This window comes from Mucilaginibacter oryzae (genome assembly GCF_003148845.1).
In the GTDB taxonomy this organism is placed as follows: Bacteria; Bacteroidota; Bacteroidia; order Sphingobacteriales; family Sphingobacteriaceae; genus Mucilaginibacter; species Mucilaginibacter oryzae.
In genome coordinates, this window is sequence record NZ_QGHA01000012.1 from 1 (window position 1) to 115,343 (window position 115,343).

Below are 115,343 nucleotides of genomic sequence, written 5' to 3' on the forward strand. Positions count from 1 at the left end.
TAAATACATCATAGACGATACAAAAGCTTGCTTTTTTACCTTTCTTAGGTTCAATAAGCAGACTTTTTATAATTGGGAAGATAGACAACTCCAGCCAGGCTTCAAAGGTGATGTTATAGTTCATTACTGCTCTTAATGAGTATGCCGATAGTTTGGCTTGTTTAAAGAACTTCCAATGAGAGCAGGCATATTCTCTGTTCTCTTTTTAATAGCGGCATCAAGACATCGGAAGATTTTCCAGTTGATTAATATCCAGATGAACTTTGCAAGTAGCATGCACTCAAACCGTTCTTTTTTTACAGGTTTTACCCGGCGGAGGTTTAACAGCGATTTCCAACTTTTAAAGATTAGTTCAATTTGCCATCTGAGACGATAAAGCTCAATCACATCTGTTGATTTAAAGATAGCCTGATCTACATTAGTAATGAATACACTGAAACGGCAGCGTTCTTTGTATTCTTCTGAAAGTTCCCTCCCCCGGCTCTTTGCCTGCTTTTGTGCTTTCCTTATCCGCTCCGCCGAAATTTGCTCCGCGACTGGTACCACGATCAGGCGGCATTCAAGCGCGTTTTTACCCTTGTCAAGTATGATTTCAGTTTCAAAGCATACCTGTTTATTTGCCTGCATACGCTCATAAAGTAACGACCAGTCAATCACTTTGCCTGTGGCCTTATCAACGGGTTTCCATTTCGGTTGCAGTCTGTTTAGAAAAAACGCTTTGCTCTCGGCAACCCCTCTTAAATAAGCCATTGTAACATAACCCAGGTCCCGGATATGGAGATCATCTTTGGCTATGCGGCCTGCTGTTTTCTTCGAATAACTTTGATCGTTTTTTGTTGCTTTGGTTAACTCCAGATTCTCCCAATCTCCATTTTTGAGGTCAAATGAATATTGTATGTTCATTAACGGATTGGAAACCGCTCCTCCGTAACCCGGATAACTTTCCTTGTATTCATCGGGTAGGCAGAATTTACAGGAGTCGGTAATCAGTACCCGCGAGAATGGTTGCCATATATCGTGATTGTAGATAACTAATTTGGTAGCCATTTGCTCTGCTAAAACAAGCTTCATAAATTCAACACTACTTTCGTTGAACCGCTTATGAAGACCGACCTTGCTCAATGGCTTATCATTTTGCTTTATCAGGTCATCGCAACAATCCTGGAGGCTAAGCTGGTGATCAATGCTGTTGAATACAAGCGTATCAATAAATGCTTCCGGCTTAAGTTTGGAACTACGGCGACAAAAACCGCTACGGTGGGCGAATTCTGCGATCTTATCGGTCTTAATAACGGCGCAGATGGAACTGTTCAATGTATCCGAATCATCTGAAATAAACTTACTTTTATCAAAAATAAAAGGTGCTTTTCCTTAGCAAAGCACATTGTTTTTAAAAAAAATGTTATATTTATATAAGAAAAGGCGGTCTTGCCTCGAAACAAACCGCCTTTTCAATAAATATTTAAACTATACAAATATGGGAAAATCTAATCGGTTTTGCCCAACGGCGAAGCCTCGCTTTATGCTCTTTTCAAATTCACTTCAATACAAAAATCCTTAAGTTAACGGCTATGGGCTCCAGCCGAGCGGCGGCGAGGGAGCTAACCGGCACCGCCCTGGTAGCCGAACTTATAAAACTAAAAAGCCATTGCTTATATAAGTATGCAATGGCTTTTTAGTTGATGAGAGTGTGATATTAACTCTTCTTTTCTTCGTTCTCTTTCTCGATTTTATCTTCCGCCTTTTTCAAGTTTCCCTGAAGTTGCGGGTTTTGTGCCGGGAGCACACGCACCTTATGTTCAACTTCTGTTTGCATGATGTGTACAGCGTAAGGAGCGGGTTCAATATGGCTTCCACTTGCTTCGGCATACACCTGGGTAAACTCGGCACCGATATATAATATTGCCGATGTATAATAGATCCAAACCAGGATAACGATGATAGAACCGGCCGCGCCGTATGCCGAGCCCTGCGCGGTATAATGAATATACAAACTGATAATGTACTGCCCCAACATAAACAGGATAGCAGTAAAGATTGATCCGCCGCGCACATCCCGCCACCTGATCCTTACATCCGGTAAAAATTTAAAGATGATGCCAAACAGCGTGGTGATAATCACGAGGGTAATCCCCAGGTTAAGGCCTTGCACTAACAATTTGGTCACAGCATCGATACCGGGTAAAAAATGCTGGATTTGATCTTTTATAGCTGTGATCACAATGTTGATGATAAGGGAGGCTAACAACAAAAAGCCCAGGCTGATGATCAGCGAAAACGATACGAACCTGTTACGTAATAATTGCAGCCAACCGTTTTTAGGCCGGGCTTTAACACGCCAGATGATATTGAGCGAGTCCTGGATTTCGATAAAAATACTGCTTGCGCCCAATAGCAAAGTGCCAACACCAATAACCACTGCCAGGCCCGATTTGCCTGAAAGCGCGAGGTGTTTTAAAGCATCCTGAATTTGCGCCGCCGGTTGCGGACCAACATAACGTACAATTTCGGGGTATAGCTTGTTGGTTACCGCGTCTTTTTCAAATACAAGCCCGGCTACCGAAATTACGATGATGAGCAGCGGCGCTATAGAAAAAACGGTATAGTAAGCCAGCGAAGCGCTTAGCTTTAAGCCATTATCTTTTGAGAAACCGGTAAAGGAAGCCAGTAAAATTTTCCATAATTGTTTAAAGTAATCCTTGCTGAAAAACTTCATAACTGTTTTTTATAAGTGTAAATGTTGTTTAAATTGTGTTTAAGCAATAACGATGCCTTTTGTGGATTGGAAGTAATGTTTTTATCTTGCTATACCGGATTTTAATATCATTCCAGCCAGCGCTCGGATATTGTCACCAACAACTTACCGCCATGTATCGATGGTGTTCAGTTTTAAAAAGTGTGAACACTTTATATTTTCATTAAAATTCATTCGATTATCAATCAACAAATTACAAAACAGCGCTTTTGATCAAAAGCCTCAAATTGAACATATTGACCCTGTAAATCAAATGCTTACAATTTTCAATCGCAAAACACTGAACACCCGCTTTTTAAAAATTGAACACCTGTTTTTTTGAAAGATGAACACCTACCCACAGGCTTTATAACAGGCGGTTTTAAAATCACATCCTGCTACCTCACAACCACTGCAAAGGCACATCAAGCAATTCATAATCTTCCCAGCCATTAAAATCATAATGCCACCACTCGGTAGAGAGTACCCTGAAGCCATATTTGGACATTACTGTTTTAAGCAACTCGCGGTTACTGATCTGCAAGGGCTTTAAATTGGGGTAATTAGCTGATGCTTTACGGCTGAAACTATCAAAAGGCGTAGGCATATCCAGTTCTTTCCCTGTTTTCAGGTCGATAAGTGAAAGATCAATAGCGCAGCCCCTGTTGTGCTTTGATCCCAAACGCGGATTAGCTACATAGTTGGTATCCGGAGTTTTTTCATAAAAATCTACGGTAACCGAGTAGGGGCGGTAGGCGTCATAAATCTTAAGTCCTAAGTTTTGAGTTTTAAGTTCAGCTTCTACTTGCTGCAGGGCTTTCACCACAGGCAGCCGGGCGTATGCCCTGGCAACGCTGTACATGCGGCGGTGCATAAAATTATTAGTGGTGGCATAGCGGATATCCAGAACAATTTGCGGGATATATTTTTTTATTTCGACAAGCTGTTTCTCCGGATTAGCCTTTACCTGTACTTTATACCGTGCAATATTGCTTATTTTTGTACTATCGATGTACTTGTAGTGCTGTGCCTGTACGCCAACACTAAGCAGGATCAACATCAACAGATAAAAATAGCTCTTCATAATTACCTGTGCGATACAATGAGCAGGTCGAGATCTTTGCAGGGGATAGAAAACCTGTCGCCGATGTGTTTATTGGTGAGGTGTCCCTGGTAAATGTAAACCGCGTTACGGACACCCGATTTTTGCCAGATCACATTTTTAATCCCGCCATGATCGCCAATATCCAGCAAAATGGGGGCGAAGATATTGGTAAGCGCGTAAGTAGCCGTACGGGCCACGCGCGAGGCAATGTTAGGCACGCAATAATGAATCACATCGTACTTGCGAAAAACCGGGTGGGTGTGGTTGGTTACTTCGGATGTTTCAAAACAGCCGCCCTGGTCAATGCTCACATCAATAATCACCGAGTCGCGCTTCATGTTGCTCACTGTGGCTTCGGAGATGATACAGGGGCTGCGTCCGTCTTCGGCACGGAGGGCGCCTATTGCCACATCGCAGGTAGTGATGGCTTTTTCTAAAACAATGGGCTGTACCACCGATGTAAATACCCGGCTGCCGATGTTGTTTTGCAAGCGGCGAAGCTTATATATCGATGGGTCGAAAACCTTCACTTCGGCACCTAATGATATCGCTGTACGGGCGGCATATTCGCCTACGGTGCCTGCCCCTAAAATCACAATTTCGGTAGGGGGTACGCCGGTGATCCCGCCCAGCATCAGGCCCTTTCCTTCAAAAACATTGCTCAGGTATTCGGCAGCTATCAGGATGGAAGTAGCGCCTACTATTTCGCTCATGGCACGTACCACGGTGAGGATATTACCTTCATCGCGCAGGTGCTCAAAACTAAGCGCGGTAATTTTTTTGGCCATCAGCGCATGGATGCTTTCGGCTTTCAGCGTGGCCATTTGCAGGGTAGAGATCAACAACTGCCCGGGTTTCATCATCTCAATCTCCTGCAGCGTTGGTGGGGCTATTTTAATGATGATATCGGCCTCGTACACCTTTTTGGTATCATAGATGATCTGCCCGCCCTGGTCGGCATAATCCTTATCCGAAAAGTTGGCGGCCTGCCCTGCATTGCTTTCCAGCAGTACCTCGTGCCCGTTGTTAACCAGCAGCGCAACTGATAATGGCGTTAACGGCACCCGGTTCTCCTGGAAGGAAACCTCTTTGGGGATGCCGATGTATAACTGATTTTTCTTAGATTTTACCTCAAGCAACGACTCCTGGGGCTGCATCATTGCCTGTTTGGCAATATCCGAAAACCCGCTAATGATCCCTGAACTCATGATGTATTTTTTAAAAGGCTGATGAAGATAGTAAAAATAGCCGGATGATAGAACTAAAAGTTTTGGATACTGATGAGCCTGGCGTTATCATCACCAACCTTAATATTCACCGTTGTATAGTGATCGGGCAGCAGATCGGGAATTTTTTCGGGCCACTCTATAAAACAGTAAGCCCCGCTGTAAAAATATTCTTCGTAGCCCATATCCAGCGCTTCGGTTTGTGTTTTAAGGCGATAAAAATCAAAGTGAAAAATGCGGCTGTCGCGGCCAATGTATTCGTTAACGATGGAGAATGTAGGGCTTGTGGCCGGTTCTTCCACGCCCATTTCTTCGCACAGGGTTTTAATGAGGGTGGTTTTGCCGGCACCCATATCGCCGTAAAATAAAAAGATCTTATGGTTTGCCGCGTTATCCAATATGGCTTTGGCGGCGGCCGGTAGCTGGGCTAATGAATTAACAGATAGTTGCACGATAATAATTCTTTACTTCATTGCCCAACAACGGTTATGTGTGTATTGAGCTTACCAAAAATACTCAAATTAAATATTAGCCAGCAACGCTTTCAAAAATTGCGCTTTCGCCTCAATATGAGGGATATGTCCGCAATTATCAAATTCAATCAATTTGTAGCCCGGGATTTTTTTTGCCGTTTCAGGCCCTAAAATTTTATATTGCCCGTGTTTGGCTTTCTCATCGTTGCTAAGCAGCGCTTTACCCACAATGGTTTTATCTTCTTTACCGGTAAAAAGTACTGTTGGTACTTTGATTAAACCGAACTCATAACATACCGGCTGCTCATAGATCATCTCGAAAGTAAGCGCTGCAACCTTGGCATAACGCGGAAAGTCGGCGCTTTTGGTTACGCCGCCGCCTATGGCAACCAGGTAATCGTATTCGGGTTTCCATTTGGTGAAATAGGAGGTTTCGTAATATTTCTTTACGCTTTTAAAACTGGTTTTTAGTTCGGCTTTATAATCATCTTCGGCGCTGTTGTAAGGCACAAAGGTGCGGTAATCTTCCAGGCCTATCGGGTCTTCCAGTAACAGCTTATCAACCCGTTCGGGATACATCAACGTAAACCGGGTGGCTAACATCCCGCCCATTGAATGGCCCAGCAAGGTTATTTTGGGTATGCCGAGGCTATCCAGCAGCGTTTTATTTATCCGTGCCAGCTGGTGAAAGCTATAGTGGATAAACGCTTTTGATGATTTGCCGAAACCGAGCTGATCGGGCGCCACAACCCGGTAGCCTTTGCCGCTAAGCGCGCGGATCACGCCTGTCCAGTAATAGCCGCCAAAATTTTTGCCGTGAAAAAGCATTACTGTTTTGCCGTTAGGATTGGCTGGTTTTACATCCATATAGGCCATGCGTAAATCTTGTCCCTCAACCTTTACGGGCAAAAAGCTTACCGGGTAAGGATATTTAACGTTTTCGAGGTTGATGGAAAGTGTATCCGACTGGGCATAGGCCGCTATGCTTGCCAACAATATGATGAGCGGGGTTAATATTTTGCGCATGTAAAAGATACAGGGTAGGAGATGAAATGTTTGCCCTCCAGCCCCCTAAAGGGCGAGTTTGAAGGAAAGGTGACGATATTATTCACGTAGAGGCCTTTGTATGTATTTCGCCTTCACAAAAAAAGCCCTGCCAGATCGGCAGAGCTTTTAAAAATATAGTTTAAACCAGGTTGGGGCTATTTGGTATTAAACCCGAACGGCACAACAACTTTAAAGCTGATGTTACGCCCCATGTTAAATATACCGGGCCGAACGCCTTCGGGCACGGTAGGGTTATCAAAATATTTAAGCCTGCTCATGTTTGATTGGTAGTTAACATTAGCAAGGTTGGTGCCTTCAACAAAAAGCTTGATTACCGGCTGGCCTGCCTTGTTTACAATGTTACCGCCAAAACCCGCGCTTAGCAAGTTATATCCGGGGGTGTAAGTTTCTGTTCCGTAGGCTGCAAAAAAGCGGTCCTGTGCGCTGTAGTGGTCAAAGCCAACAAACGCGTAAATGCTTTTGAACTTGCCGATGCCGCCATTAAATGTTCCGCGAAGCTCGGAGTGGGTGTGCAAAGGCGGTATAAAGGGCAGGTATTTCAGGCTATCTGCAACCGGGCTGCCATTGCCCTTGTTTTCGCCATAAGTTAAGCTTAACGCGTTTTCAAAATGCAGCCACGAAATGGGATGTAAATCAACATTCACCTCACCGCCGTAAATACGGGCTTTACTTTGCACATAAGTAAATGTTCTGTATCCCTGCGTGTAAACCGGGCTGCCATCGGCCGCTAAAACCTGTTGCTGATAAATGTAGTTACTCAGGTTATTATTGAAAACCTCAACACTTGCCGAAATATTGGGCAGCGTTAAAAAGGTGCCGATATCTTCCTGCAAGCTAAACTCCGGTTTAAAGTCTTTATCGCCAACGTGGTAGATCTGAGAGCCCGGATCCGGGCCATTGGCCGAAATTTCGGCAATACTTGGCGCCCTGAAACCCCGTGAAATATTACCCTTGATCAGGAACGCGTCAGACACATTATAAGTAGCGCCAAAGCTGCCGGAAAAACCACTGAAGCGTTTGCTGAAGGCGTCGAACTGTTTGGTAACGTTAGCCGCTGTTTCGGGGTTGCTGCCGGTGTATAATTGCGGGTAGCCCTTAGCGCCCAAGGTATCAACGTAGGCCGCCGAGTTTGAGAAAGAACGGGTATCATACCTCGCGCCTGCCGAAACATCTAACTTGCCATAGCTTTTTTTGATAATAAAGAATGGTCCTACATCAAACTGGTGATAGGCCGGGATCGGAAAATCGGTAGCATCGCCAATGGTATTGTTACCATACTGCCCGTTAACGCCGAAGGTTGTTTCATAATCGTTACCGATGTTAAAGTTGTATTTAACATCATAGGTATAAGTAGCCAGGTGTAAGTTAAGGCCGGCAACATCAGCATCCTGCGGGTGCGTGTATTCGCGGCGGTGGCTGTATTGATAGCCGAGGTTAACCGCGAGGTTACCGTTGCCTAAAATAAAATTACTGTTGTTATAAATGCGGTAAAGTTGAACGTGCTGGTGCAGCGTTGGTATTTTATAGGAATTTAAAACCGAGTTTGGCACAATAGGCCTGAACGCGCCATCTTCGGTAATTTGCTGCGTAAACTTGCGGGTAAGCGAATCGCGGCTGCCATCAGGGATGGATTGCTCATCATCAAACACCGATGCATGCAGGTACGAATAGCCCCACGATTTGTTGAGGCCAACCATTATGCGGGCGTCTTTTTCGCGGTAGTTGGTGCCGTAAACACGGCCGTCATGCTCGTTTTGATAATCCTTGCTGCCTTTGGCAGATACTACGGTACCCCAAACTAAACCATTCTGATTGCCCTGCAGCCTGAACGAACCATTGTATAAGCCCTGGTTAGTGCCATACAATCCCTGCACCGAACCTAATATCTTTCCTTCGGGAGCAGGTGCGGGTGAAATTAAGTTTACAACACCGCCGATAGCGTCAGAACCATAGCTTAAACTTGCCGGGCCTTTAATCACCTCCACACGGTCTATCGAGTTTTGATCAACTTCAATACCATGCTCATCGCCCCATTGCTGGCCTTCCTGGCGGATACCATCCTGTAAGGTTATCACCCGGTTATATCCCAACCCGTGGATAAATGGTTTAGATACATTCGGGCCTGTAGTAACCGCGCTTACACCCGGCAATGTAGCGATTTGGTCAATAACGTTGCCTGCGGCAGCACGTTGCTCAAGGTACGCTTTGCCTACCGCCAGCATTGGCACAGGGCTGCGTTTCATTTCGGTGGCTTTGCTTACACCGGTAATAACCACTTCACCCGCCTCAAGCGATGAGGCCTGCATTTGTACATCAAATACCCTGGTTTTTGAAAAGTCGACCCTTTGGGTAACTGTAAGGTAGCCTATATAACTCACCTGCACCAGGAAAACACCCTTAGGTACTATGGCAAAGCTGTATTTGCCATTTACATCGGTAATAGTGCCTTTGCGTAAATCGGGGATATTGATGGTGGCACCAATAATTGGTTTACCATCGGCTTTATCAGTTATAGTACCTGAAAGACTGCCGGTGGCATCTTCAATGATGTTGATTTTGGAGTTAAGCGGAGCGCCATGCACGGGGGCGCCAAATTGAACGGATAAAAACAATAATATAGCGAAGCTGATAAGCTTTAATTTCATAACGAAAACTTAAAAAGTAGATAAATGCCCCTGTAAAGGCGGCCTGTTTGGAAAAAGTAAATAAAGCGGATGTTACGCCGTTACAGGAGGTGCCCTGCCGGCCGCGAGGATGAGCGCGATGCTTACAAAATTGTAATCGCCCTGCTTAAAAACATGAGCAGATGGCGCGAGGGGTATTAAAAATAAGTTACCAACAACAACCACGGCATCGGCATGGTGCATGGCATCGCACAGCGAACATTTTTCTTTAACGGTTGCCCTGTCGGCAGCGATGTGACTGCTTTTGGTTATGCCCTTAATAAGCGCGTGCTGGTGCGAATAAACAGCGTATTGCCCAACAACAAAGCTAAGCAGCAGCAGCCATGCGAATAGGATATGTAGGCGTTTGTTTTGCACAAGTTAACCCCCATTAAACGGGATAACGCAAAAGTAAGTATTAAAACGGGAATATTAATGCAACATCGTAACAATTGTGTTTACTTAGTTCATGGTTGATGGTTCATGGCAATCTTCGTTATAAAAACATTTCTCCGTCTTTTTTACTACGAACTATGATTCATCAACCATGAACTACCCTATCTTTGCAAACTATGAAACCCGCCGAGATCAATAAAAAATGGGAAGTGCTGCAGCAATACATCGCCGAGGATTTTGACAACGAAAAGCCCGACATTAAAGTAATGCTGTTTTTAATAGGGGTACAGGAGCTGGGGCAGGGGCCGCGCAAGTTCAGCAAGCGCCAAAAGGAAGAGTTGATGCATATTGCAACCTGCAGGTTATTCAGCATGATGGGTTTTTACGAGTTGGAAGGGCTTGACCAGGACGGCTGGCCGCATTGGAAACGTGTAAAAGTAATACCCAATTATACCCTGCTTGAGCAGGAGATGACAATAAAATCGCTGATTATTGCTTATTTTGAAGAGTTGGGAGTGATTTGATTTTTGCAGTGAGTGTTGCACATCTTGCTGTAAGCCTGAGTGATAGCGAAGCATGACAACATTAACCGGCATCATCTCCACCATACTTTTATTAGCCGTTAACCTTCTTAAATTCTAAAAATTTATAATTTCGATAAACTACGGCTCAGACAGAAAATCCTGATGAAGAAACTTTTTATTTTAAGCGCCCTCTTACTAACGTTTACTGCCGCATTTGCAGGCCCTCCTAAAAATCAATATGTGCGTATCCATACCGCTTATGGTGATTGTATTATCCGTTTGTACAACGAAACGCCTTTACACAGGGATAACTTTATCAAGCTCACCAAAAAGGGCTTTTTCAATGGCACATTGTTTCACCGGGTAATCCAAAACTTCATGATCCAGGGCGGCGACCCGGAATCAAAAGATCCAGTGAAGGCAAAGCCAGGCGCCGAGCTTGGCAACGGGGATGTGGGTTACACTATCCCTGCCGAATTCCGTGATAGTTTGTTTCACAAACGCGGCGTATTGGGTGCCGCGCGCGATGAAAACCCGACCAAAGCATCAAGCGGCTGCCAGTTTTATATCACCGAAGGCAAACGCTTTACCGACGGCAAGTTGGATACCCTGGAGAACACCCGACTTAAAGGGCGAAAAATACCTGCCTGGCAACGGGATTGGTACAAAACGGTGGGAGGGGTACCGCACCTTGATCAAAACTACACCGTATTTGGCGAGGTAGTTGCCGGTATTGATATGGTAGACAGGATAGCCGCCGTTAAAAAGGATGGCAATGACAGGCCGGTTACTGATGTGCCGATGACAGTAACGTTATTGAGCAAAAAGCAATGCAGGCAGTTAGATAAAATCTTAGGCCCCCCGGCCCCCTGAAGGGGAAGGGAAAGAAGCTACCCGGATCATAAAATCTTACATTCATTAACATTGCAAATAAAAAATTTCCCTTTAAGGGGGGTAGGGGACATATGAAAATAATCACTTATAATGTGAACGGAATCCGGTCGGCTATTAACAAGGGCTGGCTGGCCTGGCTACAGGCCACCGATGCCGATGTTGTTTGCCTGCAGGAAATAAAGGCAACACCCGATGTGTTGACAGATCTTGGGCTTGTTGATGCTATGGGCTACCAGCACTATTGGTTCCCTGCCGAAAAGAAAGGTTATAGCGGCACGGCTATTTTTACCAAAATCCTCCCGAAGCACATCGAATACGGCTGTGGCATTCCCGATTTTGACCGTGAGGGCCGTTGTATCCGGGTTGACTTTGACGAGGTATCTGTAATGAGCGTGTACTTTCCGTCGGGTTCGAGCGGTGATGAGCGCCAGGTTTTTAAATACCGGTTTTTAGATGAGTTTGGGAAATACCTTACCTTGCTTAAGGTGACTATCCCTAACCTGGTAGTTTGCGGCGATTATAATATTTGCCATAAACCTATCGATATCCATAACCCGAAATCAAACGCCAACTCATCAGGCTTTTTGCCTGAAGAGCGTGAATGGATGGAGAATTTTATTGAAGGCGGTTTCATCGATACCTTCCGTCACCTTAACAAAGAACCTCATCATTACACCTGGTGGAGTTTCCGAGCCGGGGCACGCGGCAAAAACTTGGGCTGGCGTATTGATTACGCTATGGCCAGTACACCATTGGAAGCTAATATCCGCAGGGCGGCGATATTGCCTGAGGCTAAGCATTCAGATCATTGCCCGGTGCTGCTGGAGTTGGAGTTTTAAAGAGCATTATTGCTATATAACAGGCGGTAGTGAAGATGCGAACGCCTTTGCCTCAATGTAAAAGCAACTGATTCGTGAAGACAAAACCTGCCGATCTGTGGAGACACGGATCGATAGGAAAGGCATGGGTCCATATCCAAGGCGGTCGTGTCCCCACGGCCGCTTGTACGCTATTATCCTTAATAGCTGGCAGCTATCCGTGGAGGCAAAACCAGCCGATCCGTGTCCCCGCGGATCGAGGGGAGAAAGAGCTAAAACTCCTCATGGATATAAGTCATAATCCTAACCATCTCATCCCTAATCTCCCGGCCCGGCCTTACAAAATTGTTGTTCATAAATGCAAAGGCAAGTCGTTTGCCTTTCCGGGTAACCAAATAACCGCTTTGATTATGATTGTTACTTAATGAACCTGTTTTGGCCCAAACAAAGGGCTGCCCGTTATCTGTTTTATAGGCGCTTTTTATAGTTCCGGCAACACCACCTATTGGCATCATACTATAAAGCAATTTTTCATCCTTTACCTCATCATGAATTTTCAGCAGAAGGGTTACCATATCCCTTGGCGTAAACAAATTATAGCGTGATAAGCCCGATCCATCTACCCATTGCGGGACATCCGGCAGATCGTTCAGCAGATTGGTTTTGGCGTAGTTAATTACCGAATCGGCGTTTAAAGTATTAAACTTTATTGATGAGCATACCAGCAGCAATTGTTCGGCAATAAAATTATCGCTCGGTTGCAACATTCGCCGGTACACCGAATCGGCATTGGCGTTATAAATAATTTTGGTATCGGCAGGCATTGGTGTTTGCAATAGCGATACCGGCTTTTTCAACGTGTCCTGCAGCAAGGCTATGGTAAGCTGCAAACTTGTTTTCCACGGAATTTCCTGCTTATAACCCGGCGGGATCTCTCCGGCAGGGTAAACAAAGTTATTGGTTAACAAATCGCGTTTTACATTAAACCTGGCCGGATGATAATTAACGTCGGCATTTAAAAACCGCTTCAAATACCGGGGCGCTACCTGCATGTTGCCGTCACGGTCTGCATATAGCCGTGCTACGTTATCTTCAATGGGTAGCGCGGTGATCTCGGCCTGGTAGTAATCGTTGTAATCATCCCAGGCCCAGCCGGGACCAAAAAGCTCACCGCTATAGTTTCCCGGCGAATAGAACAATTGCCTGTTGCTGCTTCTTAAAAAATTTAGTCCGTTTACACCTTTTAGATCGGAATGTAAAAATGTCGGATCGCCGGTGCCCCAAAATACCAGCGAATCGCCCCGGATTTGATAGCGGAGCGCCGGGATGCTATCGCCCAGCATTTTGAGGCAGGTATAAAAAGTGAAAAGCTTGGTATTGGATGCCGGGGTGAAATATTTATCGGCATTAAGCTCGTAAATCATTTTTTGCTCATCCATATCATACAGGGCAAAGCCTGTAAAATGATCGTTCATAATTTGGGAGTGCCTGAAAAGCTTTTTAAGCTTCCTTTTTTTTATTGAACGGGCATAAATGCTGTGATGGAATACACTTAAAACACCAATGATTATCAGAATTGAAATAGTTGGTTTTCGCATAATAAAATATTCAATTAACAAATAAATGTGGTAAATTTAATATACCAACTATAACCATTTTGTTACACAAGTTATATTATAAATTACACCGGTCCGCGGCATGGTGGCTTGCGGCTATATTAACATTCTGCGTGGCTGGTACCGTTCGCGGCCAGTACTTTGATCTTGCCGTTAATAAAAAAAAGGTCAATATCCCTTTCAGGTTGGAACGCAATCTGTTAATCATAAAACTGAAGATCAATAACAAAGGTCCCTTTAACTTTATTTTGGATACGGGGGTTGGCCTCATGATTATTACTGATCCCAAATTAGTCGATTCGCTGAGCATTCCCAATAAACGTACCCTAAAAATACCCGGGCTTGGCGAGGGCGAAGATTCTGAAGCCTACGTAAGCCCCATACTAAACGTTGAAATACCCGGGCTTGTTAGTTATGACATTGCCGCGGCCATACTTAAAAAGGATGTTTTTAACCTTTCCGGCTACGCGGGCATGCCGGTACACGGCTTGTTGGGCTATGAATTTTTTAACAATATGGCCGTGAAAATTGATTTCCAGGATAGCACGGTTACCGTTTGCCGCCCCAAAGATTTGAAACCGATGCGGCGCAGCAGTAAAATACCCATGAGCGTTGAAGACAGGAAGCCATACATTAGCGCGAGGGTAGTGATGCCGGGTGTTACACCGTTTAAAACAAAGCTGGTGGTAGATTTGGGGGCGGGGCACCCGGTTTCTATCGAGCGGTATATTAAAAACTATGGCCTGCCGCAAAAATTTATCTCATCGGCCAACCTTGGCATTGGCCTTAACGGGCCCATTAATGGTTTTATAAGCCGGCTCGAGGAGTTTGATATTGGTAAATTCAGGGTGAAGCAGGTGCTTGCTTCTTTTCCTAACGATAACAATAACCAAAACAACCTTACAGTAAAACGTGATGGTAATTTGGGCGCCGGGATTTTGAAACGCTTTACGGTAGTATTTGATTACCCGGATAGCGTGATGTACCTGAAGCGGGCCTCTAATTTCGATGAGCCTTTTGAGCATGACATGAGCGGTTTGGAGTATTACGCCGCAGGCGATAATTACGACAGGATTGTGATTAGCCGGGTTGAACCCGGTTCGGCGGCTGATGAGATAGGCCTTGAACGCGATGACGAGATTATTGCTATCAATTTTAACCCGGTATCTAAAATGACGCTCCAGCAAATTGACGAACTTTTTAAATCAAAAGACGACAGGAGCCTGCTTTTGGATGTTTACCACGAAAAAAGGCTTGATAAAGTGGTGCTTACCTTAAAACGCCGAATATAATTAACAATACGCGTAATTTTTTTTAGCTATAATGCGTCTTACCCTGAAAAAAGAAGCCTTTTTTATATAAGTTTACAGTTTAACTTTATTTTAATCAATGAAAAAACACTTATTGCCGGGCATTTACATGCGCGGCTCAGTATTGGCGCTTGCAATTTTAGCGGGTTCGTGCGCTACTAAAAAGCATGCTGCCAATCAAACCCTAACCCTTAAAACCACCACAACAGCCAACGGAACGGTGGCTACCGCCACAACCGGCGCGCCTAAAAAAGAAGGCATCAAAAAATTCAGTGACCTGATCCCGGCCAAAACTAAGGTTGATAGCGGCTTGTTTAACCTGTACAAGGTTGATGGCAAGTATTACTACGAAATTCCGGATTCATTAAACGGCCGCGAAATGCTGGTGGTTACCCGCTTTGTTAAAACACCCGGCGGCCTGCGCACTTTTGGTCAGCAATATGGCGGCGAAGAAATTAACGACCAGGTTTGGAAATGGGAACGCCGCGACAAGCAGGTGTTTATCCGCGTGCCAAGCTTTTCAATGCGTGCCGATAGTACCAGTGATATGTATCAATCGGTAAAAAACTCAAACCTTGATGCGGTGCTGGCTTCGTTTGATGTTAAAGCCTTTAATAAAGATACCACCGGCGTTTTAATTGATGTTACTGATTTTTACAACGGGGATGTGCAGGCTATTGGTTTATCAGACGATATTAAAAAAGCCTATAAAACCATGGGCCTTGATAACTCGCGCTCATATATAGATACGATTAAGAGCTTTCCGATAAATATCGAAGCACATTCATTAAAAACATACCGCGCCGGCGAATCGCCAACGGATAACAGCAACGGAGCCATCACCTTCGAACTGAATACCTCGATGTTGCTGTTGCCTAAAACACCGATGAAGCCGAGGATCATGGATGAGCGGGTAGGCTTTTTTGGTCAGCGCCAGACAGATTATGGCACCGACGCGCAAAAAGCTTTGGTTACGGCCTACATACACCGCTGGCGGCTGGAACCTAAAGACCCGGTAGCTTATGCGAACGGTAAACTGGTTGAGCCAAAGAAACAAATTGTATACTACATTGATCCGGCTACACCTAAAAAATGGGTGCCGTATCTTATTGCCGGTGTAAACGATTGGCAAAAAGCCTTTGAAACCGCCGGTTTTAAAAACGCTATTGTGGCTAAGGTAGCTCCAACCAAAAAAGAAGATCCGGAGTTTAGCACCGAGGATGCACGTTATGCCGTGATCCGTTACTTTGCCTCGGATGTGGAGAATGCTTACGGGCCGCATGTTGCCGACCCGCGCAGCGGCGAGATTTTGGAAAGCCACGTAGGCTGGTACCACAACGTGATGCAGTTATTGCGCGATTGGTATCTGATCCAGACAGCGGCTGTAAACCCTAACGCGCGCCATGCTCAATTTACTGATGAGCAAATGGGCGAACTGATCCGTTTCGTATCATCGCATGAGATTGGTCACACCCTTGGTTTGCCACACAACTTTGGTTCGAGCTATGCTTACCCGGTTGATTCTTTGCGTTCAAAATCGTTTACCGACAAGCACGGCACAGCTCCGTCAATTATGGATTATGCCCGTTTCAATTATATAGCCCAGCCGGGCGATGGTGTAACGCACCTTTACCCGCAAATTGGCGAGTATGATGATTGGTCGATTAAATGGGGATATACCTGGTTTGTCGGCAACAAAACTCCCGAGCAGGAAAAAGAGATCCTGGCCAAATGGACAGATAAACATGCGGGCGACCCTAAATATTACTTCGGCCGCCAGGGTACATCCATCGACCCTCGTTTGCAAAACGAAGATTTGGGGGATAATGCCATGAAAGCGAGCGCTTATGGTATCGCCAACCTGAAACGTATTTTGCCAAACCTCGAAAAATGGTCGTACCAAAAAAATGAAAATTATGATGACCTGAGCGAACTTTACAACGAAGTGCTTGGTCAGTTTTACCGTTACATGGGCCACGTTACTACCAACATCGGCGGCATGAATGAAAACTTTAAAACTTATGATCAGAAAGGTGCCGTTTATGATTTCGTAGCCAAAGCCCGCCAGCACGAAGCTGCCGTATTTTTGAATGAACAATTGTACAAAACCCCAACCTGGTTAATTAACCAGCCGGAACTGGCTAAGTTTGACAACGGCGTAATTATTAACCGGATCAAAGCTATGCAGGCGTCATTGCTGGCAAACGAGTTAAACCCGTCAAGACTGGCCCGTATGTATGATAACGAAGCTAAAAATGGTAAAAATGCCTACACCGTTGCCGAGTTATTTAACGATTTGCATGCAGGCATATTTGGTGCCGGCAATCCTGACAGTTATAAACGCAGCCTGCAACGTAATTATGTGGAATACCTTAAAACGTTGTTAAATCTTGATGCCTCAGCATCCTATGCCGGTATATCGGCGGCATCGCTGGCAAGTTGGGGTTTAACGCCAATCAATATCGCCATGTCTGATATCAGGCCGATGGTTCGTGTTGAATTAAAGAAAATTGATGCCGGATTGCCAAAAGGCGGCGACGCGCTTACAGCGGCGCATTATGCCGATTTGCGACTAAGGATCAAAGAAGCGCTTAACCCAACCCGCCCGGTTGTAAATATTAATGGCATTATGATGCGCGGCCTGACAACCCCGGTGCCCGACAGTTTAGATCCGAAAGCAGGCAGCACCAACTGCTGGCCTAAAACAAGCTTCGATTTTTAATTTAAAAGGCTTTAAATACTGATTTATAATCCTGCCTCATTTTGGGGCAGGATTTTTTTATGTGCTGTAGTACTGTAAAGTGTTTTTAGGTGACACTGGTCATCAGGATTTTACCGGCTGCCCATTACACGCTCAACGTACGTTAAAATACCAGTTACTTAACCAAGCAAATAAACTGTTTTACTTATTTGGTGCTCAGTTTATTAAACTTTATGCTGTAGCTAACCAAAAAATACCTGTTTAAAGTATTGTTCTGTACGTCGTTTATAGAGTTGGTGCCTGTAGTGCGGTAGATACTTACGTTTTGATTAAACAGGTCATAAACGGTAAACTTTAATTCTCCGCGATCTTTTTTGAACATCCGCATAGCAACCGACGAGCTGATTACGTTTACGCCTTTCTTTAAACCCGGCGCTATCTGGGTATTATAATAAAAATCCTGTTTGGTTTCCCAGGTTAATTGCCTGAGGGGCCTTACAACAAGGCTGTTATTAAGGTTAAAGTTACCGGCGTGAACCTTCCTGAAATCATCGTAGTTGTATTTGGTATCACTTATGCTGTATCCCGCGCCTATGTTTAAGGTCATCTTTTCCTTCCAGTCTAAAAAAATATTTTCGTAAATACCCCGGTTAAAGGTGTTCTGCCAGCCCTCTGCATTATTAAGCAGGTTAAGGTTTTGATTGTAGTACCCATATACCGATGAACTGAAAAAAATCTGCCAGTCTTTCATCTTCCTGAAGCGTTTGTTGAAACCTATATTCATGTTATAGCCCGGCCTGCCGTCGCGGTTAACCACGGTAACGGTTTGCGACCCGTCCGACCGGATGGTTTGCTGATTTATCGACATGTTTTTTTGCCTGTAAACACTGCTGTAAAGCCATACGCTTATCTGGCTTTGGGTGGTATAAAGGCGGTAGTTAAGGTTATACGAATCATTGATGGCCGGTCTTAAATTCGGGTTACCTGTAAAAGTATACAGCGGACTGTAAACAATGGTAATTGGCTGCAGGCTTGATATACCGGGCTGGTTAACGTTGCGGTCGTAACTTATAGATAGCTGGTCGGTTTCAAAACGGATGGTTGGCAGCAGGAAAAAATAATTTTGGTTGAGCCTGCTGCTCGAAAAATTGTTTGCAATTTGCTGCCACTGCGTGTTAAGCCCTGCTATAATCTGTGTGTTTTTACCAAGCTGGTAGGTTAAACCAGGCTTAACGTTCTCGGTCCACTGATCGCGTTTAAGGTCGGAACTTTGATTGGTAAGCAACGAATCAAACCGGTTGGTTTTGATATCGTAGGTAAAAAGCTGGTCGCTGCTTTTATTGTAGGCGTTTGAAGTGGTAATATCAAGTGTAAGCTTTTTGGTAACGGGATAGCGGTAACTCAGATCGATATTGCCTGAAACATTGGTATTGGTACGGCTGGAGCGGCGGCGCAGGCTATCTGTTAAATAGGCATGCTGGTAATTAATTACATCATTGTTATTGAACGATGTACTTCTGCCGGGGTTGATCTGCAGGTTGTTTGAAATATTAAACGATTCGCCTTTATGTTTCCTGGAGCGTTTGTGAAAATAAAAGGTTTGCCTGTATTGCGTAGAACTGCCGTTACCGTAACTGTTTGCCGTTGATTTATTTACCGGCATATCGAAATTGTTATGCGTATCACCAAACGAGTTGGATTGATTATCATTAGTGTTAAAACTTATTGACGGATTGAAACGCAAATTGCGTACGGTGTCCGGTTCCCATTCAATCAAACCGCTTGCCGAATGACTTTGGTTGCCGGATGTACGATTGTTTGTTGATGAGTTTAGCAATGTAGTATCGCCCAGAAACTGCTGCTGCAGATTTGACGAGTTATTGATGTTATTTCGCTTTGTATAAAAATACTGCAGGTTCAGCTTTAGCTTTTTACCGTAATTCTGGTTGAGGTTAAAGCCCCCGAAGTGATTTTTTCGATCCCTCCCCAGCTGCGCCCAAAGTTTTGACGACCGTTAAACAAGGTATTTCCTCCGCTGCGGTCAAAACCTCCTTCCGAGTAAATTTCCTGGTTCGAAAAACCGGTATGGTTTAAATTATTGCTGAGGCCTATTAAACTCAGTTGCAAGGTATCCCTGAACATGTTAAAAAGCCCGCCGGTTTCATACCTGTTACGCGAGCCGGCACCGGCAAACACTTTACCAAAAATGCTGCGTTTAATGGCTTTTTTTAGTTTGATGTTGATAATTTTAGGCACTTTGGTTTCGCTGATCAGGTGGTCCGGGTCGTTCTCCCTGTCGTCATAAACCTGTATCTGGGCTACAATTTCGGCATCGAGGTTTTTGGTTGCTATTTTAGGGTCGTTGCCAAAAAACTGCTTACCGTCTATAAGCAGCTTGCTTACATCTTTACCGTTAACGGTTATCGTTCCGTCGCCGTCTATTTGTACACCGGGGAGCTTTTTAAGTAGCTCCTCCAGTGCGGCATTGGGGCGGGTTTTAAACGCGGCCGCGTCAAATTCGATGGTGTCTTTTTTTATTTTAACGGGTGTCCGTTCTGCCCGTACAACAACCTCGTTCAGCATTTTACTGTTTAGCGAAATCTCGCCTATATCAACTACTTCGGCCATTTTAAAATTGAACCTTCGGATATAACTTTTATACCCGGCGAAGGAAATCACCAGTTTAACCGGCTTTTCGGCCGGGAGGCGCAGCAATTCAAAGGTTCCGTTTTTTTTGCTTAACGTATAGGCAATAAGCGACGAATCTGCCACATCAACCATAGCCACTGTACTTAATTCAAGCGGTTGTTTGCTCACAGAATCAATTACCTTGCCTTTAATAATGGCGCGGTTTTGAGCGTAAGCGGAAGAAAACAGGCAAATAAGTATCAGTGAGATAAAGGAGGTCTTCATTCAGCGGTTTAGGTGCAGATTGGTAAGGGTAAAAAATGTATTGAGGTAAAGATGTAGGGCCGGTGTAAGTTTGGATACTTATATCATAGGGTTTGGTAGGGTTTAGTTTGTTAAATTTTATTTATTAATGATGATCTGTTGCTTTGATCAAAATCAGCAGCAAAGGTTTAAACCATCAGTAACATTTTTCCCTGATCAACCAATGCTGTATTATCTCCGTACAATAAGATATATGCAATAGCTCTTAAAATGGGAAAATGCGGACAATTTCGCTAATCTCTCTTAAAACAAAAATGAAGTAAAATGCTGGTATATTAGTATTTGTAACATTTGTTTTACCAAGCAGCAAGTGCAAGCTGTGTTCGTGTATTTCGGTAATTTGTAACAATTCGTATGAAAATTTATATTGAATAAGCGTGTTGTATTTTAAGGATAAAGCTTACCAACCAAATATTCTGTTAAAAAATCAATTAAAAACGCTGTTTGTCATAATAAAATTTCGCAGATTGCGTTTTTAAACTAATATTGTGTACGCAATAGTATGCCAAACCGAATTAATTACCTAAAACCATAACATTATGAAAGCAGCAGTAATCTACAAATCCATTTACGTAACGTTTTACAGGTGGAATGTTAAAAACTTTGGTCATGGCGGTTTGCCTAAAGCTAACGCACTTTTTGGCGCCAGCTTTTTAATGATCATTTTGCTGGCTATTTTAACAACCGTAGCGCAGTTGTTTTTAAATACAGGCTGGTTCCGGGTAAGCCCTGTATCGGGCTTAATGATTTTGCTGGGGGCTACAGGAGCTTTGTTGCTTAACTATTTTGTATTGCTGAACAGCCGCTTTTTTAAAAAAATAAACCTTGCTTTTGAGCGGATCAGCAAGCATAACCCCAATACCTGGAGCGTAATGCTCATGATTTGTGTGATTGTTTCCTGCAGTTTCATACTGGTGGTTTGCGAGGCCGGCGCTTTGTTGCGATAAGGATCAATAAACTTTATAATTTTGAAAGCCGCTTATATAAGCGGTTTTTTTGTTTCAAACGTATTTCCACTTCATCAAAAATCAATATCTTTCGGCTTATTTAAACTTTTATCGCAGTGTTGGTTAAAACATTTGGAAGCGCAGTTTATGGTATACAGGCCATCACCATAACCGTTGAAGTGAATATCGCATCGGGCACAAAATATTTTATAGTCGGTTTACCTGATGTTGCTGTAAAAGAAAGCTATTTCAGGATCGAATCGGCGCTGAAAAACTGCGGTTTCCGGATGCCGCGGCAGCAGGTGGTGGTAAATATGGCCCCTGCCGATATCAAAAAAGAAGGTTCATCGTACGATTTGACCATAGCCACAGGAGTACTTGCCGCATCCAGCCAGATAGAATCTGATACGCTTGATCAATATATCATTATGGGCGAACTTTCGCTCGATGGCAGTTTACAGCCCATAAAAGGCGCTTTGCCCATCGCTATTCAGGCGCGCAAGGATGGCTTTAAAGGGTTCATCCTTCCCAAACAAAACGCCCGTGAGGCTGCAATAGTGAACGACCTTGAAGTTTACGGCGTGGAAAGCATTACCGAGGTGGTGGGCTTTTTTAACGGTACCACCACACTCAAGCCCGAAATTGTAAATACCCGCGAAGAATTTTACGATAGCCTGTGTAATTACGATAGCGACTTTAGCGAAGTAAAAGGGCAGGAAAATATTAAGCGGGCGCTGGAGATTGCGGCGGCGGGCGGCCACAACGTGATCCTGATCGGCCCGCCGGGGGCAGGTAAAACTATGCTGGCCCGCAGGTTGCCATCAATATTGCCGCCCTTAAGTTTATACGAGGCCCTGGAAACCACCAAAATCCACTCGGTGGCGGGCAAGCTTTCGGCGGCGGACGCGTTGGTAACCGTCAGGCCATTCAGAAGCCCGCACCATACCATAAGCGATGTGGCGCTGGTAGGCGGCGGCAGCAATCCCGCCCCCGGCGAAATTTCGCTGGCGCATAACGGCGTGTTGTTTCTGGATGAACTGCCGGAGTTTAAACGCAGCGCCCTTGAGGTAATGCGCCAGCCGCTGGAAGAGCGCAGGGTAACTATATCGAGAGCCAAGTTTACCGTTGACTATCCGAGCAGTTTTATGCTGGTGGCCAGTATGAACCCATGCCCCTGCGGCTATTACAACCATCCCGAAAAGGAATGCATCTGTCCGCCTGGAATGGTGCAAAAATACCTGAGTAAAATTTCCGGTCCGCTGTTGGATAGGATCGACCTTCATGTAGAGGTAACACCGGTTAATTTCAGCGAACTATCGTCAGATCGTGCCGCCGAAAAAAGCGAACTGATCCGCGAGCGGGTAATTAAAGCCCGCGAGGTGCAGGTAAAGCGCTTCGGCAACCGTGCTGATCTGCATGCCAACGCCCAGATGAACTCGCAAATGGTGCGCGAGCAATGTAAAATTGATGTAGCCGGCCAGGCCCTGCTTAAACGGGCGATGGAAAAACTGGGCCTTTCGGCAAGAGCTTATGACAGGATCTTAAAAGTATCGCGAACCATTGCCGATTTGGCCGGGAGCGAAGAAATTAAGCTTGAACATTTGGCCGAAGCGATCCATTTCAGAAGTTTGGATAGAGAGGGCTGGGCGGGGTAGGGATGCTTGAGAAACAGTCTCAAGGCATATCAGTTCGAAGTCATAGACTTCGAACGGCGGAGTTTTTATTATAAAAACGCACCGATTTCGATATTTTATTTTGAATATTAAAATTTTTTAAAATAAAATTCTGTTTTGTTTTGATTTGTTTATATCTTTGATGGTGTGAACCTATCTGGAATAAATCAATGAAAACCTTAAACAAATTATTTACCTCGGCGGTGTTATTATCCGCCCCTTTAATCCTCCACGCCCAAACCAACACAGCTGAACAAATAAAGCAGGTAGAAAACAATCTTTTTGGTCGTGTACAAATTGCAGGTGAAAAACCATGGAACCTCGCCGATAGGATGGCTTATTATAAAATACCGGGAGTAAGCATCGCGGTTATTCAAAACCATAAAATTATATGGGCTAAAGGATATGGCTTCGCTAATGATAGTGCAAAAACTCCGGTAACCGCGCAAACACTATTCCAGGCCGGCTCTATCAGTAAATCGCTAAACGCTGTTGGTGTGATGAGGCTTGTGCAGCAAAAAAAGCTTAACCTTGATGCCGATATCAATAATTACTTAACCAGCTGGAAATTTCCTTACGATAGCATTTCGAAAGGAAAAAAGATCACCATGGCCAATTTATTAAGCCATAGCGCGGGTATCAACGTGCATGGTTTCGGCGGTTATGAGCCGGGTACACCTCTGCCAACTATTGTACAGGTACTTAACGGCGAAAAACCGGCCAATACGCCGCGTATACATTCTGTAACAGCCCCCGGATCAGGATATCAATATTCGGGCGGCGGAATAACTGTTGCGCAATTGATGGTAATGGATGTTACCCATCAGCCTTATGCCGATTATATGAAGAAAGAGGTGCTCAAACCCTTAGGCATGAACGGCAGCACCTTCGCCCAGCCTGCTACTGATGTTGATCAAAAGCTTTTGGCCATAGCTTATAATGAAGACGAGAAACCAATAAGGGGAAACTACCATATCTACCCCGAGCAGGCCGCGGCCGGTTTATGGACAAACCCTACCGATCTGGCAAAGTACATCATCTGGATGCAGCTTGCTTACGAAGGTAAATCGGCTAAGGTGCTCAATACGGCGAGCGTAAAGCAAATGTTTACCGTACATGCAGGTAGTGATGCTGGCCTCGGTGTATTTATCAGCAAACCGGATAGTGTTTTCTATTTCAGCCATGACGGGGCCGATGCCGGTTTCCGCGCCCGTTATGTTGGCAGTTTTGAGGGCGGCAATGGTGTGGTGGTAATGGTGAACAGCAATAATGATGGCGTTATTAATGAGTTGATTAACAGCGTAGCTAAAGTTTACGGATTTAAAGGCTTGTATCATCCCAACATCAAAACACTGGTTCCGGTATCTGCTGAATTATTAAAAACTTATACCGGTAAATTTTTGATTGGACCGCCGCGTACTTTAACCATTACTGAAATTGGCGGGCACCTGTTTGCACAGGCTATCGGCGATATTAAAAGGGAACTTTACCCGCAGTCAGTTAACCGTTTTTTTTTCCGCGATTTAAATTACGAGCTTGAGTTTAATAAAGACGCGGAAGGCAAAATGCATTTGATATTTTATGGCGATGGTGGAAAGATGGAGTTGAAAAGGGCAGATTAGATAGGTTTTTAACCGCGTTAAAAAATGTTAAATAAAGTCGGCTTCCATATCACGGAACCGGCTTTATCCGTTTGATGGTCATATATTTAATGCCATCAAACCTTGATCATGCGGTTGAAATATATTTTACTGTTGCCAATCATTTGCCTGTGTATTATTCGGGCTAAAGCGCAGAATAGAAAAACTACGTTTCGGACCGCGGATTCTTTATTCGCCATCAAAAAATATAAAAAGGCCGCCAAATTATATGTTGTTTTGCGGGTCGGAGGAATTATGGATACTTCGCACTTGTACAATGCCGCCGCCTGTTGGGCCGCGCTGGATGAACGCGACAGTGCATACTGTTACCTTGAACTGCTAAGCAAACGGGGCTTTAAAAACTACAACCGGCTTGCCGCCGATCCGCTTTTCAGAAAGTATCAACGGCAGGACCGCTGGGAGATGTTGAAAGATGCCGTGATGCATAACCGCACCAGGCTAATTGAGCCGGTAGCCATCGAGTTTTCGCAGATGTTAAAGAGTTACCAAGCAAATTATGATGAATATGTAAGGCTGTGTAATAGATACGGGCAAAACTCGGAAGTGGTAAAGAGGTTTAAGCAGTATCTGCACGAAACAGATTCGATTAACTTTATCAAAATGTCTTCTATTGTAAACACCTATGGTTGGAAGGGAAAAACAGATTTCGGTCGGGATGCGGCAGAGACCCTCATCATTGTTTTGATGCATGCGAGCATAGCCGATCAAAAAAAATACTTTTCGATAGTACGCACCGCGGCGTTTGAGGGTGCTTTACCCGCCGAAGGTTTTGCCATTATTGCCGATAACATAGCCCTGAATGAAAATAACACACAGATTTACGGTACCCACGTGCGAATTGCCGACGATGGGCAATACCAAAGCTTCGCCATAGCCGATGAGGCCAGTGTTGACGCGCGCCGGGAAGCCATCGGCCTTTGCCCGCTTGCTATGTATTTGCACATTTTTAAGCCCGATAGCAGATCGTATTTCCTGGTAAAATAGATCAATGTAGGCAATAAAAGATCTCCGGGCACGAATGCCCGATAGTTCTTACCCGTTAAAATACTTTAACTTAAAAAAAGCAGGGCCCCCTGTTGCTGCCTATCGCGAACTTATTTACCCGGCCGTGCGAGTGATCGCAGTGGCTGTGATCGCGGTACATTTTTTGGTTGCCGGGGCGGTTGTTTACGGGTGTGGCAGGGGTAGTTTCAGTCTTATCAGGCTGACTAACTATGGTAGCTGGTTTTTTCATAACGACTCCTCCTTATGTTAGATCATGTAGATAATTGGTACAATAAATTTAACTATAAGAGTATTGATTTACAAGAGCTTTCGAAGAAAAATATCCCCTGTAAAACTGGCCTGAGGAGATGTTGAAAGAAAGGGAATTTTCACACTGATTTTCACGAATTAACCCAATTACACGAATAAGGGGCCAGGCAAAAACAATTCGTGTAATTCGTAAAAATGCTATACACCCGGCAAATCATTCGTGTAGGAATAAAAAATCGAGCCGCACGCACTTACCTGATAAAATCCGTGTAATTCGTAAAAATGCTATACCCCCCGCAAATCAATTCGTGCACCAAATAAAAGGCCCGGAACAATCAAATTGTCCGGGCCCCAAATCATTCAAAAAATCATTTCCCTTTCCAAAATTGCAGGTAATGTAAATTATACCTGCCATTATCCGCCTGTACCTTTATTTTGTTGGCTCCGGCCTTCAGCACAATATTTTTTACAGCTATCACCTGCCATTTTTTTAGCCCGCCGGTATTGGGTACAGCTACTTCTTTGGCCTGGGTAGTGTTGTCAACCAGTACCGATAGTTTGGCATCATCATTAGGCGAAGCAACTTTTAAACTGATGGAATATACACCCGGAGTTTTAACAAAAACGGTGTACTGTGTCCACTCGCCGGTTTCAATGTGATCTACATAATAGCTGTTGTATTGGGTTGAATCTTTGGCGATATCCACGCCATCGTTACGGTACACATGGCCGCGGTTGCCTACGCCCGGCTTGCCCGATGTATGGTAATCGGCGGTATCGGTATCAAAATAGGCAGAGCCATTGCGGCCAAGGTCGTAATCAACAGCATTGATAATAGTGCCGTTGCCTATCTTGTTAGCCTTAAACGGTTTGGTATCTGCGGAGTGTGGCTGCCTGAAAATGGCATCGATCACATCGTGGTGAATGATGTTGCTTTCTAATTTGGCATAGGTGGCAAGCTCGAGTGTGCCGCTATATACGTTGCTTTCTTTAGGTTTATGCCTGCCGGTATTCATATAGCCGGCCACATCATCATAATTTAAGTTGGATACAATTTCAAGCGGGTTGTTATTACCCAGCTTTTTAAGCGGCCATAAGCTCCAGCCAATATTATTGCGTTCTAACAAGCCGATAGCCTCGGTTATCCAGGTGTTTGAGTTTTCGCCGGTTTCGCCAAGCCAAACCGGGATGTTGTACTGGTCGCGGGTTTTAACAATGTGCTCTATCGATTTCTGATCGTTAAAGTTCCAGTACTTGTGGAAGCTCAGCACCATGTTTTTATCCCATTGCGGCAAAATGCCGTTGTAGTTGTTGCCCCAGCCGTTGCCCTCAATAATGATGATGTGTTTTTTATCCACCTCGCGGATGGCGGCCGTAATATCAACCATCAGTTTTCTTAATGGCGCATTGGTTTTTTCCTTCAATCCGTTTTTATCATTCCGCGGATCATCAAAACCCCAGTTTGGTTCATTAATAATATCGTAAGCGCCAATGTATGGTTCGTTTTTATAGCGTTCGGCCAGTTTGCGCCACAGGGCTATGGTTTTGGCCTTGTTGGCTTCACTATCCCAAAGCGAAGGTTTGTCAGGGTCGCGGTCGGAAATGTTTAGGTCATTACCCTGCCCGCCCGGGGTGGCATGCAAATCGAGGATGAGGTACATGTGGTTGGCTTTACACCAGGCCAGCAGGTCGTCGGTCATTTTAAAACCTTTTTCTATCCAGGTATTTTTACCTGCAACGGGTTCCTTGTCAACCGGCAGGGTGTACAGGTTATAATGCATCGGCAGGCGGACGGAGTTAAAACCCCATCGTTTCATCGAGTCTACATCAATTTTGCGGGTATTGTTGGCCAGCCAGGTATCATAAAACTCTTTGGTTTCGGCCGGGCCCATCAATTCTTCCAGGCGTTCGCGAATGCGGTACTGGCGGCTATCTTTATTAATGTGCAGCATATAGCCTTCCTGCAACATCCATCCGCCTAAACCCATGCCGCGCAGCAATACGTTCTGCCCTTTTTCATCCACAATCTTTTTACCCTCGGCCTTTAAAAAGCCTGTTTGGGCGTTGCCCGTCAAGCTAAAAAATAAAGTGGGGGCGGCTGCCAGCAACACCTTAACGGCAGCGCTTAATTTGATATTTTTTCTAAATGTTGTTAACATGTTGTTTTCATTTTGAATTTAGCCTGGGGTGTTTGGTTACCAGATATAGGTAGCTACCGAACCTTTTTCTAAGGAAGCAGCCAGTAGCTTACCTTTAAATTTGATATTAAAGCTTTGAGCGCTATCACCGGCATTGGCTACAATAAGCACTTTCTTACCATCAGGCCTGATAAAGGCAACGTTTGGCAACGAATCTGAGCTGTTCGAGGCGATTCTGACAGAACCCGGACGAACGAATTTAGAGGCATGGGCCACCGAATAGTATGCCACGTTTTTCTTTACTTCATTTTTATCGATAGTAACGGCACCCTGGCACATGGGGCAGCCTCCCCTGTCGGTATAAGGTTTATATTCCGGATCGGCAGCAAGGTTCCACTCCAGCACGTTGCGGCTCCAGTTACGGGTGGCGCCAATAATTAAACTTTTAACAGGCCATACAATGTTGATGGTGTTTTGATTTTCCGGCTCAACGGTCATCTGCTCGGTAAAGTAAATGTTTTTATCGGGATGGGCATTGTGTACATCTGTTAAGGCCGAAATGTCGCCGCCATACAGGTGAAAGCCTGAGCCATCTACATATTTACGTGCTTCCGGATCATTCAGGATCGAGATCGGGTAATCGGGCCTGTCGGCGTTATGATCGTAAATAATGATTTTGGTTTTGATGCCCGCCGCTTTAAAAGCCGGACCGAGGTTGTTTTTAATAAAATCTGCCTCATCCGGTGCAGGCAACAGCAGGCTTGGGTTATTGCCGGGGTGCAATGGCTCGTTCTGAATGGTGATGGCATCGATGTTGATACCATTGGCCTTCATGGCCTGGATATACTTAACCAGGTAATTAGCATAAACAGCATAGCAATCCGGTTTGAGTCTACCGCCGCGGGTATCATTATTGGTTTTCATCCACGCGGGCGGCGACCATGGCGAGCCCATTATTTTAATAGCCGGATTAATAGCCAGAATCTGTTTCATTACCGGGATCACATCGGTTTTATCCGGACCGAGATCGAAATGTTTCAATTCAGGATCTGTTTGGCCATCGGGCATATCATCGTACGAGAACACTTTTTCATTCAGATCTGACGCGCCGATGCTCAGCCTCAGGTAGCTGATCCCGATATTTTCGGCCGTGGTTGCAAACAAATTTTTGAGTAAGGCGGCGCGGCTATCAGCACTCATCCGGATAATGTGCATGGCGCTGCCGCCGGTTAACGCGAAGCCAAACCCGTCTATCGCCTGGTACCGTGGCTTATCATCTACAGTAATAGTTGTACCGCCCTCCTTGCCCGATTTGAAGGTCAGATCAGTTTTCTGCTCTTCAAAAAGCGCCGATCTATCGGCTTTTGTAAGCCATAATGCGGCCCTGGTTGTTTGCGCGCTTACCGGTACGAGCGATGCTAAAAGCAGGCTGCCCAATAAAAGCGATTTGATTTGCATGTTCATGAATTATAATTTACAGGTGTATTGCTGGTACAAATAAGTATGATCAGGATTTTAAAAATTGGATAGGTAAAAGTATTAACGTTTTCAATAAAAAGCCGTAATTAATCGGTTACAAAAGCCGCAGCACAGCGTTGTAGTAGTTAAGAAGTGGTGTAACACCAAACATAGCTACACCTTTTACGTTAAAGAGCATGTTAAACATGTTAATTTAATTTTCAATTTAAAACATTTGTTTTTATGAAAACATGTTTATAATTTCACGTACAAGTATCGCATGAGCACTTCAACCAAAAAGATTATCATATTTGATGATGACGAAGACATCCTGTCAATTTGCAGTTATATTTTAGAAGAACAGGGATGGGAAGTGCACACTTATAACGATTGCAACAACATAGTAGAGAGAGTATCGGCTATTTTGCCGGATGTGATCATGATGGATAATTGGATCCCGGATTTGGGCGGGATTATTGCTACCCAAACCCTCAAAAAAACAGAGGCCCTGAAAGATATCCCTGTTATTTACTTTTCTGCCAACAGCGACATCCAGATCCTGGCGAGCCACGCCGGTGCCCAAACTTATTTAGCGAAACCTTTTGACCTGGATGACCTGGAAAGGGTGATTAACCGGGTTATTGCGGCGTGATTAAATAAAGCCCACGAGGATCAACTCCCGCTTTTATACCTTTTCTTTTAAAGTATTTTTCCCTGTCGGATAATAAAACAAGCCCTCTGGCTTTAACAACAGAGTTAGTTGCTGTGGGCTATTTTCTTCAGCTTCGTTAACAAACCGGCATCCCCGTATAAAAACAAAGGAGGCCCTTTGCGTATGCAAAAAGCCCCTTTGTTGGTTATATATGCTTCCGTTTAAGGCATTAATTAAAACGAACCTGGTCCGCCCGGCCCACCGGGACCGCCGGGACCGCCACCCGGTCCGCCGTCACGGTTAAACCTGCGCTGTCCCGGATCCTGCGTCGGCGCCTTGCCTGCAAATTTTTGTAAGCGCAGCGTAAAGCTCAACAGGTAGTAACGGCCTAATTTATTCACGTTTGATTGTGTGGTAATGTTACCGTTAACTATGGATGTGTAACCGGTGTTTTGGTTAAATAAATCATAAGCGGCCAAACGGATGGTTGCACGGTGATCTTTCAGAAAGCGGCGTTCAACATAAGCGTTTAAAATATTGGGGTTTTTGATATCCAGGCTGCTTGCATAGCCATAGTTTACGGTACGGGTAAAATCGTAGCTCAGTGTCCAGTCTTTCCAGAAATAATTTTTGCCTACCAAACCCAAATTCAATGTGCGGAAGTTTGAGCTGCCGTCGGTTATTTCATTGTGTACGGTATTGGTGGTTTTGTTGATGCCGTAACTGCCGTTAAGTTCGGCATCAATAACATCAACAATATTGGTCCTGAACTTTAAACCCGGGGTTAAATTGAGGTTTTTGGCAATGTTTTTAAGCGGCGCATCGTACAAGGCTACATTGTTTTCATCAATACTGTTCGAAAAACCAATGCTGTTGGTATAGCTTACCGCGCCGCTAAATTGCAGAGTGTACTTACGCTCAGCCCATGGCTTGGCATACACCACGTTGGCGCTTCCGGAGTAATAGCCATCGGCATTAAGGTAAGTGGTGAGGTTTGCGCCGCGCAGGTTTTTTAATGAAGGGTTGGCTGCTAACGCGGCCGGTGTAAAATCGCGCGGGTAAGTGATGATGTTTTGTACTATTTTATTTTGAGTGGTAGTGAAGTTTAAATTGGTAAACAGGATATTACCGGTTTGGAAGCTGAAGTTGTTGTAACGCAACGAGAAGTTATTGTTAAACTCGGGGTTGAGGTTGGGGTTACCCTGCACCGGGTAAGTAGCGTTGCTAAAATCAAGAACAGGCTGCAACTGGCTAAACGATGGCTGGTTGCTCGAACCGTTGTACAAAAAGTTTAAAGATTTACCCCTTGTAAAGTTGTAGCTGAAACGTGCCGTAGGGATTACGTTGAATGTACTTATATGCGTTGCCGAATCGTTTTTGAGGTTTAAACCATTCAATGTAGCCGGTTGCACGCCAATGCCCAGGGTAAGATTGTATTTTTTTTCAACAAAGCGGTAGTTAAGGCCTACGCGGTTGGTGGTAAAATTGTATTTATAGCGATTGCTGAACAAATCGTAGTAGTTTAAAGTGTTGGCGTTGCTCAGCGTATCGGTTTCTTTATCGCTTTGGGTTGAAGACCGGTTAAATTCATATCTTAACTCCATGTATCCCCTTTTACTTACAGGCTCCAGGTACGACAATACGGCACCTAAAGTGGTAACCCTACTATTGGTGAAAATTTGTTGATTGGCCGGAGACGAGCGTAACGAGCCCTCGTCATAATCATAAGTAGGGTTATCGTATTGCGTGTTTTTTGATGAGTTAGCGCTGATATTGATGCTCAGGTTGCGACCATGAGCATTAAAGCGGTGGTTGTATAACGCGTTGATCCCATAGTTTGGCGATGTGGCGTCGGTATGCGATTTTGATGTATAGGATTGGTATAGTACCCCTCTTTGTGTAGCTGCCAGCGATTCGTCCGCATCGGTATTGGTACTGGCATAGCTAAAGTTAGGTATTACTTTTAAGTAGTTAATGGTATCGGGCTTCCACTCAATGTTAAAGTTAAAGCGATGATTAATCGGGTTATCGGTTTGATCACTTTTCTGGTTACTGGTGCTTGGTGTTGAGGTATTATTGTTTTGGATATTTGAGCTTATAGTGCGAGTGGTATTATCAGTAAAGCTATAGCTGCCGTAAACCGAAACGGTTTTTCCCCATTGATCGCGGTAGTTAGCGCCGATATTGTGCGCGTTTGTAATACCCGTAGCATTGGTAGTAGAACCGCTTGAGCCACGCAGCGCGTTACCGCGACCACCACCGCCGCCGCCAAAGCCGCCTACACCACCGGCTGCGGGGGTACCGTAAGTGAATGTGTTTACGTTGGTATTATTGATGGTTCCTAAAACGGCTATCTGCTGGTCATTATTAAAATTGAAAAATTTCAGGTCGCCCAGGTAACGGTTCTGGTTGGATACGCCCGGAGCCTTAGGTAAAAAGTCGTTACCATCGGCGGCTGTAGCCTGCCCAAAATAGCCGTGATTCTTGTCCTTACGGATGGTGATGTTCAGGATCTTATCGGGTTCGCCGGTTTTAACGCCGGTAAGGTTGGCCTGATCGCCATAATCATCAATCACCTGTATGCTCTCCACAACATCGGCGGGTAGGTTTTTAGTAGCGGTTTTAACATCGCCGCCAAAAAAATCCTTGCCGTTAACCCTCACTTTGGTTACCGATTTTCCTTGCGCGGTAACGTTACCATCTTTATCCACATCAACACCGGGTAGTTTTTTCAATACATCCTCAACCGGAGAATTTTCACGTACCGGGTAGGCGCTTACCTTATATTCGGTGGTGTCTTCTTTTAAAATAACCGGGTTAACGCCAACAATGGTCACCTGGTTAAGCATATTGGTTTCGGCTTTCATTACAATAGCACCAAGGTCTACCGGTTGGGTACCGGCATCAAGCGAGTAATGTTTTTTAATGGACGTAAAACCAATAGATGATATGGTAAGCGTTAGTTTGGTGCCTTTTACAACCGGGAACGAAAACTTTCCGTTGGCATCAGCAATGGCTATGGTACTATCGCCCGAAGTTGAAACCAGTTTAACACTACTGCCAGGCAGCGATAGTTTGGTGGAGTCGACAATAGTTCCTTTTACTTCCCTGCCGGTTTGCGCATGAGATGCAAAAGCAATGAAAAAGGTAAAACTCAAAATAAGGAGAACGGCTTTCATAAATTTTTTTTCAGCGTACAATTTGTTGTTTTTGGTGTATTAGACGTATTACCGATGCAAATGTTCAACTTAAAATGTATTTAAAGCTTAATCAATATATGATTGTTACATTTTTGGGGCTTAAAGGCCTGCCAATCATATTATTGTTACATGTAAACGGGTAAAAGGCAGGCTAAATAATTCCGTTTTTTTACCGGACTGTAGTTTAAAATGGAATTATCAGTTTATTCCGTATGTTTTTGCGTATTAAGGCGCGATGTTTTGTGTATTTGGCCGTGCAAATACTAAGCTATACCGTTAAAGCGTTAATAATCCACAACGATTATGAACCATTGTTTAAAAATCTATTGTTGAACCGGCAACATTGTGGCATAAATTTTCGTTGTGCTTTATAAAACATTAACCTATGAAAAAAATAAGTAACTCACTGCACGCCAAAGTGCACAAGTGGATCGACGCGATCGGTTTCAGGCTGAATACATCGCAAACAGATAACAGGAACAAGATAACCACCAATCATTATTTTTTTGAAACTTTTAACTTCCTCGAAAAATCAAAAAAAGGTCATCCTGAGTACACCCGGATTTTATGTTTTGATGCCTACGGTGAAAAAATAAACGTGAAATCGCTGCTTGATCTGCAGGTTGCTTTTTTCGAAAATATAAGCCAGTTAAAATAAACCAGGATATTTTCCGGCTTTCACATAACCTTATGCCGAAAACGTATGGGTAGGCCGGTAATCTGTACCTCCGGGAGATATGCTACTAATCAACGTTGTTCATCAAAAGTAGCCAACAGGTTTACATTTGGATCAATTTTAATCTCTGTTGGCCTGGCCTTCATTTTATAGTGAACGGTAGTTGATTTATCTTTTACCGTAAGCGTCTGCAACTCGCCGTCTATCCCGATTTCTAAGGGGAAGTGGTAAATATAGTCCTGGTTTTGCAGTACATTGATGGCAAGGCTGCCTGTTTTATCATCCCATGTCCAGGCAACAGTTAGTTTGGGATGCCCGGCCGTGTGGAGCCATTGTGTAAAAAACTGTTTCAGGTCTTTACCGCTCGTTTGCTCCATTACCCGCCTCAGGTCGTCTGTGTTGGCATTGCCTCCCTGGTATTTAACGTAATAGTTATGTACACTTTTCCAAAAAATATCGTCGCCCAGTTTTCGCCTGAGCATGTGCAATACCCAGCCTCCTTTTTCATAGCTATTGGCGTTCAGTAACTGCATGTAATTGGTTTTAACCGCGGTGTCAACAACCGGGGTCAGGCGGTTCTGTTCAAATTTGATCACTTTTTTCCTGTCGGCAATAAGTCTTTTTTTCAGGGTATCTGCGCCGTATTTATTTTCAAGATACAGGTTAGTCATGTAGGTTGCGAACCCTTCGCTTAGCCACAGGTGACCGAAGCTTTTTTCGCTGGCACCGTCGCCAAACCATTGGTGGGCTATTTCGTGCGCCATCAGCTCTTCTATGCCGGGCGCACTAACCGATTCTTCGAAATAAAATATAGCGCTCGCGTTTTCCATGCCGCCAAATATGGTTTTTGATTGCACGTTTGCCAGCTTTTCATAGCTGTATGGGCCAACATTTTTGATAAAATAGGGTAAAATATCTTTAGCTACCGCGTAGTTTTTAAACCCGGTTTCTTTGTTCTCCGGGAATACATAGGTAAATACCGGGATCCCGTTAACATCTCCGGGGTGATCGATAGCAAATTCGGCCACACCGATAACCATTACCTTGGTGGGTAGGGCTACGGTTTCAACCCATTGGGTGAGTTTCATTTTTCCGGGAAGCTGTTTTTCGTCGGTTTTTAATCCGTTCGATACCACGTCGTAATGATCAGGCGCGGTAACAATAAAGTCAACCGGCGCTTTATCTGCAATGTTATCCACACAAGGCAACCAGTTATGCGCGCGGTTAGGCCAGTTATCGCCAAAAAAAGTACGGTGACCAAAAGCGTTTGTTGATATAATTAACCCATCGGCCGGCACGCCGCTGTAGGTGATGGTGTAATTGCGGGTGTTGCCTCTTAGCGCATGGGTGTTAATTTTTAGTTGTTCCTCATCCTGCGTAAAGTTTACCGGTTTCCCGTTTTCTGTTACAGCCGATACCAGCATGCCCTTTCCTTCAGCATTCTTTTTTACCAGGTCGAAGTTAACGGTGGCGGTATTGGCTAAAAACTTAGCGGTGATTGTAGCCTTGCCTTCAATATGATTATCGGCATCATTTAGTTTAATCTCAAAGGTGTAATGTTTAACATCAATAGGGGCACCGGGTACCTGGGCAAAGGCCGGAATGGTAAAAAAAATTGTTGTTAACGAAAAAAGAACGGGAAAAATCCTGCGCATAAGCTTCCTCAAAATTGAATTGTACGGCAACAAAGCTAATAAAAACAGGCTTTTACTGCCTTTGCGCCATACTTGTTTTTTCAAATAACTAAAAAGTTATATTGACCCCGGTGGTAAATAAAAAATAAAGGCCATCCATTTTTGAGTTGCTTACATAATCAACCTGGTTAAACGGCTTGATAAGATAGGGGGTAAACAAGAGCTGAATTTTATTGATGTTGTAGGTTACCGGTAACGAACCGCTAAAGGCCAGTAACTTATATTGTCTTACCTCGCGTTGGTTTTGTTGTGTTACAGTTTGGGTAATAATGGTTTGTTTGGGCTGATTCGGAAACAGGATGTTGATAGGGGTTTGACTCTGCGGAACATCCACCGAGCGGGTAACCTGCGATTCGGTGTAATAGGTTTGATAAAAAGATTGTGTACCGGCATACAGCGTAGCGGTAGGAGTAACCTTCAGTCCGCTTTTTTGATCGGTACCGGTTTTCAGCGCGAAAATTTCTTTAGATAGCTCGGCTGTGTTTACCACGTCATTACTATTGTTTTTGTTAAAACGGTAGCTTATGCCAGCCGTTAACTTTACAACGTCGTCAGGATTGGCATATAATTGTCCATCCAGGGTGGCATTAAACGACGATAGGATAATAGGGCTGCTCGCGGTAATAAAATATTTGGTTGCCGATACGTTACCACCATAGTACCGTTTAGCGTCAAAGGCGAAAACGTACCCGGGTGTAACACTTAGCCCCTCGGTGCCTGATTTTGAACCGTTTAAATCAAAATAGCCTATCGCACTAATAAAGAGGCCTTGCTTGCTAACCAGTGTTAGCGATGGCAATAACACAGGTACACTACTTTCATCACGACGGCCAGCATAAGTGAGATTTGAGAGATACTGAACACCCGCGTTTACAAACAGTTGTTTAGTTTTTGCTACCGTATCTGTTTTTTGCTGAGCAAATGCAGCAGGCCCGGCCAAAGCCAGTAACAGGAAAAGTTTAAGTTTTTTCATAGCGAGGGGATAATAAAAAAAGGTCCGGATAATCAAAAAGGCCGGTTCCGGCCTTTTTGATTTAGTTGTATGTTAACGATATTACTGTTTGGTAGCGCTCAGTTTGGATGAACCGCTGCCTGATGTTTTAACAGTCACTGTTTTTTTACCCACTTTAGCGGCAGTATTTGAAGAACCGCTACCTGAAACGGCCGACCTTAAACTTTTTGCGCTAACAGCTGTATTGCCTGAACTGTTAAGGTTGCCGGATGAAGTAACGCTTACATTTTTGCTGATATTATCAATGCCATTACCCGCAGCAACAACTGTATTACCGGCTGTGGTAGTAGCACCTGCTCTTAAAGCGGCGGCATTAGTGCTCACTTTTTCGGAAGTGTTAGCGGCAACACCTTCGGTAGTGTTTAACGCTTTTTGTCCGGTTGTTGTAACGCCAGTTGTATTCAGGTTGCCTGTAGCGTTTGTGTTGCTGTTAACGCCAGCCTGTGCTGCTGTTGAACCGGCAGTGGCGTTCACTGTTGAAGTTACGCCGGTACTTACATTTGCAGTCTGGTTAACGGCTGTACCAGCTACAGCCTGGTTTGTTGTAGCCTGTGTTTGGGCCGCTGTACGTGCAGCCACATTTTGGGCCTGAGTTGCAGCCTGGTTAGTTACCGTAGAAGTAGTATTAACAGCTTTTTGCGCTATAGAAGCCGCGTTAACTGTTGGAGTAGCCACTTTGGTGGCAATTTTTGTTGCTGTTGTTGCACCAATATTAACCTGTGCCGAACTAACTTTAAAGGCAAATAATGCCGCGGTAAATAATACCGGTTTCATTAAACTTTTCATGGTCTAAATATTTAGTTACTAATACATTACGGGATGCCATCGGCTTTCCCGCTTGTCTGTAGTACTAAATCAAACCAAATGCCACTGCATCGCCAATGACTTTTTCATGACTTTTAAACACATAGGGTGTGGAATTGTGTATCATAAATTATACACTTGTTCACTTTGTTCATCAGCCGCTTTTGCAAATCAAAACGCCGCTTGTTTTGGCAAGCGGCGTTCTTATTCATTCGGAGGCGTATAATTTATGGGGTTAATCCCCGGTCATCTTCTGCCATTAGTAAAAAGCCATATAGCATTAGCCCTGATATAATCAACAATATGCTGAAAAATGCTACTACCATGCGAATAACCGTTTTTCTCGAAATATTCACCTGCATTTTCAGCATCTCAGGGATTACATCTTCGGCATCCGGCGCATCATGTTGGCCATAGCTGCCGGGTTGCTCATTTGTTTCATCACTTTTTTCATATCGTCAAACTGCTTCATTAAGCGGTTAACCTCCTGGATATCCGTTCCCGATCCTTTGGCTATACGGTTACGGCGACTTTGGTTGATGGTTTCAGGATTAGCCTTTTCAAATGGCGTCATGGATTGGATAATGGCCTCGATAGCTTTAAAGGCATTGTCATCAACCTCTACATCCTTCATCATTTTGCCCACGCCCGGTATCATGCCCATCAGATCTTTCATGTTACCCATTTTTTTGATCTGCTGGATCTGGCCGTAAAAGTCGTTAAAGTCGAATTTGTTTTTGCGGATCTTTTTCTGGAGTTCGGCGGCCTCTTTTTCATCAAACTGCTGTTGCGCACGTTCCACCAATGAAACCACGTCGCCCATGCCCAAAATTCTCGATGCCATACGATCGGGGTGGAAAACGTCCAGCGCTTCCATCTTCTCGCCGGTACCGATAAATTTAATCGGCTTGTTCACTACCGATTTAATAGACAGCGCCGCGCCACCGCGGGTATCACCATCTAATTTGGTTAATACCACACCTGTAAAGTCCAAACGGTCATTAAACACTTTGGCTGTGTTCACCGCGTCCTGACCGGTCATCGAATCTACCACAAACAGGATTTCATGAGGTTTAACTGCAGATTTAACCTGCTCAATCTCCACCATCATGGCCTCATCGATAGCTAAACGACCGGCGGTATCGATGATCACCACATTTTGGCCGTTCTGTTTAGCCAATGCTATACCTTCGCGGGCAATAGCAACCGGATCTTTCGATTCGCGGTTGGCATAAACCGGTACACCAATCTGCTGGCCCAATACTTCCAGCTGATCGATAGCAGCCGGGCGGTAAATATCATCGGCAACCAGTAATGGTTTTTTATTGCGCTGTGTTTTTAAGTAGTTAGCCAGTTTACCGGTAAAAGTAGTTTTACCGGCACCATTTAAACCCGCTATCAGGATAATGGTAGGGGTGGCCGGGAAATTAAGATCGGCTGTGGTACCGCCCATCAAAGCGGTAAGCTCATCATTCATGAGCTTGGTAAGCAGCTGGCCCGGCGAAATTGATGTTAATACATTGGCGCCAAGCGCTTTTTGCCTCACATCATCGGTAAATGCTTTGGCGGTTTTATAGTTTACGTCGGCATCAAGAAGGGCCTTGCGGATTTCCTTCATGGTTTCGGCCACGTTTATTTCTGTTATTGTTCCCTGCCCCTTCAGGACTTTAAACGCCCTGTCGAGTTTATCCGAAAGATTTTCAAACATTATATTAAAAAACTTTAATCTTTTTTATAAGGATACAAAGGTATGATTTTGAACTATATTAACTCAATTAGTTGGCAGAATAGATGGGGTGAAATTGCTTTATGCAGAAATGATAAGAATACCTTGTCACAAAGAAATTGTCAAAGACGTCATTGCGAGAAGCAATTGCAAACCATACAGGGCGTACCAGCTTCCGTGCGATTGCTTCGTACCGCAATGACGTTATTTCCCTTGTTAAGGTTAATATATCAACTTATACCCCCGCCCCCGAATATTCAAAATATTTACCGAAGGGTCTTCCTTCAGGTACCGCCTTAGCTTGGTGATAAACACATCCAGGCTGCGCCCGCTAAAATAATCATCGTTTTGCCATAAGTTCAGTAATAACTCGTTCCTGTCAAGTAAACGGTTTTTATTCATGATAAGCAGATTTAATATTTCACTTTCGCGGGTGGTAAGTGCGCGGCGGTTTCCCTCCAAAACCAGCTCGCCTTGCGGGTAATAAAACAGATACCGTCCTATTGCTGTATTACCTGTACCGGCTTGTTTAGTTATCAATAATCGGTTTTTACTTAATAAAGCACGGATGCGTATAATCAATTCCTCCAAACTGAAAGGCTTTTTCAGATAGTCGTTGCCGCCGCTTTCAAAGCCCTCAACCACATCCTGCGGTAATGAGCGTGATGTTAAAAATATGACAGGCAGTTCGGTATCCACATTCCTGATCTGTCGCGCCAGGTCAAAGCCGCTGCCATCAGGCAGCATCACATCAAGCACAATAATATCCGGCTTGTTACTGAAATAAATAGTCCGGGCGGTAATAATGGTATCGGCCAACACAACATCAAAGCCGCGCGATTGCAGGCTTTCCTGAACAATTTCGGCCAGTACGGGTTCGTCTTCAACCAATAATACTTTGATGCTTTTTATATCGGCCATGCTAAATTAACTGTTGTTCCTTTATCTGGTTCGCTTTCAATTTTGCACCAGCCGCTGTGCCGCTCTACTATGCTTTTTACATAGCTTAAGCCCAGGCCATGGCCTTTTACTTTGTGCTTTCCGGTGGGTACCCGGTAAAACTTTTCAAAAACCAGCGGCAGATCATTAGCGGCTATACCTACGCCATCATCTGTTACAGCGATGATTAAAAAGTTATTCTTTAGGCTTACATGAACGTTTATGTACATATCTCCATCCTTTGAATATTTCACCGCATTATCGATAATATTATTGATCGCATGCTGAAAATACAGCCTGTCGGCTTTAACTATCGATAAGCCTGTGCTGTTGTTATAAAGCCAATGTATTTTTTTACCAGGCAGAGCGGATGTGTTGGTTAGCAGGTATTGTATTTCGGTATCAATATTAACGGGTTCGGGTTTGATATTGAACCCGCTGTTTTCATGCACGGCTATGTTTAGTACCTTATCCACCAAAGCGGATAATTTATCCAGTTCATTTTTGGAATGGGAGAGGTAGCGTTGGGTTCGGGTGGGATCATTGAGCACACCGAAGCCGCTCAATGCCTCAATAGCCGCCGAAGCCGTGGCAATAGGAGTTTTAAATTCATGGGTAATGTTACCGATGAAATCATTTTTTATGGCTGACAGCCGTTTCTCCCGCAACAATAGCCTTAATAAATAGATGAGGCTAAATGCCACAACAGCGATAAGCAATAACGAACCTGCAAACATATAACCCGTCCGCGCTATCACGTAAGTAAAGGGGTTGCTGAACAATGCCCGTACAAATTGCTGTTTAGAGTTCTGTTGATAGGTAGGATAAGATTTGGTGATGATAGGAAATTTATCCAGCAATTTTTTATCAAAATGGCTTCTGTTAAAAGTGCTGTCTCTCTCTCGTAAATAAAACCCGAAGGGAATATTGATGCCCCGCTCATTAAGATACTTTTTTAGTACCGGTCTTAACCTAACTGTGTCAAAATCATATTTACTTACCTCATCAACCATAAATGCGCCCAGATTTTGGGTGCGGTAGTAAACTATGTGGTTTTGAAGATCTTCGGTGCGCAAATTATAGGCAAAGCGTTTGGCAATTACCCATTTAAAAGCAGTATCGCCTGGCATCACAGCTTTATTAATTTCTCTGAAACTCACCGACGAAAACTTAAATGCGTCTTTAAGTCTGTGCGCGTTCGCTATGGTATAGATCTGCCCGTTCTTCGTACTATCCCATTTGCTGGTTATCCTAAACTCTGAGGTATCCATCAGGTGTTTTGCAATAAGCATTTGTATAGTATCGCAACGTAAACTAAACTCTTTTTTTAGCGCATCTTCAAAAGCCATATTCACTTCCTTTTCAAATGTGGCCTGGTTTACGGCGTAGTAATTTTTCACCCAGTAAAATTGGAGTAGCAGCACCATGGCAATAGCACTGGCGCAGATAACAATTATCAACCGGGCATTTTTCTGCATCATCAAATGTAAAACATCGGTTTTAAAAGCAGCCTGCCGTTAACATAATATAACGTTAGTTAACCCGGCCGATAACACGGTTTTATTTTCCGGTACAGCACTTTTGTGGGATAATCTATACAAGCAATGAAAAAAATCCTATCCTTTGTTTTATCTGCCCTTTGTTTTTCGGCAACGGCACAATCAAGCTTAAACACCGGTGATGTTATGCCTGCTATCACTATCAGTCCCGTCATTAATGCCCCGGTTACAAAAATCAATTTTATGGGCAAGGCCCGTACCCCATTTTATATTTTAAACTTCTGGGGTACCTGGTGCAGCCCCTGCATCCCCGAAATGGACGCCCTCGCCAAACTACAAAAAGCCAACGAAGGGCGTGTGCAGATCATCGGTATTTCGAATGATCCGGTTAATCGTTTGAAAAAGTATGTTAACAAAAAACCTTCAACATTATGGCTGGCCAGTGATACATCTTTCTTTTTATATAAAGCGTTCGGCTTTTCATATGTAGGGCAGGCAGCTATTATTAACAGCAAGCACCAGGTGGTTGCGCTTGTAAAAACAGATTCGGTTAACCAGCGGTTGATCGATAAACTAATTAGTGGGAAACCGCTTAAATCATCGGCTGAATTAAAGGGTTTGCCGGTAATTACCCATAATGATGTATTTGGCGTAGACAGTACTTTGTCTGAAAGTTTTACCCTCCGGGGTTATATGGCCGGTCAACAAACCATGGGTAAGCATTATTTAAACGCTCCGTACCTTGGCCGGAGGGTAAGTTATATGAATGTTTGTGCCGAACTTTTATATAAGGAAGCCTTCGGTATCACATCGCCAAAACAAGTTTTATATGAAGTTGACGAAAAAGCGGTTTGTGATTTTGATAATAAAGCTACCCGCTATTGTCTCGACCTGTTGGTTAAACCTGAAGATAAAGACAGCCTGTATAGTATTATGCAAAGAAAGCTATTGGGGACATTACCTATAAAAGCCCGAATAACTGAAAAAGTTATACCCGTTTATGTTTTGAAAACAAACCCGGCACAAAAGCTTAATTTTAACATATCTACCCAAAGCAAAACGGACTACAGCTTTAACGGTAATGGTTATGATGGCATTGCCGTAACCTTAGAAAGCTTCGCCACAAATTATTTAAGCAATGAGTTTGACCTGCCGGTAGTTGATGAAACCGGGCTGAAAGAGAAATACGATATCAAAACCATGGCAGATATGAGTACGCGTGGAGCAGTGCTGCAGTCTGTAAACAAACTCGGCCTTGTGTTGAGCAAGGCCGGGCGTAAAATGAAAGTATTGGTGTTTTACAAATAATAACCTTTACGGGAACCTGTATAGCATCCCCAGCCCTATGCCTTCGTAGCCCTGGGCCTGGTCGGAGGTGTGCCTGTCGTACAAAAATGTACCGTTTACCGTAGCGCTGATCAGCCGGTTAACTTTGGCGGTTAGCGTTAAATCAATACGGTGGGTGATAAATTTAAGTTCCTGCCCGTAAGGGATGAACAAGGCGTAACGGGTATTGAGGTGTATGTTTTTGGCAATATCCTTATCAAGCAAAGCCACCACCTGGAACGCGAGATCGTTCTTTATCGTTTTCAGGGTATCTACACCATAGTTATCCGGTTTGTAGCGTTTAATATCATGATCCAGCACAAAAGTTTGACGGGCTGTACCTGTGCCTAAACGCAAATCGAACCAACCGGTTGGCTTGTACTCAAAACCGAGCGACTCCGTCAAATAACCCGGCGACATGAAGTTGGAAATATACTGCGCATCAAACTTACCGTTACCCAGATCAACATAGTTAAAACCTTTATCAAACTGCGATTCGAAGGTAAGCGCTCCGAAAAAGTACCAGCTTTTTGATAATTGCGAGGCTACCTTATTATCAAAATAAATACGGTCGTTGGTTTTACGCTTGCCCTGGCCTTTGTTTTTAGATACGCCGTAAGTGAGGTTCAGTTCTGATACGTAGCTGAACGGGGCCTTGTTATATTCGGTATGGTATATAAAGTTCGATCCTAAGGCTACCGCGCTTACACCACCTGCACTGTAGTTGTTACTAAATGCCGATTGACTAAAGTTTAAGCCAAACGTAATGGCCTTTTTCCAGTAATTAATTTTATAATCAAGCATGCTTACAGGCACCTGTTCGCGTTGAATTTGTACGGGCCTGGAGCGTGTGGGGATAGCGTTTTTCCGGGAGTCGATCCGGTATTTGTTAAGGATGGCGGTATCAATTTTAACCGTATCTTTTTTAAGGGTATCTGTTTGTGCATTGGCAGAGAAAGCGCACACTACTGATAGTATAATTAACAGCAGTACCGGTTTTGTTTTTAACATAGTAAACAAATTAAAGCAAAAAATCTCCTTTTTTACCTACAATAAACAAAAATGTTGGCTGTGTGTTTAACGGGCCTGGCAAATATCGCGGCAAAAATACTTTAAACGATGGATACTAAAATGAAGGCTTTATTAATATTGTGGTATATCGCCTTTACCCAAAGGCTGCTTATCGGCTTCGGGCGTAACAAGTGGGGATAGCGAGTATGAACGCTTGCCGCTATACTTTAAAAAACGTTTGAGGTTTGTTTTGATAGAAGCGATAAACTCATAGTCGGTGGCGTTTTTTACCTGGAAATAGCCCGGCCTGTACCTGATCATGAACTGGGTAAGCTGCTCTCCCTGCAGGTTGGTAATAGCGCCTACGTAAGTACGGTTAAAACGATAGTCGATAACGCTTTGCTGATAATCTTTTTCGATGGTTTCGCGCAGGTGCGCCGCGTTACGGCCACTGCGGCTCAGGGAATTCCAGATGGCATCGATACTTAACCCCGCTCCGCCCGGTCCGAAGCTTAGCAGGTCCTGGTTATTTAGCGGGCCGAATACTTTGGTATAATCGTTTTTGGTTGCTGCCAGCTTTTTTTGCGGGTTCATCAAGGTATCGCGTACAATAACCTCTTTAAGCTGTATGGCCTTTGGTTTCATGTAAACAGCCAGGGACTGGGTATTTGGTACCTTCAAAGTATCCGGATGGTGATCAAATTTAGTAAAAACCAGTACATCGCCGGGTTGGGCCTCTATAGAGAATTCGCCTTTAAAGGTATTGTAGATGGATTTGCCCGTGGTGATGTTTTGTACGTTTACTTTGGCAATACGGTCTTTACTGTCTTTATCAAACACAACGCCGTCGATGGTTTTTTGCTGGGCAAAAACAACCGCGCAGGGTAGGGTAAAACATAGTAACAGCAACCAGAATTTCATCAGGGATGCAAATTTATATGTTATACACGGGGTAATCATTTATTTAACAACAATTAACTATTGGGGGATAGAGTCAAGACACCAGGAAGCAGGATGCAAGACAAGGCGAAAGATATTCAACCTCTTTGTTCTTGATTCATGACTCTTGATTTCCTGCCTCTAAACCTTCTATTTTACTACTACCAGTTTCTGGCCAATTTTGATGCCGTTGTCGCTCATGCTGTTCAGCGCTTTAAGGTCATCAACAGTTATTCCAAAACGTTTGGAAATGTTGTATAGTGTATCGCCTTGTTTTACGGTGTAAATCTTGTCGTCGGGCGGGGTTTTGCTCAGGGTATCCCGAGCCGGGGTGTTGATGGTGCTGTTAATCTGGCTTAGTACGCGGTCTTCGCGTTTAATTTTGGCTATCTCGCCTTCCGGCCGGTCGTATTGTGTAAGATTATATTTTTCAATGATATTAATCAGCAACTCCGGGTATTTAGGATTGGTAGCATATCCGGCTTTTTTTAAACCATATGCCCAGCCTTTGTAATCGTCTTTATCCAACTCAAAAAGCCTGGCGTAATTTTTACGTTTCAGGAAGGCGGAATGGTCGCGAAAGGAATCCTCCGGGTTATCGTACACCCGGAAACAATCGTTTACCTGGTCGTCGTCTTTATAATAACTTTTTCCTGTCCAGTCGGAGGTACATTTTATACCGAAATGATTGTTGGCATATTTGGCAAGGTCGCTGTTACCGGCGCCCGATTCAAACAAACCCTGGCCAAGTGTAATACTGGCCGGGATGCCGTACTGGTTCATTTCCTGTATGGCGATGCCTTTAAAGCGTTCAATGTAATCTAAAGACGTGTACGACCGGTAATTGGCAATAGCATCCTTATTGGCTTTTTGGATGCTGTTATTGTTGCGGCGTGCGTCGCGGCCCGATACCGACGAGGCTTTTTTACGGGTAGAGCACGAGCAAAAGAAGGCCAGGGCCGCAAAAAGGTATATTAGTTTTCGCATTATGCTTAAATCTTATATAGTGGCGTATAAATAGGGCCAAATTAAGATTTATAAACGTAATTATTGCTTTTTGGTTTCTGTGGCGTCGGCGAGCTGGGTTTGCGTGGCCGGGTTTTCGTCAAGCTGGTTCAGGTTGTAATGGTTAATGATGCCTAAAACCTGTGAGGCCCATTTGCGGCTACCGGCATACCCGGCGCGCTGGATCCCTTTTGCCCAGCCTTTATAATCATAATGGGTAAGCGCGTCGGCCAGGTGGCTGAACTGTTTGCGCTCGGTCATGATGCGGGCAAAATCCTGGAAGGATTCAAAAACAGAATCGTAACGTTTGTATGAGGTGCGAACTTTTTTGTTGTGTTTGGTATAAACTACAGTGTTTCCGCCTTTTACTCCAAACTGGTTGTTCAGTTTTTGGGCTATTGTACTGTTGCCGCAGCCCGATTCGTGCATGGCCACACCTAAAACAATGCTGGCCGGGATGCCCGTTTCGTGCATAATACGAATGGCATCATCTTTGAATTTATCAATGTAAGAAGTTGAGGTGTTTTTCTGTGCTGAAGCAGCTAATGTTGAAATCAACAGTGTTGTAATCAGTAAGACTTTCTTCATAATTTATTTTTTTCTGATAACCAATAAGCCGTCGCGTACGGGCAGGATCAGCTTTTCTATCCTGCTATCAACAGCTATCTGGTTATTTAGTTTGCGAATTCCTTCAGTATCGGCATCTTTTTCGGGGCCGTATACCTTTCCCTTCCACAAAACATTGTCAATTATTATTAATCCTCCGGACCTGACTTTGTCAAAAACTAATTGAAAGTAAGTATAATTATTCTTTTTATCAGCATCTATAAACACCAAATCGAAAATATCTTCCTGTAAATCAGCAATAATGGCCTCTGCCTGCCCAAAATGCAGCTTTATTTTATTTTCAACATTTGTTAGTTTGAAGTGTGAATTGATGATTTCCTCCATTTCACGGTTCACTTCGATGGTATGAAGAATGCCGTCGTCCGCTAATCCCTCGGCCAGGCAAATTGCAGAATAGCCTGTGAACGTACCTATCTCAAGAATGCGTTTGGGCTGCACCATTTTGCTCAAAAAACTGAGCAAACGACCCTGGTAATGCCCCGACAGCATATGCGGTTTCAGCACTTTGATATGCGTTTCGCGGTTGAGCTTCTGCAGCGCTTCCGGTTCGGGGTCGCAATGGTCATCTAAGTAAGCCAGTAAGGCATTAGGGAGAATATCCATGCGGCAAATGTACGGAAAATATATTTTAGGCAGTTGCGGCGCTTCTTACTTCATTCCAACCCTTCCTTCTTCTTCACCTCTTTAGTCATCTTGAGTGTTAAAAACAGTAACAGCCCAAGTGCTGCCACAATTGCCGCCCAGATCAGCGGGGTACGGTCTGGTTTTTCCTCCGTAGCCTTTACCTTGTACGCATCGTTCTTAACCACAGCGGCATGTTTAATAGCCGGGATGTTATCCTTAATACTATCGGTAAAAAATTTCAGGTCATATTCCGGCGCCACAGCCAACGAGTCGCCGGCCAAAAGCTGATAATGCTGTTTGGCTTCGAGATAACTAATCAGGTATTCGTCGGACTGGAAGGCTGTAACTTCGCCAATGCTTAACGGCGGGTTATCGCCATTGCTGATTTCGATAAGCAGGTGGTTTGATTTGGCGGCGATCAGCAGATCTGGCGTTTTCACGGATGAAAGTTCGGCCTCGCTGATGAGTTCTTTGCCGCTGTTTACAAACTGATAAACGCTTACCGCGCGTTTGTAATATTTAGGCGCGCTGATATTAAAATGCAGGCGGTTAACCTGGTAATGATCATTAAGCCGGATATCAACATAAGTTGCGCGGTTGCTATCGGCCCTGACAACTTTAACCGGAGTTACAGGCGTATAAGCCTGCGCTGCCGAAACGTATTCGGTGTAAACACCGGCCTGCAAAAACCTGACGGGGCTTTTGTTTTTATCGTTAACCAGTATCTTCAGGTAGCGGTAATTACTGGCCGGGAAAAACAGGGATTGCAGGTAAGTGCCTTCGCTGTTTTGAACGGCTTCCTGCAGTGGTATATCCTCCTGTATGGCAAACCATTGGCTTAAATCATCGCTGCCCAGCAGGCTTACTTTACGTTTAACGGCGGTGTTTTGCAGGCGGATCCATAGCCTGTTGAGTGCCAGGCCGGTTTTATTTTCGATGGTAAACGTTGTTCCGGTATCGGCCGCCGCATGGTTCGCAATCTCCGGGAAAACCAAAAAGCTTTTCTGGCTTTTTTGCGGGAGGCTGCCTGCCTGTATATAAGGAACGAAATTGCCCCGGGCATCGGCAACGCGGATATCCGACAGGTTGGCTTTGGCTTTGGCAACCAACGCGGGCTGCAAAGCGATTCGGTAAAAGCCTGTGCTGTCAATTTTTTGCAGCGGGGCTTTGTATTTAAAGTTTTTTTGTGCCGATGCGGATAATGTCGATCCGCAAAACACCAATAGCAAAAAACATAGCCTATTCATTTTTTGTAGCCTCCTCTTCATCGGCGGTTTTTTTAGCGGTACGCTGGTACATAAAGGCCACAATAAGCAGCAATACACCCAAACAAAAGAAAGCCACGATTTTGCCCCAAACCGGTATGTTTTTAATATCGAACAAAAATAATTTTATTAAAGTAAGCGAGAACAAGGTTAACGAAGCTACGCGCATCATCCGTTGTTTGTACTTCATGCCCAGCCACATCAACGCGAAGGAAAGCAGCCCCCAAAGCACCGGCAAACCGGTTTTGATGTACACGGTTTCGATCCGGTTTATCGAGCGCACCTGGTTATAAAACAGCAGGTTGCTCAGCAGGCTTACCTCTAAACTTAAAAATATCACTACCAAAATGCTTAAACCCCAGGTAAACAGGCCTGTAACGCCAGCGCTGCTGCTTTTTCGGCTTAACCGAATTACCCGGTATAGCACCAGACCAACAAATACGGCGCCTATCCAATGTACCATGAAATGGCTTGCCGGTACTTTTCCGGTTTCGAGCATTACATGCTGCAGGTCAAAAAACTGAGGGGTTAATAACAGGTAAACCACAATACAGGTTAATAACAAACCTAACTTCAGGTTTTCGGTAAAATTGATGACCGCTATTTTAAAGGATGCCAGGTAGTAAACAAAAACAAATACCGGCGTATATACCATCATATACAATACATTCAGATCGGTATACGGGAACCGGTTCAGGAATTGGTGATTGATCTCGAACAGGCCGCTCAAAAACAACAGGATCAGTCCGGTTATGCTGAAAATTCGCCTGTCTATCACCGGCCCCCGTTTGGTTTTTATCGTGTTATCGGCCATTAACACCGCCAGCAGGAATGAGCTGAGCGCCGCGCAAAGTGTGGTAATAAACCCTTTGTTGGCTATTACTGTTAAAGTTAAGGTATGATCACTGTAAATCTGGTACCAATCCATCAGCAGGCTTAAAAGCATGGCTATCCAGAGCAATAACGAAGTATACTTCATTAAGCCGATGTTTGATTTTTGGTAGAGCCAGTATAATAATACCGCTTCCGAAGCCCAGAATATGGTGATGCTATGCCCATGCAACTGGATAGGCGCGGCCAGCGAAATAAAGGTCAGGGTAATACCGATGAGCAGGTAAAGGATATTGGTATCAACCTTACGGTTACGGAATAATATGTACGATAATACCAGGTTTATCACCGCCAGGCTCACACAGAATAATCCGCGGTATTGCTCCTGGTGCATCATGGTGAGCAGGTATAGGCCGACAGCGAAGTAAAGCCCGGTATTAAGCAGCAGGATGGTAAAATCCGAGGCGATGAATTTTTTATTCTCCCGTACGTTATTGGCAACATTCACCGCGAAATAAAGCACGTAAAATATACCGGCAAAAATAAATCCCGTACTATAGGTAGGAGCGGTGAGGGTATACAACACCGTAGAGAAAACAATTACCGTAAAACCGAAAGACACAATATTAAGAATGCGCCAGGCCTTAAAATAGGCAATAATGAGCAAACCTGTATTCAATATCAGCAGGTAAGTTAACAGCCCGCTGTAATTGGCGCTGCCGTTACTTACCATAAACGGACTGGCAAAGCCGCCAACCAGGGCAATCACCGCAAGTTCCTGCTTATCATACAGCAACGATAGCGCTACGGCAAATACGGTGATCACCGTTAAAATAATGAAAGAAGTGATCTGGCTAAATAAATGAAATTGCTGGAAAGCCAGCGTTATGGTAAAATAAAAAACCGCCAAACCGCCGCCTACAAGCACCGAGCTAAATGCCTTATAACTATTGCGGAGCCAATGGGCAAGGCCAATTAAAATACCGCCGCAAACTATACCAACACCTACCCGGCCAACCTTGCCTATCCAGTCGTTATCTATAGCATATTTAACAAAAAAGCCAATGGCCAGTACCAGTATAGTGATACCGATTTTGTTGATGAGGTTTTCGCCGATAAATTTTTCCAGGTCGGGGTGGCGTTCAAAAAACGAGGGTTTGGGTTCAACGGGTTGGGCCGGTTCAAAATCGCGGGTTTTTATAGGGCGATGGATAGGCGATAGGTTATCAGCGATAACTTCGGGCTGCCGCCCAATTTTTGGAGGGGTGGCCGGTTCTGGTTTTATTTCAGGCCGGGCAGGGGGCTGCGGTAAATGAACAGGTTCGGCTGGGGCAACCGGCGGTGGAGGCGGAGCAACAAGCGGTTTGGGAGCCTCTTCTCTTTTTATTTCTTCATGAACTATCCGGGTTGTTTTAAGTTGCTCAACAAGGCGCTTTAAATCAAATATATTTTGTTCGAGATGGCTGATCTTATTATTTAAACTGCCCTTGTGGTTAAGCATCATAATAATGATCACCACCAATAAAAAGACGGCTAATACATCCATAGTTTTAGGTTTGTAAAAACTAAAGGTAACAGAAATATGAAATAAAACGCTATTTGAGAGGATTATGCTATTTATTTAGCTGTGTAATGATGTATGGATAAAAAAAATTTCTACACGAATTTTACGAATTAGCGAATTACACAAATTTTTCTTCTCCATCATGATTCGTGTAATTCGTTTAATTGTGTTCAACTTGCTAAGTATTCGTGTAAAAATTCTTCGAACTATCCTTATCGAGTTTTATTATTTAGCTGTTTAATGGTCATGTTTATAAGAGGGATTTCTACACGAATTTTTACGAATCAGCGAATTACACAAATTTTTCTTCTCCATCATGATTCGTGTAATTCGTTTAATTGTGTTCAACTTGCTAAGTATTCGTGTAAAAATTCTTCGAACTATCCTTATCGAGTTTTATTATTTAGCTGTTTAATGGTCATGTTTATAAGAGGGATTTCTACACGAATTTTTACGAATCAGCGAATTACACAAATTTTTCTTCTCCATCATGATTCGTGTAATTCGTTTAATTTTGTAAAGCTCGCTAAGCATTCGTGTAAAAATTCTTCGAACTATCCCTATCGAGTTTTATTATTTAGCTGTTTAATGGTCATGTTTATAAGAGGGATTTCTACACGAATTTTTACGAATTAGCGAATTACACAAATTCTTATTCTACCTAACAATTCGTGTAATTCGGTTAAATTGTAAACAGCTCGCTAAGCATTCGTGTAAAAATTCTTCGAACTATCCCTATCGAGTTTTATTATTTAGCTCTGTAATGATGGATGGATAAGAGGAATTTCTACACGAATTTTTACGAATTAGCGAATTACGCAAATCTTTCATCCACATCGTAATTCGTGTAATTCGTTTAAATTGTAAACCGTAAGCTAAGCATTCGTGCAGAAATTTTAACAATCTTCTATCGCCTTCAATTCTTGTAATTCGGTTAAATTGTAATTACTACACTAATTATTCGCGACTAAAATTTAATTTAGCCCTACAACCACCTGTAACCCGTAACGTTTCATGAAAGCAGTTTTAAAAGGAATCTTCTTTATCGTGTTCCTGTTTTTTATCAATACAACCCTGGCGCAAACCATTAATCCGGCGTTAATGCATGGCCCCTGGAAAACATCATGGATTACAGCGGCCGATGAGCCATCCGGCGATTACGGCGTTTATTATTTCCGGAAAACCATAGTATTGGCAAGCAAACCTTCAGTATTTAATATCCACGTATCGGCAGATAACCGATATAAATTATACGTAAACCAAAAACTGGTATCCTTAGGTCCGGCGCGCAGCGATACGTATTACTGGAATTACGAAACCGTTGATCTGGCACCATACCTGTCGGCAGGAAAAAACATGATAGCTGCCCAGGTTTGGAACGATGGCGAATACCGCCCGGAAGCACAGATTTCCCTGCGCGCCGGTTTTATTATACAGGGAGATACCCCGGCTGAGGAAATTGTAAACACTGATAAAACCTGGAAAGGCACCCGCGATAAAGCTTTTAAACCGATAACCGGCATCGGCTGGCATCCCTATTATGTGGCAGGCCCGGGCGAACGGGTTGATTTTAATACTTCCATAAAAAACTGGGATAAGGCCGATCTTGATGACAGCGCCTGGAAAAATGCAGTCCGCATTGATGCAGGCAACCCTAAAGGTACAGTAAACGCTTTTGGGTGGATGCTGGTACCGACGCCTATTCCGGCTATGGAAATGAAATTACAGCGGATTGAAAAACTGCGCAAAGCTGAGGGCATAGTAGTTCCGGCTTCGTTCCCTGCTACGCAAACGGCGGTAACCATCCCGGCAAACACTACGGCAACTTTAATACTCGATCAGGGTTATTTAACTAATGCGTTCGTTACGCTCAATTTCAGCAAAGGCAAAAACGCGGGCATCGGCATCAGCTATACCGAATCATTATTTAAAACGTTGGCCGGGCCGCAGGGGCGTATTAAAGGGAACAGGAACGATGTGGATGGGAAAATATTTGTGGGAAGGAGGGATAGCATCATAGCCGACGGCGCAACCGACAATAGTTTCACCACTTTAACCTGGCGCACTTTCAGGTACATCGAACTAAAAATAACTACTCAAAGCGAGCCATTGGTTATTGATGACATTTACGGAACATTCACCGGTTACCCTTTTCAAATGAATGCGAAATTGGAAACGGGCAACCCCGAAGTACAGCAAATGCTGGATATAGGCTGGCGTACCGCCCGCCTTTGCGCCGTTGAAACTTATATGGATTGCCCGTACTACGAGCAGCTGCAATATGTAGGCGACACCCGGATCCAGGCGCTGGTTTCATTTTATAACAGCGGCGATGACCGGTTGGTACGCAACGCCATTAACCAGATGGATCACTCCCGCCTGGCCGAAGGGGTCACGTTGAGCCGTCACCCTTCATTCTCTCCGCAGGTTATCTCCACCTTTTCATTATGGTATATCGGCATGCTGCATGATTACTGGATGTACCGGCCCGACAGTCTTTTTATAAAAGATAAACTGGCAGGCGCACGCGATGTGCTCAACTTTTTTGCCAAATACCAACAAGCCGATGGCTCGCTGAAAAATACCCCATACTGGGCCTTTGTAGATTGGGTGAACGATAAAGGTTGGGATTTTGGCCAGGCCCCTAAAAGCGCTGACGGCACATCGGCTATTTTAGATTTGCAACTGATGTGGGCCTATCAGCAGGCCGCCCAAATGGAAGCTAAAATGGGGATGCCGGCATTTGCAGCCATGTACAAAGCCAAAGCCGCGCAACTGAAAGCAACCATCCAGCGTAAATACTGGGACGCGGGCCAAAAGCTTTATGCTGATACCGAAGAGAAACAACTGTTTTCGCAGCACACCAATTCGATAGCTGTACTGGCCGGTATGGTTAACGATGCAGGCGCACATAACCTTGCCCTCAAGCTTCAAAACGATACCTCGCTCACCAAATGTACCATCTACTTTAAATATTACCTGCACCAGGCCATGGTAAAAGGGGGGCTGGGCAATGATTACCTTAACTGGCTCAGCATCTGGCGCGATAATATTAAAATGGGTCTTACCACCTGGGCTGAGATTTCAGATCTTAATCATAACCGTTCTGATTGCCACGCCTGGGGAGCAAGCCCTAATATTGAATTGTACCGCACGGTTTTAGGAGTGGATACCTACGCGCCCGGCTTCAGCAAAATAAAGATCGAGCCCCATTTAGGAAATATTAAAAGTATTAGTGGGGAAGTTCCTCATCCCAACGGAAAAGTTTATGCGAAATACGCGCTGGTTAATGGTAAATGGAATGTGAGCGTTGATCTGCCCAAAAATACAACCGGCATTTTTGTATGGAAAGGGAAAACTTTTCAGCTTAAAACAGGTAATAATAATCTGGTGATTTGATGGTGAAACCATCACGTTATTTGATAAAATCCACGCATATTAACAACATTTTGACTTAATTGCATTGATTTTGCCACGCATAAGTAAAATACGGTTTAAAATTTGCCCCGGAAACAAAAGCAAGTCTAACTTTACCTTGTTGCGTTAAGGCAAATTGATTTTATCGCACGATTTAACAATTTGATATTATTAAAAATGTGATATTTATGCGCTGGTGAATAAAATGATTGTAACCGTTTACTAACCAGCTAAATAAATTACGCTAAATGAAAAATACGCCATCCCAGCTAAGAGTTCTTTCTATCGATATCGGTGGTTCGCACATTAAAGCCACTATCCTTAATAAAAAAGGCGAGTTGAAAATGGAATATGATAAAATCCCAACCCCGGCTCCCGCAACCCCTGATAACCTTATTAAGGCTATTAATACCCTGGTAAAGGAATTTCCATCGTACGATAAAGTTTCGGTTGGCTTTCCGGGCTATGTAAAGGATGGTGTTGTAAAAACCGCGCCCAACCTCGGTACCGATTACTGGGTTGATGTTGACCTGAGCAAAAAACTGGAAAAATCCTTAGGCAAACCAACCCAGGTTGTTAATGATGCCGATATGCAGGGCCTTGGCGTTGCTGCCGGTAAGGGGCTTGAAATGGTGATTACCTTAGGTACCGGTTTTGGCACTGCTTTGTTAATGAACGGTCATTTATTGCCTCACTTTGAGCTATCGCACCTGCCTGTAAAAGAGGGTATGGACTATGATGAGTACATAGGAGACAGGGCTTTAGAGAAAGAAGGCAAAGAGAAATGGAACAAACGCATGAAGAAGGTTTTCAAAATATTGAAAACTGTATTCAATTACGATACTTTATATATTGGCGGCGGCAATTCAGATAAGCTGGACTTTAAGCTGGATAAAAACATGAAAATTGTTACCAATGCCGATGGTATAAAAGGCGGCGCAAGGCTTTGGCTTGCCGATGAAGAAAGCAAGATCAAACGTAAAGTTGCTACCCCGACGAATAATTAGAACATTAAACATACAATACCTACAGATAATGGAAAACACAAAAGACATAGAAAAATTGGCAATCGATACCGTAAGGGTACTTGCTGCCGATGCCGTTCAAAAAGCAAACTCAGGCCACCCCGGCACAGCGATGGCTTTAGCGCCGATGGGGCACGTTTTGTGGACAAAGTTTTTAAACTACAACCCTAAAAACCCTGATTGGGCAAACCGCGACAGGTTTATCCTTTCGGCCGGTCACGCCTGTATTTTGCAATACAACTTTTTGTATTTAACCGGCTATGATCTTTCTTTGGATGATATCAAACAGTTCCGCCAGCTAAACAGCAAAACTGCCGGTCACCCGGAATATGGTTTGGCCCCGGGTGTTGAGGTAACAACCGGTCCGCTGGGGCAGGGTTTTGCCAACGCGGTAGGTTTCGCCATAGCGCAGAAACATTTGGCTGCACGTTATAACAAGCCTGGCTATGAGCTGTTCAACTACAATATTTACACCATTTGCAGCGACGGCGATTTGATGGAAGGTGTAACTTCCGAAGCAGCGTCGCTGGCCGGTCACCTGCAATTAGGTAACCTGATCTATTTATATGATGACAACCACATCTCTATTGAAGGCAGCACCGATATCGCCTTTAACGAAGATGTAAGCGCCCGTTTCCGCTCGTACGGCTGGCATGTACAGGATTTGACTGATGTGAACGATATCCACGCGTTAGAACTGGCCCTGATCAATGCCAAATCCGAAACGCAAAAACCATCGTTCATCCGTGTTCGTTCGCTGATCGCTTATGGCAGCCCTAATAAATCGGGCACTGCAGGCTCGCATGGCTCGCCGCTCGGTGCCGATGAAATTAAGCTGGTAAAAGAATTTTTCGGTTTCGACCCGGAAAAATCATTCAACGTACCGGATGAGGTGTTAGATTACTACCACAAAAAAGGAGCGCGCGGTGCAGCTGCCGAAGAAAAATGGAACAAGTTATTTGCCGAGTACAAAGCTAAATTTCCTGAATTAGCTGCCGAGTATGAAGCTGCAGCCAAAGGCGAGTTACCTGCCGGCTGGAAAGATAAACTGCCCGTTTTTAAAGCTTCCGACCCTAAAATGGCAACCCGCCAGGCATCTGGCAAGGTGCTGAACGCTATCGCCCCTGCGTTGCCAAACCTGATTGGTGGTGCTGCCGACTTAGCCCCATCAACAGAAACCAACTTAAAAGAATTTGATTCATTCACATCAGAAAACCGCGGCGGCCGTAACTTCCACTTTGGTATCCGTGAGCATGCTATGGGCTCGGCACTGAACGGTATGGCTTTGACCAAAGGGTTATTGCCTTTCGGTGCAACCTTCCTGATGTTCTCTGAATATATGCGCCCGCCAATCCGTTTGGCAGCCATCATGAAAATTAACCCGATCTTCGTTTATACGCACGATAGCATCGGCTTAGGGGAAGACGGTACAACCCACCAGCCTATAGAACAACTGGCCTCATTACGCTCTATCCCTAACTTAACCGTGATCCGCCCGGCAGACGCTAACGAAAGCGCACATGCATGGCGTGTAGCTATCGAGAAAAAAGGCGGCCCAACTGTATTGATCTTCACCCGCCAGGGCTTACCAATCCTTGATCAGGATAAATACGGCAAAGCCGAAAACCTGGAAAAAGGCGCTTATGTATTATCAGAAGGCAGCAAAGGTCCTGACCTGATCCTGATTGCTACGGGTTCGGAAGTAGCGTTGGTGATGCAGGCGCAGGAAAAACTGGAAGCGGAAGGTATCTCAACCCGTGTAGTAAGTATGCCATCATGGGAGCTTTTTGAAAAGCAGGACGAAGCTTACAAAGAATCAGTATTCCCTAAAGCAAGCAAAAAACGTTTGGCCGTAGAGATGGCATCGCCGATGGGCTGGCATAAATACACTACCGACGAAGGCGATATGTTAGGCATGACCACCTTCGGCGAATCTGCACCGGCAGAAGAGCTTTACAAACACTTCGGCTTTACGGTTGATAACGTTGTTAACAAAGCGAAAGCACTGTTATAGATTTGAGATATTAGATGTGAGATTTGAGAATGTAGCTGATGTTAAATTTTCTTATCTCACGTCTCAAATCTCATATCTCACATCTAAATAAAAATGAACTGGAACAGTAACCTGATCAATAACCTGGAGTGGGCCGATAAGATCATCAACATAGAAGGTAAACAAAGGGTGGCGGCCGAAATTGCCGCTAAAGTTAAGGATGGCGATATTATAGGTGTTGGCTCAGGTTCAACATCATACCTCGCTTTGGTAGCCATTGCCCAAAGGGTGAGGGACGAAAAGCTGAATGTAAAGGCAATCCCAACTTCGATAGAACTCTCGATGTTTTGCGCTAAGCTTGGTTTACCCGTTACATCGCTTTATGAGCATAAACCCGACTGGCTTTTTGACGGCGCCGACGAAGTGGATCCGGATAAAAGCCTGATTAAAGGGCGCGGCGGAGCCATGTTTAAAGAGAAGTTATTGATCAGTTCGAGCGCTGTAAGCTATATCATTGTTGATGAATCAAAAATGGTTAATAAATTAGGCGCGAAATTCCCGGTGCCTATCGAGGTTTTCCCGCAGGCTTTGCCTTATGTGGAAAAAGAATTGAAAAGCCTGGGAGCTACTGAGATTATGATAAGGCCCGCAAAAGGGAAAGACGGACCAATAATTTCAGAGAACGGAAACCTGGTGCTGGATTGTAAATTTGATGAGATAGGCAAGAGCTTTGAAAGGGATATCAAATCAATAACAGGTGTAATTGAAAGTGGCTTGTTTATAGGTTACGAACTTAATATAGTGATGGCAGCTAATTAAGTTCCAAGTCTTAAGTCTTAAGTCGAAAGTCTCAAGTCAGCAGGACGGAAACTTTCGACTTGGAACTTTCGACTTAATACTTAACACTAATGACTTAACCTTTACAATTAACCGGGCAGTTATCAGGAACTTTACATAACAGGTCGATTTGGTAGGTAATTTTATTACCTTCATCGCGCTAAAAAAATTAATTAAATCACACAATAACAAAACCCTATTATGGCAGCAAATAACGTAGCTCAGATACATGGTTTCGGTCAGAGCATCTGGCTTGACTTTATTGACCGCGAGATCATCTCTTCAGGAAAACTTAAACAATTAATTGATGTTGACGGCATTCGCGGCGTTACCTCAAACCCTGCAATTTTTGAAAAAGCTATCAGCAGCAGTTCTGATTATGATGCAGATATCGCGGCATTAAAATCTGAAACGGATAATGAGAAGTTATTTTTCGAAATAGCCATTAAAGATATCCAGGCAGCTGCCGACTTGTTTAAAGGCGTTTACGAAGAATCAAACAAAGTTGATGGATACGTAAGCCTTGAAGTATCGCCGTTTTTGGCTTTAGATACTGAAGGTACCGCTAAACAGGCTGAAGAGCTTTGGAAAAAAGTTGATCGTGAAAACGTGATGATCAAAATCCCCGGTACTAAACCAGGTTTGGCTGCTATCCAGCAATCAATAGCTAAAGGTATCAATATCAACGTTACCTTATTGTTTAGTTTGGAGCGTTACGAAGAGGTAACCGAAGCCTACATTGCCGGTTTGGAAGAGCATTTGGCAGCAGGCCACAAAATTGATCATATTTCATCAGTAGCCAGCTTCTTCCTGAGCCGTATCGACGTAGTTGTTGATCCTATTTTGGAAGCTAAGGGCGAAAAAGAATTGTATGGTGAAGTTGCTATCGCATCGGCAAAAAAGGCTTACGAAATTTACAAACGCGTATTCAGCAGCGAAAGATGGCAGAAACTGGCCGAGCAGGGCGCACAACCGCAGCGTTTGCTTTGGGCAAGTACAGGCAGCAAAAACCCTGCATTTAAAGATACCAAATATGTTGAGGCCCTGATCGGTCCGGACACCGTTGATACCGTGCCTTTGGAAACTGTTGATGCTTTCCGCGATCATGGTGTTGCCGCTAATACATTAGAAGCTGATTTAGATAAAGCAACCGAGATATTAGCAAAATTACCTTCCTTAGGTATCGACCTTGCCGCTGTTACCCAACAGTTGGAAGATGAAGGCATCGAGAAATTCAACAAGCCATTCGAAAAGCTATTGAACGCTATCGAAACACAGAAAAACAAGTAATAAGTTCTGAGTCGGAAGTTCAAAGTCTTAAGTTCTGAGTTGAAAGTCACTTTTTCTGACTTAGAATTTAAGACTATCGACTTAAGACTAAAAAAATAAACCTATGGAAGTTGCCGATTTAAAGATCCTTTTTTTTGACGTGGGCGGTATTTTGCTGTCGAACGGATGGGGACACGAAGCCCGCGAAGAAGCGGCAAAACGCTTTAACCTTGATTATGCCGAGGTAAACGCGCTCCACAATTTTATTTTTAATGTTTATGAGATCGGCAGCATTACCCTTGATGAATACCTGGATACGGTAATTTTTAACCATCCGAGGGATTTTGTACGCGAAGACTTTAAGGATTTTATCTACTCCACCTCGGTTGAATTGCCTATGCTGCAATTTTTAAAGGATTGGAAAAAAGACTGTGGGTTCCGTATCATATCAGTAAATAACGAAGGTAAAGAGTTGAACGATTACCGGGTACGCAAGTTTAAACTGCATGAGTGCTTTGACGCTTTTGTATCATCATGCGAGGTAAAGATGCGCAAGCCCGATCCGGGTATCTGGCAGCTGGCCATGGGCATAGCGCAGGCATCGCCGCAACAATGCGTTTATTTCGACGACCGAAAGATGTTTGTTGATACCGCGCAAAAACTGGGCATCCGCTCGTTCCAGCATACCAGCCTCGAAAGCACAAAACAAATTTTAGAAAATCTTAAAAACGAAAACCTCAATAGAAAATGAGCGCAACAGAAAATAAATACGCCTTTGGTATGATTGGCCTGGGTGTTATGGGTCGCAGTTTGTTGTTAAACATGGCCGATCACGGCTTCGCGGTTGCCGGGCACGATAAAGATACCGGTAAAGTAGATTCATTAAACCAGGAAGCCGGCGACAGGGCCGCTAAAGGCTTTGCCGATGTTAAGGAATTTATTCAAAGCTTAACTACGCCAAGGGCTATCATGATGCTGGTACCTGCCGGTAAAATTGTTGACGCTGTAATTGAGGAATTAACCCCATTGTTGGATAAAGGCGATATCCTGATAGACGGGGGTAACTCGCACTTTACCGATACCAACCGCCGTGTTGAGGAACTGGAAGCTAAAGGCTTACACTTTTTTGGTATGGGTGTATCAGGTGGCGAAGAAGGCGCGCGCCGTGGCCCAAGCATGATGCCGGGCGGCGATAAAGATGCCTACGCAGTAATGAAACCTATTTTTGAAGCTATAGCCGCAAAGGTTAACGGCGAACCTTGTGTTACCTACATTGGCCCTGGTGCTTCAGGCCACTTTGTTAAAATGGTACACAACGGTATTGAGTACGGTATTATGCAGGTAATTGCCGAAACTTACGAGATCCTGAAAAAAGGTTTGAAAGTAAGCAATGAAGAAATTGGCGGGCTATTCGCAAAATGGAACGAAGGCCGTTTGCAATCATTTTTGTTAGATATTACCAAAGATATTTTTAAATATAAAGCTCCTGGCACCGATCATTTATTGTTGGATGACATTAAAGACGAAGCTAAAGCTAAAGGTACCGGTAAATGGACCTCGCAGGTGGCTATGGACCTGGTAACCCCGATCCCAACCATCGATACATCGGTATCCATGCGCGACCTTTCTAAATACAAAACCCTGCGCGAAAAGGCTTCTTCTATTTATAACGAGCCTATTGAGCTTGAGGGCGATAAGGAAGAATTATTGGTTGCCTTGGAGCAGGCGTTTTACTTCACCAGCATCCTTACCTATGCGCAGGGCATGCACCTGTTAACCAAAGCATCCGAAGAGTTTAAATACGATCTGCACTTAGGCGAAATCGCAAAGATCTGGAGAGGCGGCTGTATCATCCGCTCAGAGTTTTTGAACGATATTTACAATGCTTACAGCAAAGATCAATCTTTGCCTCACTTGCTGCTTGACAGCGATATAGCAGCATTGGTTCAGGAAACCTTGCCAGGCATCCGTAAAGTATTATCTGCCACTATTGCTGCCGGTGTTGCTACCCCGGGTTATGCTTCGGCATTAAGCTATTTCGATGCTTTCCGCAGCGAAAGGATGCCATCAAATTTAACGCAGGCACAACGCGACTATTTTGGTGCGCATACTTATGAGCTTATAGGTAAAGAAGGCACCTTTCACACCCAATGGGCTCCTGCAAACGACTAATTAAAGCTATTAATTAAACAAAACAATGAGCACAAACGCTAAATCAGAGCCCACCATATTTATTGTTTTCGGCGGTACCGGCGATTTAAATGCACGCAAAATTGCACCGGCGTTATACAACCTGTACCTTGACGGTTGGATGCCTGAGAAATTTTCAATTATAGGTACCGGTCGTACCAAATTAACCGACGACCAGTTCAGGGAAAACCTGTACAGGGACATTAACCAGTTTTCGCGCAGCGGTAAAACCGACGACAAGCAATGGGCGGAGTTCATCAAAAACGTTTACTACCAGGTATCGGATGCCAACGATTTTGAAACTTACAAGGAGTTTGGCAAACGGATTGAAAAACACAATGCCGAGTGGAAAACCAAGGCAAACGTGTTATTTTACCTGGCCGTAGCGCCAAACTTCTTCCCCATCATCGCCTCGAATATCTCGAAAGCTAAACTGGCCGACGATAAAAAACGCGTAAGGATCATTATTGAAAAACCATTTGGTCATGACCTGGAAACTGCCAAAGAGCTGAACTCGTTATTAAAAAGCATTTTTGACGAGTGCCAGATTTACCGCATCGACCACTACCTTGGTAAAGAAACGGTGCAAAATATCATGGCTTTCCGCTTTGCCAACTCCATTATGGAGCCTTTGTGGAACCGTAACCATATTGAGCACGTACAGATTTCGGTTACCGAGCAGTTGGGTGTTGAAGAGCGTGGCGATTACTACGACGGCTCGGGCGCTATGCGGGATATGATCCAGAACCACCTGCTGCAATTGCTTTGCCACATTGCCATGGAGCCGCCTATAAGCTTCAGTGCCGATGAGGTTCGTGACCGTAAGGTTGATGTATTGAAAGCAATGCGCAAGTTCACCGCCGAAGATATCCGCACTTCAACGGTACGCGGCCAATACGGCAGCGGATGGATGAAAGGTAAAGAAGTGCCCGGTTACCGCGAAGAACCTAAGGTTAACAAAGAATCGAACACCGAAACTTTTGCGGCTATTAAATTCTTTATCGATAACTGGCGCTGGCAGGGTGTCCCTTTTTACCTGCGCACAGGCAAAAGGCTGCACCAGTCATCATCGGTAATTACCATTCAGTTTAAGGATGTTCCTCACCAGATTTTCCCGGCCGAGGCTACTGAAAGCTGGCAGCAAAACAGGCTAATCATCAGCATTCAGCCCGAAATGAGCATCCGCCTGCAGGTACAGGCCAAACGTCCTGGTCTTGATATGGTATTGAATGCTGTTGATATGGTGTTTGACTATAAAGGTACTTACACCAACCAGGCGCCTGAAGCTTACGAAACCCTGATTTTGGATACCATGATGGGCGATCAAACCCTGTTTATGCGTGGCGATCAGGTTGAAGCAGCATGGGAGCTGGTTATGCCGATCCTGAATGCATGGCAACATAAAAAGAGCCTTAATTTTCCTAACTACTCGGCCGATTCATGGGGCCCGGAAGCTGCAGAAGCTTTAATTGCCCGCGATGGCTTTAACTGGTTTACTTTACCTGTAAACGGTAAAAAATAAAACGAGAGATGAAACTGAATATCTATAACACCGAAGCCGAGGTTTTAACTGCCCTTGCCGACCACTTTGTAACGCTTGCTACACAGGCCATCAACAAAAACGGTAAGTTCACTGTAGCACTCTCCGGCGGCAGCTCGCCAAAAAAACTATACGAGTTGCTGGCGTCAACCACCTATGCCGACCAGGTAAACTGGGAAAAGGTGTTTTTCTTTTTTGGCGATGAACGTAACGTACCTCAGGATCATAAAGACAGTAACTACCTGATGGCTAAAAAGGCTTTGTTCCAGCCGTTGATGATCAGCCCGGCGCAGATTTTCCCTGTAGAAACATCATTTGGCCCGGCAGAAGCTGCCGCTAAATACTGGGAAGTAATTTCGGCGTTTTTTGACGATGGTGAAGTAAGTTTTGACCTGGTACTGTTAGGCCTTGGCGATAACTCGCACACCGCCTCGTTATTCCCTTATACCCCCGTACTGCACGACAGGACGCCTGGTGTAAAAGAAGTGTGGCTGGAAGACCAACAGGTGTGGCGCATTACATTAAATGCCCCATTAATTAACGATGCTGCCCAGATAGCATTTTTAGTATACGGCGCAGGCAAAGCCGAAGCGGTAAAACATATCCTGGAAGATGACGAGGATATTGAGCTATACCCGGCCCAACTGATCGATTCGATCTCGGGCGAAGTAGAATGGTTTTTAGATGAACCGGCTGCCGCCGCGTTGGAAAATAAAGAGTAATTAGTTTTTACTTTATAGTAAAGGGCCCGAGCGGATGCTTGGGCCTTTTTTTGTGCGCGTAAAAATCAAATCAGGCATAGCAAATAGGCGATATGCATAAAAGCAGAATCTCTCCCGGCGTATATAGTAATACTCCTTGCCACCCTGATCAACACCTGCATTATTGCCCGCATCGCGCTATTAAAGTATATTTGTATATGCTCAACCCTCTCTTCGCTTATATAGAAGCACGGTCTCATACGCCGCTGTCTGACGAAGACAAATCCGTTTTGAGGGAAGCTTTGGTTTACAGGCGTTATAAGAAAAAGCAATTTTTGTTGCAGGAGGGCGACATCTGTAAAAGCCTCAGTTTTATTTTAAAAGGCGCTACCCGCCAATATTGGGTTGATGATAAGGGCAACGAGCATATCCTCACATTAAGCATTGAAAACTGGTGGGTGGGCGACCGCGAAAGCTACTTTAAAGATACGCCATCCGCGTATAACATTGATGCCTGGGAAGAAACAGAAGTACTGATGCTCCCTAAAACTTACCTTGAACGGGTGAGCGCCATCCCGGCTTTTAGGGAAATGAGAATGCACATCGATCAAAATTATTCCATAGCGGCGCAAAAAAGAGTTTTGGGTTCCATCAGCCACAGTGCCGAGAAACGTTTTGAAGAACTGCTCAAATCATATCCCGAATTTATGCAGCGTTTTCCGCAACATATCATAGCCTCTTACCTGGGGATTACCAAAGAAACGCTGAGCCGTATCAAAAGCCAGTTGGTTAAGAAGTAAAGCGTTTTTATGTTGATCTATATCAACATAATTTGATATCAAACCTCATCGTCCTGACGGCCATTTTCAACTGATCTTTGTATTGTAATTAGTTATAGCAAACACCGATAATGAAGAAACCATCGATGTAAATGCCGGACTAACTGCTTAAATAATCAAATTTCAAATAAAAATGGAAACTAACGCTAAACTTTTAGAAGACAGCCTGCTGGTGATCTGGAACAACCGCGATGCCGGGCAAAGGCTTACAGCAATGGCAGCTATATATGCCGATGATATTATATTTTATGAATCTAATGAGGGCCCGGCTATTCAGGGCAATGCGGCTATTAACGATGTGATTGCCGGGTTGCAATCACAATGGCCTGTTGAATTTAAATTTGAGCTTACCGCCGCGGCAAAGGTAAATCACCAGGTGCAACATATCGAATGGCAGCTTGGTATCCCCGGCGAAAGCCCGGTAGCAACAGGAATGGACATCGCGATAATTGATAACGGCAAGATCAAATCTTTACACCTGCTGCTCGATGTACCGGAGAAATAAGATCAACACGAATTAAAAAGCCTGATAGGACCGGGGAGAATAAACTGCAGAACATATCATTCTCCCCGATCCTGTTTTAAATCGCATAACCGGCGGTGAGACTATGATCCCCAAACGCGCTCCTCCGGTTTTATGATTATATCCTTAGATGAATTTATCAGTTCATCTTTTTAAAATCTTTTACAGTTTTTCCGTCATACCGATAAACGCCATCCATTGCGCCAAACCAGATATTTCCCTTATCATCTTCTAAAATCCCGAAAATCATTGGTTTATTGGCTATTTCGGTTACGGTTGGCTTTTTATCATTTAGCGTATTTCCATCATACCTGGATAGCGCCCATGCCGGGGTCTTAACACCGTAACCAGAAAGCGCCATATTAGGATTATCAGCACTCTCGGAACTTGTCCAGATATTGCCCTTCCTGTCTTCATAAACAAAACCAACAAATTTCCTGGTAAAATTGGTAAATGTATGGCCGTCATAACGCTGAAGGCCATTGTGTCCTCCCAGCCAGATATTGCCCTTTTTATCTTTAATCATCGAGCGTACATTGGCAAGGGGCTTGCCCTCACTGTTAGTTACAGTTACCAATGTTTTCCCATCATACATACGGGTATAGCCCCTGGTGGCAAACCAAAATCTACCGTTTTTATCTTCAATAATGGCATTTACATCATTATGCATCCAGCTATTTTCCGGAATTGGATGATCGTAAGCTGAAATATGCATAGAGTCGGACTTGGCGACAGGGGTGGCCCCGGTCATTTTCAAATTTTTAAAGGATTTCCCATCGTAACGGGTTGCACCACCTTCAGTACCAAACCAAATGTTACCGGCTTTATCTTCATAAATGCACGTAACCCGGTCACTGGCAAGCCCATCCCGGGTTGTAAAGTTTCGGAAAGATTTTCCATCGTAATGGTAAACTCCCGAACCTACAGATGTAAACCACAGGTTGCCTTTCCTGTCTTCTAAAACAGCAAAGAAGCGTGCCTGGCTTATATGATGAGTAACATTGGTAAACGATCTGCCATCGTACCGGAACATGCCATCAAACGCGGCCATCCAGATATTCCCTTTTCTATCCTGTATAACGTTCCGGGTAATGCGTTTAGGCCCTGCCATTGAGATTGCGCCAGCGGTATCATTTTGTTGAGCCCGGGCTGGTAAATAAATTAGTCCGGCCAGCAGGATAACGAGGCAGAACAACACGTTTTTCTTATTTTTCATATCATATCAAAGTTTGTGTGGCGAAATTACTTTGATAATTTTCGGCCCTGGAAATCAGGATTGTAAATTAAAATGTAACCTTTGTAAATAAAACGTAAACATGATGCGTAATAGCCAAAATCTTATTGCGGGGAAACGCAAATACCTCGCCGGATCGATATTACTCCTGTTGATCTCCGTTACCTGCGTAGCTTTCAGCATGGCCGCCACTGACGATTTTGATATCGCCCGAAGAGAGGTTTTGCTCCGTAAGATTGGTGATGAAACGCTGTTACAATCAGGCGATAGTACATCGAGGGTGCTGCCGGTAAAGAAGATCGCGGAGAATGAATACCAGATCAGGTTTGAAAACAACCTTACCTTCCAGCCCGACTCATTGGTGAATACTACCGAGCGCCTTTTATCCAATAATCCGCTAACACGTGATTATGTTGTTAACGTATTGAATTGTGATAATACAGGTGTAGCCTATGGCTACGCCATATCAGGAAATAAAAAAGATGATATTGTAGCCTGTAAAGGCCGGAAACAACCCCGGGCCTGTTACATGATCAATATTAAGTTTAAACCTGCAGGAATCAACACCCTGAAGAACGGATATCTTTTAGGCAGCCTGCCATTTTTGGCATTTATAGGGTTTATTATTTTCAGGTCGGGCAAGCAACAGCAATCCTCTCCTGTTGATCAGCTTACCGATGCCCTCGCTATCGGCACAGCTTTATTTAAAGTGCGGGAACGGGAACTGGTGATAGATCATAACCCAATAAACCTGACAGGGACTGAAACGCGCCTGCTGCTCATTTTTGCTCAATCTCCCAACCAAACTATAGAAAGAAGCCGTTTGCAGAAAGAGATTTGGGAGGATGAAGGGGTTATTGTGGGGCGCAGCCTGGATATGTTTATATCAAAACTCAGGAAAAAGCTGGAGCCTGCCCCGAATATTAACATCGTGGTTATCCGTGGAAAGGGATATAAGCTGGAGGTTAATTCCTGAGGTTAAAATCGTAAGGTACGAAGCAATCCACAACCATAACGGGCGGGTTTATATTGCCCCCTCTGCAAATTGGAGATTGCTTCGTACCTCAATAGCGTGATAAAATATATTTTTATAAGCCCGCATCAAACTCCACTATCCATTCAATACCATATTTATCCCTGAACATACCAGCGTAGGTACCCCAGGGGCTATCGCCAATAGGCCCTTCAACCTCTCCGCCTGCCGACAGGCCGTTAAATATATGTTCGGCTTCTTCACGGCTTTCGGCGTTTACATATATTTTCGACCGGTTTTCGTTTTCGTTTACCTGGCCCATAAAAGCGGGCACATCGTTAGCTATTAACTTATTATGCTTGCCGATTGGTAAAGCGATATGCATTATCTTGTTCTCTTCACTTTCGGCTACCTGAAATTCGGGGCCTGCCAAGTCTTTAAAACGGATAATCTTGCTGAACTCGCCGCCAAAAACTGATTGGTAAAAAGTGAATGCTTCTTCGGCATTGCCATTGAAGTTGATCCAGGGATTGATTGTTTTCATGATTGTTATTTTTAGTTGATTTTGTTTCGGTTAGTTTTGTTTTGAAGCGGCCAGCAACTCGTCGAGGTTTTTCAGCGTCATTGTAAATCCAATCCGGAAGCCCTCCATTAAGCCTTCCATCCGCTCCAGCGATTCATTATAAACGGTGATATACACCTTGGTTATCCCATTTTCTTCGCTGAAGTTATAATCCCATTCCGAACCAACCGGATCCGGGTTTTCATCCTTATCGGCAAATGAATTATAGAGCTTAAAATTGGTTTTAGGGGTAATGGAAGTATATTTTTGAAGCACCCAGCGCTCCTGCCCGTCCGGGTTGATCATGGCATAAAACCTTTTACCGCCAACTGTAAAATCCATGTATTTGGTTTTGCTGCGCATAGGGGCGGGGGCGGCCCATTGGTCAAGGATTTCGGCTTTGGTAAAGGCATCCCACACCAAATCAAGCCCGGCATCAAACTCGCGGGTGATGTATACCAATTTGGCGGCTTTGTCAACATTAAAATCAAATAGCAAATCCTCTTTCATTATTTCTTTTCTTTAAGTGTTGATAGTACTTTATCCAACTGGTTAAACCGGGTTTTCCAGCTTTCCCTGAACTGGGCCAGCCAGTTGTCAAATTCCTGCATCTTTTTGGCGTTAAAATGATAATAAATTTCCCTGCCCGATGGTTCGGGCCTGATCAGATCACACTCGTACAATACTTTAATATGCTTGGATACGGCCTGGCGGCTCATGTCAAACTTTTCGGCCATGGCATTGGGTGTTAATGCCTGTACAGCTATTAAAGTTAAAATGGCGCGGCGGGTAGGATCGGCTATGGCCTGGAATATATCTGGCTTCATCTCAAATATGCAACTTATTAGTTGCTAATATAAATGCAACTTTTGAGTTGCGCAAATTTATTTGATAATATTTTTAAACGATATGATACCATGTTTTGTTATAGGTGTATTTAGTTTGATTAAAAATTATAAAGCGTTGATTTTTAACAGTTAATGGATATATTCTGTACTAATAAAAAAAATGTTTTATTTATACTATATTTAACATTGCAGGCATAAAATTGCTTATCCGTTTATGATAGAAGATAAATACTGCGTTGCTGTACTGAACGCGGCTCCTATGCCAACCATTGTGTTAAAAGCGGATCACCCAACCTATACCATTGTTTTTGCAAACCAGGCTTACCTTGAACTTGCAGGTTTAAGCAGCAGGCAACTGGTTAACAAAAGCTTTGTAAGCCTTTTTGAGCGCCTGTATCATACCGGCTACGAAATACTCACCACGCTACATCAGGTATTGCTTGATAAGGTAACCCAGAAGCAAACCACCATCAGGTACGAACTTTCGGCCCCGCAAAACAAAAGTAATGAGATCAAATACCTCGATATCATCAACACGCCCTTGTTGGGTGCCGACGGCGGGGTGGAACTCATTATCCGCACCATTAATGATGTTACAAACCTTGTGCTTACCCAACAGAAGGAAAAGGCTGTTTATGCCGATCTTGTAAAGCAGGAAAAGCTTTTGAGCGAATCACAGCGGATAGCCAGCATTGGCACCTGGGAAATTGACATCACAACAGAAACCATCACATGGTCGGCCGTGCTGAAGGAGATTTATGAAGTACCTGCAGACTATCAGCCAACATTAGAGCGGTCGCTTGCCTTTTATTCAAGCGATAAGTACCGGGAAATAATTAAGAACGCCATAAACCAGGCCATAGAAAACAATAAGGTGTTTGATGTTGACCTGGAGATTATTACTGCCGACGGCAATAAGCGCTGGCTCCGCAGCACAGGCAAAGCCGAAGTAGCGGAGGGCAAATGCTTAAGGCTGTATGGCGTTTCGCAGGATATTACCAACTCCAAAAACGCTGAAAAGGCGCTGACAGAATCACGTAACCAATACCAGGCGCTCATCGAATCGGTAGATGGCATTGTATGGGAGGCTAATGCCGAAACATTTGAGTTTACCTACATCAGCAATAAAATTTATGATTTGCTGGGCTATACGCCCGAGCAGTGGTTAGGCGACCCGGATTTCTGGGCTAATCATATTCACCCTGAAGACCGCGAATGGGCTGTAGCCTTTTGCCAGAAGCAAACAAAAAAAAGCGCCGACCATGTGTTTGACTACCGGATGACCAGGGCCGATGGCAGCATTGTTTGGATTAAAGATTTTGTTTCGGTAATTGAGGAAGCCGGCAAAGCTAAGTTACTGCGGGGTGTGATGATTGATTTTACAGAATTTAAACTGCTCGCGAGCCTTGATAACCTCGAAAAAAACGTTCTGGAACTGATCACCAATAAAGAGGAAGCCCTGCCCCAGGTACTCAATACTTACTTGAGGGGCATTGAAAGCCTGCTGCCTAATATGAAATGCTCTGTTTTACAGGTAAGTAATAACAGGCTTTTAACGCTGGCCGCGCCGTCACTGCCGCCCGGTTTTATCCAAACTATAAACAACCAGCTTGTTGGTGAGGGAAAAGGATCATGCGGAACGGCGGCTTACCGGAAAGAAAAGGTGATCTCGGCCGATATCTCGACCGACCCTTTATGGGAAAAATTCAGGGAGCATGCTTTAAAAAATAATCTTCGTTCATGCTGGTCGTACCCTATCATTAACAGCAACAACCAGGTAATTGCCGTATTTGCCATGTATTATAACGAAGTAAAGCAATCCGGCCCGATGGAAGTATTGGTGATAGAGCGCTCGGCGGCTATTTTGAAGGTGATATTGGAAAACCGGGAACGCGCCGATGCTGTAGAAGAAGCTACGTTGTTGAATGTCCAGGGACAGGAACTGGCCAACTTTGGCAACTGGCAGTGGGATATTAAAAATAACGTGGTTAAATGGTCGGATGTGTTGTATAACATTTATGGAGTAGATAAAAAAGATCATACAGCCACCTACGAGGGCTACCTGGAAAGGCTGCACCCGGACGACCGGGAACCCGTACAAAATATTATACTTAACGCCCTGCGTACACATCAGGACACTGTTTTTGAAGAACGCATTATCCGGCCGGATGGCGAAATACGTTACCTTAAATCGTGGGGCAGGGTATTTTGCAATGCCGATGGTGAACCCGAAAAGATGATCGGTTCGTGCCTGGATATCACCGCGGCCAAAAACTCCGAATCAAAACTATGGGACATTGCATGGATGCAATCGCACCTGGTTAGGGCGCCGCTGGTACGCCTCATAGGCCTGGTAGATTTATTGAAAGACGAGCGCATGAACAGCGGCGCCGAAACCGAACTGCTGGACTTCATCATGACCACAGCACGCGAGCTTGACGAGGTTGTTAAGCAGATTTCGGATAAAACGGTGAATAAAATATAAGGGGGGCTACTATGTGTTATGCCGGTAGTATTGCCGCTTATGGTATAGTAAAATGTTACCGGCGGGGCTTTGGCAGCTCTGCCGCTAATGGTTACCTCAGCCCCCGCTCTTTTACCAGTTTTTCCACTTCCTTATGCCTGAGCTTGTTTTTTGCGGCAATGGGCACATAAATAAGCGGTATAAAGGTAAGCAGGCCAAATCCGTTTTTAACGGCGCTGTAAACGGCTATGCCTATTAAAAAACCCAAAATGGCGGCGTCCATAATTTTGCCCGATTTAATTTTACCGGCTTCCTGTAATAGTTCTTCATTGGTTAAATCGGTTAATTCCTTTTGTTTCATGGTTGTGATAGTTGTTAACAATAAATGCCGGCAGCAGGTTGCAGGCTGCTATCCGGCCCACAAGGTTACAAAAATCCCCGGCCATATTGTACGCAAAACGGCTAAACTACTTTAAAAACGCGTTTAAATAGCCCAGTATCACATCGGTTTGCATCATTAAACTTACGTGCCCCTGCGCGGGCACTATGGCCAGCTGCGATTTGGGCATCGGCGCCAGATCGGCCGATACGCCTCCGCCTAAAAGCTTGTAAGTTTTAGCCAGTTCCAATTTGTCAATCCCGTCATTATCGCCGGCTATAATCAGCACCGGCGCGGTAATCTTCGCTATGTTATCATCCCCAAAATCAAATGGGCGGGCGGCAAAAACAATCATCTGCTCAATAAATTTTGTCCATTTGGTTTTGTCGGGCGCTATGGCATCATACCCGGTTTTCATGGGCGTATTGTTAAAAAAATCGGGCTTAAATGTTTTAATGGCGGCGTTCACCTCGGGGTTCCAGCCGGTGCTTTTATAGGTTGATGATATGATCACCAGCTTTTTTAACCGTTTAGGGCTTTGAATAGCAAATTGATACGCCACCGAGCCGCCCATACTATAGCCCACAACATCGGCGCTGTCAATTTTCAGGTAATCCATTACGCCTTCCACATCGCGGGCCATGTTGGCATGGGTTAAAGGCCTGTCGGAATAAGGCGTATGGCCGTGCCCCTGCATTTCAAGGGCTATCACTTTCCTGGTTTTGGATAGCGCGGGGATAACCTGCGCCCAGTTACCTTCGATAGACATGAAGGCCCCGTGCAACAAAATAACGGGTTTGCCTTCGCCGTATACTTCATAATACACTTTAATGCCGTTAACCGGGGCATAACCGCTTTGCGCCGGTTTGCCTTGCTGCGCGTTTGATAGGGATATAGTCATAAAAATCAGGGTAATGATTAATGCCGGGCGCAGGATGCCTGGTTGTGTAAATAATTTTTTCATAATTGTTTTGATTGGAGCGACCATACAAAAATCATGGGCTTTTTATCATTTTACGCTGTGCGGAAACGACATATTCAGGGGCAAATTGCGACTAAAAACCATGGTTACCTATCACTTAATGACCCATACAAGCCCTTACATGTAGCAGCAATGATGCGTCAATTATGTAAATTAGCGGACCATGAAAACGTTAGCCGATTTTAAAGCCTCATTCTCCTTGCAACAACCGCCCGCAGGTATTTCTCCCCAACTCAAAGCCCTTTGGTACGATGGCAAAGGCGACTGGCACCAGGCCCATGCCCAGGTTGATCACCTAACCGACCGCTCATCGGCCTGGGTACACGCCTACCTCCACCGCCAAGAAGGCGACATCTGGAACGCCGACTACTGGTACCGCCAGGCAAAACAAACCCGCCCCAACGTTTCTTTAGACGAGGAATGGGAGCGGTTGGTGTTGGAGTTTTTGTAAAGGATCTCAGTGGGGGGGCTGAGGGGGTAAGTGAGCCGAAGATGGGGAAGATGATTGATTAGGTTAATACCCTTGTATCGGTCGTTAAAGTAATCAGAAAAAGAGTTTTACTTTGCTATTTGCTAATTTTATTAGTAATATTGTTTAGAAAAAAAACTCTACCCTTTGTTTTATAAGTTATTTGCTCTAACTGAGTTCATCTTAATTTTATAAGGGGATTTAATAGCAAAAAATATTATCAAGCTTTTAATCAGTTATCTATTATGAATACCCCCTTGAAATATGTCAGCAATTCCAAAAAAGGTTTAAAGAGGGAAAGGAATCAAGACAAAATTTTAATTGTAGATAAAGATCAGTATTATCTTTTCTTTGTTTTTGACGGTGTCAGCTCGTTTTCTACAAGTCACATATTTATTAATCAATATACTAAGAAATTAAAATCAAAACTCAATGACCTAAACCCAACCGGTAATAATCTCGGACAGTTTTTATTCGAAACTCATAATCAAGTGTTATCTGATTGCGAAGCGCAGGGAATGAGTACGCTATCTGCTTTATTTTACAATAAAACCTTAAATAAAGCACAATATGTAAATATTGGGGATTCAAGAATTTATCAGTTTTCCAATCAATTCATTGAAAGGATAACCGATGACGATTCATTGTCTGACCGGTCTAACATTTTGACGAAATGTTTGGGTTTAGCAAGCCTATCAATTGATGATTTTATGCCGACTGATGTAGTAAGCGAGTATAATTTCTTAATTTGTACTGATGGATTTTACAAGCTAATGCTTAATGACCTTAAGGCATACTTTCAAGCTTACAATTTTAAAAACTTTCGAAATATTGAAAAGAAATTGTCACTTTTACAGAGAAGAAAGAATAATGATGACTCATCATATATCTTAATAAAAAATGAAATTTCAGGCCGAAGTTGATCTTGTAGAAGCGTTAAAAACATCTATTAAAAGTTGTTATAACAGAAATTACATTCAAATTTTTGAACAAGTATCCTTGGGCTATGGTATAGCCGATATAGTTATTAGTGACTTAAAAAATATCGTTTACCGGGAAACGAAATCTAAGGATACACTTGATCTTCTTGATATAAATATATATTCACTTATCCAAAAGTCTAAATCCATTAGTGTATCTGAGATAATCAATATTACCCGTTGCCCTAAATCTGCAGTATTGAAGTCACTCAATAAACTTTTAAGTAATGAATATATTCTTGACGACGAAAGTTACTTTATAACTAATAAATCCTATGAGCTGCCTTTTAGAAATAACTTTGCAATTGAAGCAAAATTAAAAGATTGGAAAAGAGCTCTAAAGCAAGCTTACAGATATAAGTGGTTTGCAGAATACTCCTTTGTCGTTTTAGATGCCCACCATTGCAAGGCGGCTTTAAAAAACATTGATGCGTTCGAAAAATATAACGTGGGTTTAGCTTCAATAACGACCGACGGCAACTTGCAAAGACATTTCAGTCCGACAAGACAAGCCCCTTTTGATCCAAAAATGCAAATCCTTTTTTCAGAGAAAGTCAAAAGTCAAGCGTTGCGTAAGTAAGTGCGCCATATATTTAAATGATAGTTACTACTCTCATTGTCCAAATAAATGTAATTTCTTTCTAAACTTTCATAGCGTTTAATAGCATCCTCTATCAGATTAAGAACCAACTCCTTTCGATATATTAAATCTCCTACACTACCAATTCTTTTTAGTAAACGCTCAATGGCAAGCAAATAGTTTTTATTAACATCGGGTTTATGAATGTTCCATAAAAATCCCGGCTGTAATATAATATCTGAAAATATATTCCTGTCATTTTTTATAAAATGCAAATTCCCAGTATCTCTAATGATTGTTATATCATCAGCACGAATCATGTTCAACAGTTTTTCAGAAAAATAATACCCTTTTGAACCTCCTCCTGATTGGTCTTCTGTAAAACGTCTTATGTCAAACTTTCTTAAGTTCTCATATGTGCCTATTGTTATGTAGTCAATATCTGTTTGTGCGAGTATAACCAATGCATCCCAATTCGCATAAGCATAAATTGTTTCAAACTCTTGCTGCTTTAACGTTTTAAAAACCTTTGACAAATTCCGTAATACTTTTATGTCAGTAGTAAGTTTTCGCTTAAACTCTGGTTTAGTTTCACAGGTCACGAAATATCCGTCAAACACAATGTCCATATCTGTGCAAGCAAAAAGGATCTCTTCAACTTTAATTTTGTCAATAATTATATGGTTTGCAAACGCAAGAGTCATGAAATACTTTATGCCCTCAATCCTGGTTTTTTTAACGTGATCATTTATTTTTTTTATAGTTTCTATAATGTCTTTAACCTCTTCGTTCTCATAAAAATGTGGGATAATTACATTTCTAAATCCCTTATCTGCCTGAAATTTGATTGACCTTTTTAAACAATTTTCAAAGTAAACATTAGTTATTTCATCATCTCCGCAATTTGCGGGATGAAACGGAAATTCAGACAATTTTCCTGCAATTATATCACCACTACTTTTTTTTCCATAAAACTGCAAATCAATCATTGATTTAGGCAAAATGCTTTTCAGCGATTTCTTCTTGTCGAAATCAATACCATGTGTGAATGCTGTTATCAAAAAATAATCACCAATATTTTGTTGTAAATGGGTTTCTATACTCCAATTGGAATTGTGGCCCAACACATGAGCTATTTTCATATTTGTGCAAGCTTTAGAAAAGTTTCAATTTTACGAGGCCGGTCTGATGGTGAAGTATAAAATACACCATTACAAAATTCATTAATGTACTTATTACCTGAATCTATGTGTATTATTGTCTTTGTGAATGTTTGAGCAATTAAATCCTTTGTATTACCAAAGGGCAATCGATTTGTATAGAGAAAGTAAGCTACTATTCCAAGACAAAAAAAATCAGTTTTATACGAAATTAGGTTTTTTTGACCGGCATACTGTTCTGGACTGGCATAATACCACGATAGCGGTTGTCCTCCGGTAGCCGTAATGCTTTCTTCATCCAACGCTCTGGCAATTCCAAAATCCAATACTACAGGATCGCCATTTGCTCTTATTCTAATATTTTGCGGCTTTAAATCACGATGAACATATTTATCATACCAAACAGGTTTTAAAATAGTTCCTATTTTGAAAATCAAGTCTATCACTTTCTTATGATCGCCTTTATACTGATCTAATATATCAGACAAGTCATTCCCCTCGATATACTCTTCCAATATTATTGTATCATTTAGGTATTTCTCAACCTTTAAAATAGATGGAATACCCGTTATATGATTATATTGCTGGCAAATCTTGACTTCTCTTTCAAAACGCTCGTCGGCTATATGGATTATTTTCAGTGCATACTTAACCCCTTCAATTTTCACAATAAAAACTGTTTTTTGTCCGCTCGGAGTAGTTGCCTGTTCATATTCTGAAATCTTAAAATGGTCAATTAGGCCTTGTGATAATGCAATCGAGGTCATGGTTTAAACTGTAATACAAATATATTTAAATAGTGTATACATTAAGATAACATTTCGATTTTACTTACTATTGTCTTAATTATCAATCCAATTCTTGGATACAAAAGCTATTTATAAAATCAGAAAATACAGTGCCTCATATTTAGTAGATAACACTTCGTTAATTTATGAAATGACTTTTATTCAGTACATCAACGATAATATCAGATTACGTTTGGGTACCACATCGAAAGCCTACCCCTTTACCCCCCCCCAACATAAACTTCACCCGGCACTAACAATAGGCTAATGTTATGGGCTTAGCTTTAGCCATCGCTTTATTACGGTTTATGAAAAAATTTATCTTAAGCTCCATACTGCTTGCCTGTGCCGTGCTTTGTTTTGCCCAGGACACCGCGCAACGTGTCATCCCCGGGCGCAAAAACAGCCTTGCGCAACAGCAAAAACCCTATGTAGTCCTGATCTCGGCCGATGGTTTCCGGTACGATTATGCCGATAAATACAATGCCGAACATTTGCTGGCGTTCGGCAAGGCCGGTGTAAGGTCGTCTTCCATGATCCCGGTGCTCCCTTCATCTACCTACCCTAACCACTACGCCATGGCAACGGGTTTATACCCGGCGCACAACGGCATAGTGCAAAATATTTTTTATGACAGGAAGCTGAAAAGATACTACGATTCGGGCGAGAAAAAAGAAACGCAAAACCCGGTTTGGTACCACGGCACCCCGCTTTGGGTACTGGCCGAGCAGCAGCACATGCTGGCCGCCAACTTTTACTGGGTTGGGTCGGAAACACCCATCCAGGGCACTTATGCTACCTACTATTATCCGCATAACGAAAAAATCCCTATCCATAACCGCATCCAGGATGTGGTGAACTGGCTGAAACTGCCTGCCGAAAAACGCCCGCACCTCATCACTTTTTACCTGCCACCGGTTGATGATGCCGGTCACGATTTCGGCCCCAACTCGCAGCAGGTAATCGATGCCGTGCATAATGTTGACTCGACCGTTTATGAACTGGATAAAGCGGTAAAAGCCACCGGGCTTAAGGTAAACTTTATTTTTGTGTCTGATCATGGTATGGGGCAGCCCGATACCGGGCACCCGCTGCCCACCCCTGCGGCGCTCGATACGTCAAAATTCATTATTTCGGGCGATAGGATGGTGGTTGAGCTGATTGCCAAAAATCCGGCCGACATCCAACCAACCTACCAGGCCCTGAAAAAAGAAGGCGGCGATTATGATGTTTACCTCCGCGACAGCATCCCCGCGCACCTGCACCGCTCAACAGCTGATGACCGGTTTAACCGCATTGGCGATATCCTGCTGCTGCCGCACTGGCCTAAACTGTTCAACATCTACAACCGCAAGCTGGATAAAGGGCAGCACGGCTACGATCCGGCGGTGGTAAAAGATGTTCACGCCATATTTATGGCCTGGGGACCGGCCTTCAGGCAGCACCTTCAAATTGAGGCTTTTCCTAATGTTGATATCTACCCGCTGGTGGCCGAACTGTTGGGCTTAAAAATTACCGGGAAAGTGGATGGGAGCAAAGCGCTGGTAAGCAAGGTGCTGAGGTAAAGCTTCAAAAGCGATAGCTTTTTGTAATTTTTACAACCTGGCGGATGATCTCCCATCCGGCACAGGGCATAGTGTCAAATTAAGCAAAAAGCGACGGCATTGTGCGATTCCCCTCTTGAGAGGGGTGGAGGGGTGTGTTATTCCGCGCGAGGTTTATCGCTTGCATAACACACCCCGCCCTCGCGCTTTCCCGTCGCGCGCGCCTCTCCGGAGCATAGCCGTCAACTTAAGCAAAAAGCGACGGCATTGTGCGATTCCCCTCTTGAGAGGGGTGGAGGGGTGTGTTTTTCTGTGCGAGGTTTATCGCTTGCATAACACACCCCGCCCCCGCGCTTTCCCGTCGCGCGCCCCTCTCAAGAGGGGATTTTAAAAGCTTGATTCCTTAACTTGACGGCTATGGGCACAGGGGGCTTTGTTTTTAAAATCCGCTCCGAAGGAGAGGATTTAGGTGAGGCTAAACGATTACCTGTCATTTAAAAATTCCGAATTTCCAAATCAAAACCTATATTTGCCGCTAATACAATTCTCAAGGGGTGCCTTGCTTTGGTTGCAAAACAAACTGCAGGTTGTTTTACCAAACTGAAAGACAGGCTGAGATCATACCCATGCCCCCCTGCCCCCTAAAGGGGGAGTAATAAAAACTGAAGTAAACTTTAGGACTATTACTCTCCCCCTTCAGGGGGCCGGGGGGCAGCACCTGATCCGGATAATGCCGGCGTAGGGATAAAGGTAAATAAGTTAAGTGTACTGGCGCTTTACCCTGGCGTACAGATGGTTTAACTCAATTTTGTTTAACACATTTTGAAAAATTTATTTGTGGCCACTATGGCCCTGCTGTTGCCTTTTTTGGCATCGGCCCAGCTTTCCATATCAGGAAAGGTTACCAACCAGGCCGGCGAAGTATTGCCCGGCGCTACCGTTACTATTTTAAACCCGCAGCAAAGCGCGGTTACCGATGCTGCCGGTAAGTACAGTTTCAGTAATTTAAAAAGCGGCAATTATACGTTAAGGGCAAGCTACATCGGCTATCAGCCTGTAACCCGTACAACCGCCTTAGGGGCCGGGCAAACGCTTGATTTTGCCTTAACCCCGGGCGCTTTAACTACCGACGAGGTTACCATAACCGCCACCCGCGCGGGCAAAAACTCGCCTACGGCGTTTACCAATCTCAGCAAAAAAGACCTGGAGAAAAACAACTTCGGCCAGGATTTGCCTTATTTGCTTAACCAAACGCCATCCGTAGTGATCAGTTCTGACGGGGGTACGGGTATTGGCTACACCGGCATCCGCATCCGCGGATCGGACGCGTCGAGGATCAACGTAACCGTTAACGGCATCCCGCTTAATGATGCCGAAAGCCAGGGCGCGTTCTTTGTGGATCTGCCCGATTTTGCATCATCTATCAACAACCTGCAAATCCAGCGCGGGGTGGGTACCTCAACCAATGGCGCGGGTGCTTTTGGCGGCAGTATCAACGTACAAACCGCAACCCGCCGCGATACGGCTTATGCCCAGCTGGATAATTCGGCCGGCTCTTACGGCTCGCTCAAAAATACGGTAAGCGCAGGTACGGGTTTGCTTGGCGGCAGGTTTAGCATTGATGGCCGTTTATCAAGGATCCGGTCAGACGGGTATATCGCCCGCGCATCGTCACGCCTGAAATCGTTTTTTGTAAGCGGCGCTTATTATGGCGATAACAGCACTTTAAGGCTTAATGTATTTTCGGGCCATGAGCGTACCTACCAGGCCTGGAACGGTGTGGCCGATTATGTAATTGGCGATGATACCCGCCCCGATAACCGTACCTATAACGAACTGGGCAGCATGGGTGATAACGCCTTTTATAAAGACCAGGTTGATGATTACCTGCAAAACCACTACCAATTACTGTACGATAAAAAGTTTTCGGATAAGCTATCCTTCAGCGGCGCTTTACATTATACCCACGGAGAAGGCTTTTATGAAGAATACCGTAAAAACGATGCGGTTAGCAATTATGGCTTAAGCCCTGTAATTTACGGTACCGATACCCTTGCCACCACTAACCTGGTGCGCCGCCAATGGCTTAACAACAACTTTTATGGCGTTACCTATGCCTTAAAATACCAGCCTGCCAATAAACTAAACTTTAATTTGGGCGGCGCTTACAATGAGTACCGGGGCGGGCACTATGGCAATATCATTTACAGCGAAAACAGCCTCGGCGTAGGCCCTAACTATGAGTATTACCGCAATGAGGCCACCAAAAAGGATTTCAATATTTTTGGCCGGGCAGAGTGGCATGTAGAAAAGTTTTTGCTGTATGCCGATATGCAATACCGCCATATTAACTACACCTTTTATGGAATTGACCAATACCTTAAAAACGCGCAGCAAACAGCGCAGTTAAATTTCTTTAACCCTAAAGCGGGTGTTACTTACCAGTTTAATGAGCGCAGCAACGTATACGCCTCGTTCGCGGTGGGTAACCACGAACCCAACCGCGACGATTATGTTCAGTCGCCGCCGCAAAACCGCCCTAAGGCCGAAAACCTGAAAGATTTTGAGGCGGGCTATCGCTTCAGCTCATCCGTATTCAGCGGGGAGTTGAATGCCTTTTATATGCTGTACAAAAACCAGCTGGTATTAACGGGTGCCCTCAATGATGTAGGCAGCGCCGTGCGTACCAACGTAAAGGATAGCTACCGCGCAGGTTTGGAATTTAGCGGCAAGGTAAAAATTACCAGTCAGCTAAACTGGGGCTTAACCGCTACCTGGAGTACCAATAAAATTAAAAACTATCACCAGTTTTTTGCCAATTATGATGATGGTACACAGGTGGAACAGGTTTTGGCCAAAACGGATATCGCTTACTCGCCATCCCTTACCGGTTCAAGTACCATTAGCTATAGTCCGGTTAAAGGTGGCGAAATCGCTTTGCTGAGCAAATACGTGAGCAAACAGTACCTGGATAATACCATGAACCGCAATCCGCAAGGTTTTAATGTAACGCCCGAAAACGCCCTTAACCCATATGCGGCCAACCGCATGCTGAACAGCTTTTTTGTAAACGATGTAAGGTTGCGGTACAGCTTCAGCGTTCGGTCGGTTAAAAACATAACGGTTGGCCTGCAGGTTAATAATATTTTCAGCGAGAAATATGAAAGTAACGGCGCAACCTACCCGGATATTGAAGGCGGGCACGTGGTTAACTATAACTACTACTTTCCGCAGGCGCCGCGCAACTTTATGGCATCGTTAAGTTTAGGATTTTAAAAAGCGCTAATTTATTATTAACACTAATTTTTACCAATTAGGGCGAATTTCACGAATTAAGAGTTTGATATGCAACACTGGCTCCACCTGTTCATAGAACAAATCAGGGAAACTACCTGGCTGCAATGGCTTGCCGTTGGGCTGGGCGTTGCGGAAGTGCTGTTGGCCCGCGTTAATAATATATGGCTGTACCCGGCGGGAATACTGGGTACGGCCATATCTATATTTCTACTGATGGAAGTTCATTTGTATGCCGAATCGCTACTGAACGGCTACTATATTGTAATGAGTTTTTACGGCTGGATCTACTGGATAAAAAAACGCGATCAGCCTCCGGTAAAAATCAGCTACTCCACCAAAAACGAGTGGATAATAAGTTTGGCAATAAGCATTATTGGCTGGGTGGTGTTTTATTATCTTATCAAAAACCTGCCTGCCCGATATTTTACACCATCAAACGTTCCTGGCTGGGATGCGCTGGTATCATCAACCGCCTGGGCCGGTATGTGGCTGCTGGCCCGCCGCAAAATAGAAAATTGGATTTTCCTCAACATTTCCAACTTCTTCGCGGTGCCGCTATTATTTTACAAAAAACTGCCGCTGTTTGCTTTGCTCACTATTTTCCTGTTTATGGTGGCTATATGGGGCTATCTTGAGTGGGCGGGGAAGCTGAAAGCAGAAAGCGAAAGGCTCAAAGCTTAGAACATTAAAAGCTTTAAGCCTTTCGCTTTGGGCTTTAAGCTAAAAAATACAATATGCATCCATCACAAAACTTAAAACCCGAATGGGTTAATATCATACGCGAAGCGGTTCCGGAAGCTGAAAAAGCGGGAAAGCTGCAAGCCCAACAATTGGAGCTTTTATACCAACAGGGCTGGTTTAAGTTTTTAGTCCCGAAGGCTTATTCCGGGTTGCAGCTTGATATGCCGCAAATGGTACGCCTGGAAGAAAGCCTGGCCTGGGCAAACGGCAGCCTGGGGTGGGTGGTAACGCTTTGTGCCGGAGCCGCCTGGTTTGGCGGTTTTTTAGATGCGGAACTGGCAACTGAAATCATGACCAACCCGCAGTTGTGTTTTGCAGGCAGCGGGGCATCAACCGGAACGGCTACCATTTCCGGTGATGGCTATATCATTAACGGCACCTGGAAATATGCCAGCGGCGCGCACCATGCCACGCATCTTACCGCCAACTGTATCATCAAAAACGGAGATGAAACGGTATTGAACGATAAGGGTGAGCCCCTGATCTTACCTTTTGTTTTCGACAGGAAAGATGTAACCCTGTTCCGGGCCTGGAAGTACGTGGGTATGATGGCCACCGGCAGCGATGCCTACGAGGTTAAAGATCTTTATGTAGATAAAACCCGCTGCTTCCAAATCGACCCGGAGTATGCCGTGATAGATGCTCCATTATACCGTTACCCGTTTTTACAACTGGCCGAAGCTACCCTTGCCGCCAATTTATCGGGCCTCGCCGTGCATTTTCTCGATTTGTGCGGACCTGCCTTTAGTGAACGGATGAACAATCCACGGCTAACCGAACCGCAAAAGGAATATATCAAACAGTTACTGGCCGACCAAACGGTTTTATTGAACGAAACCAGGGCCGCGTTTTATGAGGCTGTGGATTACAGCTGGCATAATTTTGAATCGGCAGGTGATAGCGGTCTTGAGCAGGTAAGCCTGATGAGCCGTAAACTGGCCAAAGCATCAAGGGAGAGCGTAGACAAGCTTTATACCTATTGCGGCCTATCGGCAGCCAACCCCGATACCGAAATTAACCAGGTTTGGCGCGATATGCATACGGCCGGGCAGCATTCGTTACTGACGTTTTAGCCCCCCGCCCCCTGAAGGGGGTGCTATTGAAAGCCTTTAGCTGGCGCACGCGTGCCGCGTGTGCCGTTAGTGCCAGGTGTTTAAGAGATTATTGCCGAGCATGCGGAGCACACGCGGCACGCGCGCGACAGCGAAGCTTTTGGTGCTTAAGTAGGCGACTTAAGTAATTTTACACCGCGGCAGATTAGAGCAGCCCCCCTCTAAATCTCCTCCGGCAGGGGAGACTCTTTATTTAAAGCCCTCCCTTCCGGGGCGGGTTTGGGTGGGGCTGGCCTTTGTAACAATCCCCACAGTTAACAAAAACATCATATTGCATTTTAATTGATTTGCTGATATTTGGCGCAGTTAAAAAATATCTTTTCGCGATGAAATTTAAACATCTGCTGTTCATATCAATCTCCTTAGCCGCCGTTTCGGTATCGGCACAAAAAAAGAAAACGATCACACCGGCCGCCCCGGCATCAGCATCAGTACCACGTCCAAAACTGGTTGTGGGTTTGGTGGTTGACCAAATGCGCTGGGACTACCTTTACCGCTATTATGACCGTTACCAGTCGGGCGGTTTTAAACGGATGCTTAATGAGGGTTTCACCTGCGAGAACACCAATATCGATTATATTCCCACGGTAACCGCTGCCGGGCATAGCTGTATCTACACCGGTTCGGTACCTTCTATCCATGGTATTGCAGGTAATGATTTTATTGTTCAGGCTACAGGCAAATCAATGTATTGTACCGATGATAGTACCGTTGTGGCCGTTGGCAGCACTTCTAAGGCGGGCCAGATGTCGCCTCGTAATTTACTGGTTACTACCGTTACTGACGAATTGCGCCTGGCAACCAACTTCCGCTCAAAAGTTATTGGCATAGCCTTGAAAGATCGCGGCGGCATTTTACCTGCCGGGCACACCGCTAATGCAGCTTACTGGTTTGATGATGCCAGCGGCAACTGGATCAGCAGCACCTACTATATGGCCGATCTGCCATCGTGGGTTAAAAAGTTCAACGATCAGAAAATTGCCGAAAAATACCTGAAGCAGGATTGGAATACGCTTTACCCGGTAAATACCTACCTGCAAAGCGCTGCCGATAACAGCCCTAAATATGAAGGTAAATACGCCGGAGCCGAAGCGCCAACCATGCCGGTTAAAACTTCTGAACTTTATAAAGGCCACGTAGGCCTGATCCGCTCAACACCTTATGGTAACACCATGACGCTTGATTTGGCTAAGGCGGCTATAGATGGCGAGCAGTTAGGAAAAAACACTGTTACCGATTTTTTAGCCGTGAGCCTTTCATCAACAGATTACATCGGGCACCAGTTCGGTCCTAACTCTGTTGAAGTGGAAGATACCTACCTGAGGCTTGACCGCGACCTGGCTTCATTTTTCGCTTATCTTGATGCAACCGTGGGCAAGGGCAATTACTCGGTATTTTTAAGTGCCGATCACGGGGCGGCGCACAATGCCACCTTCCTAAAAGATCACCAGGTACCTGCCGGTATTTGGGATGATGCCGCGGCTCAGAAAGATATGAACGCCGTTTTGGCCGATAAATACAAGGTAAACAACCTGGTCATCAGCATGGATAATTACCAGGTAAACCTGAATAACATCGCCATAAAAAAAGCAGGCATCAGCGAAGAAGCTGTTAAAGCCGATTGTATCCAATACCTGCAAAAAGCGCCTGCCGTTGAGTACGCGGTAGATATGCAAAGGGCCAACGCGGCAAACATCCCCGAAGATTTACGCACCCGTATCATTAACGGTTACAACGCTGAGCATAGCGGTGTGATACAAATTGTTTTAAAACCGGGTTGGTACTCGGGTCATGGCCAAACCGGCACTACGCATGGCACCTGGAGCCCTTATGATACCCACATCCCGTTGGTATTTATGGGCTGGGGTATTAAACATGGCAGCCTTACCCGCCAAACGCACATGACCGATATTGCGGCTACGGTAGCATCGCTGCTGCACATACAGGAGCCTGATGGCTGCATTGGCAAAGTAATCAGCGAAGTTTTAAAATAATGTTGAAATAATATTGATCCCGGCGGTGCCGGTTTGGGTTAAAGTCCGAAAGATTCTTTGTAGTTTTTCGGACTTTATATTTTTGGCCGAATTTTTTGATTTAACAATGAAAAAATACGTTTCTAAATTTCATTACCTCACGCATGATCTCCCCGGCTTTAGCCATATCCGGCAGGTACAGATGGCCTGCAGCGCCGGGGCAAACTGGATCCAGTACCGTTGCCTTACCAAACCCGAAGATGAACTGGTTGATGAAATAAATGAGATAGCCGAAATTTGCGATGAATGGGGCGCAACCCTTATTATTGCCAACCATTATGACCTGATTGACCGTGTGGACGCGCAGGGCGTACATATTGACGATATAGATGCCGATTTGCCTACCATCCGCAAGGTAATAGGTCAGGATAAAACCCTTGGCGTATCGGCAGCCAATATCAGCGAGGTGCTGAAACTGCAAAACACCGGCGTTGTTGATTATTTTACTTACGGCCCCTTTGCAACGGCTGTTAATGACGGCGCCGATGACAAGCCAGCTCTCGGCTTTAGCGGTTATCGCGACCTGGAAAAACTAAACATCGGCATCCCGGTGATAGCGGTGGGAGGCATTCGGCCCGGAGATGTGGAAAACCTGCTCCAAACCGGTGTAAACGGCATAGCCATATCTTCGGCCATAATACAGGTTGCCAACCCGGCAGAAATGATAAAGGAGTTTTACAGAAAACTTTATTAGTGTTTGCTTAAAACCAAACGGTGTTTTAGTTCAGCGAGAGATCGGACCGGAGGGGGTAATGGTCTGACAGCTTCCTTTCGATCACCTTATAGCTTAGTGTTTCAAACTGCGGGCTGGTCATGATATAGTCGATCTGATAATTAGGGAAATCGCCGTTATAGGTGCGCCCAAAACCCGAGCCTTTTTCCCTGAAAGCGTTGGTAAGGCCTTTGGCCATCTGGTTAACCGCGAAGGATGAAGGTGTATCATTAAAATCGCCGGCGATGATATAAGGATACGGGCATTCTGCTGCATGGGCTTTAATTTTAAACACCTGTTCGCTGCGTTTCTGGAAAGCGAGCTTGAGCTTGGTACCCAGCCTTTTGGTAGCCTTCATATCGGTTTTACCTCTTTTTGATACGCTATCGAGGTATTTATAATCCTGGGGATTGAAGTTGATGGATTGCAGGTGGATGGCATAGTACCTGAAGGTTTTGCTGCCCTTTTTTACATCTACATATAAACACTGATTGCCCGAGCCCCGTTCGTCCGACAGGCGGATCATGCCGTGATTAATGATCGGGTATTTTGAAAAGATAGCCATACCGATAGCCTCGAGATAGTTAAAGTTAAACGGCTCGAAATAAAAATGGGTGGTTCCTAAAACTTTACAGATCGAATCGCGCATTTCGTACTCGCCCTTGTTGCGGGTAAAAAACTCTTCAAAACCAATAATGTCGGGCTGCTCGGTATTGATCAGTTCCAGGATATCATGCTTGGTTGGCACATCGTTGGCAAGGCCGAAGTGCTTAAAGTTATGCACATTGTAGGTCATCACGCGGATCACATCCAACCCGGGCGCTTTGGCAAAGTTTGAGCCGAAACGAAAACCGATGTTATTGGTAAGTACAGGCCACCCAATCAAAATGCTCACCAATGAAAATAAAAACTGCCAGCGTTTACGCAGCAGCCAGTACAGCATCATGATGCTATTGCAAAGTAACAAAGGAGGGTAAGCCAGGCCAAAAAAAGCGATAAGCCAGCCCTTGCGCGGATCAACATATGGAGCCAGGTAACTGATAAGCAAAGCAATGCAAAAAAACAGGTTAATCCATAACAGGATCCTGCCAAATATGCTTTGCTTTTTTTTGATCATTTAATCCTGTTTACTTGCGCGTTTAAGGGTTTCCCGTTCCTGCCTGCTCAGGCTGTTATAGCCCGATTGCGAAATTTTATCCAGGATCCGGTCGATCTCGTCCTGGCGGGGATAACCGGATGAGCCGCTGCCCATATTATTTGATACAACTTTTAGCTTAGGTTTCGGCTTAAATAGTTTAGCTATACCGCCAACCCAATCATTACCCTTTTGCAGTTGTTTAATGTAAATAAAACCCATTAGCGCGCCGCCAAGGTGCGCTATTTCGCCACCGGCGTTGCCGCCCATGATGCCTAAAAAGTCGATAACCAAAATAACAAATACAAGCCACTTTAATTTAACCGGACCAAATAATATGAGAGATATGGTATAGTCGGGTAACAGCGTGGCTGTAGCAACCACGATAGCCATCACACTGGCCGACGCGCCCACGATAGCGCTGTTATAAGCGGCATTTACACTGGTAAAAACGGGCAAAAGATTAAAAGCCAGTAAATAAAATAACGCTCCTGCAAGGCCTCCCATTATGTAAAGGCCAATGGTACGCTTGTTGCCAAGATACTCTTCAAATATCTGCCCCATCCAGTATAACCATAGCATATTAAATAAAATATGCAATATGCCTGAGTGCATGAACATATAAGTGAACGGCGTCCAGAAACGAAACGGCAGCTCATGAAGATCAGCCGATAGGTTGATATATTTTTCGGCAAATAAACTAACCAGACTGACATGACCTTGCGGGGTTAGCATATACTCAAAAACTGCCGAAATGTTAATTGCCAGAAAAACAATAACATTAATGCTGATCAGTAGCCTGATATTATTACCTGAGCGTAATATTTTGTGCTGGATATTTTGCCAAAGAGTGCTCATAATAAAGTGATATTACATGATAATTAAATGTAATTAATAAAAACTGTTTGGCCGCTGAATGCGCCATATTTTAATCATTAAAAAGCCAATCAGCGCTCCGCCAAGATGCGCATAATGTGCTACCGAATCACCCGCCATAGGTTTTAACCCAAGGTATAATTCAAGTACGATGTAAACCGGGATGATATATTTAGCCTTGATAGGCACAGGGATAAATAGTATCATCAACTCCATGTTTGGGAACAGCATCCCAAACCCAACAAGTAAACCAAAGATAGCGCCGGAGGCGCCCACTGTAGGAGAATGGTATATGGCATACAATTTTGAACCTAATTCCTGCCCGTATGGAATAAAAGCAGATACATCTTCGCGATTTGCGCTTACGTTAGCCATTGTAAAGCTTCCGGTTATGGCATGTACTTCATAGGCCTGTACCAGCATCTGGCAAACCATGGCACCTATGCCGCATATAAAGTAAAAATTGAAAAACTTTTTTGAGCCCAGTGAATACTCTAATATCGGTCCAAAAGAGAATAAAGCAAACATGTTAAAAATGATATGCTCTGGATGATCGATGCCTGCATGCATAAACATGTAGCTAACAAAAGACCAGGGATGAAAATGTGGCGAATTAAAATAATATCCGCCAAGCCATTCGTACAAATCAACCCCAACCTTACCCAGGGTAAAGGTGGCTATAAACATAATAATATTAATAATCAGCAGGTTTTTAACAACCGGCGTGATATTGGCAAATGGCGATTGATTGTATCCGTTCATATATAAAATTTAGCCTTGCTGGGGCTATTTTTCAAAGCGTTCCATTAATTCGTTCATGGTAAAAGTACTGATCACCGGTTTGCCGTTCAGGGCCTGGTTGGGCGACTGGCAGGCAAAAAGTTGGTCTATCAGCTGGTTCATTTCCTCTAATGATAATTTAGTGCCTGTTTTAATGGCGCCGTTACGGGCCAGTGAACGGGCAAGGTTATCACGTTTATCTAATTTAAGGATGGCCATATTGTTTTTAAAACCTTCCAATAAATGTTCAAGCAGTTCGTGTTCACCTACGTTGTTCAGCTCGGCAGGGATCCCTTCAACCACCACGGTATTTTTACCAAACTCGCGGATATCAAAACCCAGCGCGCGGATATCCGGCAGCAGCTCCTTCAATAACTCAAAATCACTACCGTTTAGTGTTACCGATTGCGGGAATAAGCTTTGCTGGCTCACGCCCGAGTGGTTTTGCAATTGCTGCAAAAAACGTTCGTACAAAATCCGCTCATGGGCGGCCTGCTGGTTAATGAGCATAAAGCCTGATTTGATCTGCGAGAGAATAAACCGGTTATGGATCTGGAACAACTGCGCCTCGCTCGGCTTGCTTACCTCCTGCTCCTCAACCGAAATCGTTTTCTCCTCATGAATTTCATGCTGAAAAAGCGTTTCCTTTTTGCTGATCTCGTACAGCGTATCCCAGTTTTGCGGAATCGACTCCTTGCGGTAACCGCCGCCTGATGTATCCCTCAAAAAAGGATGATCCTGTTTAGGCTTGCTTTCGGTAGTGGCAAACGGGTTAAAGTTCGGGTTGAAAGATATGGTGGGCGCAATAATCTCTTCGAGCGGTTTTGGGGTGATCAGATGTTCGATGCTGTTTTCCTGGTCGAAATCTAAAGTAGGCGTGATGTTGTACTTACCCAACGAACGTTTTACCGCCGAGCGGATGATGGCATAAATGGCCTTCTCGTCCTGGTACTTGATCTCGGTTTTGGTGGGGTGCACGTTAATATCAATTTTTGAGGGGTCGATATCGATAAACAGCACATAAAACGGGAAGCAATCATCCGGCAGCAACTCCTCAAACGCGGTAGTTACGGCATGGTTAAGGTAATTATCGCGGATAAAGCGGTTGTTTACAAAAAAGAACTGCTCGCCGCGGGTTTTTCGGGCAAACTCGGGCTTGCCAACAAAACCACGCAATTTGATGATGGTGGTATCTTCCTCGACAGGCACCAGTCGCTGGTTATAATTGGCGCCAAACAGGTGTACAATACGTTGCTTAAGCGCGGCAGCAGGCAGGTGGTACACCTCCTGGCTGTCATGGTGCAGCGTAAAAAAGATCTGTGGATGCGCCAGGGCCACACGCTGAAACTCGTCAATAATGTGGCGCATCTCTACCGGGTTACTTTTTAAAAAGTTACGGCGGGCGGGGGTATTATAAAACAGGTTTTTTACCGAGATAGAGGTGCCGGTGGGTGCCGAACAAGGATCCTGGCTGACCACTTCCGAACCTTCAATAACAATACAGGTACCCAGTTCATCTTCATGGCGGCGGGTTTTTAACTCCACATGCGCAATAGCCGCGATAGAAGCCATGGCCTCGCCCCTGAAACCCATGGTGCGGATGGCAAAAAGGTCATCTGCCTTGCGTATTTTAGAGGTAGCATGGCGCTCAAAGCACATGCGGGCATCGGTAAGGCTCATTCCACAGCCGTTGTCAATAACCTGGATCAGCGCTTTACCGGCATCTTTAATAATCAGCTGTATTTTATCAGCACCTGCGTCAATAGCGTTCTCCACCAACTCTTTTACCGCCGACGCCGGTCGCTGAACTACTTCACCCGCGGCAATCTGGTTGGCAACGGCATCCGGTAAAAGCTGTATAATATCTGACATCTAAACTAATTTCCCTTCAATTTCTATTTCGATGCTAAATTAAATATTTGATGGCATAACTTTATGATTAGATAGTTGTATATACCTTTGCACCTTGATACAATTACAATAAATATACAATTGCTTTAACATGAAGAAACTATTGCCCGCGCTGCTTTTGTTGGCGGCTGCCTGCAAACAAAAAGAATATAATGCCGATATGCTGGTGAAAAACGCGGTTGTTTATACCGTAGACAGTAATTTTACAACAGCCGGTGCATTTGTGGTTAGCGGAGGGAAAATACTTGCAGTAGGAAGCGCCGATAGTTTGGAACAAAAATACAACGCACGCGAGGTGCTTGACGCGCAGGGCGCAGCCGTATACCCCGGTTTTATTGACGCACACGCCCATTTTTATGAATATGGCATGGGCCTGCAGCAGGTTAACCTGGTAGGCACACAAAGCTGGTCCCAAATTGTAGATTCGGTAAAGGTTTATGCCGAACGCAATACCGATGGCTGGATTATTGGCAATGGCTGGGACCAGAACGACTGGACCGATAAACACTTTCCCGATAAGGCCAAACTCGATTCATTGTTCCCCATGCGCCCGGTGCTGCTAAGCCGGGTTGACGGCCATGCCGCCATAGCTAACCAGGCCGCCCTCAACATTGCAGGGGTTAAGCCCGGCCAAACCATTGTTGGCGGCGAAATTGAAACCCGTAACGGCAAACTTACCGGCGTACTGGTTGATAACGCGGTAGGCATAGTTACCCGCAAAATTCCGGAACCTACACCGGCCATGGTTGATACCGCTTTGCTTTCGGCACAAAAAAACTGCTTTGCTGTGGGGCTTACCACGGTTGATGACTGCGGCTTGCCATACCCTATGGTAAACATTATTAACGAACTACAGCACAAAGGCGACCTCAAAATGCGCCTATATGTAATGCTTGCCGACAGGGCAGAAAATTATGAATACCTGTTTAAGAAAGGCGCCATTAAAACACCCGGCCTTAATGTACGCTCGTTTAAGGTTTATGCCGATGGCGCGCTTGGTTCGCGCGGTGCCTGCCTGCTAAAACCTTATTCCGATTCGGCCAAATGGAGCGGTTTTTTATTGAGTAACCCTAAACATTTTGAAGAAATAGCGCCCAAAATTGCCGCGCACGGTTTCCAGATGTGTACGCATGCCATCGGCGATTCGGCGGTACGCACCATGCTTAAAATCTATGCAGCCAACCTTAAAGGTAAAAACAACCTGCGCTGGCGGATAGAACATTCGCAGGTTGTATCGCCCGAAGATTTGGCGCTGTTTGGCAGGTACAGCATAGTTCCGTCGGTGCAACCCACCCACGCCACATCAGATATGTACTGGGCCGGTAAGCGCCTGGGCAAAGAGCGCCTGAAAACCGCCTACGCTTACAAGCAATTGCTTGACCAGAACGGCTGGCTGCCTTTGGGGACCGATTTCCCGGTAGAAAACATTAACCCGCTTTACACGTTTTATGCAGCGGTTGAACGTAAGGATTTGAAGGGTTTCCCTGCCGTCGGCTTCCAGAAAGAAAACGCCCTGAGCCGTACCGAGGCGCTGAAGGGCATGACCATCTGGGCCGCCAAAGCCAATTTTGAAGAGAAGGAAAAAGGCAGCATCGAACCCGGCAAATATGCTGATTTTGTGATCCTCGACAGGGATATCATGAAAGTAAAAGGCAGCCAGATACCAACAACCAAAGTAACCAAAACTTATATAAACGGAGTTAAAGTATATGATAAAAAATAAGTGGTGCCAGGTTTTTTTAGTGTTATCGGGCTTTGCATTATTTAATACCGCCTGCGCTCAAAACCCGCCCTTGCCCACAGGCCAGGCCTTTATTGCCGAAGAAAGACTGGTTGGCAACTCCACCGTACTGCTTAATAATGCTTCATACCTGGTCCCGCTGCAAAACCTTGACCAGCTGAAAATTGCCGGTGTACACTTCAGCAACCAGTACGCTACCGTTTTTGACAGCCTGCTTACCAAATACAATAAGGTAACTTTGTTTGATGGCAATAGCTACAAGGGCAATAAAACACTGGGCAACCTTACCTCCGATCTTAAATTTTACAACACCATTATTGTACAGGTAAATGATGCCGACCTGAACAATGCCGATGTGCTGGATTTTATCAGCAGTAATCAAAAAAATAAAAATGTTATTGTAGCAGCTTTTGGTAATGGAGCGGTTTTGGCCAAACTCGATGCGGTTACCGCACCGGTGATCTGGTCGGAGCGTGTATCGCCGGTATCGGCTATGTACAGCGCCGAAGCTATTTTTGGCGGTATAGCCGTTACCCAAAAACTGACAAAAACCTATAGCAACGTTTATAAAAGCGGCATGGGGTTCATCACCGATAAAACAAGGCTGCAATACACCATACCCGAGGAAGCTGGCATTAACGCGGCTAACTTACAAGGTATTGATAAAATAGCCCGCGAAGCCATCATTGAGCACGCTACACCGGGCTGTGTGGTGCTGGTTGCCAAAGATGGTAAGGTGATATTTAACAAAGCCTATGGTTACCACACTTATGATAATATAATACCCGACAGGCTTACCGATATTTTTGACGTTGCCTCCATGACCAAGGTATCGGCCACCACCATGGAAGCCATGCAGTTAACCGACCAGGGTAAGCTGAGCCTGGAGAAAACTTTAGGCGATTATATTCCGCTGGCCCGCAAAAGCAACAAAAATGATATCCGGATAAAGGAAGTGTTGTTGCACCAGGCCGGGCTGATCCCTGATATCCAATCCTTCGAAAAAGTAAAACCTGCAGATCACAGCACCGATTCGTCGGCCGCCTATCCAACCAAGGTATCAGACCATTATTACCTGCGGAAGGATTATTATAAAGATGTGATGCTGCCCGATATGCTTAACTCACCCCTTAAAACCCGCGGCCAGTACGTGTACAGCGATGTGAGCATGTTATTTATGCAGGAAGTGGTTGAAAATATAACTTCGGAACCCTTAAACAAATACGTTCAGGAGCATTTTTATAATCCGCTGGGCATGCAAACCGCAGGGTTTTTACCGCTCTACCGTTTCAGCCCTGATCAGATTGTACCTACCGAAAACGACAGGGAATACCGCGGCTCATTACTGGATGGCTATGTGCACGACCCTACGGCGGCCCTCATCGGCGGCGTGGCCGGGCATGCCGGTTTGTTTGCCAGCGCCAACGATATCGCCATACTTTACCAGATGATGCTGAACCGTGGTAGTTACGGCGGTTTCCAGTATATTAAACCCGAAGTGGTTGACCTGTTCACTTCCAAACAATCGCCGGTAAGCCGTCGCGGACTTGGGTTTGACCGCTGGGACCCGATTACCGAAAGGCACTATCCATCCAAACTGGCCTCCGACCAGGCTTACGGTCATACCGGCTTTACCGGCACCTGCATCTGGGTCGATCCGAAATATAACCTGGTTTATGTATTCCTCTCTAACCGGGTACATCCATCCGTAGCCAGTAAATTACTAAGCCTCAACATCAGGCCGAGGATCCAGGATGTGGTTTATGAGGCGATAGCAAAGGGGCTTTGATTTACCGGGACGGTTGCGAAACCGAAACATGGGAAGATTTGAGTAAGGGCTTTTAGCGGTTGATTTTTCACCGCACAACGACACCGTTAAAACAAACAGGCAGTAAGGGGAATAACTTCCTTACTGCCTGTTCAGTTTTTGGCGCTTACTTAATCACCCCTTAACGGGTATACCTGGCGATGATATCCATAATCACTTTATTGTTTTGCAATTGCGGCAGGTAATCAAACAGGATATAATGTTTATCCGGATCGGCGGCAAGCGCGTATTCGAGGTTGTTGAGTGCCTCATTATATTCTCCTTTAGCAAACAGGTAAGCAACCATGCGGTAATAGAGCTCGGCCGCATCGGGATTGTTCTTGATGGCCTCGGCAATAATTTCGGTTGCTTCGTTAAGCTTTTGCTGTTCGTACAGTATTGACGAGTAATCCAGCCACGCGTCAACATCAAGCGGGTTAAGTTCAACTACCTTTTCGTAGGCCTTTTCGGCTTCGGGCAGGTGGCCAAGCTTATATTCGGCATCGGCAATGGCAAACCAGAAATCGGCGTTGGCGATATCCAGGTCGAGCGCTTTTTTGTAAAAGTGCAGCGCCTCGAAATAGCGTTCCTCAAAATCGAGGGTTACACCGATTCCAAACCAGGCATCGGCCAGTTTTGGATCCATCTTAACCGATTTTTTGTAAAAGGCCCGCGCGTCGTCCATCTGCTCCAGCTTTTCGTAGCATTCGCCAATGGCACAATAGGTATCTGCATTGGGCTGTTCATACTCAAATGTCTGGCGGTAAACTTCTATCGCCTCGGCATATTTTTCCAAATTAACCAGCGCGTTGCCCTTATTAAAATAAGCCGACGCGAAACTGTCTTTAATCAGTATGGCATAGTCGTACGCGTCGATAGCTTTCTCAAACAGGCTTAGTTTAGTAAACGCGTTGCCTAAGTTGTACCAGGCGGCATAGCTGTAAGGTTCGTTATCGATGTATTGCTGGTAAAATTGTACGCTTTCCTGCTGGTTGTCCATTACGTCGTAGCAAAAAGCCAGTTCGTAAAGGGCATCCTGGTTTTCCATGTTTTGCTTAAGGCAAAGCTTAAGGTAAGTGATGGCCGTATCGTAATCGCCCATGTTCTGGTAAACGTAGGCAATATGCAGCAGGATCTCGTCGGTGTCTTCTGCAAGGTCAAGCGCTTTTTCGTAATTTTCCAATGCCTCGGCATAGCGCTCCAGGCTTTCGTACAGGTTGCCGCGGATGATATAGATATCAGCATCCGATGCTTCGAGCATGGCGGCCTTATCCAGGGCAGCGAAAGCCTCGGGCACCTTATTGGTAACTACCAACAACTGGGCTTGTTTAATCAGGAAAATTGCCGCAAAAGGGTGCTGATTTCGCGCGTACTCTGCTACCTGTAATGCCTTGGCGGGGTCATTTTTCTCGATGTAGTAGTCGATAATGTTCTCAAACGCCTGGGCATCAAAAAAGTACAAGTCCTGATTTCTGATCATCTCCTCGTACCGTTCTACCGAGAATTTTGGGTCTTCGGTAAAACCAAATTCAAATTCTTCTTCCATTCAATTTTGTTTGCAGAACATCCGCTTTAGGTTGACAAATTGCCTTGTAAAGACTTATTAACCGTCAAATTACAATTACTAACCAACCAAAATGCAATTAAGTTTTCAACATTCAAACATTATTAACAACTGTTTTTTACAAAGCCCTGATAATTAATAGCAATGGTTACAGCAGGCAACAAATGGGGAGATACTGAAAAATTGCCTCAAAGATTTCTACCTTTGGCAAAAGTAACAATTATGGAGCCTAATATTTCAGATATCCTAAAACGTTTACATATAAACGATATTAATGAGGCCTTTAGTACAGGCGGCACCTGGGGCAGCAGCGCCGGTGCTGCCGTTAAAGATATATTATCGCCGGTTGATGGCAGGAAGATAGCCTCGGTACGTTTAGCTACCGAAAACGATTATAACCAGGTAGTTGAGCAGGCTGCCAAAGCGTTTAAAACATGGCGCAAAGTACCCGCCCCTAAACGCGGGGAGATAGTAAGGCAGATTGGCGAAGCCCTGCGGGCCGCCAAACAAGACCTGGGTACCCTGGTATCGTACGAGATGGGCAAAAGCCTGCAGGAAGGCCTGGGCGAAGTACAGGAGATGATTGATATTGCCGATTTCGCGGTAGGCTTAAGCCGCCAGCTATACGGCCTGACCATGCACAGCGAAAGGCCTGATCACCGCATGTATGAGCAGTATCACCCGCTGGGTATCGTGGGCATTATTTCGGCATTCAACTTCCCGGTAGCGGTTTGGAGCTGGAACGCGCTGCTGGCCTGGGTTTGCGGCGATGTTTGCATCTGGAAACCGTCCGAAAAAACACCATTAACCGCTATTGCCTGCCAGCACATAGCGCAGCAGGTTTTTAAAAGGAATAATATAGAAGAAGGCGTATCATGCCTGGTAACAGGCGGGCGCAATATAGGCGAGCTGATGGCTGCCGATACCCGGGTGCCATTGGTTTCGGCCACCGGCTCAACCCGGATGGGCAAAGCCGTAAGCGCTGCCGTTGGCGCCAGGCTGGGCAAAAGCCTGCTGGAGCTTGGCGGTAACAACGCCATCATCATCAGCGAAAATGCCGACCTGGACATGTCATTGATCGGCGCGGTGTTTGGCGCGGTGGGCACCGCCGGGCAGCGTTGCACCAGTACCCGGAGGCTCATTATCCATGAAAGTGTTTACGAGGCTTTTAAACAAAAACTGGTTAACGCCTACAAACAGATCAGGATTGGTAATCCCTTAGATGAGCATAACCACATGGGCCCGCTGATTGATACCGACGCGGTGGCGCTTTACCTCAGCTCGATTGAGAAATGTAAGGCCGAAGGCGGCAATTTTGTGGTGGAAGGCGGTAAGCTGGAAGGAAAGGGTTATGAATCGGGATGTTATGTAAAACCTTGCATTGCCGAGGTGGAGAACCACTTTGAAATAGTACAGCACGAAACCTTCGCGCCGATACTTTACCTCATTAAATACAGCACCATTGATGAGGCCATCGAACTGCAGAACAGCGTTCCGCAGGGCCTGTCGTCAGCTATCATGACCAATAGCTTGCGCGAAGCCGAACAATTTTTGTCATCCGCGGGGTCTGATTGCGGAATTGCCAATGTGAACATCGGCACATCGGGCGCGGAGATTGGCGGTGCGTTTGGTGGAGAGAAAGAAACAGGCGGTGGCAGGGAATCTGGATCTGATGCATGGAAAGTATATATGAGGCGGCAAACCAATACCATCAATTACTCCAAAACGCTGCCATTGGCGCAGGGGATTAAGTTTGATTTGTAGGAAATTTGTCGAAATCGGGATTTGGATAGATTTTTTTAGGATTAATTTGAAAATAGTTTACATTTTTTGTTGATAGTCCTATATCATATTTACAAATATCGATTAATCCTAAATAGGCTTACATTTTTATAAACTTTTTCTAATATGCTTATAAGTATCTTTTGCATCGATTTTTAAGGTGTTAGGATTATTTTATAAAGTGTTGGCCCTTTTTCTAAGCAAATGCTATTTGACCCAATAAAAGTATGACTGCATTAAAAAAGATTGTTTCATGTCGGATTATTGTCAGTAATGGTTTGCAGGGGATCATTGCCATCTCCCATACCTCGAGGAAAACCCAAATCCTTCAAAAATTGTAGTACAGTATTCAGATTATTTGTCACTGACCCAACGCCAGTTTTGAGTTTATGCTAACTCCCAAACAGCGCTTCGTTTAGAAAACTATTGTCAGGCGCGGCATAGTTATAGCTAAGTGATCTGCAGTTTGCGGATGAAGTGCCTGAAGCCATAATCAATGATTTATCCCCACTGGCAAAGTGGGTTTTTTTTAAATGATGTTTAAATTTTCATAAAATCTCCGCGCATCGAAAAACTTGCATTCATAGGGAAGTTAAAAGTTCCACAACTTTTCTCATGCCTCTTAACAAATTCAAGTTTTTAAAAACATGTAAGGTATTAATTATTAGTACGTTTGTATTGTGCAATTTAAAGCACAAATACCTGCCTGGCTATAAAATGTTAATATTACTTAACAAAACGCCCAAAATCTACCTCAATCTTCATAATTACTTAATTTATTTCCCTTATTTGGTTAATAAACATTGTTTAGTATTGCTTAACTCTTAGCGAGCGGGAAGGAGCTGCCCCAAGCTATCAGCAAATTAACGCTGTCACATTCATATTCATGAAAAACAGATCTGGTATAAAATTTTGAAACGATAATTATGAAGTTATTGCCAAACTGCATTTGGAAAACTATGTTTCTTTTTGTTGCCACTTACGGGGCAGCGATGAGTGTAAGTGCCCAGGAAAAGGTGGTTGTAGATAGTGTCGTATCGGCTAACAGGGCAGGGGTAGAAAACATCCTCCAAGGTAATGTCGCCGGGTTAAGGGTGAAAAGCTGGTCGGGTACGCCGGGCACCCAATCTATATTAAACCTGCGTGGTTTAAGTCTGGATCCTACCGATAAATCGACCATGCCGCTTATATTGATTAACGGTGTACCCATGATCGCCAGCCCGTCTGACGTAACGGGGATCAATCCGCTTAGCTACTACACAACAGATCAGATAGAGCGGATCGAGGTTATTAAAGACATTGATCGTTTAGCCGCATTTGGCGTTCAGGCACCAAACGGAGCTATCAATATTATTATGAAAGAGGGTAAATCCGGCGCAATTCACATCAGTGCTAATGCTTATGCCGGGGCCAATTTTCAGCAAAACATGGATTCGAAGGCTGATGCCTTTTATAATTTCAATACCGGCGCGCGCAGGCAGGTATATGGTAATGGCGGGATAGTTGATGAGCAAAACCTAATGGTTGATGGTAACGGCGATTATGGTTCATACCTGTTTGGCCTTAGCAACTACCAGGATAAGGGCTATATAAAAGGTACAAGCTCCGGCCGTCAGTCTTTATTCTTAAATGCGAAGTATAACATTACCAAAGGGTTTTCGGCACAGTTTTACAACAACTTTGCCCTGGCCAACCGAGACGGGCGTTATGCCGGCGAGTATAGCCGGGATCTTACCTTGCCGGTAACAGGCGACGAAGGTTTTGTGATGGATAAAAAGCGAAATGTGGACTTGATTTCTTCAATGAAATTAGCCTACCAGTTTAATCCTTCATTTAAAATCAGTTCGGTAGCATCAATATCTTATGATGCATCAAGCCGCGACTACTATATTCCATCAAATCTGCTTGATGGAAATATCCACGCCTTTAGTGCTACCATAAAAAGGCAATTAGTTGCGCTTAACACTTCCTTAAACTATCTGCACAGATTTAATGACTATCTGAACCTGGATATGACCATCGGAAACGAGATCAGGGGGAATGACGACAGGATCACATCTGTAGATGGGCAACGCAGCCTGGAAAGCGGCGGTTCTGACTTTGTGAAAGTGGTAACCGGCTATAATGCCAACCAAACGTACGCTTACTCAGATCATGAGATGGAAAAAATCGTATCGTTTTATGGCATCTGGAAATGGAACTATAAAAAAGATCTGGATGTAAACATGGTGCTGCGTACGGATGGCAGCTCGTTCTATCAAAATAAATGGGCTTTATACCCGGCTTTAGGTGTTCATTACGATTTAAACAACGCGTTGAATTTTCCGGTAAAAGCAAACATTGCTTACGGTAAAACCGGCATATTAAGCAAACCCGAAGTTTACCGCGGGCAAATAGGCGCTTATGGCGACTACTACGGAAACACCCAGCTTGGTGTAGGTTTACTTTATCCTGCCTTTCAGGATGCCAAAAGTGTTAGCGTATACCAGTTAGATGCAGGTTTAACATTCAATATCCTTCCTTCGTTATTAGATATTTCAGTTAACTATTTCAATAAGATATACAAAAACTTTACTTACCAAAGGTACCTGTCAAATATCAGCGGCATGGATTACCAATATGAAACAGGCGGTTCATTAGGCCTTGCCGGTGTTGAATTTAGCCTTGATGGCAGGTGGTTTAATAACCGCGATTTCGGCTGGTCTACTTCATTTAATATCGCATCGTATAAAAATAAGGTAAGATCATTACCTTCTGATATCCAAAGTACAAGCCTGGCTTACCTCGGTGCACTTTCAAATGGTGATGCCGTTACCTCAATTACAGCTTACCAGGGCGGGCAGTCTAAGATTATTGGTAACAGCGAGGCTAAGGCTTTTGGTGGTATCAGCAATACTTTCAGGTATAAAAAACTTTCAGCAAGTTTTACTGCAAGCTATGCCTGGGGCGCCGATGTCGCAACCGAGTCATTTACCAGTACCTATTATGCCGACCTGGTGGGGAATAGCTTCCCGATAAAAAATGCTGAAACGCCATATTACTTTACCACTACAGATGCTACCGGCCGTGTAACCTATCAGGGTATGAGAACCATCGAGAATGCAAGCTTTATCCGCTTAAACAAAGCTGCTATCACTTATCATTTCGGGCCAATATTAAAACGCCTGGCATCAATTAATGATTTGCAGCTATTTCTTAGGGGCGATAACCTGTTCACACTTACCAATTACAGCGGTGTAAACCCCGAAGAAAACATAACCGGGATCCGCAAGCGTGATTTGAGTTTAACGGGCACCCCGCTGCCGTCTTCGCTGGTATTGGGCTTGAAACTGGTGCTTTAAAAATTGACGATAAAAATTAACGATATGAAATTTTGGAAACTCATTCCGGTTGTGCTGTTGTTTTTTCTTTTTGCGTGTAAGAAAAATCTGACTATCAATTTAGATAACAGAACAGTTGCCGAAGGTTATTACGATTCGCCGCAAAAATTTGAACAGGCGGCTGTTGGTGGTTATGTTGATTTAAGAAGGGCGTTGGTAGCCAATTACGCCTTTTTAATGTACGGCGAGGCCCGTACCGGTGATTTGGCTGTAGCTACAGATTACCAGCCTGCGGTTGTAAGCCAGAAACTAACTTCAGATAACCGCTATGTTAAACAACTTACCGACTGGGAGTACTTTTACGATGTAATTCATGATGCGAACGATTTATTGGACAACATCAATAAGGCAGATAATAGCATCCTGAACGGTTACAAACGTAATTTATATAAAGGAGAGGCGCTCGCACTTAAATCGTACGCCTATTTTTATATGGCGCGTATCTGGGGAGATATCGCTTCTGCCGAGACTAATAACTTTGGCAAACATCTTACTAACCAGGAAGCTGTAACTCTTGCAAGCGGATTTGCATCCGAAGCAAAAAGATTGCTGCCATGGAGGTTGCTTAATGATAGCGAGATTGAAAGCGCTGCCTTAACAAACATAAGGTTCAGCAAAACATCGGTTACATCACTGTTAGCGCACGAAGAGCTTTGGCTTGGTAAAGCCCAGGATGCCTACACACTATTAACTAACACTTTCACTACTGCTACAACTGATAGCCTGTCGGATTTCGGGATCTCAATGGGCGTTGACAGGCGTACCGATATACCTCAAAAGCCATTGGACGCAGGTGTTGTAAGCATGACCATTGATAGCTTAAATGCAATTTATCCTGCCGGAGATTCGCGCCGGGCCGGGATGTTCAATATCTCGTCTGATGGTAAAACCGCTACAATGATTGTTGCCGACGCTACCATATTACCACTAATAACCAAGCGCGAATTAAACCTGCTTTTTGCAGAAGCCGCATGGCGCAGCGGAAACCTGAACGCTGCTAAAACCTATCTGATTAGAGCAGCCACCGGAGCCAAAGAAGATTACAGCACTTTAACTGATGCAACATTTGCCAACGCGCTATTGAAAGAACGCAGGCGTATGCTGGTGGGTACCGGACAGCGGGTTTTCGACCTGATCAGGTTGGGTAAGGTAAGTACATATATCCCGGCATTTACCGATGCTGACGTTCAGAAAGGCGCTGCTTACTGGCCGCTATCAGCAAATAGCTTAAAAGGCAGTTCATTAAGTCAAAACAGTTATTGGTTATCGAAAAAATAAATCTAATGAAGGCATTAATACAAAGAGTTTGTTTTCTTTTTGCGATAATGGCGCTCCCCGTGTTTGCAATGGCACAAACGGCCGTAACGGGTAGAGTGACCGATGAAAAGGGGGCACCGGTAATCGGGGCCACAATTAAAGTTAAAGGAAAACCTGCCGGTACCCAAACCGACCTTACAGGAACTTTCCATATTTCGCTGAGGGTAGGGGATACGGTGATTTGTTCATCTATAGGTTTCCTGCCTAAACATGTGGGCTATAAAACCCAATCCGATTTGAACATCCGTTTGGCCGAAGATAATAAAACCCTTGGCCAGGTATTGGTTGTGGGCTATAAAAGCCAGGCCAAACAGGAAATTACCGGCTCGGTAGCATCCATCAAAATGGATAAGGTTACCGAAACGCAGGCGGCCGAATCGTTCGAGTCATTACTGCAAGGTCGTATAGCGGGCGTAAACATCCAGCTAAACTCCGGTGAGCCGGGGGCTTCTCCCGCTATTATTATCAGGGGTTTAGCCGCGGTTAGCCGTGATGATGCTTCGGCACTTTCCGAGCCCTTATATGTGGTTGATGGTGTGCCCATCATATCAAAAACAAGCAACGAGTTTGCAATCACCAGCACTAACGTACTTGCCGATTTGAACCCGAGCGATATCGAGAATGTGGTGGTATTGAAAGATGCTTCGGCTGCGGCCATTTACGGTTCAAGGGCAGCTAATGGTGTAATCCTTATTACCACTAAAAAAGGTAAAATAGGTAAACCGCAAATAAACTTCAACTTGCGTACAGGTGTAAACTTTGTTCCGCAATTACAGGATGTTGCCGGTGGTGATAAAGAGCGCCAGCAGGTAGCACGTTTATATCAGTTATATGCGCCCTATGGTACTTTTATGCCGGCTATGTACACTGATGTTACCAATCCATTCTATCATAACTCGTCAGACTGGCAGGGCTATCTGTACAATACCTCAGTTACACAAGACTACAATACCTCTATACGCGGTGCCGGCGATTTTGGCCAGTACAGCGTAAGCCTTGGTTATATGGATTACAAGGGGATCTTGTTTAATACCGGGTTTAAACGCTATAGCTCATTGGCCAGTACTACATTTTATGCGTTGAACAAAAAACTTATCATTAACAATACGCTGGCTGTTGCCCGAACTGATCAAAGCAAAAATCCCGGCTCGCTTAACACCAATTATTCTGCATTGCTGCCGTTGCCAAACAATCCAATGGTAGCCGGTTCAGAAGTGTACCAGCCGGGCAGGCTTAATAACGTAAACGACAGGATGCGTTTCAGTTCAGACGCTACATTAAACCTTGTAAAAAACCTGAGTTTTAAAACAAGCCTGAGTTTAGAGTATCTGCGCCTGATGCAGGATTCATCAATTACCTCACGCCGCACATTGCGATCTGACAATAAAAGCGGTGTGGGCGAAAACCGGAACCTGCTTGTACAGAATACTTTAACCTACGCGCCAACTGTTGGCAAGCACCGCTTAAGCTTATTGCTGGGTCAGAGTGCCGAAAAGCTCGAATCCAAAATAACCATAGTTAATAACGTAAGCAGCGCGCAAACGCTGTCACAAACAGTTAACTGGCCGCAGGGCAACAGCATAGGCACAAGTAATTATACCGCCAATTCCCTGCTGTCGTATTTCAGTCGTTTCGATTACTCGTTTGATGAAAAATACCTGTTCGGTGCTTCTATCCGTACCGATGGATCTTCGAAGTTTGGCGCTGCCAATCGCTGGGGGGTATTCCCGTCTGTATCTGCCGGCTGGAATTTTAACAAGGAAAAGATCTTTGAAAACTGGAAGTGGCTAAACAGCGGAAAGATCCGTGGCAGTTATGGTTTATCAGGTACTACCTGGAATAACGACTACCTGGCCCTGGGTATCATGAGCGGCGGCTCGCTGGATCGGTATAATTCTTTACTCCAGATCTCATATGGCGGTATCTCCGGTTTTACGCCAACCTGGTACGATGGGTTTAAAAATGACAACCTTACCTGGGTGAAAACAAACATGGGTAACGTTGGTATGGATCTGTCAATGTTCAATAACAAGGTTGAGTTTATTTTTGATGCCTATCAAAAAGTTACCAAAGGCTTGCTGTTAACTACCGCCCTCCCTACCACATCTGGTTATAATGAGGTTTACCGTAACGCTGCCGACGTACTGAACCGTGGTTTGGAGTTTACGTTGAATACCAATATGAACCTTAGCAAGAATTTAAGCTGGAGCACCGGTTTAAACTTCGCCTACAATAAAAACCGGGTAACGTCATTGCCGGATGGTAATGCTGATATCATCAAAACCAGCACGTCCGGACAGGATTTCGGATCGATAGTTAGGGTGGGTGCGCCTCTTAACGGTTTCTTCTTTTATCAATCGGAAGGGATTTACCAGGCCGAGAGTCAGATACCGGTTAATCCTAAAACAGGGGCCAAACTGCTTGGTTTGCAAAACAAAACTTTACAGGTAGGCGACCGTGCGTTTAAAGACCAGAACGGAGATTACAAAATTGATGTTAGCGACCGCGTTTATTCAGGCGACCCTAACCCGAAATGGACGGGTGGCTGGACAAATGATTTCAACTATAAAGGATTTGGCCTTAACGTGGTTTCAACCTTTGTAATAGGGCGGGATATTGTTAACTCTGCCCTGCTGGATAGGCTGAAATTAGGTAAAAGCTTTGCCGGAGCTACATCGCTACCTAATTTTGACAACTATTCCATTTGGCAAAAAAGCGGTGATAACGCTAAATATCCAACGTTAAACCCATGGTCGGGCGTTTCGCAGATCATCAATTACGATTCATCATACATTGAAGACGGATCTTATTTCAAGATCAAATCGGTAACCCTTTCTTACAATTTTACCAAAAAGATGATGCCTCGTTTACCTTTTGACAGGATGCGTATTTACTGCACCATGGATAACGTGGTTACATTTCAAAAATACAGCGGCCCTGATGCAGAGTTAGTTAACGTAGATGGTTTTGATATGTCCGGCGGATATCCTATGCGCAGGTTGATGTTGTTCGGGGTTTCGATAGGATTGTAAGTAACGGTTAGTTAAAAATTAAATCAGGAAAGAGGGCGGTAAAAGTCCGATTGATAGAAATAAAAAAATAAAGAAATGAAAAATAAGGTAATTGCGATGTTTCTGCTTGTGATCATGCTTGCCGAAACAAGCTGTAAGAAATGGCTGGATGAAAAGCCTATCAATACCGTAACAGAAGATCAGGCCTGGAAAAACGGAACTGATGCCGAGGGTGCTGTAGCAGCCGCGTTCGCTATCTTCCGCAGGGCGTTATCCGGCTTAACTAAAGAGGATACGCCCGCAACTACACGTAACGGCTCATGGGGCGATTATTATTTCTGGGGCGATGCCCGTTCGGGAGATTGGATCACGCCTAATAACGACGGCGACTGGGGCGCAGGTTTCCAAAACCACCTCATTCAGCGTACCGAGCTGGAGCCTTTAACCAACTGGCGTTTATTTTACCGTACCATCGAGCAATGTAACCTGGTATTGGAAAAAATACCTGCCATTACTGATAACCTTACCAATGAGCGTAAAGCGCAGTTGTTGGCCGATGCCCGTTTTCTGCGTGCCATGGCACATTTTTATGCAGCACGCATCTGGGGCGATGTGCCTGTTAACCTGAAGGCCCGTAACGTAGAGCCATTGGGCAGAAAACCATTAGCTGAGGTAATGAAAATGGTAGTTGATGAAGTGAACATCGCCTTACCTAACCTGCTTTGGGATAATAAGGGAACCATTAAACAATCAAGATCAAGGGGAACAAAAGGCGCGGCACTGGCTTTAAAAGCGCACGCCTTGATGTGGCTTAAAGATTATCAGGGCGCATCTGATGCCATTAAGGAGATCATCAACTCAAATAACTTTACCCTGGTACCTGTAAACCAGTTTCGCGATCTGTTTGATAATGGCGAATCGAAAGAAGTGATCTTCGAGATGTATTATGATAATACAAACGGTGAATATGCTGATTACTACGGCCATATTATGACTTATTATCTAACCAATCCTTACACATCACGTGATAACCTTTCGTTAGCAGTAGCAAAATCTAAAATATTAGAGATCTACCCTGATTATGCCAGAGACAAATCAGATAAAAGGGTGCCGGAGTTTTTCCAGAGCATTGATTTCTCGGTGAGCAGCAGTGAACTACGCCCGATATTTGCCGACCCGCTGCAAAATGGCGAGCGTAATATCATGTTTGCCAAATTCAGGAAGGTTAAAGACAGGAGCTATAGCTTAATGCAGGCACCGGTGCCGGTTTTCAGGTATGCGGATGTGGTACTGCTTAAAGCAGAAGCCGACGCACGGCTTGGCCGGGTGCCCGATGCGCTTGATAACCTGAATAAGATCCGTTCGCGTGCCGGTATCCCGTTGTTTACCCGTGATGATGCGCCCACCGTAATTGAAGCGGTACTGGCTGAAAGACGCAGGGAACTGATAGGGGAGTTTCAACGCTCGTACGATCTGGTTCGTTTAGGGCGCTTACACGAGTTTAACAGCTATATCACTGCCCAGGGCGAAAAAGATGGTGCCGGGTTTTTTCCGGTTAGCGAAGAAGCCTTCACCAATAATCCTAACATGGAGCAAACCTATTACTGGCAGTTTAACCAATAACCCACAAAACACGCATTCAAAATGATAAAGTTCATCAAATTAGTCGCGTTTATCGGCTTCCTCGCTATCGTTACGGCAGGATGTAAGAAAACTTATTTCTCAGATGGAGGCACACCTGTCGACGTATCGGGAAACCTGGGTGTATCCACCATGGATTATCTGCAGCGCGAAACAACCTCGTTTGATACATTGGTACGACTAATTAAATTAAGCAACCTCGAATCGGCAGTTAACGCAAAAGGTAATACGTTTTTGGCCCCAAGAGATTATTCTATCCATAACTACTTTAAATTATTATATCCCGATCAAGCTAAAATGCCTTCAACCTTAGAGGCATTGCCACAGGTAGTAAAGGATGATATAGCCCGGATATTAAAAAACTACATTATCCCTAACCAGCAAATAGTTAGGGGCGGTTTAACTACTGCATACAGCTATGTAACCACCTACGGCGGCACAAAAGCCAGGTTTAACATTGTTAACACTGATTACCTCGGTAACGTGAACATGGGAGCAAAATATATCAATTTTTCACTCAATGTAAGCCCTGCCGGAACTACAGAAGTATACCAAACCGCACAGGTTGTTACGGCCGATCTGAAGTCGACAAATGGGATTGTACACGTGTTGGTTTCTGAGACACACATTTTTGGATTTAATTAATTAAAGCTGATGAAACGTAATAAGAATATAATCTGGCTTTTAATATTGGTGGTATCTGCCTGCGGTTCATTATTGATAAGCGGATGTAAAAAGATCCCTGCCGAAGGAAGCATTGCGCCTGATATAAGCTACAGGAACAGGAAACAGTATGCAGTTTCAGGCCTGCCTTTAAATATTGGTGATTTTAAAGTATCTACCTCAACCTTGCCCCTCAACTTTGAGGTTGTTCAGTTAAAGGAAGTAAGTGGTAAAAGCGTAGCTGCCCTGAATCAAAAAATACCCGTAGTGCGGTACAAGGAGGCCATTGTAGGCAACGAGACTCCTGAAGAACTGAAATTAAAAACAGATACGGTAATGACACCGGCTGTCAGCATTAACAAGTTTACAGGTAAGCTGGAGATATTAGAAGGGAACAAAATCCCTGCCGGCGAATACCATTTCGATATCAAGGTATCTAACCAGTCGGGTGATAAGATCCTGAAAGACGCGTTGGTGGTTGAATTTAAAGAGTTTGATGTAATATCGTACTCATCGGGCATGGCCAAAGCTCCCGAAATTGAGCGGGTTGGTGATACGCCTAACCAGATCCGTTTTGAGGGTTACCTGAACAATGTAGCGCTTACCGGTGAGCAGATCGATTTTACAAAGAACCGTTCGGGCGGCTTTAAAGGCACTTTTGTTAACGATGCCGCCGACGGTGAAATATGGAAAGTGAATTTCCCGGTAAAGGAATCTGATACCTATTGCACCTGGCAGGTAAAAGATGGCTCGGGCAACATCAGCTATGTGAGCGAGAACTTCAACTTTGTGGTAGGCCTTCCGGGCAGCTACGTAATCCGATTATATAAATAACACTATATGAAACAGATATTTAAGTATTGTTATCTGATAATGGCCCTGCTTTTAATAGCCGGCAAGGGTGCTTACGCGCAAACCGCCAAAACCAAAAAAATATTGGTGATAGGGGTGGATGGTATCATCAATACCGCTATTGATTATGCCGCCACACCGGGCATCCACGATTTAATTTCTAATGCTTCATACAGCATGAATGGCTACGGTGGCATACCTGCTTATACTTCATCGGGCTGGGCAACATTGCTTACAGGCGTATCTGCAGATAAGCATGGCGTTAACACTAACCTATCATTTGCAGGTAATAAATTCAGCCAGTATCCTTCGGTGGTTAGCCGCATTAAATCGGGCGCTCCATCTATTGTTATAGCCTCTGTTGTTCGTACAGCCGAAATCAATACCCTGCTCAATCAATCGGCCGATCAGAAGTTTCAGTACGGTACTGATGATGATGTGTATAAGAAATCGCTCGAGATGGTAAAACAAGCCAATATGGGCGCGGTTTTCGTGCAGTTCAGCAGTCCGGCTGATGTAGGTGCTTCGGTTGGTTTCCAGCTACGTAAGGCCGCATATGTTTTAGCCATTCAAAAAATAGACGAGTATGTGACAGGGCTCAGCGCGGCCATTAAAGCACGTGCAACCTATGCCAGTGAAGACTGGGATATTTTCTTCGCCTCAACACATGGCGGTACCGAATCGGGTGTGCCACAAAGCAACACTCCTGATGAGATCAACGTGCCGGTTATCCTTTCGGGCAGCGAACTTGATAAAAAGGAACTGGTTGGCGCAACACTGGCCCCGCGTGAAAACGCTGATAATATCCTCAAGCTTAACAAAGCTTCATCAGGCGAGCGCACTTATGTACGTGTACCCATCAAAGGCACTCCCTTACAGGGCATGAACAAATTTACCATCGAAACCTGGGTAAAGGCCGACGTGAACGATAGCGATCCTTCTATCATCGGCGATAAAAACTGGGATTCGGGCGGTTTGCCGGGCTTCACCATCTGTCGCAGCGGAACTTCCTGGAAAATAAATATCGCCAATCAAAAGTCTGAGCGTTATGACATCGGCTCATCAAAAGCTTTGGAAGATGGCAACTGGCACCACCTGGCCGTAACTTTCGATAAAACCAAAACCTGCGCGGTTTATCAGGATGGTGTTAAGGTAAATGAATCGGCCTTAACCTATAAGGATGCCGATAACATGGCATCGCCTTACGATTACTTATGCCTTGGCCAGGACGGCACACAGGTTTATAGCGGCGGCGCACCGAACTGGGCAGGCTCATTTAACGAAGTAAGGATTTGGACAGACGTGCTTTCGGCCGAAACCATCCAGAAATACATGTACCTGCGTAATATCGAAAACAGCGATCACCCTAACAAAGCTTCCCTCAACCTGTACCTGAAAATGGATGATGTGCAGGGCACCGTGGTAAAAGATTATAGCGGTAAAGGGCGTAACGGCGAACTGATTGGCCCGGCCAGCGAGCGCCATCCATATTATCCTATAGGGCTTACGGATGTATCTGTAAATATTTTGAGCCACCTGGGCATGCGTGCCGATGGCAGCTGGGGCCTGGAAGGCAGTGTATTGAAATCCAACCTTCCGTACCGATTGTTTAAAGCCAACTAATTCAAAAAGATATGATAAAGAGATTCAATTTAAGATCAGCATTTATTGTGTTTGCGGCATTAATGCTGATGGCGGGAATTAGTTCCTGCTCAAAAGAAGTGATCCAGACCAATAAACTGGTTGGCGATCAGCTTACCGCAGGCCGCTTAGATGGCACCTGGGCAAAACCAACTAATATTGTTACGCCGACTAATGTTCCGGCAGAGATATTTGGTTCAATGCGCCTGGTGTTTACTACCGATGGTTCCGGTAACCCCTCAAAATTTATAGCGAAAGATTGCCCGATAGTTTTTAACGATGGTACCATGGGTTCATGGAAAATTACCGGAACGGCCGATAGCGCCAAAGTTAATTTAACCGGTATTACCCCGGTTGATGATTTCAATGTGAAAGTATCGGCCAGCTTCCTTACCATTTCATTTTATATGGGCTGGGAGAATACCGAAACCAAAGCAACAGGAAAAGGAAATTTTAAAGTAACCCTTGCCCGTCAATAAACTGATACCGACTCAAAAAAGTAAATATTTTTAAAACGATATGAAGAAAATGTACGAAAAGCCCTTCGCTGTATCATGTACAGTAATGATGCTTGGCCTGGCTTTGTTCTCGTCATGCAAAAGAGATAACGACTTTACTGTCGATACCTCAAACCCTATGGTTGTTAGCTACAATCCAACCTCTGCCGCCGAAGGCGTTGCGGTAACAAGCAACCTCGTGTTAACCTTTGATAAGATTATTAAAAAAGGTGCTGGTATGATAACCATTGCCAGCAAGGCAGATACCCAAAGGATAAACATCACCTCGGGCGCAATTACTATCGGCGAAAATAAAAAGGAGCTGATCATCAACCCGGCCAATGATCTGAAGGCCGATGAAAACTATTCCATTACTATTGACCGTGGCATAGTTACCGATTTGCTTGGAAACCAATATATGGGCTTCCCGGATGGTAAATCGTGGAAATTTAAAACCGTTGGTTCAAGCGGCCTGCCGCTCGTTTCATTAAGCCCGCTTCCGGAAAGCACCGATGGTTCGACTATTAAGTTGGATTTGGTATTTGCCGATGATGTAAAAAAAGGCACAGGGAATTTCAGCGTTTATGAAGCCGGTGGGACCAAAGTAGCTGACTATGCGGTAACGGGCCAATCAGTTACAGTTAACGGTAAACACGTTACAATAAAATTTTCAGCACCTTTAAAATATGCCACCGCTTACTATGTACTTGCTGATGCCGGTGCCGTTGTAAATAACGATGGCAAAGCGTTTGAAGGTTTCCTTACTCCGGCATCATGGGCGTTTACAACCACCGCGGGCAGCGGAACCGCACTTGCCGTTTACCTGCCGTTGGATAACGATTTAACTGATGCCAGCGGAAATAAATTGGATGCAATGCCCGGCGAAACGGCTACAACAAATGTTACCTTCGTAACAGATCCGGAACGTGGCAGGGTAGCGTCATTCGCAGCAGGGGCGTACGCTTCATTGCCTAAAAATGATTTGTTAAGGCCCGGCATTACCAAAGATTTCAGCTTTAGCCTTTGGGTAAAATTGAAAGGTATCGGTTCAGACCCAACCTTATTTGGTAACTCAGATTGGGATAGTGGTAGCAACCCTGGCTTCGTCTTCGCTACCGATGGCGGCGACACCTATACCGGTCCGGGATCATCAGGCAGGGGCTGGTTGATCAAAATGACAGGAGATGCGGGTGGTGTAAGCAACCGTATGGACTGGAGGGCTAATGAAACCTCGCCTCAATCGCCGGCCGTAGCCGATAACAAGTGGCACATGGTAACCGTGGTGCTTGACCAGACAGCTAAACGCCTGCATGTTTATATTGATGCTACAGAGTATATCAACATTGCCAAAGCTACAAGCTACAATCTGAATACACTGAAAGGGCCGCTTTGGGATAGCGCGCACGATTATCCATTTAACATTTGGGAAGATGGTACAGGTCATTACAACTCTGGCGATGACGAACGTAAAGCGCTTGCCGGTTTAGTGGATGATGTACGCATTTACAACAAGGCCCTCAGCGCTAAAGAGGTGGCCGGCTTATTTGTAACCCACTAATAAAATACACTGAAGTCCCGGCAGCATAGTCATGTTGCCAGGCTTTGTTAAATGCCTGGAACCGGGCTTATACCTTAAACTATGCGATGGTAACGTGATCCGCCTTTATCAATAGTTCATCAATTCTATCAATGAGGTTGATGTAACGCTGAATATATCGGAGCCGACAATAATGCACGCTATCGCAATAAATAAAATCAAGCAAAAACAATAAAATATCGTATGAAACGTATCATTTGCGCTCTGTTATTACTTGTTTCTGCCGGCTTAAACGCGCAGGCTCAAAAAAAGAATAAAGATCTGTTTAAACACGTGATCATTATCGGCATTGATGGTTTAAGCAGCCAGGGATTATTAAAGGCTGATGCTCCTGTGATGCACAAACTAATTGCTGAAGGCGCCTTTAAGCAAAACGCCAGGACTGTATTGCCATCGTCAAGTTCATCTAACTGGTCTGCGCAGATTTTGGGCGCTGGTCCGGAGATTACCGGCGTAACATCTAACGATTGGAAACCGGACGCCAAACATATGACTCCTGTAGCTGTGAATAAAGTTGGTCGTTCACCAAGTATTTTTGATATCATCCGCCAGCAACGCCCGCAGGCCGAGCAAGGTGTTGTTTTTCATTGGGATGATTATGGTCGATTGTTACAAAAAGCCATGGTTAACCATTATGAATACGGCAGAACCGAAACAGAAGCTGCCGCTAAATTTGCAGATTACATTACGGATAAAAAGCCGTTGTTCGCATTGTTGCATCTGGATCATGTTGATCACGCCGGCCATGAAAAAGGCCATATGACACCGGAGTATTTACAGTCTATCGCCAAAGCCGACAGCCTGGTAGGGCAGGTTTTAACAGCAATTGAAAAAGCCGGTATAAAAGAAAGTACATTGGTAATGATCGTTGCCGATCATGGCGGCATCAACAAAGGTCACGGCGGCGAATCAGACGAGGAAATTAACATCCCGGTTATTTATTATGGCAAAGGCGTAAAAAAAGGATATAAGATCCAACAGCCGGTTTATCAATATGATGTTGCAGCTACGGTAGCGTTTATTTTCGGACTGGAAGTTCCTTATTCCTGGACTTCGCGCCCTGTAAAAGCCGCCTTTATTGGTTTTCCTGAACCAGCAAACCTGAATGTAGGGTTGGATTAAGGATTATCAAGTGCGGAATTGCGTGGACGAAATAGCCCTTTTTACTTATATAACTTAAAAACCAAAGCCTTCAGGTTGATTTCTGAAGGCTTTGGTTTTGATGGGGGTATTGTTAATCTATTACTGCTCTTTTCTGATGGGGAGCCCTTAGTAACGATTAACGTCGGCAACAATTACACCAGGTTATTGATCGCGTAATCAGGATTAGCGGCCTGCATCTGTTGGGCGTTATGCGGGCACAAATAAGGCGCATATCCTGAAAAATTTTACTACGAAAGTATTAGTTATCGGGCTGTCAAGCTGAACCAATTAGTACAGTTAGTATAACTGTTAGACCGTAAATTAGGTATCAAAAAAAAATCTGACAAAACTTGATTTTTCAAGCCTGTCCGATTCGGTAGCGGGAGTAGGACTATATTTTGCTTTTTAGTAAAATATGTCTATGTTTGGTTTTGATTGCAAAAATCTGATAACCAAACCATAATGAGAAAATATTCTTTCATTGATTTTCTCATATATAAACTTAAAGGAAATAAATTGCACCGCACATTGCACCGCACTTTATGGGAGCTAAAAGAAAATATGGACGTCTTTATCTGGACACAAAACCCGATGTTCAGGGTTGCCTCCCCCTCATTTTTGAGTTTACTTATAGGGGGCTAAGAGATACTGAGGGCAAATATAAAAGAAATAGGTTACGCCACTATACAGGCATGCGCGTTCCCGGCAAAAAGTTGACCAGCAAAAAAGTTTTAAACTATGCTTGTTGGGACACCCGGCAACAAACCGCAAGAGGTTATAGGGGCGCGGATGATGTCAATGCCTACATTACTACGATTGTAGATAAAGTTTCCAAATATATACGTAATAAGAACGAGCAGTTTCAACCGCTTGACATTGCAGAACTGAAGAAATTAATCACGGTAAATCACATCATCAGCCACGAGACTATTGTGTCTTTCTGCGAAAGTTACCTTTTGAGGTACAACAAGCCGGGCCAGGAAAGCACCAAAAAGAATATCAGTACAATGGTATCTTCGCTGAAGGAGTTTACGGACAAGCGCCCCCCGTTGCTGGCCAATATCAACAAGGACTTTATGGACGGCTTTGTCAGCTATCTGACCAACGTAAAGAAAAACAACAATACCACCGTAGAGAAAAAAATAGCCATGCTGCAACAATACTTCGCGAGGCACAGGAACATGGCCTTTTGACTACGGCCACGGCATTAAAAGAGATGAAAAAAAAACGTAATGCAACGGACATCATTTTCTTGAAACAAAGGGAATTGGCAACTTTGGAAAAGTACAGCCCTGATATTGACAGATTGGTAAAACTAAAGGATGCTTTTTTATTTGGATGTTATACAGGCTTGCGGTATAGCGACTTGCAACAAATACACCAGGCACACTACCATAAAAAAACCGACAAGGGAGAGCAATATCATGTTTTGCGGTTTGTGATTAAAAAGACCAGGAAAACCCACGAGATTGCGTTGCCCCCTAAAGCTGTCGCCATTATAGAAAGATATTGGGACAAACAGAAGTTTAAAAAGTTACTGCCGGTTCCAACCAACCAAAAGTTTAACGATTACCTTAAAGAGCTTTGCGAAAATGCCAAACTCAATACTGAGATAGAGATTACCGCCCAATTTGGCAGTTAGGTAAAGACTGAGATCAAGAAGAAGTTTGAAGTTATTTCCTGCCACTCGGCCCGGCATACGTATGCCATCCTAAGTTTGGAAAACGGTATGCGTCCTGAAGTATTACAACGTAACTTAGGCCACTCTAAATTATCGCAGACGATGGAGTATGTAACTATCCTCGATA

Annotated in this window: 91 protein-coding genes (1 of these 91 running past the window's edge); 50 read left to right on the forward strand and 41 right to left on the reverse strand. The window is 44.4% G+C overall.

What is annotated here, in order from left to right; all coding sequences use genetic code 11:
- Nucleotides 1-132: 132 nt before the first annotated feature.
- The 8 genes from LX99_RS21325 to LX99_RS21365 form a co-directional block, all read right to left on the reverse strand.
- Nucleotides 133-1,314 carry an IS4 family transposase gene (locus LX99_RS21325; protein ID WP_170122737.1) on the reverse strand — a complete coding sequence of 394 codons (1,182 nt, stop codon included), beginning with the start codon at nucleotides 1,312-1,314 and terminating at the stop codon, nucleotides 133-135.
- Between the two features lie 382 nt (nucleotides 1,315-1,696).
- Nucleotides 1,697-2,716: a YihY/virulence factor BrkB family protein gene (locus LX99_RS21330; RefSeq protein ID WP_109609672.1), complete on the reverse strand. Its 1,020-nt coding sequence runs from the start codon at nucleotides 2,714-2,716 to the stop codon at nucleotides 1,697-1,699.
- Nucleotides 2,717-3,137: 421 nt separating this feature from the next.
- Entirely contained in the window at nucleotides 3,138-3,818 is a 681-nt protein-coding gene (locus LX99_RS21340; protein WP_109609674.1) for a M15 family metallopeptidase, read from the reverse strand.
- Between the two features lie 2 nt (nucleotides 3,819-3,820).
- Complete coding sequence (locus tag LX99_RS21345; protein ID WP_022832216.1) at nucleotides 3,821-5,047, reverse strand: alanine dehydrogenase; 1,227 nt, start codon at nucleotides 5,045-5,047, stop codon at nucleotides 3,821-3,823.
- A 53-nt stretch (nucleotides 5,048-5,100) separates the two neighbouring features.
- Nucleotides 5,101-5,517, reverse strand: a complete 417-nt coding sequence (gene tsaE / locus LX99_RS21350) for a tRNA (adenosine(37)-N6)-threonylcarbamoyltransferase complex ATPase subunit type 1 TsaE (RefSeq protein WP_109609675.1) — start codon at nucleotides 5,515-5,517, stop codon at nucleotides 5,101-5,103.
- A gap of 69 nt (nucleotides 5,518-5,586) precedes the next feature.
- Entirely contained in the window at nucleotides 5,587-6,564 is a 978-nt protein-coding gene (locus LX99_RS21355) for an alpha/beta fold hydrolase (protein ID WP_109609676.1), read from the reverse strand.
- 176 nt (nucleotides 6,565-6,740) lie between these two features.
- Complete coding sequence (locus tag LX99_RS21360) at nucleotides 6,741-9,251, reverse strand: TonB-dependent receptor (RefSeq protein ID WP_109609677.1); 2,511 nt, start codon at nucleotides 9,249-9,251, stop codon at nucleotides 6,741-6,743.
- Nucleotides 9,252-9,323: 72 nt separating this feature from the next.
- The gene (locus tag LX99_RS21365; RefSeq protein WP_109609678.1) at nucleotides 9,324-9,647 is read right to left on the reverse strand and encodes a hypothetical protein; all 324 of its coding nucleotides are present in this window, start codon (nucleotides 9,645-9,647) and stop codon (nucleotides 9,324-9,326) included.
- A gap of 194 nt (nucleotides 9,648-9,841) precedes the next feature.
- On the opposite strand from LX99_RS21365, the gene LX99_RS21370 reads away from it, so the two are divergent.
- The 3 genes from LX99_RS21370 to LX99_RS21380 all read left to right on the forward strand — a co-directional run bounded on the left by LX99_RS21370 (nucleotide 9,842) and on the right by LX99_RS21380 (nucleotide 11,922).
- Complete coding sequence (locus LX99_RS21370; protein WP_109609679.1) at nucleotides 9,842-10,189, forward strand: hypothetical protein; 348 nt, start codon at nucleotides 9,842-9,844, stop codon at nucleotides 10,187-10,189.
- 162 nt (nucleotides 10,190-10,351) lie between these two features.
- Entirely contained in the window at nucleotides 10,352-11,062 is a 711-nt protein-coding gene (locus tag LX99_RS21375; RefSeq protein WP_109609680.1) for a peptidylprolyl isomerase, read from the forward strand.
- A gap of 92 nt (nucleotides 11,063-11,154) precedes the next feature.
- Nucleotides 11,155-11,922 carry an exodeoxyribonuclease III gene (locus LX99_RS21380; protein ID WP_109609681.1) on the forward strand — a complete coding sequence of 256 codons (768 nt, stop codon included), beginning with the start codon at nucleotides 11,155-11,157 and terminating at the stop codon, nucleotides 11,920-11,922.
- Between the two features lie 251 nt (nucleotides 11,923-12,173).
- Here LX99_RS21380 and LX99_RS21385 read toward each other — a convergent pair whose 3' ends face one another.
- On the reverse strand, nucleotides 12,174-13,376 hold the full coding sequence (locus LX99_RS21385; RefSeq protein WP_245927982.1) for a D-alanyl-D-alanine carboxypeptidase/D-alanyl-D-alanine-endopeptidase: 1,203 nt from the start codon (nucleotides 13,374-13,376) through the stop codon (nucleotides 12,174-12,176).
- A gap of 182 nt (nucleotides 13,377-13,558) precedes the next feature.
- On the opposite strand from LX99_RS21385, the gene LX99_RS21390 reads away from it, so the two are divergent.
- Nucleotides 13,559-14,809, forward strand: coding sequence for an aspartyl protease family protein (locus tag LX99_RS21390; protein ID WP_109609683.1), 1,251 nt, complete (start codon nucleotides 13,559-13,561; stop codon nucleotides 14,807-14,809).
- A 97-nt stretch (nucleotides 14,810-14,906) separates the two neighbouring features.
- Nucleotides 14,907-17,549, forward strand: coding sequence for a zinc-dependent metalloprotease (locus tag LX99_RS21395; protein WP_245927983.1), 2,643 nt, complete (start codon nucleotides 14,907-14,909; stop codon nucleotides 17,547-17,549).
- A gap of 184 nt (nucleotides 17,550-17,733) precedes the next feature.
- Here LX99_RS21395 and LX99_RS21400 read toward each other — a convergent pair whose 3' ends face one another.
- Together LX99_RS21400 and LX99_RS21405 are read right to left on the reverse strand one after the other, a co-directional pair.
- Nucleotides 17,734-19,365, reverse strand: coding sequence for an outer membrane beta-barrel protein (locus tag LX99_RS21400; RefSeq protein ID WP_109609684.1), 1,632 nt, complete (start codon nucleotides 19,363-19,365; stop codon nucleotides 17,734-17,736).
- Between the two features lie 86 nt (nucleotides 19,366-19,451).
- Entirely contained in the window at nucleotides 19,452-20,441 is a 990-nt protein-coding gene (locus LX99_RS21405; RefSeq protein ID WP_109609685.1) for a carboxypeptidase-like regulatory domain-containing protein, read from the reverse strand.
- A gap of 578 nt (nucleotides 20,442-21,019) precedes the next feature.
- Here LX99_RS21405 and LX99_RS21410 point away from each other — a divergent pair.
- The 4 genes from LX99_RS21410 (at nucleotide 21,020) to LX99_RS21425 (ending at nucleotide 25,745) form a co-directional block, all read left to right on the forward strand.
- A complete protein-coding gene (locus LX99_RS21410; RefSeq protein ID WP_109609686.1) occupies nucleotides 21,020-21,427 on the forward strand; it encodes a hypothetical protein in 408 nt (135 codons plus the stop codon).
- 116 nt (nucleotides 21,428-21,543) lie between these two features.
- Nucleotides 21,544-23,082 carry a YifB family Mg chelatase-like AAA ATPase gene (locus LX99_RS21415; RefSeq protein ID WP_109609687.1) on the forward strand — a complete coding sequence of 513 codons (1,539 nt, stop codon included), beginning with the start codon at nucleotides 21,544-21,546 and terminating at the stop codon, nucleotides 23,080-23,082.
- Between the two features lie 188 nt (nucleotides 23,083-23,270).
- Nucleotides 23,271-24,722 carry a serine hydrolase gene (locus tag LX99_RS21420; protein ID WP_109609688.1) on the forward strand — a complete coding sequence of 484 codons (1,452 nt, stop codon included), beginning with the start codon at nucleotides 23,271-23,273 and terminating at the stop codon, nucleotides 24,720-24,722.
- Between the two features lie 273 nt (nucleotides 24,723-24,995).
- On the forward strand, nucleotides 24,996-25,745 hold the full coding sequence (locus LX99_RS21425) for a DUF6624 domain-containing protein (protein WP_146203190.1): 750 nt from the start codon (nucleotides 24,996-24,998) through the stop codon (nucleotides 25,743-25,745).
- Nucleotides 25,746-25,815: 70 nt separating this feature from the next.
- Here the strand turns inward: LX99_RS21425 and LX99_RS21430 are convergent, their stop codons facing one another.
- From LX99_RS21430 to LX99_RS21440, 3 genes are all read right to left on the reverse strand, one after another.
- Complete coding sequence (locus tag LX99_RS21430) at nucleotides 25,816-25,995, reverse strand: hypothetical protein (protein WP_022833347.1); 180 nt, start codon at nucleotides 25,993-25,995, stop codon at nucleotides 25,816-25,818.
- A 388-nt stretch (nucleotides 25,996-26,383) separates the two neighbouring features.
- Nucleotides 26,384-28,174, reverse strand: coding sequence for a cellulase family glycosylhydrolase (locus LX99_RS21435; RefSeq protein WP_109609690.1), 1,791 nt, complete (start codon nucleotides 28,172-28,174; stop codon nucleotides 26,384-26,386).
- 36 nt (nucleotides 28,175-28,210) lie between these two features.
- Entirely contained in the window at nucleotides 28,211-29,617 is a 1,407-nt protein-coding gene (locus LX99_RS21440) for a glycoside hydrolase family 30 protein (protein ID WP_109609691.1), read from the reverse strand.
- 274 nt (nucleotides 29,618-29,891) lie between these two features.
- Here LX99_RS21440 and LX99_RS21445 point away from each other — a divergent pair, with 274 nt between their 5' ends.
- Nucleotides 29,892-30,263, forward strand: coding sequence for a response regulator (locus LX99_RS21445; protein ID WP_109609692.1), 372 nt, complete (start codon nucleotides 29,892-29,894; stop codon nucleotides 30,261-30,263).
- Nucleotides 30,264-30,496: 233 nt separating this feature from the next.
- On the opposite strand, the gene LX99_RS21450 is transcribed toward LX99_RS21445, so the two are convergent.
- Nucleotides 30,497-33,442, reverse strand: a complete 2,946-nt coding sequence (locus LX99_RS21450; protein WP_109609693.1) for an outer membrane beta-barrel protein — start codon at nucleotides 33,440-33,442, stop codon at nucleotides 30,497-30,499.
- Between the two features lie 406 nt (nucleotides 33,443-33,848).
- Here LX99_RS21450 and LX99_RS21455 point away from each other — a divergent pair, with 406 nt between their 5' ends.
- The gene (locus LX99_RS21455) at nucleotides 33,849-34,121 is read left to right on the forward strand and encodes a hypothetical protein (RefSeq protein WP_109609694.1); all 273 of its coding nucleotides are present in this window, start codon (nucleotides 33,849-33,851) and stop codon (nucleotides 34,119-34,121) included.
- A gap of 89 nt (nucleotides 34,122-34,210) precedes the next feature.
- On the opposite strand, the gene LX99_RS21460 is transcribed toward LX99_RS21455, so the two are convergent.
- From LX99_RS21460 to LX99_RS21485, 6 genes are all read right to left on the reverse strand, one after another.
- Nucleotides 34,211-35,794, reverse strand: a complete 1,584-nt coding sequence (locus tag LX99_RS21460) for a M1 family metallopeptidase (protein ID WP_109609760.1) — start codon at nucleotides 35,792-35,794, stop codon at nucleotides 34,211-34,213.
- A gap of 88 nt (nucleotides 35,795-35,882) precedes the next feature.
- Nucleotides 35,883-36,806: a hypothetical protein gene (locus tag LX99_RS21465; protein WP_109609695.1), complete on the reverse strand. Its 924-nt coding sequence runs from the start codon at nucleotides 36,804-36,806 to the stop codon at nucleotides 35,883-35,885.
- An 81-nt stretch (nucleotides 36,807-36,887) separates the two neighbouring features.
- Nucleotides 36,888-37,631 (reverse strand): hypothetical protein, encoded by a 744-nt coding sequence (locus LX99_RS21470; RefSeq protein ID WP_109609696.1) that lies wholly within the window; start codon nucleotides 37,629-37,631, stop codon nucleotides 36,888-36,890.
- Between the two features lie 397 nt (nucleotides 37,632-38,028).
- Nucleotides 38,029-39,357, reverse strand: coding sequence for a signal recognition particle protein (gene ffh, locus LX99_RS21475; protein WP_109609697.1), 1,329 nt, complete (start codon nucleotides 39,355-39,357; stop codon nucleotides 38,029-38,031).
- A 240-nt stretch (nucleotides 39,358-39,597) separates the two neighbouring features.
- Nucleotides 39,598-40,296 carry a response regulator transcription factor gene (locus tag LX99_RS21480; RefSeq protein WP_109609698.1) on the reverse strand — a complete coding sequence of 233 codons (699 nt, stop codon included), beginning with the start codon at nucleotides 40,294-40,296 and terminating at the stop codon, nucleotides 39,598-39,600.
- Nucleotides 40,284-41,795, reverse strand: a complete 1,512-nt coding sequence (locus tag LX99_RS21485) for a sensor histidine kinase (RefSeq protein ID WP_109609699.1) — start codon at nucleotides 41,793-41,795, stop codon at nucleotides 40,284-40,286. The genes LX99_RS21480 and LX99_RS21485 overlap by 13 nt, the downstream gene beginning before the upstream one ends.
- A gap of 123 nt (nucleotides 41,796-41,918) precedes the next feature.
- Between LX99_RS21485 and LX99_RS21490 the strand changes: the two genes are divergently transcribed.
- The gene (locus LX99_RS21490) at nucleotides 41,919-43,121 is read left to right on the forward strand and encodes a redoxin domain-containing protein (protein WP_109609700.1); all 1,203 of its coding nucleotides are present in this window, start codon (nucleotides 41,919-41,921) and stop codon (nucleotides 43,119-43,121) included.
- A 6-nt stretch (nucleotides 43,122-43,127) separates the two neighbouring features.
- Here the strand turns inward: LX99_RS21490 and LX99_RS21495 are convergent, their stop codons facing one another.
- The 7 genes from LX99_RS21495 to LX99_RS21525 all read right to left on the reverse strand — a co-directional run bounded on the left by LX99_RS21495 (nucleotide 43,128) and on the right by LX99_RS21525 (nucleotide 50,987).
- Complete coding sequence (locus tag LX99_RS21495) at nucleotides 43,128-44,150, reverse strand: DUF3078 domain-containing protein (protein WP_245927984.1); 1,023 nt, start codon at nucleotides 44,148-44,150, stop codon at nucleotides 43,128-43,130.
- A 132-nt stretch (nucleotides 44,151-44,282) separates the two neighbouring features.
- A complete protein-coding gene (locus tag LX99_RS21500) occupies nucleotides 44,283-45,071 on the reverse strand; it encodes a peptidase associated/transthyretin-like domain-containing protein (protein ID WP_109609701.1) in 789 nt (262 codons plus the stop codon).
- Between the two features lie 168 nt (nucleotides 45,072-45,239).
- Nucleotides 45,240-46,076, reverse strand: a complete 837-nt coding sequence (locus tag LX99_RS21505; RefSeq protein WP_109609702.1) for a glucosaminidase domain-containing protein — start codon at nucleotides 46,074-46,076, stop codon at nucleotides 45,240-45,242.
- A gap of 60 nt (nucleotides 46,077-46,136) precedes the next feature.
- Nucleotides 46,137-46,682, reverse strand: a complete 546-nt coding sequence (locus tag LX99_RS21510) for a glycoside hydrolase family 73 protein (RefSeq protein ID WP_109609703.1) — start codon at nucleotides 46,680-46,682, stop codon at nucleotides 46,137-46,139.
- A 3-nt stretch (nucleotides 46,683-46,685) separates the two neighbouring features.
- A complete protein-coding gene (locus LX99_RS21515; RefSeq protein WP_022830141.1) occupies nucleotides 46,686-47,324 on the reverse strand; it encodes an O-methyltransferase in 639 nt (212 codons plus the stop codon).
- Between the two features lie 50 nt (nucleotides 47,325-47,374).
- Complete coding sequence (locus tag LX99_RS21520) at nucleotides 47,375-48,592, reverse strand: DUF3999 family protein (protein ID WP_170122762.1); 1,218 nt, start codon at nucleotides 48,590-48,592, stop codon at nucleotides 47,375-47,377.
- Nucleotides 48,585-50,987 carry a DUF2339 domain-containing protein gene (locus tag LX99_RS21525; RefSeq protein ID WP_109609705.1) on the reverse strand — a complete coding sequence of 801 codons (2,403 nt, stop codon included), beginning with the start codon at nucleotides 50,985-50,987 and terminating at the stop codon, nucleotides 48,585-48,587. The genes LX99_RS21520 and LX99_RS21525 overlap by 8 nt, the downstream gene beginning before the upstream one ends.
- Nucleotides 50,988-52,019: 1,032 nt before the next feature.
- On the opposite strand from LX99_RS21525, the gene LX99_RS21530 reads away from it, so the two are divergent.
- The 11 genes from LX99_RS21530 to LX99_RS21580 all read left to right on the forward strand — a co-directional run bounded on the left by LX99_RS21530 (nucleotide 52,020) and on the right by LX99_RS21580 (nucleotide 65,321).
- The gene (locus tag LX99_RS21530; protein WP_109609706.1) at nucleotides 52,020-54,404 is read left to right on the forward strand and encodes an alpha-L-rhamnosidase-related protein; all 2,385 of its coding nucleotides are present in this window, start codon (nucleotides 52,020-52,022) and stop codon (nucleotides 54,402-54,404) included.
- Nucleotides 54,405-54,670: 266 nt separating this feature from the next.
- Entirely contained in the window at nucleotides 54,671-55,429 is a 759-nt protein-coding gene (locus tag LX99_RS21535) for an ROK family protein (protein ID WP_109609707.1), read from the forward strand.
- Nucleotides 55,430-55,457: 28 nt separating this feature from the next.
- Nucleotides 55,458-57,461: a transketolase gene (gene tkt / locus LX99_RS21540; protein WP_170122763.1), complete on the forward strand. Its 2,004-nt coding sequence runs from the start codon at nucleotides 55,458-55,460 to the stop codon at nucleotides 57,459-57,461.
- 93 nt (nucleotides 57,462-57,554) lie between these two features.
- Nucleotides 57,555-58,259, forward strand: coding sequence for a ribose 5-phosphate isomerase A (rpiA, locus tag LX99_RS21545; RefSeq protein ID WP_109609708.1), 705 nt, complete (start codon nucleotides 57,555-57,557; stop codon nucleotides 58,257-58,259).
- Nucleotides 58,260-58,478: 219 nt separating this feature from the next.
- Nucleotides 58,479-59,567, forward strand: coding sequence for a transaldolase (gene tal / locus LX99_RS21550; protein WP_109609709.1), 1,089 nt, complete (start codon nucleotides 58,479-58,481; stop codon nucleotides 59,565-59,567).
- A 103-nt stretch (nucleotides 59,568-59,670) separates the two neighbouring features.
- Nucleotides 59,671-60,297: an HAD family hydrolase gene (locus LX99_RS21555; protein WP_022830394.1), complete on the forward strand. Its 627-nt coding sequence runs from the start codon at nucleotides 59,671-59,673 to the stop codon at nucleotides 60,295-60,297.
- Entirely contained in the window at nucleotides 60,294-61,718 is a 1,425-nt protein-coding gene (gene gndA / locus LX99_RS21560) for an NADP-dependent phosphogluconate dehydrogenase (protein WP_109609710.1), read from the forward strand. The genes LX99_RS21555 and gndA overlap by 4 nt, the downstream gene beginning before the upstream one ends.
- A gap of 25 nt (nucleotides 61,719-61,743) precedes the next feature.
- Nucleotides 61,744-63,258, forward strand: a complete 1,515-nt coding sequence (zwf, locus tag LX99_RS21565) for a glucose-6-phosphate dehydrogenase (RefSeq protein ID WP_109609711.1) — start codon at nucleotides 61,744-61,746, stop codon at nucleotides 63,256-63,258.
- Between the two features lie 8 nt (nucleotides 63,259-63,266).
- A complete protein-coding gene (gene pgl, locus LX99_RS21570; RefSeq protein WP_109609712.1) occupies nucleotides 63,267-63,998 on the forward strand; it encodes a 6-phosphogluconolactonase in 732 nt (243 codons plus the stop codon).
- Between the two features lie 197 nt (nucleotides 63,999-64,195).
- A complete protein-coding gene (locus LX99_RS21575) occupies nucleotides 64,196-64,777 on the forward strand; it encodes a Crp/Fnr family transcriptional regulator (RefSeq protein ID WP_109609713.1) in 582 nt (193 codons plus the stop codon).
- Between the two features lie 172 nt (nucleotides 64,778-64,949).
- Nucleotides 64,950-65,321 carry a nuclear transport factor 2 family protein gene (locus LX99_RS21580; protein ID WP_109609714.1) on the forward strand — a complete coding sequence of 124 codons (372 nt, stop codon included), beginning with the start codon at nucleotides 64,950-64,952 and terminating at the stop codon, nucleotides 65,319-65,321.
- A 157-nt stretch (nucleotides 65,322-65,478) separates the two neighbouring features.
- On the opposite strand, the gene LX99_RS21585 is transcribed toward LX99_RS21580, so the two are convergent.
- Nucleotides 65,479-66,555: a ligand-binding sensor domain-containing protein gene (locus tag LX99_RS21585; RefSeq protein WP_109609715.1), complete on the reverse strand. Its 1,077-nt coding sequence runs from the start codon at nucleotides 66,553-66,555 to the stop codon at nucleotides 65,479-65,481.
- A 100-nt stretch (nucleotides 66,556-66,655) separates the two neighbouring features.
- On the opposite strand from LX99_RS21585, the gene LX99_RS21590 reads away from it, so the two are divergent.
- Nucleotides 66,656-67,549 carry a winged helix-turn-helix domain-containing protein gene (locus tag LX99_RS21590; RefSeq protein WP_245927985.1) on the forward strand — a complete coding sequence of 298 codons (894 nt, stop codon included), beginning with the start codon at nucleotides 66,656-66,658 and terminating at the stop codon, nucleotides 67,547-67,549.
- 112 nt (nucleotides 67,550-67,661) lie between these two features.
- Here the strand turns inward: LX99_RS21590 and LX99_RS21595 are convergent, their stop codons facing one another.
- Genes LX99_RS21595 through LX99_RS21605 form a run of 3 tightly spaced genes read right to left on the reverse strand, consistent with a single transcriptional unit; the run spans nucleotide 67,662 to nucleotide 68,935 of the window.
- Nucleotides 67,662-68,090 (reverse strand): VOC family protein, encoded by a 429-nt coding sequence (locus LX99_RS21595; RefSeq protein ID WP_109609716.1) that lies wholly within the window; start codon nucleotides 68,088-68,090, stop codon nucleotides 67,662-67,664.
- A 30-nt stretch (nucleotides 68,091-68,120) separates the two neighbouring features.
- Nucleotides 68,121-68,618: an SRPBCC family protein gene (locus LX99_RS21600; protein ID WP_109609717.1), complete on the reverse strand. Its 498-nt coding sequence runs from the start codon at nucleotides 68,616-68,618 to the stop codon at nucleotides 68,121-68,123.
- A complete protein-coding gene (locus tag LX99_RS21605; RefSeq protein WP_022831852.1) occupies nucleotides 68,618-68,935 on the reverse strand; it encodes an ArsR/SmtB family transcription factor in 318 nt (105 codons plus the stop codon). The genes LX99_RS21600 and LX99_RS21605 overlap by 1 nt, the downstream gene beginning before the upstream one ends.
- Nucleotides 68,936-69,170: 235 nt before the next feature.
- On the opposite strand from LX99_RS21605, the gene LX99_RS21610 reads away from it, so the two are divergent.
- Entirely contained in the window at nucleotides 69,171-71,441 is a 2,271-nt protein-coding gene (locus LX99_RS21610) for a PAS domain-containing protein (RefSeq protein WP_109609718.1), read from the forward strand.
- Nucleotides 71,442-71,532: 91 nt separating this feature from the next.
- Here the strand turns inward: LX99_RS21610 and LX99_RS21615 are convergent, their stop codons facing one another.
- Both LX99_RS21615 and LX99_RS21620 read right to left on the reverse strand, forming a co-directional pair.
- On the reverse strand, nucleotides 71,533-71,781 hold the full coding sequence (locus LX99_RS21615) for an FUSC family protein (RefSeq protein ID WP_109609719.1): 249 nt from the start codon (nucleotides 71,779-71,781) through the stop codon (nucleotides 71,533-71,535).
- A gap of 106 nt (nucleotides 71,782-71,887) precedes the next feature.
- Nucleotides 71,888-72,763, reverse strand: coding sequence for an alpha/beta fold hydrolase (locus LX99_RS21620; protein ID WP_109609720.1), 876 nt, complete (start codon nucleotides 72,761-72,763; stop codon nucleotides 71,888-71,890).
- 181 nt (nucleotides 72,764-72,944) lie between these two features.
- Between LX99_RS21620 and LX99_RS21625 the strand changes: the two genes are divergently transcribed.
- The 3 genes from LX99_RS21625 (at nucleotide 72,945) to LX99_RS21635 (ending at nucleotide 74,810) form a co-directional block, all read left to right on the forward strand.
- Nucleotides 72,945-73,232, forward strand: coding sequence for a hypothetical protein (locus LX99_RS21625; RefSeq protein WP_109609721.1), 288 nt, complete (start codon nucleotides 72,945-72,947; stop codon nucleotides 73,230-73,232).
- A 263-nt stretch (nucleotides 73,233-73,495) separates the two neighbouring features.
- Entirely contained in the window at nucleotides 73,496-74,173 is a 678-nt protein-coding gene (locus LX99_RS21630) for a PP2C family protein-serine/threonine phosphatase (RefSeq protein WP_109609722.1), read from the forward strand.
- The gene (locus tag LX99_RS21635) at nucleotides 74,151-74,810 is read left to right on the forward strand and encodes a hypothetical protein (RefSeq protein WP_109609723.1); all 660 of its coding nucleotides are present in this window, start codon (nucleotides 74,151-74,153) and stop codon (nucleotides 74,808-74,810) included. Before LX99_RS21630 ends, LX99_RS21635 begins: the two co-directional genes overlap by 23 nt.
- Here the strand turns inward: LX99_RS21635 and LX99_RS21640 are convergent.
- Together LX99_RS21640 and LX99_RS21645 are read right to left on the reverse strand one after the other, a co-directional pair.
- Complete coding sequence (locus LX99_RS21640; protein ID WP_109609724.1) at nucleotides 74,792-75,952, reverse strand: hypothetical protein; 1,161 nt, start codon at nucleotides 75,950-75,952, stop codon at nucleotides 74,792-74,794. The genes LX99_RS21635 and LX99_RS21640 overlap by 19 nt on opposite strands.
- A complete protein-coding gene (locus tag LX99_RS21645; protein WP_109609725.1) occupies nucleotides 75,949-76,737 on the reverse strand; it encodes a serine/threonine protein kinase in 789 nt (262 codons plus the stop codon). Before LX99_RS21645 ends, LX99_RS21640 begins: the two co-directional genes overlap by 4 nt.
- A 329-nt stretch (nucleotides 76,738-77,066) precedes the next feature.
- Here LX99_RS21645 and LX99_RS21655 point away from each other — a divergent pair, with 329 nt between their 5' ends.
- The 6 genes from LX99_RS21655 (at nucleotide 77,067) to LX99_RS21680 (ending at nucleotide 86,179) form a co-directional block, all read left to right on the forward strand.
- On the forward strand, nucleotides 77,067-78,323 hold the full coding sequence (locus LX99_RS21655; RefSeq protein ID WP_109609727.1) for an alkaline phosphatase family protein: 1,257 nt from the start codon (nucleotides 77,067-77,069) through the stop codon (nucleotides 78,321-78,323).
- 801 nt (nucleotides 78,324-79,124) lie between these two features.
- The gene (locus tag LX99_RS21660; RefSeq protein WP_342769435.1) at nucleotides 79,125-81,578 is read left to right on the forward strand and encodes a TonB-dependent receptor; all 2,454 of its coding nucleotides are present in this window, start codon (nucleotides 79,125-79,127) and stop codon (nucleotides 81,576-81,578) included.
- 69 nt (nucleotides 81,579-81,647) lie between these two features.
- Nucleotides 81,648-82,280: a nicotinamide riboside transporter PnuC gene (pnuC, locus tag LX99_RS21665; protein WP_109609728.1), complete on the forward strand. Its 633-nt coding sequence runs from the start codon at nucleotides 81,648-81,650 to the stop codon at nucleotides 82,278-82,280.
- Between the two features lie 53 nt (nucleotides 82,281-82,333).
- Nucleotides 82,334-83,413, forward strand: coding sequence for an acyl-CoA dehydrogenase family protein (locus LX99_RS21670; RefSeq protein WP_109609729.1), 1,080 nt, complete (start codon nucleotides 82,334-82,336; stop codon nucleotides 83,411-83,413).
- A gap of 365 nt (nucleotides 83,414-83,778) precedes the next feature.
- On the forward strand, nucleotides 83,779-85,446 hold the full coding sequence (gene pafA / locus LX99_RS21675) for an alkaline phosphatase PafA (protein WP_109609765.1): 1,668 nt from the start codon (nucleotides 83,779-83,781) through the stop codon (nucleotides 85,444-85,446).
- Nucleotides 85,447-85,552: 106 nt separating this feature from the next.
- The gene (locus LX99_RS21680; RefSeq protein WP_031267720.1) at nucleotides 85,553-86,179 is read left to right on the forward strand and encodes a thiamine phosphate synthase; all 627 of its coding nucleotides are present in this window, start codon (nucleotides 85,553-85,555) and stop codon (nucleotides 86,177-86,179) included.
- Between the two features lie 25 nt (nucleotides 86,180-86,204).
- On the opposite strand, the gene LX99_RS21685 is transcribed toward LX99_RS21680, so the two are convergent.
- From LX99_RS21685 to mutL, 4 genes are read right to left on the reverse strand one after another with little or no spacing between them, the layout of a single operon-like run.
- The gene (locus LX99_RS21685; RefSeq protein WP_109609730.1) at nucleotides 86,205-87,314 is read right to left on the reverse strand and encodes an endonuclease/exonuclease/phosphatase family protein; all 1,110 of its coding nucleotides are present in this window, start codon (nucleotides 87,312-87,314) and stop codon (nucleotides 86,205-86,207) included.
- Entirely contained in the window at nucleotides 87,315-88,190 is an 876-nt protein-coding gene (locus LX99_RS21690; RefSeq protein ID WP_109609731.1) for a rhomboid family protein, read from the reverse strand. It lies immediately after the preceding gene.
- Nucleotides 88,191-88,223: 33 nt separating this feature from the next.
- Nucleotides 88,224-88,970 carry a rhomboid family intramembrane serine protease gene (locus LX99_RS21695; RefSeq protein WP_109609732.1) on the reverse strand — a complete coding sequence of 249 codons (747 nt, stop codon included), beginning with the start codon at nucleotides 88,968-88,970 and terminating at the stop codon, nucleotides 88,224-88,226.
- Between the two features lie 24 nt (nucleotides 88,971-88,994).
- On the reverse strand, nucleotides 88,995-90,860 hold the full coding sequence (gene mutL / locus LX99_RS21700; RefSeq protein WP_109609733.1) for a DNA mismatch repair endonuclease MutL: 1,866 nt from the start codon (nucleotides 90,858-90,860) through the stop codon (nucleotides 88,995-88,997).
- A gap of 130 nt (nucleotides 90,861-90,990) precedes the next feature.
- On the opposite strand from mutL, the gene LX99_RS21705 reads away from it, so the two are divergent.
- Complete coding sequence (locus LX99_RS21705) at nucleotides 90,991-92,622, forward strand: amidohydrolase (RefSeq protein ID WP_109609734.1); 1,632 nt, start codon at nucleotides 90,991-90,993, stop codon at nucleotides 92,620-92,622.
- On the forward strand, nucleotides 92,609-94,429 hold the full coding sequence (locus LX99_RS21710) for a serine hydrolase domain-containing protein (RefSeq protein WP_109609735.1): 1,821 nt from the start codon (nucleotides 92,609-92,611) through the stop codon (nucleotides 94,427-94,429). The genes LX99_RS21705 and LX99_RS21710 overlap by 14 nt, the downstream gene beginning before the upstream one ends.
- Nucleotides 94,430-94,589: 160 nt before the next feature.
- Here LX99_RS21710 and LX99_RS21715 read toward each other — a convergent pair whose 3' ends face one another.
- Complete coding sequence (locus tag LX99_RS21715) at nucleotides 94,590-95,993, reverse strand: tetratricopeptide repeat protein (RefSeq protein WP_109609736.1); 1,404 nt, start codon at nucleotides 95,991-95,993, stop codon at nucleotides 94,590-94,592.
- Between the two features lie 240 nt (nucleotides 95,994-96,233).
- On the opposite strand from LX99_RS21715, the gene amaB reads away from it, so the two are divergent.
- The 14 genes from amaB to LX99_RS26500 form a co-directional block, all read left to right on the forward strand.
- The gene (gene amaB, locus LX99_RS21720; RefSeq protein ID WP_109609766.1) at nucleotides 96,234-97,775 is read left to right on the forward strand and encodes an L-piperidine-6-carboxylate dehydrogenase; all 1,542 of its coding nucleotides are present in this window, start codon (nucleotides 96,234-96,236) and stop codon (nucleotides 97,773-97,775) included.
- Nucleotides 97,776-98,752: 977 nt separating this feature from the next.
- Nucleotides 98,753-101,134 carry a TonB-dependent receptor plug domain-containing protein gene (locus LX99_RS21725; RefSeq protein ID WP_170122764.1) on the forward strand — a complete coding sequence of 794 codons (2,382 nt, stop codon included), beginning with the start codon at nucleotides 98,753-98,755 and terminating at the stop codon, nucleotides 101,132-101,134.
- Between the two features lie 24 nt (nucleotides 101,135-101,158).
- Nucleotides 101,159-102,451: a RagB/SusD family nutrient uptake outer membrane protein gene (locus LX99_RS21730; RefSeq protein WP_109609738.1), complete on the forward strand. Its 1,293-nt coding sequence runs from the start codon at nucleotides 101,159-101,161 to the stop codon at nucleotides 102,449-102,451.
- 68 nt (nucleotides 102,452-102,519) lie between these two features.
- Nucleotides 102,520-105,522 (forward strand): SusC/RagA family TonB-linked outer membrane protein, encoded by a 3,003-nt coding sequence (locus LX99_RS21735; RefSeq protein ID WP_170122765.1) that lies wholly within the window; start codon nucleotides 102,520-102,522, stop codon nucleotides 105,520-105,522.
- Between the two features lie 75 nt (nucleotides 105,523-105,597).
- On the forward strand, nucleotides 105,598-107,124 hold the full coding sequence (locus tag LX99_RS21740; protein ID WP_109609740.1) for a RagB/SusD family nutrient uptake outer membrane protein: 1,527 nt from the start codon (nucleotides 105,598-105,600) through the stop codon (nucleotides 107,122-107,124).
- Between the two features lie 21 nt (nucleotides 107,125-107,145).
- Nucleotides 107,146-107,787 (forward strand): fasciclin domain-containing protein, encoded by a 642-nt coding sequence (locus LX99_RS21745; RefSeq protein ID WP_109609741.1) that lies wholly within the window; start codon nucleotides 107,146-107,148, stop codon nucleotides 107,785-107,787.
- A 9-nt stretch (nucleotides 107,788-107,796) separates the two neighbouring features.
- Complete coding sequence (locus tag LX99_RS21750; RefSeq protein ID WP_109609742.1) at nucleotides 107,797-108,639, forward strand: DUF5007 domain-containing protein; 843 nt, start codon at nucleotides 107,797-107,799, stop codon at nucleotides 108,637-108,639.
- Between the two features lie 6 nt (nucleotides 108,640-108,645).
- Nucleotides 108,646-110,280 carry a LamG domain-containing protein gene (locus tag LX99_RS21755; RefSeq protein ID WP_109609743.1) on the forward strand — a complete coding sequence of 545 codons (1,635 nt, stop codon included), beginning with the start codon at nucleotides 108,646-108,648 and terminating at the stop codon, nucleotides 110,278-110,280.
- Nucleotides 110,281-110,291: 11 nt separating this feature from the next.
- Nucleotides 110,292-110,777: a hypothetical protein gene (locus tag LX99_RS21760; protein ID WP_146203191.1), complete on the forward strand. Its 486-nt coding sequence runs from the start codon at nucleotides 110,292-110,294 to the stop codon at nucleotides 110,775-110,777.
- A 40-nt stretch (nucleotides 110,778-110,817) separates the two neighbouring features.
- Nucleotides 110,818-112,353: an Ig-like domain-containing protein gene (locus tag LX99_RS21765; RefSeq protein WP_109609745.1), complete on the forward strand. Its 1,536-nt coding sequence runs from the start codon at nucleotides 110,818-110,820 to the stop codon at nucleotides 112,351-112,353.
- A gap of 222 nt (nucleotides 112,354-112,575) precedes the next feature.
- On the forward strand, nucleotides 112,576-113,514 hold the full coding sequence (locus LX99_RS21770; RefSeq protein ID WP_109609746.1) for an alkaline phosphatase: 939 nt from the start codon (nucleotides 112,576-112,578) through the stop codon (nucleotides 113,512-113,514).
- Nucleotides 113,515-114,077: 563 nt separating this feature from the next.
- Nucleotides 114,078-114,728: a phage integrase SAM-like domain-containing protein gene (locus LX99_RS21775; protein ID WP_109609747.1), complete on the forward strand. Its 651-nt coding sequence runs from the start codon at nucleotides 114,078-114,080 to the stop codon at nucleotides 114,726-114,728.
- A 23-nt stretch (nucleotides 114,729-114,751) separates the two neighbouring features.
- Nucleotides 114,752-115,177: a site-specific integrase gene (locus LX99_RS21780; protein ID WP_109609748.1), complete on the forward strand. Its 426-nt coding sequence runs from the start codon at nucleotides 114,752-114,754 to the stop codon at nucleotides 115,175-115,177.
- A 33-nt stretch (nucleotides 115,178-115,210) separates the two neighbouring features.
- On the forward strand, nucleotides 115,211-115,343 hold the 5' portion of the coding sequence (locus LX99_RS26500; RefSeq protein ID WP_407937412.1) for a tyrosine-type recombinase/integrase. The gene runs 41 nt beyond the window's last position; the window shows 133 of its 174 coding nt (coding positions 1-133); it begins with the start codon at nucleotides 115,211-115,213; the stop codon falls past the right edge of the window.

What these genes read in the sequence shown, in the direction of transcription:
- LX99_RS21500 (WP_109609701.1), bottom strand. Translation starts at nt 45,071, where the DNA reads ATGAAATTCTGGTTGCTGTTACTATGTTTTACCCTACCCTGCGCGGTT.
- LX99_RS21460 (WP_109609760.1), bottom strand. Translation starts at nt 35,794, where the DNA reads ATGCGCAGGATTTTTCCCGTTCTTTTTTCGTTAACAACAATTTTTTTT.
- LX99_RS21515 (WP_022830141.1), bottom strand. Translation starts at nt 47,324, where the DNA reads ATGGATATTCTCCCTAATGCCTTACTGGCTTACTTAGATGACCATTGC.
- amaB (WP_109609766.1), top strand. Translation starts at nt 96,234, where the DNA reads ATGGAGCCTAATATTTCAGATATCCTAAAACGTTTACATATAAACGAT.
- LX99_RS21495 (WP_245927984.1), bottom strand. Translation starts at nt 44,150, where the DNA reads ATGTTAAAAACAAAACCGGTACTGCTGTTAATTATACTATCAGTAGTG.
- LX99_RS21775 (WP_109609747.1), top strand. Translation starts at nt 114,078, where the DNA reads ATGGGAGCTAAAAGAAAATATGGACGTCTTTATCTGGACACAAAACCC.
- LX99_RS21655 (WP_109609727.1), top strand. Translation starts at nt 77,067, where the DNA reads ATGAAAAAATTTATCTTAAGCTCCATACTGCTTGCCTGTGCCGTGCTT.
- LX99_RS21510 (WP_109609703.1), bottom strand. Translation starts at nt 46,682, where the DNA reads ATGAAGAAAGTCTTACTGATTACAACACTGTTGATTTCAACATTAGCT.
- tal (WP_109609709.1), top strand. Translation starts at nt 58,479, where the DNA reads ATGGCAGCAAATAACGTAGCTCAGATACATGGTTTCGGTCAGAGCATC.
- LX99_RS21695 (WP_109609732.1), bottom strand. Translation starts at nt 88,970, where the DNA reads ATGAACGGATACAATCAATCGCCATTTGCCAATATCACGCCGGTTGTT.
- LX99_RS21780 (WP_109609748.1), top strand. Translation starts at nt 114,752, where the DNA reads ATGAAAAAAAAACGTAATGCAACGGACATCATTTTCTTGAAACAAAGG.
- LX99_RS21760 (WP_146203191.1), top strand. Translation starts at nt 110,292, where the DNA reads ATGATAAAGAGATTCAATTTAAGATCAGCATTTATTGTGTTTGCGGCA.
- LX99_RS21770 (WP_109609746.1), top strand. Translation starts at nt 112,576, where the DNA reads ATGAAACGTATCATTTGCGCTCTGTTATTACTTGTTTCTGCCGGCTTA.
- LX99_RS21380 (WP_109609681.1), top strand. Translation starts at nt 11,155, where the DNA reads ATGAAAATAATCACTTATAATGTGAACGGAATCCGGTCGGCTATTAAC.
- LX99_RS21730 (WP_109609738.1), top strand. Translation starts at nt 101,159, where the DNA reads ATGAAATTTTGGAAACTCATTCCGGTTGTGCTGTTGTTTTTTCTTTTT.
- LX99_RS21360 (WP_109609677.1), bottom strand. Translation starts at nt 9,251, where the DNA reads ATGAAATTAAAGCTTATCAGCTTCGCTATATTATTGTTTTTATCCGTT.
- LX99_RS21470 (WP_109609696.1), bottom strand. Translation starts at nt 37,631, where the DNA reads ATGAAAAGTTTAATGAAACCGGTATTATTTACCGCGGCATTATTTGCC.
- LX99_RS21450 (WP_109609693.1), bottom strand. Translation starts at nt 33,442, where the DNA reads ATGAAAGCCGTTCTCCTTATTTTGAGTTTTACCTTTTTCATTGCTTTT.
- LX99_RS21590 (WP_245927985.1), top strand. Translation starts at nt 66,656, where the DNA reads ATGATGCGTAATAGCCAAAATCTTATTGCGGGGAAACGCAAATACCTC.
- LX99_RS21465 (WP_109609695.1), bottom strand. Translation starts at nt 36,806, where the DNA reads ATGAAAAAACTTAAACTTTTCCTGTTACTGGCTTTGGCCGGGCCTGCT.
- pnuC (WP_109609728.1), top strand. Translation starts at nt 81,648, where the DNA reads ATGCAACACTGGCTCCACCTGTTCATAGAACAAATCAGGGAAACTACC.
- LX99_RS21375 (WP_109609680.1), top strand. Translation starts at nt 10,352, where the DNA reads ATGAAGAAACTTTTTATTTTAAGCGCCCTCTTACTAACGTTTACTGCC.
- LX99_RS21710 (WP_109609735.1), top strand. Translation starts at nt 92,609, where the DNA reads ATGATAAAAAATAAGTGGTGCCAGGTTTTTTTAGTGTTATCGGGCTTT.
- LX99_RS21490 (WP_109609700.1), top strand. Translation starts at nt 41,919, where the DNA reads ATGAAAAAAATCCTATCCTTTGTTTTATCTGCCCTTTGTTTTTCGGCA.
- LX99_RS21765 (WP_109609745.1), top strand. Translation starts at nt 110,818, where the DNA reads ATGAAGAAAATGTACGAAAAGCCCTTCGCTGTATCATGTACAGTAATG.
- LX99_RS21405 (WP_109609685.1), bottom strand. Translation starts at nt 20,441, where the DNA reads ATGAAGACCTCCTTTATCTCACTGATACTTATTTGCCTGTTTTCTTCC.
- LX99_RS21425 (WP_146203190.1), top strand. Translation starts at nt 24,996, where the DNA reads ATGGATACTTCGCACTTGTACAATGCCGCCGCCTGTTGGGCCGCGCTG.
- LX99_RS21410 (WP_109609686.1), top strand. Translation starts at nt 21,020, where the DNA reads ATGAAAGCAGCAGTAATCTACAAATCCATTTACGTAACGTTTTACAGG.
- LX99_RS21355 (WP_109609676.1), bottom strand. Translation starts at nt 6,564, where the DNA reads ATGCGCAAAATATTAACCCCGCTCATCATATTGTTGGCAAGCATAGCG.
- LX99_RS21755 (WP_109609743.1), top strand. Translation starts at nt 108,646, where the DNA reads ATGAAACAGATATTTAAGTATTGTTATCTGATAATGGCCCTGCTTTTA.
- LX99_RS21370 (WP_109609679.1), top strand. Translation starts at nt 9,842, where the DNA reads ATGAAACCCGCCGAGATCAATAAAAAATGGGAAGTGCTGCAGCAATAC.
- LX99_RS21630 (WP_109609722.1), top strand. Translation starts at nt 73,496, where the DNA reads ATGAATACCCCCTTGAAATATGTCAGCAATTCCAAAAAAGGTTTAAAG.
- LX99_RS21480 (WP_109609698.1), bottom strand. Translation starts at nt 40,296, where the DNA reads ATGGCCGATATAAAAAGCATCAAAGTATTATTGGTTGAAGACGAACCC.
- tkt (WP_170122763.1), top strand. Translation starts at nt 55,458, where the DNA reads ATGGAAAACACAAAAGACATAGAAAAATTGGCAATCGATACCGTAAGG.
- LX99_RS21635 (WP_109609723.1), top strand. Translation starts at nt 74,151, where the DNA reads ATGAAATTTCAGGCCGAAGTTGATCTTGTAGAAGCGTTAAAAACATCT.
- LX99_RS21605 (WP_022831852.1), bottom strand. Translation starts at nt 68,935, where the DNA reads ATGAAGCCAGATATATTCCAGGCCATAGCCGATCCTACCCGCCGCGCC.
- LX99_RS21430 (WP_022833347.1), bottom strand. Translation starts at nt 25,995, where the DNA reads ATGAAAAAACCAGCTACCATAGTTAGTCAGCCTGATAAGACTGAAACT.
- LX99_RS21625 (WP_109609721.1), top strand. Translation starts at nt 72,945, where the DNA reads ATGAAAACGTTAGCCGATTTTAAAGCCTCATTCTCCTTGCAACAACCG.
- LX99_RS21600 (WP_109609717.1), bottom strand. Translation starts at nt 68,618, where the DNA reads ATGAAAGAGGATTTGCTATTTGATTTTAATGTTGACAAAGCCGCCAAA.
- zwf (WP_109609711.1), top strand. Translation starts at nt 61,744, where the DNA reads ATGAGCACAAACGCTAAATCAGAGCCCACCATATTTATTGTTTTCGGC.
- LX99_RS21485 (WP_109609699.1), bottom strand. Translation starts at nt 41,795, where the DNA reads ATGATGCAGAAAAATGCCCGGTTGATAATTGTTATCTGCGCCAGTGCT.
- LX99_RS21715 (WP_109609736.1), bottom strand. Translation starts at nt 95,993, where the DNA reads ATGGAAGAAGAATTTGAATTTGGTTTTACCGAAGACCCAAAATTCTCG.
- LX99_RS21735 (WP_170122765.1), top strand. Translation starts at nt 102,520, where the DNA reads ATGGCACAAACGGCCGTAACGGGTAGAGTGACCGATGAAAAGGGGGCA.
- pgl (WP_109609712.1), top strand. Translation starts at nt 63,267, where the DNA reads ATGAAACTGAATATCTATAACACCGAAGCCGAGGTTTTAACTGCCCTT.
- LX99_RS21640 (WP_109609724.1), bottom strand. Translation starts at nt 75,952, where the DNA reads ATGAAAATAGCTCATGTGTTGGGCCACAATTCCAATTGGAGTATAGAA.
- LX99_RS21670 (WP_109609729.1), top strand. Translation starts at nt 82,334, where the DNA reads ATGCATCCATCACAAAACTTAAAACCCGAATGGGTTAATATCATACGC.
- LX99_RS21530 (WP_109609706.1), top strand. Translation starts at nt 52,020, where the DNA reads ATGAAAGCAGTTTTAAAAGGAATCTTCTTTATCGTGTTCCTGTTTTTT.
- LX99_RS21705 (WP_109609734.1), top strand. Translation starts at nt 90,991, where the DNA reads ATGAAGAAACTATTGCCCGCGCTGCTTTTGTTGGCGGCTGCCTGCAAA.
- LX99_RS21620 (WP_109609720.1), bottom strand. Translation starts at nt 72,763, where the DNA reads ATGAAAAAATTATTTACACAACCAGGCATCCTGCGCCCGGCATTAATC.
- LX99_RS21745 (WP_109609741.1), top strand. Translation starts at nt 107,146, where the DNA reads ATGATAAAGTTCATCAAATTAGTCGCGTTTATCGGCTTCCTCGCTATC.
- LX99_RS21505 (WP_109609702.1), bottom strand. Translation starts at nt 46,076, where the DNA reads ATGCGAAAACTAATATACCTTTTTGCGGCCCTGGCCTTCTTTTGCTCG.
- LX99_RS21740 (WP_109609740.1), top strand. Translation starts at nt 105,598, where the DNA reads ATGAAAAATAAGGTAATTGCGATGTTTCTGCTTGTGATCATGCTTGCC.
- mutL (WP_109609733.1), bottom strand. Translation starts at nt 90,860, where the DNA reads ATGTCAGATATTATACAGCTTTTACCGGATGCCGTTGCCAACCAGATT.
- LX99_RS21435 (WP_109609690.1), bottom strand. Translation starts at nt 28,174, where the DNA reads ATGTTAACAACATTTAGAAAAAATATCAAATTAAGCGCTGCCGTTAAG.
- LX99_RS21455 (WP_109609694.1), top strand. Translation starts at nt 33,849, where the DNA reads ATGAAAAAAATAAGTAACTCACTGCACGCCAAAGTGCACAAGTGGATC.
- LX99_RS21725 (WP_170122764.1), top strand. Translation starts at nt 98,753, where the DNA reads ATGTTTCTTTTTGTTGCCACTTACGGGGCAGCGATGAGTGTAAGTGCC.
- LX99_RS21615 (WP_109609719.1), bottom strand. Translation starts at nt 71,781, where the DNA reads ATGAAACAAAAGGAATTAACCGATTTAACCAATGAAGAACTATTACAG.
- LX99_RS21580 (WP_109609714.1), top strand. Translation starts at nt 64,950, where the DNA reads ATGGAAACTAACGCTAAACTTTTAGAAGACAGCCTGCTGGTGATCTGG.
- LX99_RS21645 (WP_109609725.1), bottom strand. Translation starts at nt 76,737, where the DNA reads ATGACCTCGATTGCATTATCACAAGGCCTAATTGACCATTTTAAGATT.
- gndA (WP_109609710.1), top strand. Translation starts at nt 60,294, where the DNA reads ATGAGCGCAACAGAAAATAAATACGCCTTTGGTATGATTGGCCTGGGT.
- LX99_RS21525 (WP_109609705.1), bottom strand. Translation starts at nt 50,987, where the DNA reads ATGGATGTATTAGCCGTCTTTTTATTGGTGGTGATCATTATTATGATG.
- LX99_RS21340 (WP_109609674.1), bottom strand. Translation starts at nt 3,818, where the DNA reads ATGAAGAGCTATTTTTATCTGTTGATGTTGATCCTGCTTAGTGTTGGC.
- rpiA (WP_109609708.1), top strand. Translation starts at nt 57,555, where the DNA reads ATGAACTGGAACAGTAACCTGATCAATAACCTGGAGTGGGCCGATAAG.
- LX99_RS21685 (WP_109609730.1), bottom strand. Translation starts at nt 87,314, where the DNA reads ATGATCAAAAAAAAGCAAAGCATATTTGGCAGGATCCTGTTATGGATT.
- LX99_RS21595 (WP_109609716.1), bottom strand. Translation starts at nt 68,090, where the DNA reads ATGAAAACAATCAATCCCTGGATCAACTTCAATGGCAATGCCGAAGAA.
- LX99_RS21555 (WP_022830394.1), top strand. Translation starts at nt 59,671, where the DNA reads ATGGAAGTTGCCGATTTAAAGATCCTTTTTTTTGACGTGGGCGGTATT.
- LX99_RS21585 (WP_109609715.1), bottom strand. Translation starts at nt 66,555, where the DNA reads ATGAAAAATAAGAAAAACGTGTTGTTCTGCCTCGTTATCCTGCTGGCC.
- LX99_RS21520 (WP_170122762.1), bottom strand. Translation starts at nt 48,592, where the DNA reads ATGAATAGGCTATGTTTTTTGCTATTGGTGTTTTGCGGATCGACATTA.
- LX99_RS21680 (WP_031267720.1), top strand. Translation starts at nt 85,553, where the DNA reads ATGAAAAAATACGTTTCTAAATTTCATTACCTCACGCATGATCTCCCC.
- LX99_RS21750 (WP_109609742.1), top strand. Translation starts at nt 107,797, where the DNA reads ATGAAACGTAATAAGAATATAATCTGGCTTTTAATATTGGTGGTATCT.
- LX99_RS21345 (WP_022832216.1), bottom strand. Translation starts at nt 5,047, where the DNA reads ATGAGTTCAGGGATCATTAGCGGGTTTTCGGATATTGCCAAACAGGCA.
- LX99_RS21395 (WP_245927983.1), top strand. Translation starts at nt 14,907, where the DNA reads ATGAAAAAACACTTATTGCCGGGCATTTACATGCGCGGCTCAGTATTG.
- LX99_RS21420 (WP_109609688.1), top strand. Translation starts at nt 23,271, where the DNA reads ATGAAAACCTTAAACAAATTATTTACCTCGGCGGTGTTATTATCCGCC.
- LX99_RS21575 (WP_109609713.1), top strand. Translation starts at nt 64,196, where the DNA reads ATGCTCAACCCTCTCTTCGCTTATATAGAAGCACGGTCTCATACGCCG.
- LX99_RS21330 (WP_109609672.1), bottom strand. Translation starts at nt 2,716, where the DNA reads ATGAAGTTTTTCAGCAAGGATTACTTTAAACAATTATGGAAAATTTTA.
- LX99_RS21445 (WP_109609692.1), top strand. Translation starts at nt 29,892, where the DNA reads ATGAGCACTTCAACCAAAAAGATTATCATATTTGATGATGACGAAGAC.
- LX99_RS21690 (WP_109609731.1), bottom strand. Translation starts at nt 88,190, where the DNA reads ATGAGCACTCTTTGGCAAAATATCCAGCACAAAATATTACGCTCAGGT.
- ffh (WP_109609697.1), bottom strand. Translation starts at nt 39,357, where the DNA reads ATGTTTGAAAATCTTTCGGATAAACTCGACAGGGCGTTTAAAGTCCTG.
- LX99_RS21440 (WP_109609691.1), bottom strand. Translation starts at nt 29,617, where the DNA reads ATGAACATGCAAATCAAATCGCTTTTATTGGGCAGCCTGCTTTTAGCA.
- LX99_RS21610 (WP_109609718.1), top strand. Translation starts at nt 69,171, where the DNA reads ATGATAGAAGATAAATACTGCGTTGCTGTACTGAACGCGGCTCCTATG.
- LX99_RS21535 (WP_109609707.1), top strand. Translation starts at nt 54,671, where the DNA reads ATGAAAAATACGCCATCCCAGCTAAGAGTTCTTTCTATCGATATCGGT.
- LX99_RS21385 (WP_245927982.1), bottom strand. Translation starts at nt 13,376, where the DNA reads ATGAACGATCATTTTACAGGCTTTGCCCTGTATGATATGGATGAGCAA.
- pafA (WP_109609765.1), top strand. Translation starts at nt 83,779, where the DNA reads ATGAAATTTAAACATCTGCTGTTCATATCAATCTCCTTAGCCGCCGTT.